Source organism: Steroidobacter flavus (assembly GCF_042651805.1).
Taxonomy (GTDB): domain Bacteria; phylum Pseudomonadota; class Gammaproteobacteria; order Steroidobacterales; family Steroidobacteraceae; genus Steroidobacter; species Steroidobacter flavus.
The window spans coordinates 171,633-286,975 of the sequence record NZ_JBHSDU010000002.1 but is presented as its reverse complement, the minus strand read 5'-3'; the positions used below and the strand labels follow the sequence as shown (position 1 = coordinate 286,975).

General features: G+C 61.7%; 84 protein-coding genes (2 of these 84 cut by a window edge). 39 read left to right on the top strand and 45 right to left on the bottom strand.

Features of this window, described 5'->3' with window-relative positions; translation table 11 throughout:
* On the bottom strand, positions 1-2,224 hold the 5' portion of the coding sequence (locus ACFPN2_RS05365; RefSeq protein ID WP_380595596.1) for a TonB-dependent receptor plug domain-containing protein. The gene continues 50 nt to the left of window position 1, outside the view; 2,224 of the gene's 2,274 nt are visible here — the first part of the coding sequence; the start codon lies at positions 2,222-2,224; its stop codon lies beyond the left edge, outside the window.
* Positions 2,225-2,406: 182 nt separating this feature from the next.
* On the opposite strand from ACFPN2_RS05365, the gene ACFPN2_RS05360 reads away from it, so the two are divergent.
* Together ACFPN2_RS05360 and ACFPN2_RS05355 are read left to right on the top strand one after the other, a co-directional pair.
* A complete protein-coding gene (locus tag ACFPN2_RS05360) occupies positions 2,407-3,090 on the top strand; it encodes an RNA polymerase sigma factor (protein ID WP_380595595.1) in 684 nt (227 codons plus the stop codon).
* A 10-nt stretch (positions 3,091-3,100) separates the two neighbouring features.
* Positions 3,101-4,087, top strand: a complete 987-nt coding sequence (locus tag ACFPN2_RS05355) for a FecR domain-containing protein (protein ID WP_380595594.1) — start codon at positions 3,101-3,103, stop codon at positions 4,085-4,087.
* Here the strand turns inward: ACFPN2_RS05355 and ACFPN2_RS05350 are convergent.
* Both ACFPN2_RS05350 and ACFPN2_RS05345 read right to left on the bottom strand, forming a co-directional pair.
* Positions 4,084-5,403, bottom strand: a complete 1,320-nt coding sequence (locus ACFPN2_RS05350) for an ATP-binding protein (RefSeq protein ID WP_380595593.1) — start codon at positions 5,401-5,403, stop codon at positions 4,084-4,086. The genes ACFPN2_RS05355 and ACFPN2_RS05350 overlap by 4 nt on opposite strands.
* Positions 5,400-6,062: a response regulator gene (locus ACFPN2_RS05345; protein WP_380595592.1), complete on the bottom strand. Its 663-nt coding sequence runs from the start codon at positions 6,060-6,062 to the stop codon at positions 5,400-5,402. The genes ACFPN2_RS05350 and ACFPN2_RS05345 overlap by 4 nt, the downstream gene beginning before the upstream one ends.
* A 148-nt stretch (positions 6,063-6,210) precedes the next feature.
* Between ACFPN2_RS05345 and ACFPN2_RS05340 the strand changes: the two genes are divergently transcribed.
* The 3 genes from ACFPN2_RS05340 to ACFPN2_RS05330 are packed head-to-tail and all read left to right on the top strand — an operon-like array spanning position 6,211 to position 11,716.
* Positions 6,211-7,587, top strand: a complete 1,377-nt coding sequence (locus ACFPN2_RS05340) for a TolC family protein (protein ID WP_380595591.1) — start codon at positions 6,211-6,213, stop codon at positions 7,585-7,587.
* Positions 7,584-8,672: an efflux RND transporter periplasmic adaptor subunit gene (locus ACFPN2_RS05335; protein ID WP_380595590.1), complete on the top strand. Its 1,089-nt coding sequence runs from the start codon at positions 7,584-7,586 to the stop codon at positions 8,670-8,672. Before ACFPN2_RS05340 ends, ACFPN2_RS05335 begins: the two co-directional genes overlap by 4 nt.
* Positions 8,672-11,716, top strand: coding sequence for an efflux RND transporter permease subunit (locus ACFPN2_RS05330; protein ID WP_380595589.1), 3,045 nt, complete (start codon positions 8,672-8,674; stop codon positions 11,714-11,716). Before ACFPN2_RS05335 ends, ACFPN2_RS05330 begins: the two co-directional genes overlap by 1 nt.
* Here the strand turns inward: ACFPN2_RS05330 and ACFPN2_RS05325 are convergent.
* Positions 11,682-12,968: an MFS transporter gene (locus ACFPN2_RS05325; protein WP_380595588.1), complete on the bottom strand. Its 1,287-nt coding sequence runs from the start codon at positions 12,966-12,968 to the stop codon at positions 11,682-11,684. The genes ACFPN2_RS05330 and ACFPN2_RS05325 overlap by 35 nt on opposite strands.
* Positions 12,968-14,347 (bottom strand): aspartate aminotransferase family protein, encoded by a 1,380-nt coding sequence (locus ACFPN2_RS05320; protein ID WP_380595587.1) that lies wholly within the window; start codon positions 14,345-14,347, stop codon positions 12,968-12,970. Before ACFPN2_RS05320 ends, ACFPN2_RS05325 begins: the two co-directional genes overlap by 1 nt.
* A gap of 170 nt (positions 14,348-14,517) precedes the next feature.
* Here ACFPN2_RS05320 and ACFPN2_RS05315 point away from each other — a divergent pair, with 170 nt between their 5' ends.
* Entirely contained in the window at positions 14,518-15,270 is a 753-nt protein-coding gene (locus ACFPN2_RS05315) for an SDR family NAD(P)-dependent oxidoreductase (RefSeq protein WP_380595586.1), read from the top strand.
* 2 nt (positions 15,271-15,272) lie between these two features.
* On the opposite strand, the gene ACFPN2_RS05310 is transcribed toward ACFPN2_RS05315, so the two are convergent.
* From ACFPN2_RS05310 to ACFPN2_RS05300, 3 genes are all read right to left on the bottom strand, one after another.
* The gene (locus tag ACFPN2_RS05310) at positions 15,273-16,544 is read right to left on the bottom strand and encodes a type II toxin-antitoxin system HipA family toxin (protein WP_380595585.1); all 1,272 of its coding nucleotides are present in this window, start codon (positions 16,542-16,544) and stop codon (positions 15,273-15,275) included.
* Positions 16,545-16,557: 13 nt separating this feature from the next.
* Complete coding sequence (locus tag ACFPN2_RS05305; RefSeq protein WP_380595584.1) at positions 16,558-16,896, bottom strand: helix-turn-helix domain-containing protein; 339 nt, start codon at positions 16,894-16,896, stop codon at positions 16,558-16,560.
* A 78-nt stretch (positions 16,897-16,974) separates the two neighbouring features.
* Positions 16,975-18,447 carry an FAD-dependent oxidoreductase gene (locus tag ACFPN2_RS05300; RefSeq protein ID WP_380595583.1) on the bottom strand — a complete coding sequence of 491 codons (1,473 nt, stop codon included), beginning with the start codon at positions 18,445-18,447 and terminating at the stop codon, positions 16,975-16,977.
* A gap of 46 nt (positions 18,448-18,493) precedes the next feature.
* Between ACFPN2_RS05300 and ACFPN2_RS05295 the strand changes: the two genes are divergently transcribed.
* Together ACFPN2_RS05295 and ACFPN2_RS05290 are read left to right on the top strand one after the other, a co-directional pair.
* Complete coding sequence (locus ACFPN2_RS05295; RefSeq protein WP_380595582.1) at positions 18,494-18,967, top strand: MarR family winged helix-turn-helix transcriptional regulator; 474 nt, start codon at positions 18,494-18,496, stop codon at positions 18,965-18,967.
* A 36-nt stretch (positions 18,968-19,003) separates the two neighbouring features.
* Complete coding sequence (locus ACFPN2_RS05290; protein ID WP_380595581.1) at positions 19,004-19,552, top strand: thioredoxin family protein; 549 nt, start codon at positions 19,004-19,006, stop codon at positions 19,550-19,552.
* An 18-nt stretch (positions 19,553-19,570) separates the two neighbouring features.
* Here ACFPN2_RS05290 and ACFPN2_RS05285 read toward each other — a convergent pair whose 3' ends face one another.
* Positions 19,571-19,933 (bottom strand): hypothetical protein, encoded by a 363-nt coding sequence (locus ACFPN2_RS05285; protein ID WP_380595580.1) that lies wholly within the window; start codon positions 19,931-19,933, stop codon positions 19,571-19,573.
* Between the two features lie 167 nt (positions 19,934-20,100).
* Here ACFPN2_RS05285 and mprF point away from each other — a divergent pair, with 167 nt between their 5' ends.
* Both mprF and ACFPN2_RS05275 read left to right on the top strand, forming a co-directional pair.
* Entirely contained in the window at positions 20,101-22,677 is a 2,577-nt protein-coding gene (gene mprF / locus ACFPN2_RS05280) for a bifunctional lysylphosphatidylglycerol flippase/synthetase MprF (RefSeq protein WP_380595579.1), read from the top strand.
* Positions 22,674-23,378: an AcvB/VirJ family lysyl-phosphatidylglycerol hydrolase gene (locus ACFPN2_RS05275; protein ID WP_380595578.1), complete on the top strand. Its 705-nt coding sequence runs from the start codon at positions 22,674-22,676 to the stop codon at positions 23,376-23,378. Before mprF ends, ACFPN2_RS05275 begins: the two co-directional genes overlap by 4 nt.
* On the opposite strand, the gene ACFPN2_RS05270 is transcribed toward ACFPN2_RS05275, so the two are convergent.
* Positions 23,367-23,828, bottom strand: coding sequence for a universal stress protein (locus tag ACFPN2_RS05270; RefSeq protein WP_380595577.1), 462 nt, complete (start codon positions 23,826-23,828; stop codon positions 23,367-23,369). The genes ACFPN2_RS05275 and ACFPN2_RS05270 overlap by 12 nt on opposite strands.
* 13 nt (positions 23,829-23,841) lie before the next feature.
* Entirely contained in the window at positions 23,842-24,774 is a 933-nt protein-coding gene (locus ACFPN2_RS05265) for a universal stress protein (protein ID WP_380595576.1), read from the bottom strand.
* 164 nt (positions 24,775-24,938) lie between these two features.
* On the opposite strand from ACFPN2_RS05265, the gene ACFPN2_RS05260 reads away from it, so the two are divergent.
* Positions 24,939-26,495, top strand: a complete 1,557-nt coding sequence (locus ACFPN2_RS05260) for a bifunctional aminoglycoside phosphotransferase/ATP-binding protein (protein ID WP_380595575.1) — start codon at positions 24,939-24,941, stop codon at positions 26,493-26,495.
* On the opposite strand, the gene ACFPN2_RS05255 is transcribed toward ACFPN2_RS05260, so the two are convergent.
* The 5 genes from ACFPN2_RS05255 to ACFPN2_RS05235 all read right to left on the bottom strand — a co-directional run bounded on the left by ACFPN2_RS05255 (position 26,437) and on the right by ACFPN2_RS05235 (position 28,701).
* Entirely contained in the window at positions 26,437-26,853 is a 417-nt protein-coding gene (locus tag ACFPN2_RS05255; protein ID WP_380595574.1) for a c-type cytochrome, read from the bottom strand. The two genes, ACFPN2_RS05260 and ACFPN2_RS05255, sit on opposite strands and share 59 nt — an antisense overlap.
* Positions 26,854-26,857: 4 nt before the next feature.
* Positions 26,858-27,274 carry a c-type cytochrome gene (locus ACFPN2_RS05250; RefSeq protein WP_380595573.1) on the bottom strand — a complete coding sequence of 139 codons (417 nt, stop codon included), beginning with the start codon at positions 27,272-27,274 and terminating at the stop codon, positions 26,858-26,860.
* 132 nt (positions 27,275-27,406) lie between these two features.
* Entirely contained in the window at positions 27,407-27,727 is a 321-nt protein-coding gene (locus ACFPN2_RS05245) for a CcdB family protein (protein ID WP_380595572.1), read from the bottom strand.
* Positions 27,727-27,978: a type II toxin-antitoxin system CcdA family antitoxin gene (locus tag ACFPN2_RS05240; RefSeq protein WP_380595571.1), complete on the bottom strand. Its 252-nt coding sequence runs from the start codon at positions 27,976-27,978 to the stop codon at positions 27,727-27,729. The genes ACFPN2_RS05245 and ACFPN2_RS05240 overlap by 1 nt, the downstream gene beginning before the upstream one ends.
* Before the next feature lie 72 nt (positions 27,979-28,050).
* A complete protein-coding gene (locus ACFPN2_RS05235; protein ID WP_380595570.1) occupies positions 28,051-28,701 on the bottom strand; it encodes a TetR/AcrR family transcriptional regulator in 651 nt (216 codons plus the stop codon).
* Between the two features lie 166 nt (positions 28,702-28,867).
* On the opposite strand from ACFPN2_RS05235, the gene ACFPN2_RS05230 reads away from it, so the two are divergent.
* From ACFPN2_RS05230 to ACFPN2_RS05190, 8 genes are all read left to right on the top strand, one after another.
* Positions 28,868-29,869 (top strand): HlyD family secretion protein, encoded by a 1,002-nt coding sequence (locus ACFPN2_RS05230; protein WP_380595569.1) that lies wholly within the window; start codon positions 28,868-28,870, stop codon positions 29,867-29,869.
* On the top strand, positions 29,866-31,626 hold the full coding sequence (locus ACFPN2_RS05225; RefSeq protein WP_380595568.1) for an ATP-binding cassette domain-containing protein: 1,761 nt from the start codon (positions 29,866-29,868) through the stop codon (positions 31,624-31,626). The genes ACFPN2_RS05230 and ACFPN2_RS05225 overlap by 4 nt, the downstream gene beginning before the upstream one ends.
* Entirely contained in the window at positions 31,623-32,771 is a 1,149-nt protein-coding gene (locus ACFPN2_RS05220) for an ABC transporter permease (RefSeq protein WP_380595567.1), read from the top strand. The genes ACFPN2_RS05225 and ACFPN2_RS05220 overlap by 4 nt, the downstream gene beginning before the upstream one ends.
* Positions 32,768-33,886 carry an ABC transporter permease gene (locus tag ACFPN2_RS05215; protein WP_380595566.1) on the top strand — a complete coding sequence of 373 codons (1,119 nt, stop codon included), beginning with the start codon at positions 32,768-32,770 and terminating at the stop codon, positions 33,884-33,886. The genes ACFPN2_RS05220 and ACFPN2_RS05215 overlap by 4 nt, the downstream gene beginning before the upstream one ends.
* Before the next feature lie 7 nt (positions 33,887-33,893).
* Positions 33,894-35,333, top strand: a complete 1,440-nt coding sequence (locus ACFPN2_RS05210) for an efflux transporter outer membrane subunit (protein ID WP_380595565.1) — start codon at positions 33,894-33,896, stop codon at positions 35,331-35,333.
* A gap of 122 nt (positions 35,334-35,455) precedes the next feature.
* Positions 35,456-36,958: an FAD-dependent monooxygenase gene (locus ACFPN2_RS05205; RefSeq protein ID WP_380595564.1), complete on the top strand. Its 1,503-nt coding sequence runs from the start codon at positions 35,456-35,458 to the stop codon at positions 36,956-36,958.
* A gap of 102 nt (positions 36,959-37,060) precedes the next feature.
* Entirely contained in the window at positions 37,061-39,595 is a 2,535-nt protein-coding gene (locus ACFPN2_RS05195) for an HD domain-containing protein (protein ID WP_465270380.1), read from the top strand.
* Between the two features lie 25 nt (positions 39,596-39,620).
* Entirely contained in the window at positions 39,621-40,766 is a 1,146-nt protein-coding gene (locus ACFPN2_RS05190; protein ID WP_380595561.1) for a glycoside hydrolase family 88/105 protein, read from the top strand.
* Between the two features lie 4 nt (positions 40,767-40,770).
* On the opposite strand, the gene ACFPN2_RS05185 is transcribed toward ACFPN2_RS05190, so the two are convergent.
* The 7 genes from ACFPN2_RS05185 to ACFPN2_RS05155 form a co-directional block, all read right to left on the bottom strand.
* Positions 40,771-42,867: an ATP-binding protein gene (locus tag ACFPN2_RS05185; protein ID WP_380595560.1), complete on the bottom strand. Its 2,097-nt coding sequence runs from the start codon at positions 42,865-42,867 to the stop codon at positions 40,771-40,773.
* Between the two features lie 120 nt (positions 42,868-42,987).
* Positions 42,988-46,209, bottom strand: coding sequence for a TonB-dependent receptor domain-containing protein (locus ACFPN2_RS05180; RefSeq protein WP_380595559.1), 3,222 nt, complete (start codon positions 46,207-46,209; stop codon positions 42,988-42,990).
* Positions 46,210-46,282: 73 nt separating this feature from the next.
* Positions 46,283-47,245, bottom strand: coding sequence for a FecR family protein (locus ACFPN2_RS05175; protein ID WP_380595558.1), 963 nt, complete (start codon positions 47,243-47,245; stop codon positions 46,283-46,285).
* On the bottom strand, positions 47,235-47,813 hold the full coding sequence (locus ACFPN2_RS05170; protein WP_380595557.1) for an RNA polymerase sigma factor: 579 nt from the start codon (positions 47,811-47,813) through the stop codon (positions 47,235-47,237). The genes ACFPN2_RS05175 and ACFPN2_RS05170 overlap by 11 nt, the downstream gene beginning before the upstream one ends.
* Positions 47,814-47,816: 3 nt before the next feature.
* Positions 47,817-49,232, bottom strand: a complete 1,416-nt coding sequence (locus tag ACFPN2_RS05165; protein WP_380595556.1) for an amidohydrolase family protein — start codon at positions 49,230-49,232, stop codon at positions 47,817-47,819.
* Between the two features lie 166 nt (positions 49,233-49,398).
* Positions 49,399-50,634 (bottom strand): hypothetical protein, encoded by a 1,236-nt coding sequence (locus ACFPN2_RS05160; RefSeq protein ID WP_380595555.1) that lies wholly within the window; start codon positions 50,632-50,634, stop codon positions 49,399-49,401.
* Entirely contained in the window at positions 50,634-51,293 is a 660-nt protein-coding gene (locus ACFPN2_RS05155) for a methylamine utilization protein (protein WP_380595554.1), read from the bottom strand. Before ACFPN2_RS05155 ends, ACFPN2_RS05160 begins: the two co-directional genes overlap by 1 nt.
* A 351-nt stretch (positions 51,294-51,644) precedes the next feature.
* Here ACFPN2_RS05155 and ACFPN2_RS05150 point away from each other — a divergent pair, with 351 nt between their 5' ends.
* Entirely contained in the window at positions 51,645-52,670 is a 1,026-nt protein-coding gene (locus ACFPN2_RS05150) for a LysR substrate-binding domain-containing protein (protein ID WP_380595553.1), read from the top strand.
* Here the strand turns inward: ACFPN2_RS05150 and ACFPN2_RS05145 are convergent.
* From ACFPN2_RS05145 to ACFPN2_RS05125, 5 genes are all read right to left on the bottom strand, one after another.
* Positions 52,667-53,500, bottom strand: coding sequence for a right-handed parallel beta-helix repeat-containing protein (locus ACFPN2_RS05145; protein ID WP_380595552.1), 834 nt, complete (start codon positions 53,498-53,500; stop codon positions 52,667-52,669). The two genes, ACFPN2_RS05150 and ACFPN2_RS05145, sit on opposite strands and share 4 nt — an antisense overlap.
* Before the next feature lie 134 nt (positions 53,501-53,634).
* Complete coding sequence (locus ACFPN2_RS05140) at positions 53,635-56,913, bottom strand: amidohydrolase family protein (protein ID WP_380595551.1); 3,279 nt, start codon at positions 56,911-56,913, stop codon at positions 53,635-53,637.
* Between the two features lie 7 nt (positions 56,914-56,920).
* On the bottom strand, positions 56,921-60,187 hold the full coding sequence (locus tag ACFPN2_RS05135; protein WP_380595550.1) for an amidohydrolase family protein: 3,267 nt from the start codon (positions 60,185-60,187) through the stop codon (positions 56,921-56,923).
* Between the two features lie 36 nt (positions 60,188-60,223).
* Entirely contained in the window at positions 60,224-62,335 is a 2,112-nt protein-coding gene (locus tag ACFPN2_RS05130) for a TonB-dependent siderophore receptor (protein ID WP_380595549.1), read from the bottom strand.
* A 33-nt stretch (positions 62,336-62,368) separates the two neighbouring features.
* Positions 62,369-63,529, bottom strand: coding sequence for a serine hydrolase domain-containing protein (locus ACFPN2_RS05125; RefSeq protein ID WP_380595548.1), 1,161 nt, complete (start codon positions 63,527-63,529; stop codon positions 62,369-62,371).
* A gap of 223 nt (positions 63,530-63,752) precedes the next feature.
* Here ACFPN2_RS05125 and ACFPN2_RS05120 point away from each other — a divergent pair, with 223 nt between their 5' ends.
* The gene (locus ACFPN2_RS05120) at positions 63,753-65,126 is read left to right on the top strand and encodes a spinster family MFS transporter (RefSeq protein ID WP_380595547.1); all 1,374 of its coding nucleotides are present in this window, start codon (positions 63,753-63,755) and stop codon (positions 65,124-65,126) included.
* Here the strand turns inward: ACFPN2_RS05120 and ACFPN2_RS05115 are convergent.
* Complete coding sequence (locus tag ACFPN2_RS05115; protein ID WP_380595546.1) at positions 65,104-65,547, bottom strand: Dabb family protein; 444 nt, start codon at positions 65,545-65,547, stop codon at positions 65,104-65,106. The two genes, ACFPN2_RS05120 and ACFPN2_RS05115, sit on opposite strands and share 23 nt — an antisense overlap.
* 71 nt (positions 65,548-65,618) lie before the next feature.
* Here ACFPN2_RS05115 and ACFPN2_RS05110 point away from each other — a divergent pair, with 71 nt between their 5' ends.
* From ACFPN2_RS05110 to glcF, 3 genes are read left to right on the top strand one after another with little or no spacing between them, the layout of a single operon-like run.
* A complete protein-coding gene (locus ACFPN2_RS05110; protein WP_380595545.1) occupies positions 65,619-67,130 on the top strand; it encodes an FAD-linked oxidase C-terminal domain-containing protein in 1,512 nt (503 codons plus the stop codon).
* Positions 67,130-68,206, top strand: coding sequence for a glycolate oxidase subunit GlcE (glcE, locus tag ACFPN2_RS05105; RefSeq protein ID WP_380595544.1), 1,077 nt, complete (start codon positions 67,130-67,132; stop codon positions 68,204-68,206). Before ACFPN2_RS05110 ends, glcE begins: the two co-directional genes overlap by 1 nt.
* A 15-nt stretch (positions 68,207-68,221) precedes the next feature.
* Positions 68,222-69,436 carry a glycolate oxidase subunit GlcF gene (glcF, locus tag ACFPN2_RS05100; RefSeq protein WP_380595543.1) on the top strand — a complete coding sequence of 405 codons (1,215 nt, stop codon included), beginning with the start codon at positions 68,222-68,224 and terminating at the stop codon, positions 69,434-69,436.
* A gap of 52 nt (positions 69,437-69,488) precedes the next feature.
* Here glcF and ACFPN2_RS05095 read toward each other — a convergent pair whose 3' ends face one another.
* Positions 69,489-71,651: a malate synthase G gene (locus ACFPN2_RS05095; RefSeq protein WP_380595542.1), complete on the bottom strand. Its 2,163-nt coding sequence runs from the start codon at positions 71,649-71,651 to the stop codon at positions 69,489-69,491.
* A 123-nt stretch (positions 71,652-71,774) separates the two neighbouring features.
* On the opposite strand from ACFPN2_RS05095, the gene ACFPN2_RS05090 reads away from it, so the two are divergent.
* Both ACFPN2_RS05090 and fdxA read left to right on the top strand, forming a co-directional pair.
* Positions 71,775-72,344, top strand: a complete 570-nt coding sequence (locus ACFPN2_RS05090; RefSeq protein ID WP_380595541.1) for an NUDIX hydrolase — start codon at positions 71,775-71,777, stop codon at positions 72,342-72,344.
* Between the two features lie 139 nt (positions 72,345-72,483).
* On the top strand, positions 72,484-72,807 hold the full coding sequence (gene fdxA / locus ACFPN2_RS05085; protein WP_116811286.1) for a ferredoxin FdxA: 324 nt from the start codon (positions 72,484-72,486) through the stop codon (positions 72,805-72,807).
* Between the two features lie 135 nt (positions 72,808-72,942).
* Here the strand turns inward: fdxA and ACFPN2_RS05080 are convergent, their stop codons facing one another.
* Positions 72,943-73,707 carry a DsbC family protein gene (locus ACFPN2_RS05080; RefSeq protein WP_380595540.1) on the bottom strand — a complete coding sequence of 255 codons (765 nt, stop codon included), beginning with the start codon at positions 73,705-73,707 and terminating at the stop codon, positions 72,943-72,945.
* 235 nt (positions 73,708-73,942) lie between these two features.
* Complete coding sequence (gene xerD, locus ACFPN2_RS05075) at positions 73,943-74,842, bottom strand: site-specific tyrosine recombinase XerD (protein WP_380595539.1); 900 nt, start codon at positions 74,840-74,842, stop codon at positions 73,943-73,945.
* A 243-nt stretch (positions 74,843-75,085) separates the two neighbouring features.
* Here xerD and ACFPN2_RS05070 point away from each other — a divergent pair, with 243 nt between their 5' ends.
* The 3 genes from ACFPN2_RS05070 to ACFPN2_RS05060 all read left to right on the top strand — a co-directional run bounded on the left by ACFPN2_RS05070 (position 75,086) and on the right by ACFPN2_RS05060 (position 78,375).
* Positions 75,086-75,892 (top strand): lysophospholipid acyltransferase family protein, encoded by an 807-nt coding sequence (locus ACFPN2_RS05070; RefSeq protein WP_380595538.1) that lies wholly within the window; start codon positions 75,086-75,088, stop codon positions 75,890-75,892.
* A 41-nt stretch (positions 75,893-75,933) separates the two neighbouring features.
* Positions 75,934-77,004, top strand: a complete 1,071-nt coding sequence (locus ACFPN2_RS05065) for a Glu/Leu/Phe/Val dehydrogenase dimerization domain-containing protein (protein ID WP_380595537.1) — start codon at positions 75,934-75,936, stop codon at positions 77,002-77,004.
* Positions 77,005-77,196: 192 nt separating this feature from the next.
* Positions 77,197-78,375 (top strand): acetyl-CoA C-acyltransferase, encoded by a 1,179-nt coding sequence (locus tag ACFPN2_RS05060; RefSeq protein ID WP_380595536.1) that lies wholly within the window; start codon positions 77,197-77,199, stop codon positions 78,373-78,375.
* Between the two features lie 73 nt (positions 78,376-78,448).
* On the opposite strand, the gene ACFPN2_RS05055 is transcribed toward ACFPN2_RS05060, so the two are convergent.
* Complete coding sequence (locus ACFPN2_RS05055) at positions 78,449-79,288, bottom strand: YbbN family protein (RefSeq protein ID WP_380595535.1); 840 nt, start codon at positions 79,286-79,288, stop codon at positions 78,449-78,451.
* 176 nt (positions 79,289-79,464) lie between these two features.
* On the opposite strand from ACFPN2_RS05055, the gene ACFPN2_RS05050 reads away from it, so the two are divergent.
* Complete coding sequence (locus ACFPN2_RS05050; RefSeq protein WP_380595534.1) at positions 79,465-82,104, top strand: TonB-dependent siderophore receptor; 2,640 nt, start codon at positions 79,465-79,467, stop codon at positions 82,102-82,104.
* 64 nt (positions 82,105-82,168) lie between these two features.
* Here the strand turns inward: ACFPN2_RS05050 and pbpC are convergent, their stop codons facing one another.
* Both pbpC and ACFPN2_RS05040 read right to left on the bottom strand, forming a co-directional pair.
* Positions 82,169-84,283 carry a penicillin-binding protein 1C gene (gene pbpC, locus ACFPN2_RS05045; RefSeq protein WP_380595533.1) on the bottom strand — a complete coding sequence of 705 codons (2,115 nt, stop codon included), beginning with the start codon at positions 84,281-84,283 and terminating at the stop codon, positions 82,169-82,171.
* Positions 84,280-90,045, bottom strand: coding sequence for an alpha-2-macroglobulin family protein (locus ACFPN2_RS05040; RefSeq protein ID WP_380595532.1), 5,766 nt, complete (start codon positions 90,043-90,045; stop codon positions 84,280-84,282). The genes pbpC and ACFPN2_RS05040 overlap by 4 nt, the downstream gene beginning before the upstream one ends.
* A 156-nt stretch (positions 90,046-90,201) precedes the next feature.
* Between ACFPN2_RS05040 and ACFPN2_RS05035 the strand changes: the two genes are divergently transcribed.
* Complete coding sequence (locus ACFPN2_RS05035; protein ID WP_380595531.1) at positions 90,202-90,672, top strand: hypothetical protein; 471 nt, start codon at positions 90,202-90,204, stop codon at positions 90,670-90,672.
* Between the two features lie 73 nt (positions 90,673-90,745).
* Here ACFPN2_RS05035 and ACFPN2_RS05030 read toward each other — a convergent pair whose 3' ends face one another.
* Positions 90,746-91,555: a FadR/GntR family transcriptional regulator gene (locus tag ACFPN2_RS05030; RefSeq protein ID WP_380595530.1), complete on the bottom strand. Its 810-nt coding sequence runs from the start codon at positions 91,553-91,555 to the stop codon at positions 90,746-90,748.
* A 127-nt stretch (positions 91,556-91,682) separates the two neighbouring features.
* Between ACFPN2_RS05030 and ACFPN2_RS05025 the strand changes: the two genes are divergently transcribed.
* The 7 genes from ACFPN2_RS05025 (at position 91,683) to zapE (ending at position 100,179) form a co-directional block, all read left to right on the top strand.
* The gene (locus ACFPN2_RS05025; protein ID WP_380595529.1) at positions 91,683-92,840 is read left to right on the top strand and encodes an isovaleryl-CoA dehydrogenase; all 1,158 of its coding nucleotides are present in this window, start codon (positions 91,683-91,685) and stop codon (positions 92,838-92,840) included.
* A gap of 80 nt (positions 92,841-92,920) precedes the next feature.
* Positions 92,921-93,709, top strand: a complete 789-nt coding sequence (locus ACFPN2_RS05020) for an enoyl-CoA hydratase-related protein (RefSeq protein WP_380595528.1) — start codon at positions 92,921-92,923, stop codon at positions 93,707-93,709.
* 98 nt (positions 93,710-93,807) lie between these two features.
* Positions 93,808-94,569, top strand: coding sequence for an SDR family oxidoreductase (locus tag ACFPN2_RS05015; protein WP_380595527.1), 762 nt, complete (start codon positions 93,808-93,810; stop codon positions 94,567-94,569).
* Positions 94,570-94,589: 20 nt separating this feature from the next.
* A complete protein-coding gene (locus ACFPN2_RS05010; protein WP_380595526.1) occupies positions 94,590-95,357 on the top strand; it encodes an SDR family NAD(P)-dependent oxidoreductase in 768 nt (255 codons plus the stop codon).
* Positions 95,358-95,425: 68 nt separating this feature from the next.
* On the top strand, positions 95,426-97,039 hold the full coding sequence (locus tag ACFPN2_RS05005) for an electron transfer flavoprotein-ubiquinone oxidoreductase (protein WP_380595525.1): 1,614 nt from the start codon (positions 95,426-95,428) through the stop codon (positions 97,037-97,039).
* A 26-nt stretch (positions 97,040-97,065) separates the two neighbouring features.
* A complete protein-coding gene (locus ACFPN2_RS05000) occupies positions 97,066-99,021 on the top strand; it encodes an acetoacetate--CoA ligase (protein WP_380595524.1) in 1,956 nt (651 codons plus the stop codon).
* A 48-nt stretch (positions 99,022-99,069) separates the two neighbouring features.
* Complete coding sequence (zapE, locus tag ACFPN2_RS04995) at positions 99,070-100,179, top strand: cell division protein ZapE (protein ID WP_380595523.1); 1,110 nt, start codon at positions 99,070-99,072, stop codon at positions 100,177-100,179.
* Between the two features lie 48 nt (positions 100,180-100,227).
* Here zapE and ACFPN2_RS04990 read toward each other — a convergent pair whose 3' ends face one another.
* Positions 100,228-101,643, bottom strand: a complete 1,416-nt coding sequence (locus ACFPN2_RS04990; protein WP_380595522.1) for a tetratricopeptide repeat protein — start codon at positions 101,641-101,643, stop codon at positions 100,228-100,230.
* 219 nt (positions 101,644-101,862) lie between these two features.
* Between ACFPN2_RS04990 and ACFPN2_RS04985 the strand changes: the two genes are divergently transcribed.
* Positions 101,863-105,741, top strand: a complete 3,879-nt coding sequence (locus tag ACFPN2_RS04985; protein ID WP_380595521.1) for a BTAD domain-containing putative transcriptional regulator — start codon at positions 101,863-101,865, stop codon at positions 105,739-105,741.
* A gap of 8 nt (positions 105,742-105,749) precedes the next feature.
* Here the strand turns inward: ACFPN2_RS04985 and metH are convergent, their stop codons facing one another.
* The 8 genes from metH to gatB form a co-directional block, all read right to left on the bottom strand.
* Complete coding sequence (metH, locus tag ACFPN2_RS04980) at positions 105,750-109,469, bottom strand: methionine synthase (protein WP_380595520.1); 3,720 nt, start codon at positions 109,467-109,469, stop codon at positions 105,750-105,752.
* 12 nt (positions 109,470-109,481) lie between these two features.
* On the bottom strand, positions 109,482-110,402 hold the full coding sequence (metF, locus tag ACFPN2_RS04975) for a methylenetetrahydrofolate reductase (protein WP_380595519.1): 921 nt from the start codon (positions 110,400-110,402) through the stop codon (positions 109,482-109,484).
* 42 nt (positions 110,403-110,444) lie between these two features.
* A complete protein-coding gene (locus ACFPN2_RS04970) occupies positions 110,445-111,356 on the bottom strand; it encodes an ArsR/SmtB family transcription factor (protein WP_380595518.1) in 912 nt (303 codons plus the stop codon).
* Positions 111,357-111,618: 262 nt separating this feature from the next.
* A complete protein-coding gene (locus ACFPN2_RS04965) occupies positions 111,619-111,777 on the bottom strand; it encodes a hypothetical protein (RefSeq protein ID WP_380595517.1) in 159 nt (52 codons plus the stop codon).
* Positions 111,774-112,067, bottom strand: coding sequence for a hypothetical protein (locus ACFPN2_RS04960; protein ID WP_380595516.1), 294 nt, complete (start codon positions 112,065-112,067; stop codon positions 111,774-111,776). Before ACFPN2_RS04960 ends, ACFPN2_RS04965 begins: the two co-directional genes overlap by 4 nt.
* Before the next feature lie 78 nt (positions 112,068-112,145).
* Positions 112,146-113,186 carry a zinc-dependent alcohol dehydrogenase family protein gene (locus tag ACFPN2_RS04955; protein ID WP_380595515.1) on the bottom strand — a complete coding sequence of 347 codons (1,041 nt, stop codon included), beginning with the start codon at positions 113,184-113,186 and terminating at the stop codon, positions 112,146-112,148.
* A gap of 154 nt (positions 113,187-113,340) precedes the next feature.
* Positions 113,341-114,315 carry an Hsp33 family molecular chaperone HslO gene (gene hslO / locus ACFPN2_RS04950; RefSeq protein WP_380595514.1) on the bottom strand — a complete coding sequence of 325 codons (975 nt, stop codon included), beginning with the start codon at positions 114,313-114,315 and terminating at the stop codon, positions 113,341-113,343.
* A gap of 62 nt (positions 114,316-114,377) precedes the next feature.
* Positions 114,378-115,343 carry the 3' portion of an Asp-tRNA(Asn)/Glu-tRNA(Gln) amidotransferase subunit GatB gene (gene gatB, locus ACFPN2_RS04945; RefSeq protein ID WP_380595614.1) on the bottom strand. Its footprint extends 486 nt past the window's final position, so 966 of the gene's 1,452 nt are visible here — the last part of the coding sequence; its start codon lies off the right edge, out of view; it ends in the stop codon at positions 114,378-114,380.

The window sequence follows — 115,343 nt, the reverse complement described above, 5'->3', positions numbered from 1 at the left end:
CCATCGCCTGCGAATAGCGCAGCGAGCCGTCCGCATCGCGACGAACCTCATACTGCACGCAGCAGGGATTATTCCTGGACAGGGCATTGGTGACTTCGACGAAGACATCCAGGGCACCGCGACTCAGCGCAAACGTCCGCGTCAAACGCGCATCCAGGGTGTTGTAGAAATCGAAGCGCTCGCTATTGCGAGCGGAGCTGTCCGCCAACGCCGTCGTCGGCCACCCTGTGTGGTAGCTGTTCGCGACCGTCGCACTCCATGGGCCTCGCGACCACGAGATGCCGATGTTGATGGCATGCGTTTGATCCCAGCTACGTAGCACGTCGGTACCTGCGACCCGGTCCTCGGCACGTGACCAGGCGTAACTGAACCAACCGCTCCAGGATCCATGCGGACGCAGCCGCACCAGCAACTCGACGCCACGAGCACGCGCGCTGCGCGCATCGATCAGGACCCGATCGAACTCGGCTTCGGGAAACAGCACGAGCGGATCGAACAGATTCTCGAAGCGCGGATGAATGTCTCGATAGTATTTTCGGTACAGCTCCAGCCGCAGATCGACGCCAGCGTCGAATGAATGATCCAGGCCGACAATGGCATGATCCGCACGCTGTACCGGATAGAAGCGCTCGATGCCATCCTCGACCTGCAGCTCGTTGACGCCCTGTGACTGAAAGAAACGTCCCCAGCTTGCTCGAACGCGCGTGCGTGCGCCGAGCGTGTACATGACACTCAGGCGCGGACTCCATTGCTCACCGTCATCCGAGCCATCGTAGGTCTGGTTATCGACGCGCATTCCCGCTTGCAGCATCCAACGTCGGCTGAGCATCGCACGCACATCCCAGTAGGCCGATGTTTCATAACCGTGGGGCGCCGGCGATAACACTCGCTGCAATTCCCTGGCGGGCGATCCCGGAAACGGATAGTCGGGCTCGAAGCGCATCTGGCTGCGATAGTCGTAACGTCCGGTGAGATAGCGCCCCTCGATCCCGAAACGATGATCGAGGGTTGCGCCTGTCACCTGATTCTCGAGTCGCAAGCCTAGAATACGAAAGTCACGTTCATCGATGACGCCACCGGCACGACGGCCCAACTCCTCGACGCTCGCTTCACGCTCATTGGACAGATCGGTGTACGAGGCGATCAGTCGACTGCTGGCCGCGTCCGACCAGTCATGGTCCAGCGTGCCCCACGCGTACACGTTGTTGTATTCCGCGCTGGCCGATTGAGTCTTCGCGGCATTGGTCGCCCTGACGCCATCGTCAGATAGCAATGTGTTGAAGGCCACGCGTGTAGCGCCGCTGAGCCGATACTCCAAGCGGGCAAATCCGTCGCCATAGTCTGGCTTGCCGAAATCGTTGTCGGCGTACTGCGCGAGATCGCCAACATTGCTACGCCGAGCCGATACCAGCAGCCGTCCTCGTTCGTCATCGAACTGAAGGGCCGCGAGTGCGCTGGTGTGAAATACGTTGAGACCCAACTCGTAGTAGCGCGGCTGGCTCGGTTGAATCGTGCTCGCGTCCACGATGGCACTCATGCGATCGCCATAGATCGCCGGAAAGCCGCCCGAGTAGAACTCCATGCCGGCGATCACGCGCGAGTCGAGCACACTGACCGGGCTCAGGAAATTCTTCAGATGAAACGGCTCGTACAAGCGCAGGCCATTCAGAATGATCGCAGTCTCACCGGGCGTGCCACCGCGTACTGAAGCGAGGCTGGAGAAACCGTTGCTGGCCGATCCTGGCAAGCGGTCGATGGACCGCAACGTCTCATCCGCCAGCCTGGGGATGTTCTTCAGCTCCTCCTGAGTCAGGAAGATGTGGGCGGCCACGTCGGGCGCGGTCAGCGTGTAACGGCTGGTCTGCACGACCACTTCTTCAGGCCTGGAGCGTGCCGGACTTTCCTGCTTCACTGCAGGCTTGGCCACTGATGGATCGGCGACCACCGCGTACACCCGTTGAACCACGGCGGACAGACTCAATCCGTGCGGGCTCAGGATTTCGCGGGCCAGCTCGACTCCGCTGCTTGCCGCAGGCTCCTGCTCGACGCGTAGATTTCGTGGCACGAGTTGCGAGCTATAGATGAAGGTCAGCCCCTCGCCTCGCAATTCGTCCAGGACCTGCGTCACCGGACGCCCGCGGTACTCCGCGAATGCCCCGTCGCCAATCAGCAGACCCGCCACGCCCCACAACGTCAACCACGGCGCGCCTGGCCATGAACTCATGCTTGATCGATTCCCTGGTGGTATTGGTGTGAGACGACACCCGGAGCTAATAGCATGCGGCATGTCGTAAAAAAATCGTTTTGCTCATTAGCGGCCGATTTCGATGGGGCCCGATTGATTCTCACGGCGGCGGCGTCTAACGCCAATGGTGGGGCTTTCACAGTGACTGCGCCGGGCGCCGTATGATTCGGCGCTTCGTGTCGTCCTACGGCACGATGTCTGACGCAGTTGCTCAATCCGGTCGCTTTGGCGCGTGCCCGTCGCAGGACAAGGCACTCGTGGCCGACGTGCTACGGGGCGATCAGCGTGCTTTCAACGAATTCTTCAATACCTACTTTGCACGCGTGTATCGCTTTGCGCTGCCTCGCCTGAATCGCGACCACGATGCCGCGCGCGAAGTCGTGCAGTCGACGCTCGTCAAAGCCCTGAGGGCCCTGCCCGGCTTTCGTTTCGACGCCACGCTGTTCACCTGGCTGTGCCAGATCTGCAGACGTCAGATCGTCGATTACGTGAAGGTCAACAGTCGCTTCCGTAACAACATCGTGCTGATCGAGGACAACCCCGAGATTCGCGATTCGCTTGAGGACATGGAGGGAGCGGCGGAATCCGATCCGCACCATGTGTATAGCGCCGAGGAAAGGCGTCATCTGGTCCGCAATATCCTCGATCACTTGCCGGCCCGCTATGGCGACGTGCTGGAGTGGAAATACATCGATGGTCACAGCGTCGAGGAAATCGGCGCACGTCTCGGCCTCGGCCATGGCGCGGCCCAGTCGCTGCTGGCACGCGCTCGCGTCGCCTTCCGCCAGGCTGTCGAGACTGTATTCGGCTCGACCGCAGACGACATTCTCGCGGGCATGCAATGAGATCCCTCCCATGAACATCATTCCCGATTCTTCACCGGATGATGATCGCGCTCTCGGCACTCTGTTGCGACAGGCGGGCAGACGCGATCTGCCGCCGAGCCACGTGCAACAAGCCGTCTGGACCGCCGTGTGTGCCGATTGGCAAGACATGATGCGAACACGTCAGCGTCAACGTCGCATCCTCGGCTGGAGCGTCGCCGCTGGCGTCGCAATCGTTGGCTGCGCCACGCTGCTCGTAATGAAACCTGTGCCGGTGACCGTCGCCACCCTCGAACATCTCGACGGACGGTTGATCGCCTCGAGCAGCGACAGCGCTTTGCCGGCCATCGCCCCGGGTGAATTCGTCGTGGCCGGCGAATCCCTGCGAACCGACGCACACAGTCGTGCCGCGCTACGCTGGCCCGGCGGATTGTCGCTGCGCCTCGATCACGAGACCACAATCAAGCTGCAGTCTCCCACCCGCGTCGCACTCGCTCACGGCACTGTGTATGTCGATGCGCCCGATCATGACGCCCCCCTGTCCATCGCAACTCCACTCGGCGTCGTGCACCACATCGGAACCCAGTACATGGTGGTGGCGCTACCCGATTCGCTCGATGTGAGTATTCGCGAAGGCAGAGTCTCCATCGACAGTAACGCATCGTCAGTCATCGCTTCGGCGGGCGAGCGCATACGTGTGAACGCAGCGGGAGCCGTCGAGCGCACGACCATTAGCGCCACCGATGACTCCTGGCAATGGACCGTGTCCGCCACGCCTGCATTTCAGATCGACAATCAGCCGCTGGCGGCCTTTCTCGCGTGGATATCCCGACAGACCGGGCGTCCGGTGGTCTTCGAATCTCCACAGGCCCAATCCGCAGCCGCGCAGGTCATTCTCAAGGGCTCGATCGACGGCCTGGATCTGGACACGGCGCTGTCGGTGGTGCTCTCGACGACGAGACTGCATCGCTATCCCACGACGGACGATTCGATCGGCATCGCCTTGAATAAACGCTAGCCGTCAGATCGATCGGCGAACGTCACCTGAACCTGCAAACCGCCGAGCGACGTCGATGTTTGCAATTCGATGGTGGCGCGATGGCGCGCAGCGATGTCCTTGACGATGGCCAGGCCCAGGCCGCTGCCCAACGCGCCATTGCCAGGACGTCGATAGAAACGATCGAAGATACGTTGGTGCTCTTCGGCGGGAACCCCGGGACCGGAATCGGCGACCACGATCCGACGCCGATCCTGATCGCCGACGACCGTCACCTGCACCCGACCGCCCGCGGGAGTGTATTTGATCGCATTGTCCACCAGGTTGGACAGCAACACCGCGAGCGCATCGGCAGACCCCGCCACCATCGTTGGCCTAAGTGCGGAGAGTTCCAGTGCAATACCGCGCAATTCGGCCACGGGAATTTGCGTCTGCATCACATGTCGCGCGAGCTCAGACAGATCGACAGACGCGCTCGCCGGTTGTTCCAGATCTGGATCTTGCCTTGCCAGCACCAGCAGCTGTCGCGCGACATGAACGGTGCGAGTCAAACCGGCGCGCAAGGCGACCAATGTTTCATGGCGCCGCTCGTCATCGCTGGCGCGAGATAGAAGTTGCGCCTGCAACTGCAGTGCTGTGATCGGCGTCAGCAGTTCGTGGGCCGCATCGGCAACGAAGGTCTTCTGTGAAGTGATGACCCGGTTGAGGCGCGCCATGAGATCGTTGAGCGAATTCACCAGCGGTGTCACCTCGACTGGCAACTGGCGCGGATCGATCGGCGTCAGATCCAGATGCGAGCGTCGCCCCACGTCCTGAGCCATTCGTTGCAGAGCGCGCATGCCCGCGCCGACTGTGAGATAAATCAGGAGGGCGGCCACCGGAAACAATAGAGCGAACAGCTGCAAGGCATCGAACGCCGTCTCGCGAGCCATGGCGTTTCGGACGCTCAGCGGCTGGGCAACCTGGACCAGGTTGCCCGAAGACTGTAGCGAGAATACTCGCCACCGCTCATCACCCAAGCGCAAATAAAAGAACCCTCGTTGCTGCTGCCGTGACAGCCCGGATTGCGGTCGCGATTGGAACAGCAACTTCCCCTCGTCGCTCCACACCTGGATGACGAAGTCCGCCTCGGGATTGTCGCCGGGCTCGTCGCTCGCGACCTCCGTGGCTTGCAGCGGCTGCGCGGCGAACGCATACGCGGTGTGCTCGAGCTGATGATCGAACAGCTCGGCCACTTCATCGCGAATGATGAAAAAGATCAGCACCGCGCCGGCGAGCATGATCAGCAGCATGGCGCCGAGCAGGCTCAACAGCAGCTGCGTGCGAATCGACCTCACAGGCTTTCCGGCACCGTGTAGCCGACACCCCGCACATTGCGGATGAAATCGGACCCGAGCTTGCGCCGGAGCAGATGGATGTACACCTCGATGGCGTTGCTGCCGACCTCTTCGCCCCAGCCATAGAGCTTGTCCTCGAGCTGGCCCCGCGAGAACACGCGACCGGGGTGTGACAACAAGACTTCCATCAGTGCAAACTCGCGGGCGGAGAGCGTGATCGGCTCGCCACGAAATTTCGCTTCGCGACGCGCGGGGTCCAGCACCAGACCGCCATGTTCGATCAGCGGCTCCGCCCTGCCCGTGCGCCGACGCACCACCGCGCGAATGCGCGCAGCGAGCTCATTCAAATCGAAAGGTTTGCTCAAGTAGTCGTCGGCGCCGCCATCGAGACCGCGAATGCGATCGGGCACCGAATCGCGCGCCGTCAAAACGATGACAGGCAGCGAATTGCCGGAGCCGCGCAAGTCAGCCAGCACTTTGAAGCCATCTTTGCCGGGCAGGCCGAGATCCAGAATCGCAACGTCATACTCCGCCGTCCGCCACGCGCTCTCGGCGGCTGCGCCGTCCTTGATCCAATCGACGCTGAAGCCTTCCTCGCGCAGCCCGCTCCGGACCGCCGCGCCGATCATCTCGTCATCTTCGATAAGTAACAAACGCATCGTTCGGCTCGGGCCCGCCAGGATCGGGCGTTGACCCGAGAATAGTACGCCGCCGGCGCGGAAATCACCCCTCGGCGGCCTTAAGTATCTTTTCAGTTTCGGCTGTCACGCTGGCCGCCGTCTGCTGGACCGCTGTGACCGCCGTCTCATGAATCATTTGGCCTCTTTACGGAATCTCGCGGCGCCTTGGGCCCTGGCGGCGCTGCTCGCCACCTTGGCTGGCTGCGCAACCTACCGGGAAAAGCCGCTCGAAATCGACCCCGCCACCCCGCTCTATGTCGACGCTCGCGCAATGCCGTTGCCGGCGCTTCGCGAGCATCGATTCGACCCGAGCGACGGCCTCGATCAGACCGAGGTCGCGATGCTCGCCGTGGCCAACAATCCGGACCTGCGCCTGCTACGAGATGACCTGGGCATCCAACGGGCGCAGGCATTCGCGGCCAGCCTGTTGCCCGATCCACAAGTTTCGTTCGGCCAGGATTTGCCGGTCAGTTCCGGGCCGGGTCTGGTCAACGCGTTTACCGCCGGGATCACACAGGACATCACCGCGCTGTTGCTGCGATCGAGCACGATGAAGGCGTCGCGGCTCGATACACGAAAGCTCGAACTCGACGAGCTCTGGGCCGAGTGGCAGCTGGTTGCGCAGGCGCGGGCGACGTTCAATCAAGTGCGATCCGATGAAGCGCTCCTGCAGGAACTGCAGAGCATGTTGCCCGACCGTGAGCGACTGCGTGAGTCGGTGCAGGCGGAATTGCAGGCCGGCAATCTCACCCGCGACGTTGCCTCCGGCCCGCTGCTGTCCATCGCCGATCTACAAAAGCAAATCGACGACACCGCGCAGAAGCTCAATCTCGAACGTCACACGCTGAAGCTGCTGCTGGGCTTGAACGAGCACGCGGAGCTGCGCCTGGTCGACGATCCCGTGCCCACGACAGCTGAGCAGATAGTGCCGGCCGACATCGACCAACGACTCGCCGCCCTGCCCGAACGGCGTCCCGATCTATTGGCATTGCGCATCGGCTATCAGGCGCAAGAGGCCAAGCTTCGTCAGGCCGTGCTCAAACAGTTTCCAACGATTTCCTTCGGGCTGAGTTACGCCCGCGACACCAGCAACATCACAACACGTGGCTACAACATCGGCTTCACGCTGCCCTTGTTCGATCGGGGTCGTGGCGCGATCGCCGTCGAGACCGCCACGCGTCAACGGCTGTTCGATGAGTACCAGACGCGCCTTGCAGCCGCACGCTCCGAGGTCGATCGAATTCGTCTGGACCTGCCGGATCTGATCCGTCGCACCCAGCAGGCCGAACGCGATTCGGAGCGGCTGCGTGTCGAACAGCAGGTTGCGACTCAATCCTTCGCCGACGGCATGCTCGATTGGAATGCCTATGTCACATTGAGCACAGCATCGATCGCAAGGAGCATGGAAGCCGTGCAGCTCGCACTGACACTGCAAGAACAGCAAGAGATGTTACGTACGCTTTTGGGCAGCGAACTGCCCGTGCCGCCGGAGGCTGGCCGATGATCACGATGCCGTTTCGCTCGTTATGGGTCGCGTCGAGCTTGCTCGCTTGCGGCGCCCTGGTTGCATGCTCACCGCAACCGGAATCGGCGCAAGCAGAAGCGGACGCCGACAGCAGCGCGCTGGTAACAACCGCTCAACTGCACAAGGGCTCCATCGCCACTACAGTCACTGGCTACGGCACTGTGACTCCCATCCCCGGCAAAACACGCAATCTCACATTGCCGCAGGGAGGCCTGGTGACTGAAGTCCAGGTCACCCCGGGCGAAGCGGTTCGACGTGGCGCGATCTTGATGACCCTGACCAACGAGCCGACGGGTCGATTGGCCTATCAGCAATCGCAGACGGGACTCACCTTCGCGCGTGCGGAACTGGCTCGCATCAAAGCTTTGCGCGCCAAAAATCTGGCCACGGAATCTCAAGTCGCGGCCGCCGAGAAAGCGCTGAGCGATGCCAGCACGTCCATAGAAGCACAACGAGAGCTGGGCGGCGGTGAAGCACGCAGCGATTTGAAGGCACCGTTCGACGGCATCGTGCTCGACGTTCCGGTCGCGCCCGGCGAGCGCACTGCTGCCGGGGCAGTGCTGGTGCGCACGATCGCCAACGACTCGGTACAGATTCTGGCGGGCTTCTCGCCCCAGGACGCGCATCAGATTGCCGCCGGCATGCCTGCATTCATCGAGCCCGTCGCCGGCAAGAATCCAATTCCCGCCCGCGTGACTCACGTGCAAGCAATGGTGAATCCCACATCGCGTTTGGTGGATGTAGCGCTCGAGCCGGTGAATCCCGCTGCGGCAGATCTGCCGACCTCCGAAGGGGCACGCGCTGTCGTTACGGTCGCAAACACCACTTCGTGGCTCGCGCCGCGTGAAGCCGTATTGCGCGACGAGGCCGGCGCCTACTTGTTTCAGATCGACAACGGGCATGCCAAACGAATCAATGTAACCACGCCCGGCGCGCAGGATCAGCAACAAGTCGCCGTCGAAGGGCAGCTCGACGCGTCGCTCAAGATCGCCGTGCTGGGTGCTTACGAGCTCGAAGATGGCATGGCGGTGCGCGAGGCGCCGGCGGATAAGGCAGTCGACTGATGAATTTGATGACCTGGTTGCGGGCCCATCAACGTGCCCTGCTCTTCCTGTGCGCATTGCTGACTCTGGGCGGTGTCGCCTCGGTGTTTCGTCTGCCGGTGGCTTTGTTCCCGGACGTGCAGTTCCCGCGCGTCGTCGTTTCTTTCGATGCTGGCGACCGACCTGCCGAGCAAATGATGCTGCAAGTCACGCGCCCCGCCGAAGAGGCCGTGCGTAGAGTCCCGGGCGTTCGCGATGTGAGGTCGGCGACGACTCGCGGAACAGCCGATGTCTCTGTGAGCTTCGATTGGGGAACCGACATGCGTCGTGCCGCCCTGGAACTGAGCTCCGCGGTCTCGCAGGTGCTGCCGACCATGCCCGTGGGAACGACCATCGACCTGCGTCGCATGGATCCGACGGTGTTCCCGATCCTCGCTTACAGCATCACCTCCAACTCCATCTTGCTACCGAAGCTCACGGACTTCGCCAGTTATCAGTTGCGACCCATGCTATCGGCGGTCGCCAGCGTCGCCAACGTCAGCGTGATCGGTGGCGCACAGGAAGAATTCCACGTCGACGTGGATCCGCTGAAACTGCATCACTTCGGCATCCCGTTGCAGGATGTCGTCAAAGCCGTGAGCGCGGCCAATGTGGTCAGCGCCGTCGGCCGACTGGAAGATCACTACAAACTATTTCTGGTCATCGGCAATACACAGCTGCAGAGCGAGCAAAGCATCGCCGACGTGGCGGTGAAATCGGTCGGCAACGCGATAGTGCGCGTACGAGATGTGGGCTCGGTGTCGCGAGCGACCGAACCGAACTGGACCAGCGTCACTGCCGACGGCCACGAGGCGGTGCTGCTCAACATCTACCAACAGCCCGACGGCAATACGGTACAGATCGCCGATTCGGTCAAACAGTTGCTCGACGACTATCGCTCTCAGCTGCCGGCCGGTGTATCGCTCGCCAACTGGTACGACCAATCCGACCTGATTCAAAGCTCCGCGAGCAGCGTGCGCGACGCCATTCTGATCGGCGTGATTCTCGCCGGCGCAGTGTTGTTTCTGTTCCTGCGCAACGCACGCATCATGCTGGTCACGTTGATCATCGTACCGTGCGTGATCGCTATCTCCGTGCTGCTCATGAATGTCTGGGGCATGACCTTCAACATCATGACCCTGGGCGGCATCGCCGCCGCCGTCGGTCTGATCATCGATGACATCATCGTCATGCTGGAGCATCTGTTCCGTCGCATCGAGGAATCCGGCGCCGCCGATCTGCGCGCCCGCATCGACGCAGCGACGCATGAATTCGCACGCCCCCTGATGTCATCGAGCGCGGCGACTCTGGTGATCTTCGCGCCGCTCGCGTTCTTGAGCGGCATCACCGGCGCCTTCTTCAAGGCGCTGTCATTGACGATGGTCATCGGCCTCACCGTCTCGTTCGCGGCCACGTGGTTCATCGTACCGCTGATTTCGGAACAGCTCCTGAAAGGAAGCGCCGTACAACAACGTCACAACGCGGGCTTGGGCGACCGCTACGACAAGCTCCTTTCCGCCGCGCTGACACGGCCGAAGTTGGTGCTGCTGGGGGTACTACCATTGCTGATCGTGGGTGGGCTCGCCTACACGGGCGTCGGCTCGGGCTTCATGCCCTCGGTCGACGAAGGCGGCTTCGTGCTCGACTTCCGCTCGCCGCCGGGCACTTCGCTCACTGAAAGTCAGCGCCTGCTCGCGCAGGTGGAACAGATCCTGCGCGACAACCCGAACGTCGACACCTATTCCCGCCGCGCCGGCATTCAATTGGGCGGCGGCATCACCGAGGCCTTCGAAGGCGACTTTTTCGTGCGACTCAAAGCCACCGACCGCGAGCCCATCGAAGACGTGATGGACGACATCCGTTCGCAACTGGAAGCGACGGTACCAGGACTGGAAGTCGAGCTGCTGCAGCTGATGGAGGACTTGATCGGCGATCTGACTTCGGTGCCGCAACCCATCGAGATCAAGCTGTATTCCGACGATGCCACGGCGCTTGCGAGTACCGCGAAATCGGTCGCGGCAGCCATAGCGAAGATCGACGGCGTGGTCGATATCAACAACGGCATCAATCCCGCCGGCGATGCCATCGAAGTGAACGTCGACCGCGCCGCCGCCGCATTCCTTGGCCTGGACGCGGACACGGTCACGAAAGCGGTCAGCGATGCCCTCGCGGGCTCGGTCGCCACACAGATCCCGACCGGACCCAAAATGATCGGCGTACGTGTCTGGCTACCGGCGAACGCTCGTGACATGGAACAGAAGCTCGCGAAGCTGCCCATCTCGGCGCCCGACGGACGGATCGTCACGCTGGATCGCGTCGCCTCGCTACAAACCGTGAGCGGTCAACCGCAGATCGCTCGCGAGAATCTGAAACGAATGAATGCAGTGACGGCGCGCATCAGCGGTCGCGACCTGGGCTCGACCATCGCCGACCTGCAACAGACATTGAAGCAGCCGGGACTTCTGCCGCCCGGGATGTATTACCGCCTCGGCGGCTTATATCAACAACAGCAGATCGCGTTTCACGGCCTGGTAATCGTACTGCTGGCCGCCATCGCGCTGGTCTATTTACTACTGCTGTTCGTCTTCGAAAGCTTCCTCACCGCCGCGGTCATTCTGGCGATGCCGTTGCTGTCGCTGCCGGCGGTGTTCCTGGGTCTGTGGGTGACCGGCATCGAGCTGAACATCTCGGCGATGATGGGCCTGACCATGATCGTCGGACTGGTGACTGAAATCGCGATCTTCTACTTCTGCGAGTTCGAAGCGCTGCCGGCCGACCTGCCTTTGCATCAGAAGCTACTGCTCACCGGTCACAATCGCGCCCGCCCCATCGTCATGTCCGCGCTCGCGGCGATTCTGACGCTACTGCCGCTGGCGCTGGCATTCGGCGCGGGCACGGCCATGCAACAGCCTCTGGCAATTGCAATCATCGCGGGATTGATCGCCGCCGTACCGCTGGTACTGCTGGTGATGCCGGTGCTATTCGCGGTCGTTAAATCCGGGACGACCGCTGCGGCTCGCGCATGAACAGATACACCACTAGCGAGCACAACACGCAGGCGGTCACGTACCAGTAGAACCACGTCTCGTGACCGATGTGCTTGCACCACAAGGCAATGCTTTCGGCGCTGCCGCCGAACACCGAGACCGTGATGGAGTAAGGAAGACCCACCCCGAGCGCGCGGATCTCCACCGGAAACAGCTCGGCCTTCACGACCGCGCTGATGGAGCTGTAGAGCGATGAGATCGCCAGCGCGATCATGATCAAACAGAACGCCGTCCAGGCATCGTCGGCGCGCGACAGTGCAGTGAGCAGCGGCACAGTCGAAACGAGTGCCAACACGCCGAAGGCGATCAGAATGGGACGCCGGCCGACCCGATCCGACAACGCGCCCATCAGCGGTTGCAACAGCATGAACACGAACAGACTGGCGGCAGATACCAATGTCGACTCACCCTTGCTCAGGCCGACGGTATTCACCAGGAACTTCTGCATGTACGTGGTGAAGGTGTAGAAGAACAGCGTGCCGCCGACGGTGAGCCCGACGACGATCGCGACTTCCTTCGGATGTTTCAGCAGCATCGACAGCTGCCCCGCGCCCGCCGCGACACTTTTGTCTTTGTTCTGATAGGCCTCCGTCTCCTCCAGATTGCGACGCAGATACAAAGCCGCCACGGCGGCAACGGCGCCGAGCGCAAACGGAATGCGCCAGCCCCAGGTCTCGAGCTCATGCGCATCGAGCACGAAGAATTGCAACAGCATGAGCACGGCCAGTGCGAGCAGCTGCCCCATGATCAATGTCACATAGAGAATGCCGGAATAGAAACCACGACTGCCCGCCGTGGCGATCTCGCTCATATACGTGGCGCTGGTGCCGTATTCGCCGCCCACGCTGAAACCCTGTAGCAGACGCGCAAACAGCAACAATGCCGGCGCCGCCATACCGATAAAGTCATAGGTCGGCGTGACCGCGATGATCAACGACCCCAGACACATCAGCAGGACCGACATCGTCAGCGCGGCCTTGCGACCGTGCCGGTCCGCATAGCGCCCCAGCACCCAACCGCCGATCGGACGCATCAGGAACCCCACGGCGAAGATCGCCGCGGTGTTCATCAGCTGCAGCGTGCTGTTACTCGCTGGGAAAAAGCTCGGCGCGAAATAGATGGCGAAGGCCGCGTACGTGTACCAGTCGTACCACTCGATGAGATTGCCGACCGAGCCGCCCACGATGGAACGCAGACGGCTGCTCTCCCCGACCCCTCGACCCGACGGCATCAAGCCAGGCCGAACAGCTGCGCGGTCTGGTCGAGACTGCGCTTCATCTTGTCGACGAGCTCATCGACCTGCGTCCGCGTGATGACCAGCGGCGGCGCGACGACCAGCGACTGCAGCCCCGCCGGCCGCATGATCAAATTGTTCTGGATCGCGAACTCTCGCGCCTTGATCGGCGCTTCGTGTGTCGGCGGCAGCACCGTGCGATTGGCCTTGTCGCTGACTAATTGCACCGCGCCGATCAGACCGACGCCTCGCAATTCACCGACGATTGGATGCGCATCGGCCATCTGTTGCAGGGTCGCGCGGAAATACGGCGCGATGTCCGACTTCACGCGCTCGACCAGCCCTTCTTTCTTTATCAATGCGATGTTTGCAAGCGCGACCGCGCACGCGGCCGGATGACCCGAATATGTGAAGCCGTGATGAATCATCTTGCCGCCTTCGCTCAGCACCTCGAAGATGCGGTCGTGAATAGCGACAGCGCCGATGGGCAGATAGCCGGACGACAAGCCCTTCGCCATCGGCATGAAGTCGGGCTCGATGCCGTATGTGTGCGAACCGAACCATTCGCCGGTACGCCCGAAGCCGCAGATCACTTCGTCCGCGACCAGGAGCACGTCGTACTTCTTGCAGATCCGTTGAATTTCCGGCCAATAGGTCGACGGCGGATCGATGCCGCCGCCGGCACCCTGGCACGGCTCACCGATGAACGCCGCGACATTGTCGGCGCCCAGCTCGAGAATCTTTTTCTCCAGCTCACGCGCCGCCTGCAAACCGAATTCTTCCCTGGAAAGGTCACCGCCCTGCGTGTACCAGTGCGGATGAACGATGTGCGCGAAGTGCGGCAACAGCTCGTGATCCTGATCGTGCATGGGCGCCATGCCGCTGAGGCTCGAGGTGGCGACCGTGCTGCCGTGATAGCCAAACTTACGACCGATGAACGTGCGCTTGGTCGGTTGGCCTCGCAGCTTCCAGTAGTAGCGCGCGAGACGAATCACCGTGTCGTTGGCTTCCGAGCCGGAGTTGGTGAAAAAGAATCGATTCAAGCCCGGCGGCGTGAGCTCCGACAGCACATGACTCAACTCGATCTGACTGGGCGTCGACGTCTGAAAGAAGCTGTTGTAGTACGGCAGCGTCTTCAACTGCTCGTTGGCGGCGTCGATCAACTCCTGGCGGCCGTACCCCACAGCCACGCACCACAGACCGGCCATGCCGTCGAGGATCTTGTTGCCTTCGCTGTCCCAGATGTAAACGCCTTCGGCGCGCGTAATGACTCGAGTGCCCTTCTTGTTGAGGTCCCTCGGATCGGTGAACGGGTGCATGTGATGCGACCGGTCCAGTCCTTGCCATTGCTGAGTGGTGCGCACGATCTGTGACATGATGAAATCCTCTGGCCGTGAGCGGAGGATATGTCGAGGTCGTACGCTTCCAGGGTGCAAAGCTAGCCGGGTCGTGGTGTTGATCCAGCACCGCACTGATCGAGGCCGCACCGGCCCGCTTCGAGGACAGGCCGCATACTGCGCCCAGGTCCCGAATCAGAAATCGACTCATGAGCAGGCTCGCCCGCAAAACCGCCATCATCACTGGAGCCACCTCGGGCATCGGTGCCGCAACCGCCGTGCTCTTTGCCGAACACGGCGCCAATCTCGTGCTCACCGGACGACGCGCCAGGCTCGGTGAAGATGTCGCCAGACAGTGTCGCGATGTCGGCGCAGAATGCGTGTTCGTCGAAACGGACCACACTCAGCTGGCCGACTGCGAAGAAGTCATTCAAACCGCCCTCGACGCATTCGGCGGCATCGACATTCTGTTCAACAACGCAGGCATCGTTCCCCGGGGCACCGCCGAGACCACCGAACTCTCGGTGTGGCAATCGACTTTCGACACCAACGTCACGGCCGTGTGGCAGATGTGCCGGCTGGTGGTGCCACACATGCGGGCTCGCGGCGGCGGCGCAATCGTCAACCATGGCTCGGACTGGTCGGTGGTCGGCGGCACCAACGCGCTGGCCTACGTCTCAAGCAAAGGCGCAGTGGCCATGATGACCAAGGCCATGGCGCTCGACCATGCCCCCGACAACATCCGCGTCAATGCGGTCTGCCCCGGCGACACGTTCGTCGAGCGCTTCCAGAAGAAACTAACTACCGCGCAGGCCGTGGCTCAAGCCAGCGCCCACATTCCTTTGAAACGCTTTGCCACGCCGGCCGAGATCGCGTACGCAGTGCTGTACCTCGCCTCACCCGAATCTTCGTATGTCACCGGCCATCTGTTACTGGTCGACGGTGGTCACACTGCGCAGTGAAGTCAGAGCAGTATTTGCTCGGGCGGCTCCGCTTCAAACGACTCCGGGACGAAACAATCTGCAATTCGTTGCACATCGCTGTCGCCAACGTCCCGAGCTGCCACCGCTGCGCGCCACTGAGCCCGCACTGTCTCCTGAACCTCATCGATGACCTGGTTTGCATCGGCACGACTCAGCTGAAACACCTCGGCACTCGAGAGCAAATTCTCGCGTACCGCGATCGCGCCGTATTCACCCACGACAAGCGCGAGGTAGCGCCTCCGAGTATTGCTCGGCTTCGGTACCAGGTCGAACGCGGGCGAGAGATGAAAGTGGATGCCCTCTGCAACCAAGGCGTGATTGCGCTCGTGATCATCCGTAGAAGTCGTAAGCGCATGGAATGCGATTCGCCTGAACAACTGACGACGATCCACCTCACCCGTCACCGTCCATCGACTCAGCTCTCTGGCAAAGCGCGGATAGGAGCCAGTGAACGAGTTCCGGGCCACCGCTTCGTTTGACAGGAACACCGTGCCGGCGCTCACCATGCGATGACGCTCGATCCCCGCCTCCGTGACATTACGGTCAAAGCGCTTCACCAGCAGGATGTCCTGATCGTGGATACGAGCTACATCATGCTCAGGCACAGAGATCCCACAAGCCGCGGCCAGATCCAGCATCGCCGCTTCGACACGAACTTCATTGAAGCGATCGCTCTGCCGATTGAGCTTCGCCAGCCAAACCGCACCGTTTCTCAGAACTGTGAACTTCGGTCGCGCGCCACCCGCGGACGTGCCGGCGCCAAAGACAATGGCGGCATCTTCTTCAGTCGAAGTCAAAGGAACATTTCGATCGAGCTTCTGAATGGCATCCACATACGGAATGTTTTCCAGATCTTCCCATCGGAGCAGCGAGCGCTCTTCGATTGGAGCCTCGGGTGTTTTCCCAAAGGCCAAAGCACCGCTGCGATCCGCGGAAGGCAACCAAAGGTAATCGAAGAGCTGCCGGTATTCGGCTCCGTATAGCTTGCTTGCTACGTGGCGCCCCCAGTCGTCGGGGATCGCATCGCGAATGATGCCGAAGAGCCCTGAGTTCAAAGTCGTAGTAAACAGTTGCTCCCGCAACGGCAGTACGACTGGATCAAGAGGCAGTGCCGAGGGATTCCGAAGATAGGACTCGCCGTAAACGAATTGCCCCACGGCAGGCGATCGGCTGCTGTCGAGCCCAAACCGACCCGCAACCGTCGGTTTGAGTTGCCCGGGAAGGTAGACGAAGACGTATGCGACCTCAGCCATGGTGGCAAATCGGTCAGAACTTGTTATTCAACGGCCGACGCAATCGCACGCGCTTGTCGGAGACTGAAAAGGAAAGCGCTTGCCCGTCGCGATCGAGACCTGGGTCTGCAACGAGGTCCAGCTCCTGAAGCAACCCAAGCGCCCAGAGAGCTGAGGCGTACACACCGATCTCTGTTGTGGACGAGCCCCGCTCCATCGCAATGACCGTGGCTCGGGTTCGGCCAATCTTGGCCGCTAGGTCTTCCTGCCGTAGCTTCCGCCGTAGACGCGCAAGGCGAATACGCGAGCCCAGCCGCGTTACCGCCTCAATGGGCGCCTCATCGACAGACTGCGGCGGCGGTCTCTTAGCCATGTACGCTATATTGCACGTTAGATGGCATAGAGTCAATTAAAACGCACACCGCTAAGGCCGTTCGCGGGGTCCGGTCACCTATACATATGTGTCCAGAACCGCGACCTCGCCTGACGTGACCATTGCGCCTATGTATCCATCCGGCCGGATCAGCACCCAGTCGCCGGGTGACAGGGCATACGCGTTGCTGAAGTGACCGTGGTCGTCGGTCAAATCGCCACGACTGCCGATGGTGTGAATCCGCAAGCCTGCTCGGGGTCGCACGCAATCTCTATCGACCTCGAAGCCGAGCAGCGTCCAGTGCGGGCCGATGAGCAAGTCGAACAGACGCTTGGGTTGGCCGCCCGCTCCACGCAGCGGCGCATCGGGCGCGCGATCGCCGGCACGCACTCCGCTCGTTCGCGGCGGCTTCTCCACCGCGAGCGAACCGCCGGGATATCCAACATCCAGCTGATGAACTTCGCGACCGCGACGGATATTGCCCCGCTTGGCCGCGTCGAGCAGATCGGTGGACAGTCCCAACACGCTCGCGGCAATCGGTCGTCGCTCCTCTTCGTAGGTATCGAGTAGCGCATCCGAACGCCCTGCAATGACGGCCGCCAGCTTCCACCCCAAGTTGTATGAATCCTGGACGCTGGTGTTGAGTCCCTGACCGCCTGTGGGTGGATGAATGTGAGCAGCATCGCCGACCAGAAACACGCGATCGACGCGATATCGATCCGCGAGCCGCGCATTCATGGTGTACGCCGAAGCCCATGAGACCGACTCCACGCGAATATCCGTTCGCCCTGTGCGCTCAGCAACGAGTGCACTGAGCGCGTCCGCCGACAAGTCGATATCGCCTTCGAGCGGAATGGGCGCCTGGATCTGAAACAGCTCGGTGCCTGCCAATGGGCACAGCCCGATCTGCGCCTGCATCGACTCAGCATTGAATCGATGCCAGGCGTCGCGATCCAGTCCCGACAGCACCACATCCGCGACCAACGCGCGCACGCCCAGCGTTTTCCCAGGAAAGCCGATGTCGAGCGCGTGACGAACGAAGCTGCGTCCACCATCCGCTCCGATCAGATAGCGCGCTCGAACGTGTTCCTCGCCGTGCTTGCCCCGCAGTCGTGCCGACACTCCATCGTTGTTCTGCTCAAACCCCAGCAGTTCACATCCGAACTCCACGACGTGCCCAAGTTCAGCCAGCCGCTCACGCATGACACGTTCGGTGAGAAACTGCGGGATCATGAGCGGAATGTGATAAGGCTCCGACGGCGTTGCACCCCGCCGCTCCATTAGATCCGATTCGGTGCAACTACCGTCCGTGTGATATTCCCGGTGAGGCGGATACTCGCCTCCCCGAGCGACGATGCGATCGAGAATCCCAACGTCCTCGAAGATTTCCTGAGTGCGCGGTTGAATGCCCTTACCGCGCGAGCCATGAAACGGTTCTGCCATTTTATCGATCACTCGCAAGCGTACTCCGCGCCGTGCGAGATCGATTGCAAGCGTGAGTCCGGCCGCGCCCGCGCCGCAGATCAAAACATCCGTTGAATAGCCTTGCATCGCAATCCCTCCATATGTGTAATGTGCACATATCTGGAGGAACCCTATGCCGCCGGCCAAACGAGTGCAAGCTGCACATATTTCGTCTCAGCAGCTCAAGGACTTGCATCGATCGATCATCGATATCATCGGCGAATTCAACCGTCCGCAACGGGACGAGTACATGGTGCGGGCGGCGGGTGTGTCGCTCGAAGGCGTGTTGTTTCCGCTGCTGGTCGGGATCGAAAGAGTCGGCCCCATTGCACTGGTCGAGCTCGCCGATCGCGCCGGCCGCGACTACACGACCGTGAGCCGGCAGGTCACGAAGCTCGAAGAACTGGGATTGGTGAAGCGCGAAGAAAACTCGGTGGACCGTCGGGTGCGCAGAGTCGCCATCACGCCGCAAGGTAAAGCGATGACGAACCGGATCGACACCGCACGCGAGCGTTTGGCACGTGCCATTTTCGACTCATGGGATCCTGGCGATGTGGAAGCGCTGGTACGGCTCAGTCGCAAGCTTGCGGACGCGCTGAAGAGCTGAGATAGAATCGGCCCACTCTCTTCGAGGCCTATCGCCATGGCAACTCAATCCACGATGCTCGAGCTCGGCACGACCGCTCCGGACTTTCGCCTGCCCAGTTTCGATGGCAAGGTCACCGCGCTCTCCGACTTCCATGACGCGCGCGGGCTGGTGGTCGCGTTCATTTGTAGTCACTGCCCGTTCGTCAAACATATCAGCCATGAGTTCGCGCGCTTTGCGCGGGAGTATCAGTCACGAGGCATCGCGGTCGTCGCGATCAACTCCAACGACATACAGGCCTATCCCGCCGACGGCCCGGAAGGCATGGCAGCGGAAGCGCGCAGCGCCGGATATACGTTCCCGTATCTGCTCGATGAACCGCAGACCGTCGCCAAAGCCTATCGCGCGGCCTGCACGCCCGACTTGTTTCTTTTCGACGCGCAACGCAAGTTGGTCTATCGAGGCCAGTTCGATGACAGCCGCCCCAGCAAAGGCACCGCGACGGGTGCCGATCTGCGCGCCGCATGCGACGCGCTCCTCGCAGGGACCGGGGTGACGAAGGATCAGAAGCCGAGCATCGGCTGCAGTATCAAATGGAAAAAGTAGCGCGGCTCCTCGGATCCTTCATTTCTTGACCTCGTGGAACGTGGCCATGATGTGCTGACTGCCGCTCAGGGGCGTGGCCGCAGTCGCATTGATCCTCTTCGCGGTGACTTCCTTGCAATCGCCGGGCTGCACGGTCGCTTCCTGCCCGTCGTAACGTAGTTTCATCGCAGCGGCCTCGTTGCTCGCTTTGACACATACCTTGTAGTCCTTGGCGGTCTGGCTGTCGTGAATGGTCTTGACCTCCTGGCCGGTCAGATCGATCTCGCCCGGCGTGACCGCGGCTTTCATCTTGTCCATGGTCGCCTCGGTCTTTTCTCCGGCAAACGCGGACGAGCATCCCAGCAAGGCCAGCATCGTCGCGAGTAACAACTTCATATTCATCGTCGTAAACCTCGTGATCGTGTTCGTATCGACCGCATCACGTTGGACGCGCCAGATGTCACTTGCAATCGGAACATCGTGCAGCACCTAAGAACTATTCTGTAAGCGGATCCGCCATCCCCAAAGCGCTGCGACGCATCGCCGGACAGAGTCACAGTGGGCCCTTCATGACCGCAATCACCGCCCGACTGCCAGCCACGTGGCCTTCCTGGATCGCGCCGGCACTGACCGTGCTCCTTCTGTGCGTCGTGCTCCTGGTCGTGCATCGAGAGCTAGAGCATTTCCATCTGCACGAGATGCTGGCCTATCTGCGCGAGATCCCGGCCTCGCATCTCATTGCCGCCGCGATCTGCACGGTCGTTAGTTATGCGCTGCTCGGCATGTTCGACTTCACCGGTCTGCACTACTTGGGAAAGCGGCTGCCGTACCGGCGCGTTGCGCTCAGTTCATTCATCGCCTACGCCATCGCAAACAATGCCGGGGCCAGCGCACTGACCGGCACGGCGATGCGCTTGCGCCTGTACACGCCTCAAGGTCTCACTGGCACTGAGGTGGTGACGCTGCAAGGATTTTGCAGCCTGACGACCGCACTCGGGCTCGGCACTCTGACCGCGCTGTCGCTGCTGTTTGCGCATGACCGAAGCGTCGCAATGTTTCATTTGCTTGGGCCGTGGACCTGGATCTGCGGCCTGCTGTTGGCCGGTGCGATCGCCGCGTACGTCGGCTGGAGTAGCGTGGCCAGTCACGGGATCGGATTTCGCGGCTGGTCGCTGCGACCGCCCGGCCCGGTGCTCGCGCCGTTGCAAGTCGTGCTCGCTACGCTCGAGCTGTCAATGGATTGCACGGTGCTGTGGTTATTGCTGCCATCGGACGCGCATATCGGATTACCTGGCTTTATCGGCGTGTTCGCGCTCGCCGTCACGGCGGGAATCATCAGTCATGTGCCGGGCGGCCTCGGTGTGTTCGAGTCGGTCGTGATGCTGGCGGTGCCCGACGTGCCACGCAACGAATTGCTCGGTGCGCTGCTCGCCTATCGAGCCATCTACTATGTGGCACCGCTCATTGTCGCCGGAGCGCTGTTCGCGGTGGTGGAGTTATATGACTATCGACATCGTGTCGAACGGGTCAGCTCGCTCGTTACGGCTTACGTAGCCCAAGTGTCGCCGCAGATCGCCGGCACGCTCGTGCTGCTCGCCGGTATCGTCCTGCTGATCTCCGGAGCGACGCCAGCCACGGCCTCGCGCCTGGCACTCTTGCGAAATCTGCTGCCTTTGCCGGTGCTGGAGATGTCACATCTCATCGGCAGCATCAGTGGCCTAGGCCTGCTGGTGCTCGCACGAGCGCTGTATCGTCGCGTCCGCGAAGCGTATCGAGTGGCGGTCACGCTGCTGGTCGCTGGCATCGTGGTGTCGTTGCTGAAAGGACTCGACTACGAAGAGGCTGCCATTCTCGCAATCGCGCTCGTCGTCCTCTGGCTCGGGCGCGATGCCTTCCATCGCCCCGCGTCGATCATGGAAGAACGCTTCACGCCGATGTGGATCATCGGCATCGTCGCCGTGCTCGGCGCGGTCGCCTGGGTCAGTTATTTCGCGCACCGACACGTCCAATATTCCAACGAGCTGTGGTGGACGTTCGCGTTCTCGGCCGACGCTCCACGCGCACTGCGGGCATTGTTGCTGACGGCACTGGCTGCGGCGACGTTCTTTACAATGAACCTGTTGCGCCCCGCTCGTCCACCGCCTGTATCGCCGAGCGCCAAAGAATTGGAACGTGCACGGGCCATCATCGATCGCTCCGATGAAACGCTGGCCAATGCCGCGCTCTTTGCAGACAAGCGCCTGCTGTTCGCGCCGAACGACGATGCGTTCATCATGCATCAAGTCGCCCGGCGCAGTTGGGTGGCGCTTGGCGATCCGGTCGGCGATCCGCAACGCTACGAGGAACTGGTCTGGCGATTTGCCGAGCTCGCGAACAGATATGGCGGCTGGACCGTGTTCTATCAGACCGGTCCCGATCATCTCCCGCTCTACATTGACTGCGGCCTGTCGCCGGTGAAGATCGGCGAAGAAGCGCGCGTGTCGTTGTCGGAATTCAGTCTCGACGGTAGAGAACATCGCGACATTCGCCAATCGCACGCGCACGCCGCACGCGACGACGCGACTTTCGAAGTTCTACCCGTCGAAGCGGTGCCAGCGCTGCTGCCCGAGCTGCGCGCGATTTCCGACGCGTGGCTGCAAGAGAAGAATGCCGCCGAGAAGGGCTTCTCCATCGGCACATTCAACGAACAATACATTCTGCAGTTTCCTGTCGCTGTGGTCCGCCGCGACGGCATTCCAACGGCTTTCGCCAATCTATGGACCACTCGCAGTCGAGCCGAGCTGTCCGTCGACCTGATGCGATTCGGTCCGGGCGCGCCTCGCGGCGTCATGGATTTTCTGTTCGCCGAGCTGATGCTATGGGGACGAGCCCAAGGCTATCGATGGTTCAATCTCGGTATGGCGCCGCTCGCCGGGCTAGACCAGCCTTCGTTCACGCCCGCCTGGAATCGTATCGGCAGCTTCGTATTCCGACATGGTGAGCATTTCTATAACTTCGAGGGTCTGAGAAGCTACAAGGCGAAATTCGCACCTGTCTGGATCGCCCGATACCTCGCAGCACCGCCGGGAATCCTGGTGCTGCCGAGCGTACTGGCGGATATCTCCACTCTGATCGCTGGCGGCCTGAAGGAACTGGTGAAGAAATGAGTGCGCAGTGGCAACGATTGCTATGGCTTGCTCTGTTCGCATGGACGAGCCTCGTCGACGCGGCACCTTCGGAACTCGCCGATCTATCGTTGATCGAAGTTCCTGCCGGCAAGTCCAAGCCATCGGACTCGACGCCGCTCGCCCTTCTGATTACCGGCGATGGCGGCTGGGCACGCATCGACCGCGCGCTCAGCTCCGAGTTGGCCGCCAACGGCATTCCGGTCGTTGGCTTCGACTCTCTTCATTACTTCTGGAAATCGCGCACACCGGAAGAAACCGCACGCGATGTCGCGCGGACCATGAAACATTACATGGAGCAATGGTCGCGCGGACGCGTCGTGCTCATCGGCTACTCCCTTGGCGCTGACGTCATGCCCTTCATCGTCAACAGATTGCCAGCGGATTTACATGAGCACGTCTGTTCCGTCGCGCTGATCGGCCTGAGCGACACCGCGGTCTTCGAGGTCCATGTGAAGCAATGGTTGCCGGGCGCCAAACCCGAGGGCAAGCCCGTCGCTCCCGAGCTCGCGAAGCTGACACCTTCCCAGTTGCTCTGCCTTTACGGCGCGGACGAGCACGATTCGCTGTGCCCAAGCTTGTCCCGAACCGAGGCGCGGGTCGAGCAGATCGGTAACGGCCATCATCTCGGCGGCCAATACAGCGAGATCGCCGAGCGGATCATCGCGGCGTCACGCTGCTGAGGCGGCCAGCTGATCTCGCACCATCAAGACCGGCACCGGCGCGTGACGTAGCACGAGCTCGGCATCGCTGCCCAGGATCAGACGTTTCAACCCTCGGCGGCCGTGAGTTCCAAGGACGATGAGTTCGACGCCCGATTCACTGGCCTGCGCGACAATCTCTTTCCATGCATGCGCGCCGATCTTCTCAATCATCTTCGACTCGAACGGCACACCGGCATCGCGAGCCACCATGGCGGCGTGCTCGAGGATCTTCGAGCCCGAGCTGCGAATTTCATCCGCCAATGCCTGGTAGTACGCGGTGGACGCGATCTCGGTCTCCAGGATCAGCGTGTTCAACACATGCAGGAGCAATAACCGCGCGCCAGTCGCTTTCGCCAGCCGGATTGCTTCATGCAAGCCGCGCAGCGAGGTCGCGCTTCCGTCGACGGCAACGAGAATGTTCTTGTACACGACAGTTCACCTATCAGAGGACCAGCAACTCCGCGAAGTTCGGGCTCTTCACGACCAACATGTCACAGGGCAATTGTTCCAGCACCAGCTCCGCGGTGCTGCCGATCAACATTCGCTTCCAGCCTCGGCGCGAGATCGCGCCCATGGCCATGATGTCGATCTCATATTCGCTTGCGACACGACACAGCGCTTCGGTCACGCCGCCGACTTCCAGATGAACGTTGCCCGCCGGCAGCGAGTAGTCCGACGTGAGCGCGGTCAGATCATTGAGCTTGGCTCTGCGCTCCTCTTCCAATGTCTCCGGCGGTACGTCTATCACCAAGGCTGGCACCGCGACCGCCGATGCAATCATCGACGCCGGAATGTAGGTGTGAATGGCATGCAGCTCGCCGGCAAGTGCCTCCTTGAGTCGGGTCGCCTCGTCCAGGATGCAGCGATCGAGCAGTCTCGGCTTGTCATCCAGGTGACCTGGATCGAGCGCCGCGCCGATGCGGTGACTTGCCGACCAAGGTGTCGGCTTTACGAGCAACAACGGCACCGGGCAGCCTCGAATCAACTCCCAGTCTGTATTCGTCAGGAACGACCGCTGCGCAATCGTGTGATGATGCGTGTCCTTGATCACCAGGCCCGCGCAGGTATGTTTGACTCGATCTAGCAATGCGGTGTGCAGTGGATCTGCGGACAGGATTTCCGTTGTTACCTCGAGGCCCTGGTCTCGTAGCGGAGCCGCGATAGACTCGAGCCATGGGCCGAGCTGTTGCAGCGGTTTCTGCGGCGACTCCTTCATGTGCTGCGCGAAGCGTGTATTTCGTGCTGCCTGCGTGTCGCAGATGAACAGATCGAGCCGCGCCGACAGTTTCTTGGCGAGCAGCGCCCCCTTGGCAACCGCGGAGCGCTGTTTGGCGGTCGGATCGACGATCGCCAGAATGTTTTGGATCGGAGTCATGATCCCGCCTTGCTGGATGGTGCAATTCATCCGCTCATGACAGTTTCATCCCACACACGCCAGCCCGGGTACCGGTGAATCCCCCTAACCCGCCCGCACAACTCCAGGGTGATGGCTTCGCCCGCTTACGAGGAGACTACGCTCATGCCGGCTGAACATTCCCTATGAGCGACACTGGCACGCCGTTGCGCATCGAGGAGCTGCTGCAGCTCGCGGCCTTCGAGCATGACGTCACCCATCCTCGGCTCGTGGAAACCCATATTTCCTGGGTCATTCTCACTGGGCCGTTCGCGTACAAGATCAAGAAACCGGTGAAGCTCGACTTCATCGATACCTCCACGCTCGAACGCCGGCGGCATTACTGCTACGAGGAGTTGCGCCTGAATCGCCGGCTGGCGCCGGAGCTGTACCTCGACGTCGTTCCGATCACGCGTCAGGGCGGTCGGGCTCATATGGGTGGCGACGGCCCCGCGATTGAGTATGCGGTTTGTTTGAAACAGTTTGACCCTGACGAGGAATTGCCGGCGCTCCTTGACCGGGGCGATGTCTCGTTGCCAGAGATACTGCGCCTCGGCGAAATGCTCGCCGACTTCCACCTGAGGACTGAGGCGATCTCCGACTTGTATGCGCCGGAAGCCACGCAGCGCATGTACGACACGGTGCTTGGCAATCTGGAGCAACTGCTGGAGTACACCGAGCGCCAGCAGGATATTCCTGAACTTCGACGATTGTGGGACTGGACGCGTGCCGAGATCGAAGCGCACCAGGCGGCCTTCGAAGAACGAGCACAGGAACATCGGATCCGCGATTGCCACGGCGATCTGCACGCGGCAAATGTCGTTCGATTCGATGGCCGGCTGGTGCCGTTCGACTGCATCGACTTCGACGCGCAGCTGCGCTGTATCGATGTCATGAACGACATCGCCTTTCTGATCATGGATCTATACAGCCGAGACCGTGAAGATCTCGCTGCCGCGCTGTTGAGCCGGTATCTCGAGATCACTGGTGACTATGCGGGTGTTCGCTTGTTGCCGTTCTATGCGGTGTACCGAGCGTTGGTTCGAGCGAAGGTCGATGCGATTGCTGCCGACACGAAACGAATGCAACGACGGGTGCGGACGGCTGTTGAATTGACCCAACGTCCTCAACCGACGCTCCTGTTGATGCACGGCCTGTCCGGCTCCGGCAAATCCTGGCTGAGCGAACAATTGGTGGCGCCACTGCACGCGCTGCGCATCCGATCGGATCTCGAACGACAGCGACTGCTCGGCGCATCCGCGTCGGCGGCCGGCTTCAAACAGGGCAACTATGCGCCGGAAATGAGTCACCGGGTTTATGCCAGGCTCATGGAGTGCGCCGAGCGCTGCCTGCAAGCTGGCTTCAACGTCATCGTCGACGCCGCCTTTCTCGATGCCGCTGACCGCGAGCTGTTCACCTCGCTGGCGGATCGCATGAACGTGACGTGTGTTTTCATTTCATGCCATGCCGATCCGGCGACTCTGCTGAATCGGGTGGCGACCCGGGCAAAGCGCGGCAATGATCCTTCTGAAGCCGATCAGTCGGTCGTCAACGCGCAGCTGCGTGACTTCAAGCCGCTCAAGTCAGAGCATCACCGCATTGTTGAAGTCGATACTCGCGATACCGATCCCGTCGGGAAGGTGGTCAGTTCTTTGCAGCCGGCTTCTGTAACAGCCAAACGTAATCGGCCAACCGTCCAATAATCACGCGCGTGGCACGCTCCGCATCGGGGTTGCCGAGTTCCAGCCGACTCAGGTCCTCGCCCCACACGGGCATCGTGCGACTCCCGTGCGCGCCTACGATGAAACGGCCATCGATGATCTTTTCGATCCGATCGCGCGGGTACGATCCTTGGGCCCGCCGTGCGATGAGCGTCAGATCGGGCACTTCCACTTTGAACGAACCGGCCACGGGCCCATCGCCCCGACCCGTCAGGCCGTGACAGCTGGCGCAGAAGCGGCCGTAGAGTTCTTGCCCTGACATAGCGACATAGTCGGCAGCACCCGCTGTCGCATTCCAACTCAGCAGAGCCACCGTGCAGACGAGTGACGCGGTACGCATCGTTCTAACTCTTCTGGATCGTGCGTAAATACTCGACCAAGCGATCGATCAGTGCGTCCACGCGGGCGCGCTCCGCCGGATCGTTCATCGTCTCACTTCGATAGAACTGCCAGCCCCAGACCGGCATGTCCCGCGGCCCATGCGCCGGATGCTCGAAGCGTCCGTCGATGGTCCGATGCACATCTTCCGCTGGGAACTCGCCACCGTGCCGATGCGCGATTCGCGTAAGGTCAGCCACATGGATCTTTACCAGCGGCGCCACCGGCCCATCGCCCTCGCCGCCCACGCCATGGCAACTGGCGCAGGACGATTGATACATCTCCAGCCCCGACATGCTCGTCACCTCTCGCTGCGTCGGCTGCGCCGCGCAGGCTGCGAGAACCAGGGGCAAGACCAAGGCAGGAATCAAGCAGAACTTCATGCTCGGCTCCGAGAACCGTTGATACGCTTCAGCGAATCAAGTGTTCTCCGCCGCGCCAAGCTCAACTATGCGGGGATGGCCGTAAAGGCTACGTGGCAGCGGCTAGCCGCCGGAGTGATCGGTCACGCGAGCTCAACCATGGGCACGCGTGATCAGCTCATCGAGGGCATCGATGATCTGCTGACTTTCCTCTGCCAGGGAATGCACAACTTTTCCCAGCTTGTCCGTGGCAACGGAAACAAGTTCCAGCGGATGCAAAACGACGGCCGTACCTTCGATGTTGAACGTCGGATTGAAACGCGGCAGAGCAATCTTATCGAGCTGCGATTTCTTCACCAGCGGCACGACGACGCGACGCTTGTATCCATCGAAGAGGGCCGATTGCACCACGACCACGTAGGGAATCGTGTCGCGATTCGTGCCTCGATTGCGATGGACGTCGAACTGCGCCATTACAGAGTCGAATGCTCGTCGGCAAACGAGCCGTGCTTTTCGCCAAAGGCATTCCAGTCATTGACCGCGTCCTTGCACGCCTTGGCATGAGCGTCCCTTCGAACCTTCTCCTTGGCCACAAAGTCAGCAAGCAACGACTCGACCACCTCGGAAAGGTTGTTCGTCACTTCGCGGACCTTGGCGATCAAATCCTCGTTCAGCGACAGGTTCACCGGTCGCTTCGGTGCCTTGAGGTTATACGCGGGCCGCATTCGGAGTGTCTCTAACATCATCATGCGCATAGTATGCGCATGACACCCGGAAAGCAATCCCCGGCCCAGCGATCATCGAGCCGAGCGCCCCGACGGCCGCAAGCTGGCCGCCACTGACCGCAGGCCGGCGAGGGCGAAGGTGACCATGTGATCGACCAGCGCGTCGGTATCGGTGAGTAACGTGGGGAATATTTTCTTTTGCCAGTCGGGATTCGCGACCAGTAGAAACATGCAAGGGCCGACGATGCTCACGGTGGAGCGGCTTACGGCCGGATGGGTAGGCGGGACGCCCAGGATTTCGCCGATCAACCCGGTCACCATTTTCGCTTTCGGCATGACTTGGTTCTTCATCATGCCGTCCATGAGTGACGAAGGCGCCATGAGCTCACGACTGAGCACGCGTAACTCCCATGCACCTGAATCGCGCCGAGCGACTTCGCCAACGATCTTTCGTAACAGTAATCGCAGCTTGTCCGCCCCGCTCGCGTCGCTCTGAGTGATCTCGGCGACGATGTCTATGCTGATCAGGCGCGCGTGCGCTTCCTCTAACACGGATGCATACAAACCGTCCTTGCCGCCAAAGTGATAATTGACGGCTGCGATATTCGCATTCGCCAGCTCGCAAATCTCCTTACTGGTCGCCCGCTCGTAGCCGTGTTCAGCAAACACGCGGCCCGCGACCTCGAGCAATTGTTGCTTCGTCTGCGCCCCATTTTCGCGCATTGCCGCCCGCGATGGCGGGCGCTTCGCTACCTGCCGTGGCTTCGCGGAGGAGGTGTCGGTCTTGCGGGGACGAGGCATTCGGCGACTCGAACAAATAAAGTTGAAATTCAAATTTGATTTTGAATAGACTGGCGACCGATTGCAACCCTGCCCTCGGACGGATCCCGTGCCGAAAAGAATCATCCCAATCGTCGTAGTCGCACTATTGGTGCTCGCTCTGCTGGGCTACTGGCTGTTCCATCGCGGCGACGACAGCTCGCAGATCGTCTTACAAGGCAACGTCGATCTGCGACAGGTCGAGCTGCCTTTCAACGACAGCGAGCGCATCGCCGAAGTGCTAGTCGAAGAAGGCACGGCCGTGAAGGCTGGCCAAGTGCTGGCACGACTCGATAAGGGTCGCCTCCTCCCTCGCGTAGCGCAGGCGGAAGCGCGCGTCGCCGCTCAGCGCGAGGCTCTGCGTAAACTTCAGAATGGCGCGCGGCCCGAAGAAAAAGCTCAAGCGCGTGCAGCGCTAGCGGCGGCGCAAGCCGAGGCAGTGAATGCAACGAGCCAGTTGCAACGGCTGCGAAGTATCAACGATGAATCGAAAGGTCGCGCCATCAGTCCGCAAGATCTCGAAGCGGCCGTCGCAGCGGCGCGAATGAGCGAAGCACAAGCCGAGAGCCAGCGTAAGGCACTCGATCTGACCCTCGCCGGCCCGCGCGTGGAAGAAATCGATCAAGCGAAAGCGCAACTCGATGCTGCCGAAGCCGATCTGGCGCTGCTCAAACGACAGCTGGCAGATGCAGATCTCGTTGCGCCCACGGACGGCGTGATTCGCAATCGCCTCATGGAGCCAGGCGAGCTTGCGACTCCGCAGCGACCAGTGTTCGCACTGGCAATTACCACGCCGAAGTGGATCCGAGCGTATCTTTCCGAAATGGAATTGAGCCGCGTGGCACTGGGTGCGCCGGCGCGCGTCACGATGGACAGCGCGCCGAACGATCCGCTGACCGGCAAGGTCGGCTTCATTTCCTCGACGGCGGAGTTCACGCCGAAGACCGTTCAAACCGAGGAACTGCGCACCAGCCTGGTCTATGAAGTCCGTGTGTTCGTCGACGATCCGCAAGACCGGTTACGCCTCGGCATGCCGGCGACCGTGACGATCACGCCCGAGACTGCAAAATGAACGCCGGCGCTGGCGACCTCATCGTTCAAGGTGAGGCGATCACCAAACGATTCTTGCGCCAAAAGAACGATCCGATCACCGCGCTCGACAACGTTTCCTTCGGTGCGCGGCACGGCACGTTGACGGCGCTGGTCGGCCCGGATGGCGCAGGCAAGACGACTCTGCTGCGACTGACAGCGGGTCTCATGAAGCCTGACGAGGGCACACTCACGGTCATCGGTCTCGATGCGGCCAAGCAACCGCAGGCGATTCAAGATCGCATCAGTTACATGCCCCAGCGCTTCGGCCTGTACGAGGATCTGAGCGTCCAGGAAAATCTGGATCTGTATGCGGACCTGCATGGCGTGAGCAAAGAACAGCGCGCCGAACGCTATCCGCGACTCATGGAAATGACCGCCCTCGCGCCGTTTCTCGATCGGCTCGCAGGCAAACTTTCCGGCGGCATGAAACAAAAGCTCGGCCTCGCCTGCACACTGGTGCGTTCGCCGGAATTGTTATTGCTCGATGAGCCCACTGTCGGCGTCGACCCGTTATCTCGACGCGAGCTGTGGGACATCGTCAGCGGGCTCGTCGAGAACGAAGGTTTGTCCGTACTCGTCAGCACATCCTACATGGATGAAGCCGAACGTTGCGCGCATGTGGTCGTGCTCCATGAGGGCAAGGTGCTGGCGAGCGGCCCACCGAACGAGCTGAGATCGCGCGCGAACGGTCATTCCTTCTTCGTACTCTCACAGCGGCAAGAACCCGCGCGAAAGCTGCAGGCAGAGCTCATCGACCGCCCCGATGTCATCGACGCGGTACCTCAAGGCGGCCAAGTGCGCGCAGTCCTGCGCGAGCGCGAGCCGTTGTCGCTCAAGGACGCAACGCTCGAAGCGACACCTCCAAATCTCGAAGACAGCCTGATGATGTTGCTGCGGCAGGAAATGCACGCGCGGCCCGCCGCGAACGCCGCGCTCGAGCTCGTCAAGAAGGAAGAACAGGCTCACGACGTCGTGATCGAAGTGCACGATCTGGTCCGCAAGTTCGGCGACTTCACCGCGGTGAACCGCACCAGCTTCGAAGTGAAGCGAGGAGAAGTGTTCGGCTTGCTCGGCCCGAACGGCGCCGGCAAGACCACGACGTTTCGAATGCTGTGCGGCCTGCTGCCCGCGACGTCCGGAACATTACGAGTCGCCGGCGCCGACCTGCGACGCGCACGCGCCGAGGCTCGACAGAACATTGGCTATGTGGCGCAGAAATTCTCGCTCTACGGCGACATCAGTGTGCTCGAGAATCTGCAATTCTTCGCCGGCGCCTATGGCTTGCGCAATTCCCGGGCCGAACAGCGCATCGAATGGGCCATGGAGAACTTCGAGCTCAAGCAACGCGCGACCTCCACGGCCGGCTCATTGCCCGGCGGGTTTCAACGACGCCTGGCGATGGCCGCCGCGCTGTTGCACGAGCCAGCCATCGTTTTTCTCGACGAGCCAACGAGCGGCGCCGACCCGCTGGCACGGCGCGAGTTCTGGCGACGCATCGGTTCGCTCGCCGATCACGGCACGACCATCGTGGTCACGACCCACTTCATGGAAGAGGCCGAGTACTGCGATCGAATCATGATCCAGGACGCTGGCACGATGCTGGCCATCGGCACGCCAGAAGAAGTTCGCCAGCAAGCGGGCGAAGCCGAGCGACCGGCGCGATCCATGGAAGAAGCCTTCATCGGTATCGTCGAACACGCGCGCGAACGAGCGCAACGTCAGGAGCACGCCGCATGAGCGACCGCCCAGCTCACACGCAGCGACTCTCCTGGCGCCGGCTACGTGCGCTCACGGCGAAAGAGACGCGTCAATTGCTTCGCGATAAGAGCAATCTGATGGTCGGCCTGTTCCTGCCCGTCGTGCTGATTTTGATCTTCGGCTACGGCCTGTCGTTCGATGTGAGAAATGCGCCGGTCGGCATCGTGTCGCAGGACACCTCGCCCACCGCCCGCGACGTCGTCGCAGGTTTTTATCTGTCGCCCTACTTCACCGTGACCGAGCTGCACTCCATGAGCGAGGCGCAACGTTTGATGCGCGCGGGCAAGATAGAGGCGATCGTCTACCTGCAAACCGATTTCTCGCGGCGCCTGGCGGCGGGCAACGCCACCATTCAAGTGCTCGTCAACGGCGTGGATGCCAATCGCGCACGCGTGCTCGAAGGTTTCGCGCAAGGGGCGATCGGACAGTGGAGCATCAAGCGCGCGACCGCGGGTGAAGGTGGCGCGATGCCCGCGCCGGCCGTGCGGCTGGAAACACGGTTGTGGTTCAACGAGGCGAACACCAGCACGCACTTTCTGGTCCCCGGGCTCATCGTCCTCATCATGACGTTGAACGGCGCACTGCTCACGTCGCTGGTGATGGCGCGAGAGTGGGAGCGCGGCACACTGGAATCGTTGTTCGTCACGCCGATCAATACTGGCGAGCTGATCGCCTCCAAGCTCATCCCCTACTTCGGCGTCGGCCTGTGCGGTCTCACGATGTGCCTGCTGGCGGGGAAGTTCCTGTTCTTCGTGCCCATTCGCGGCTCGCTGCTACTGATCGTGCTGATCTCGATGCTCTATCTGCTCGTGTCGCTGAGCCTGGGGCTGCTGATCTCCGCCGCGACCAAGAATCAGTTTCTCGCCTCGCAGATCGCCTTGATCACCAGCTTTCTACCCGCGCTGATGTTGTCGGGTTTCATTTTCGATCTGCGCAGCGTGCCTGCCATCGTGCGCGCGATTAGCACGGTGCTGCCGCCCACGTACTACGTCGAAGCACTGCAGACGTTGTTTCTCGCCGGCAATGTGCCTGGCCTGCTCATCAAAGACGTCGCCGTGCTGCTGGTCGCCGCGGTCGTCCTGTTCGTCCTGATTCGCATCAACACGCGGAAGCAACTCGTATGAACGCGACGCTCCACCGCATTGCCATCCTGATCCGCAAAGAGCTGATCGCCATCCTGAAAGACCCGCGCAGCCGCCTGGTGCTGGTGGTTCCGGTGATCATGCAATCGCTGCTGTTCGGTTATGCGGCCACGTTCGATTTGAACGAAGTGCCCTATGCACTGCTCGACACGGACCGAAGCAATGCGTCGACTCAATTCATGGCGCAGGTCGACGGCTCGGGCGTCTTCACGCGCGTGGCGAATCTCACCAATGCATCGCAAATCGGCGAGACCATCGGCAAGAAGCGCGCGATCCTGGTCATTCATGTGCCGGCCAATTTCGAACGGGACATCGTGTCGGGACGGGGCGGCGTCGTGCAGGTCATTGCCGATGGCCGCAATTCGAATACGGGCAACGTCGCCGCCTCCTATGTCACCGCCGCGGTCGATCGTTTCAATACTCAATGGAACGAATTGCGCGGGGGCCCGACGCCGGCACTCACGATTCAAACGCGCGCCTGGTACAACCCGAACATGGAGACGCGCTGGGCCATGATTCCCAGCCTGATCGGCGCACTGAGCATGCTTCAGGTGCTGATGCTCTCCGCACTGTCGGTCGCACGCGAGCGCGAACAAGGCACGTTCGATCAGTTGCTGGTCACGCCGCTGCGCCCGACGGAAATCATGATCGGCAAAGCGGTGCCGCCCATTCTCATCGGGCTGACGCAGTCCTCCATCATTTTCCTGGTGGCGCGTTTCTGGTTCCACATTCCTTTTCAGGGCTCGCTGTTCACGCTGTATTCCGGGCTGCTGTTGTTCACGACCGCCGCGGTCGGCATCGGGCTCGCGCTGTCGGCGTTCTCGAAGACGATGCAACAGGCCATGCTGTACACGTTCGTGCTGCTGATGCCGATGATGCTGCTGTCCGGCCTGACTTCGGCGATCAGCAACATGCCGCCGGCCATGCAGTACCTGACCTATGCTAATCCGCTGCGCTATGCGATCGACCTGGTGCGGCGTGTGTATCTCGAAGGAGCGAGCTTCGGTTATCTCTACCACGACATGTGGCCGCTGGTGGTCATCGCACTGCTGACCCTGCCCATGGCCGCGTGGTTGTTCCGACACCGGCTCGTGTAGGTGCGTCATGCGAAGCAAGATCCTCTGGATTGCCATCGGTTCGGCGCTGCTCGGCGGGTGTGCCGTCGGCCCTGATTTCAAAGCGCCGGAGCCCGCGTTGCCGGAGCACTGGCGCGACGCGGCCGTCACGAGCGACGCGATCGAGCAAACGTGGTGGAAACAATTCCACGACGCAACCCTCGACGATCTCGTCGAACGTGCACTCAAGAACAACGCCAACGTGCAGCTCGCGATGTTACGAGTCGCTCAGAGTCGCGTATTGCGTAACGCCGATTCGGGCGCGTTCTGGCCGAACGTGAATGCCAAAGCCGCCTATCTACGCGAACGACAGAGCGAACTCGGCACCGCCACGCGAATGATTGACTTGATCGCCCCTGCCGGCGAGCGCGATCAGATCGTCGATGTGCTCAGCGAACCGTTCAGCGTGTTTCAGGCCGGCTTCGATGTCGGCTGGGAGCTGGATTTGTGGGGCCGCCTTCGCCGTACCGTGGAGGCGTCGGACGCCAATGTGCGCGCGAGCGAACAGGATCTGCGCGACGCTCAACTCTCTCTCATTGGCGAAGTCGTGCGCGGCTATCTGGAATTGCGCGGCGCCCAGGATCAATTGCGGATTGCGACTGCGGATGCAGCTGCGAGCCAGGATCTGGTGGAGCTGACCGAGTATCGAGTCAAAGGCGGTCTGGTCGATCAACTCGATCTCGCCACTCAGCGCGCCCGCCTCGCCGATGCGAGATCGACGCTGCCGCAATTGAAACAACAGGAAACCCAGCTGCTGAGCGCACTGGCCGTGCTGCTCAATGAGCCGCCCGGCTCGCTCGACACGCAACTCGCCGCCGCGCCGCCGACGTTCACATTGCCACCCGCCGTTGCGGGCGGCGTGCCTTCGGAAGTCGCACGACGCCGTCCTGATATTCAACGAGCTGAAGCGCAGTTGCATGCGGCCACGGCGGAGATCGGCATTGCCGTCGCCGATCTCTATCCGCGCTTCACACTGACAGGCAGCTTCGTGCAGGAATCACTGCGCGCCTCGGACATCGGCGATTGGGGCGCGAGACAGTGGTCCGTCGGCCCGAGCATCAGCCTGCCCATCTTCGACGGCGGCCGCCGCCGCGCAGTCGTCGAAGTTCGCAAGCTCGATCAACAGCAGGCCGCCGTGTCGTATCAACAAACGGTGTTACGCGCGTGGCACGAAATCGAAACTGCGTTGAGCGGCTACAGCGCCGAGCAGGAACACAATCGCGAACTCTCGAGCGCGCTCGCCGCGAGTCGCGATGCCTATGACATCGCTCGCGTCCGCTACAACCACGGCATGATCAACTATCTCGGCGAACTCGAAGCACGACGCACGTTATTGCAAACGGAACGCGCCTACAGCCAGAGCAACATTCAGCTGGGGACGCAGCTGGTCGCGGTCTATAAGGCGCTCGGGGGCGGGTGGCCGCAGTGAGGAAGAATTAACGGAGGGGAAACCCCTCCCTGGCCACTTCCAGAGTATACGGGACCGGGGGACTTGCTGTAAGCCCCGGGCCTTGTCCCAGCATCGCCCACCCTGGTAACCCGGAGGTGGCGATGAGCAAACATTCTGTAACGATCGTCGGCGCAGGCCCGACGGGAATGATGCTGGCGGGCGAGCTGGCGTTGGCCGGCGTCGATGTTGCAATAGTTGAGCGGCGTGTAAGCCCTGAAATCGTGGGCTCACGCGCCGGCGGCCTGCATTCGCGGACGATCGAAGTGCTCGATCAACGGGGCATTGCCGACCGTTTCATCTCGCAGGGAACGTTGCATAAAGTTCTGCACTTCCATGTTCCCCTGGACATCAGCGACTTTCCCACCCGCCACAACTACGTGCTCGGCCTGTGGCAGAGCCATATCGAGCGGAACCTCACCGGCTGGATCGAAGAGCTGGGAGTGACTGTCTATCGCGGCCGTGAAGTCGCTGGCTTCTCACAGGACGACTCTGGCGTCGACGTCGTTCTTGTCAACGGCACCACGATGCGAACGGAGTATCTCGTGGGCTGCGACGGCGGCCGCAGCGTCGTTCGTAAAGGAGCGGGCATCGAGTTTCCCGGCTGGGATCCGACGACGAGTTGGTTGATCGCCGAAGCCCAGACGGCCGAGGAACCCGAATTAGGTTTCCGTCATGACGCCGCAGGCAGCCACGGCATCGGCAAGCTGGAGGACGGTCAGGCGCGACTCGTGTTAACCGAAAGGCAGGTGGGCCCCGCGAGCGAACCGACACTGCGCGATGTGAGCGAGGCGCTGATCGCCATCTACGGAACAGACTATGGAATCCACAGTCCCACCTGGATCTCACGATTCACCGACATGACTCGCCAGGCCGCGACCTATCGCGACCGCCGCGTCCTGCTGGCCGGCGACGCCGCGCACGTGCATCCACCGGTGGGCGGACAAGGTCTCAACATCGGGGTGCAGGATGCGGTCAATCTGGGATGGAAGCTCGCTCAGGTCATCAAACAAACATCACCTGAGGGCCTGCTCGATACCTACCATGCCGAGCGCCATCCGGTCGCGGCCCGTGTGCTCCGGAATACGATGGCGCAAACCTCACTTCGTCGCCAGGACGAGCGCACCAAAGCAGTCGGCTATTTCGTTTCCGAATTCCTCGCCATGGACGAGCCGCGTAAACGAATAGTCGCCGAGATATCTGGGCTGGACGTTTGCTACGACTTCGGCGCCGCCGATAACAAACATCCCCTTCTCGGCCGCCGCATGCCCGACCTCGACTTGATCACCGCGAACGGCACGGTTCGAGTGTTCTCCCTGCTCCACGAGGCGCGACCGGTGCTCGTCAACTTTGGTGAGCCGGGCTGCTTCGATATCGCACCCTGGACCGATCGGGTTCAGATGATCGACGCCAAATGCTCCGACCCATGGGAGCTTCCGGCACTCGGCGTCGTCGACGCACCTGGTGCCGTGTTGATCCGGCCCGATGGCCATGTAGCCTGGGTTGGGGATCAGATCGGGAGGGGGCTTACTCAGGCTCTAATCCGTTGGTTTGGACCGCCGACCGTGATATCCGGCCACTGCCGGACAGAAATATGTTCGCCATAGCGAACACTTTCTATCGAAGAGTTTGTGACAACCCGTTTTATATAGATAATCATCCCTGGGAGCTGCAATCACAAAGATGAGGAGCGCACCTTGTCGACGGAAATGGACCGATATTCGCTGTGGAAACGCACCCTGGCCGATCGACGCGACGGTTTCAATCAACCCCGCGAAATTCTGCGACAGGCCTTCCTGTCGTTCCGAGAGCGCACCGCACAACTCGTCGGCGAGATTGGCGCGCTCCTCCCGCAGCTGACCGTTCACGACATCACTCATCTCGATGCGCTGTGGCGGGTGGCCGATGAAATCGCCGGACCAGACTACGAGCTGAATCCCGCCGAAGCCTTTGTATTGGGTGGCGCCTTCCTCCTGCACGACGCAGCGCATGTCCTGATGGCGTATGACGAGGGCCTGGCGGGCATCAAGAAAACCATCGATTGGCGGGATCTCATTGCCCAACGTTTCAAAGGGGTCGAGCCCGCGGCGGGATCGCCCGAAGAACGACTGGCGTTGTTTCAGGTGCTACGGCATCTGCACTCGAAACAAGCTCGCAACCTGCCGAAACTCAGCTGGAAAGTGCCGAGCACCGGCGAACGATTGCACCTGCTCGAGCATCATGACTTGCGCGCTTACTACGGCGATCTGATAGGTGAGATCGCCGAGAGCCATCACTGGCCTGCCCACCGCGTGGCCGAGACATTCGAGCATCGACCTGTGAATGCCCCGCCCTTTCTCGCACCGGCGAACTGGCGCGTCGACGCACTCAAAGTCGCATTCCTCCTTCGGACCGCCGATGCCGCTCACATCGATAGCCAACGTGCGCCGTGGTTCCTGTTCGCTTTGCGCCAGCCCGAAGGGATTTCCCAGTCCCATTGGCTCTTCCAGGCCAAACTCGGCCAGCCGACGCGGACCGAGCGCGGTGAACTGCGCTTATCGTCAGGCAGCTCTTTCGCCACGAACGAACAGCAAGCTTGGTGGCTCGCCTATGAAACGGCATCCATGATCGATCGCGAGTTGCGAGCCGCAGAATCATACATGCGCGATGCAGCCCGCCCGACTTTCGCCGCCCGCGCGGTGGAGCACATCGCCACTCCGGAAGCATTCGCGACCAACGTTCGAACCTCCGGCTGGGAGCCGGTCAACGTCGCACCGAAGATCGGCAATGTCGCCAAGGTCATCGCCAATCTGGGAGGAGCGGCACTCTATGGCGACCACCCCGACGTAGCGCTGCGCGAGCTCATACAGAATGCCGCGGATGCAGTGCGAGCGTTGCGCGCCTTGGGCGGCATCGATCAACACGAAGGAAAGATCGAAGTCGCTCTATCGCGTGACGCGGATAGCACCTGGTTGCATGTAACGGACACCGGCATAGGCATGAGCCGCTTTGTGCTGACCGAAGTGTTGCTGGATTTTGGTAACTCGCTTTGGAGTAGCGACAGCTTGCTCTCCGAAATTCCCGGATTGGCGTCGCAGGAGTTCAATGCCGTCGGCCGCTTCGGAATCGGCTTCTATTCCGTTTTCATGCTCGGCAAGCGAGTCAAGGTCACTACCCGTCGATACCGCAGGGCCGCAGACGATGCCAGCGATCAGTGGTTGTTGGAATTCGATAATGGACTGGGAGATCGTCCGACGCTGCGGCGGCCAGCATCGTCCGAAGAATTGCTTCGATCAGGCACGAAAGTTTCCGTCATGATCGATGATCGCACCCTGGAGAATGTCCTCTTTGCGTCCGGGCACGATCCTTTTTCCGACCATCCTGATTTGTTCTATCTCGACGAATCTGACGAGGACATCACTGAGTTCGCCCGTTTCACGCGAGTCGTTGCCAGCCTTTGCCCAACACTGGATATCACTGTTGGAGCGCGAATCGATAGCACGGAAGTCACTGTAGTGAAACCCAATGATTGGCAGACGCTCGAATCCGACGAACTCCTATTGCGGCTATATCCCAGTACTGCCGCCGGAGTGCCATTGAACTGCCCACTCATCGATCTACGGGAAGATTCGGGACTGCTGGTCGGTCGCGTGGGATACGTCAAAGGCTATTTCGCCCACGGCATCACGACACACCGCGGCATCAGCAGCGGATCACTGTCCGGCTTTGTCGGCGTCACTTTGGCCCATAACAACAGCGACCTGGCGCGTAACACATCCGTACCTGTTGCGTCTGCCAGTGCTTGGAAACGCTGCGCAAAGCAGTGGATCGACTCTACCGGGCACCCGGATCTGGAAGTTCTGGCACGCATCCACCCCCTGATTCGCGATCACGATTTGCCGCTTTATCGGCTCGATGGCGCGACGCTGACCAAAGGGCAACTCACGGAACGACTGGCGTCATACACGGAATTGCTGGTGTGCGGCGAACTGGATCATGATGAATCCAGCGACGATATCTCGGCCGACAAGTTCGCCGAGCACCTCGAGCTACGCGACGGCATCGTGTTCATTCCAATCGACACCGACGAGCTGACGGAATCATTGGGCCTTGCAGAAATCAACTATGTCAGACGAGTCGAGAGCGCTTTGAAAACCGCGTGGCGGGGCTTCGATCGCTGGAAGGACGAGGAAGCTGTCATCGGGGAAGTGAATGGAATAGAGATCGTGAGAGAGGTAATGCGATACACACGACGAGCCTCCTGACCTCGACAACTCAAGGACGAGCCGCATGAAGCCCTTACCCCGCTTGACCCGCGCGATCTCCACTTTGCTCGGCTGGCTACTGATAGTAGCGACGAGCCTCGCGGCAGCGGACACCAAGCCCATCGACCGCACCACCATCCTCCCCCTCCTCGAACGCGCCGCCGACTGGCAGCTCGCCCACCTCGAGCCCGTCAACACATTGAAGGTCATGCGCGAGGAAACACGAAATCCTCGCAGCTGGCAGCAAGGTGCGTTTTATATCGGACTGACGGCGCTGGCCGAGCGAAGCAAAGCGGAGCGATTCAAGGAAGCCATCCTGAGTCACGGGCGCAGTCAGAAGTGGCGACTCGGCGAGAGGACGTATCACGCTGACGATCAGGCGATCGGTCAAAGTTATCTTTGGGCATCGGCCCACGGCGCCGGGCCGGAGGCCATTGGGCCGACGCGAAGAAGGCTCGACGCGATCATGGCGGCGCCGCCGACGAATGATCTCGACGCGCGTGGGGAGGCGCAGTGTTGGGATCGGTGGTGCTGGTGTGATGCGTTGTTCATGGCGCCGCCGCTATGGGTCGAGCTGACAAGGATTACCAAAGATCCGCGGTACGCGGAGTTCGCCCACAAGGAGTGGAAGGCGACGCAGGACTATCTCTACGACCGCGAGGAACATCTGTTCTATCGTGACAGCCGGTTCTTCGAGAAGCGCGACTCGAAAGGTCGCAAGCTGTTCTGGAGTCGCGGCAACGGTTGGGTATTTGCGGGCGTCGCGCGAGTGCTCACAGTCTTGCCAAAGAACGATCCGACGCGTCCTGTTTACGAAGCGCTGTTCAAGGAAATGGCGGCGAAGATACAAACGTTGCAGAAGCCGGACGGCTATTGGCCCACATCGCTGCTCGCCCCGGAAAACGCGCCGCCCGAGTCGAGCGGCACGGGCTTTTTCGTTTACGGCCTGGCGTGGGGCATCAACGCCGGCCTGCTCGATCGCGCCACGTATGAGCCCTCGGTGCTACGCGGTTGGCAGGCGTTAGAAAAAGCAGTGGACGCGGACGGGCGGCTTGGATGGGTACAACAAGTGAGCGATCGGCCGGAGCAAGTCGCGCAGTCGGACACGCAGTTCTACGGCGTCGGCGCATTGTTGCTGGCAGGCTCGGCGGTTCTCGACTTATATCGATAGCAGCTCAAGCATCGAGCAGATGTCGCACGCGTATCGCCAACTGCGTGCGATTGAACGGTTTGGTCAGCAACTCGGCGTTGCGCTCGAGCTTGCCCTGTTGAAACATCGCGTCCTGCGCGTAGCCGGTGGTAAACAACACCGGTAGCTCGGGACGCAGCCGGCGCGCTTCCTGAGCGAGCTCGCGGCCATTCATGTCGGGCAGGCCCACATCGGTGAACAGCAAACGAATCTCCGGATGATCGGCAATCATCCGCAATGCTGTCGGGCCATCGGACGAGTGCAGCACCGAGAAGCCCAGCTCCTCCAAACATTCGATGCTGTAAGCTCGCACATCGTCCTCGTCTTCGACGACGAGCACGGTCTCGTTGCTGTGACCCCGCGGCACCTCATCGCCATCCCGTTCGGACCGGGGCACCGCCAACGCATCGACGCGAGGCAGATACACTTTCACCGTCGTGCCTTGCCCGGGCTCGCTTTGCAGCTTCACCGTGCCGCCGGATTGCTGCACGAAGCCGAACACCTGACTCAAGCCCAGTCCGGTGCCCTGCCCGATGGGCTTGGTGGTGAAGAAGGGATCGAAAGCACGCGCGGTCACTTCAGCGGACATGCCGACACCTGTATCGGCCACACTGATCACCGCATGTGGGCCGGGCGCCAGATCGCCGAGACGCAGCGCCTCATCCTCGTTGACATCCACCAGCTCGGTCGCAATGGTCAGCGTGCCTTTGCCGGACATCGCGTCGCGCGCATTCACCGCCAGATTCAACAGCGCGCTTTCCATCTGATTCGGATCGACGCTCACCTGACCGACGCCGGCGCTGAGTCGCGATTGCACGGCGATCGCTTCGGGCAAGGTGCGACGAATCAGCTCGAGCAGCGTCGTGACCAGCTCATTCACACCGGTGGGCTTCGGATTCAGCGGCTGCCGGCGAGCGAATGCGAGCAGCTGATGAGTCAAGGCCGCGGCACGCTCCGCCCCCCGCGTCGCATGCTCGATCGCGCGTCGCAATCTTTCGTCATCCGGCGACGCACGCCGTTGCACGACATCCAGATTTCCCAGGATCACCGTGAGCAGATTGTTGAAGTCATGCGCGACGCCGCCGGTGAGCTGGCCGATCGCTTCCATCTTCTGCGCCTGATTGAGCTGCTCCTGAATCAACCGTCGCTCGGTCATATCGCGCGTGATCTTCGCGTAGCCCACGACTTGGTGATCGGGCCCGTAGATCGGGTCGATCAGCACGCTGGCCCAGAAGCGCGAGCCATCTTTGCGCATGCGCCAGCCCTCGCCTTCGAACTTGCCCTTGGTCGCGACCAGGCTGAGCGAGCGCTCCGGCAGCCCGATGGCGCGATCCTCGACGGTATAGAACTGCGAGAAATGACGGCCGATGATCTCCTGTTCGGTGTAGCCCTTGATGCGCTCGGCGCCGGGATTCCACGAAGAGACAAAACCGTTGGTGTCGAGCATGTAAATCGCACAATCCGTGACGCCCGCGACCAGCTGAGCGAACTGTCGCTCGCTGCGAGTCATCTCTTCAGTGCGCGACTGCACCTCGCGTGAGAGCGACTCATTGAGTTCCTGCAGCTCACGGGAAACACGTGCCCGCTCGATCGATTCCCAGCACCGGCTCGCGACCAGCTGCAACAGCTCGACCTCTTCCTGTCGCCAACGTCGCGGCTGGTTGTGATGAATGGACATGATGGCGCACAGATGCCCCGCTTTGATCAGCGGCACACCGATCCCGGAGCGGATCTGCGCCTGACGATAGTTATCGAGAACGCTCTGCGTGCGCGGATCGGTCTCGGAGTCCTCCATCACAAACGTCTGTCCCGAGCGGATCAGGTGTACAAACCCGGCGCCGAATTCGCTCAAGCGATGCCGGCCAGTGAAGTGCGGCACGCCGTCGCTGTAGTCGCAGGTGATTTCGAAGGAGTCCTGATCGCGCGCCATGCTCGCATAGGCGCAGCGGCTGACCTTCAGATATTCACTGACGAGGCGGGACGCTGTCAGCGTGATCTCAGCCGCATCCACCAGGGGGTGGATGGCTTGATTCAACGCCAGCAGGAATTCGTAGGGTGCGGTCTGGGGCGGCACTTCTCGCATTGCCGTCCCATATGCCATTTACATGCCAACCATGCAAGTACACACGGCATAGAAACGGGCCGGAGCCGGCTCAGCGCCGGCTCCGGCCCCCATGAGGAGGTCGGTAAGTCCCTGTCAGCCTCAGAACTTCACGGTGGCGCTCAAGTGCAGGAAGCGGCCCAACATGTCGTAGTAGCCGTCGACCGTATTGTAGTAATTGGTCGAAATGTTGAGGCTGACCAGCGGCGGCTCCTTGTCGAGGATGTTGTTCACACCCGTGACGATGCTGATGTTGTCAGCGACCGAGAACGTGCCCGAGAGGTCGAAGAAATTCTGCGCGTTGATGCCCGAGTCGATCCCCGACGTGACCGCCGGATTGTCGACCGCGCCGTAATAACGCCAGTTGAGAGTCGCGGACCAGAAGCTGTCCGACGCATAGGTCGCGCCGAACGTGTGGCGCCACTTCGGCGTCGGGAAGTCGCAGCTGCTGCTGTACAAGCCTTCGCAGGAGAAGCGCGAGCCCGGCACTCCTTTCACATTCTCTTGGAATTTTTTCAAGAAGCGACTGCCGTTGAGCGAGAACCTCACATCGCCCGCGCCGACCGGCATGGCGTAATCCAGGGAGAGATCCACGCCGCGATAGTGCCAGGCGCCGAGATTGGCGTTGGTGGCCGCGATATAGCCGCCCGAGCCGCTCAACAGATCCAGCCACAAGTTACCGTCGGCCGCACGATGAATTAGGCTGCACAGCGAGGCCTCGCCCGTCAAAGCGCACTGATTGAGCGCCGTTGACGCGCCAACAGTACCGATGACGTCGTCGATCTTGATGTCCCAGTAGTCGATCGCGATGTTCATGCGATCCAGCGGCGAGATCACCATGCCGAGGGTGATGGTATCGGCCTGCTCCGGCTCCAGATCGGGATTGCCGCCGGTCAGCTGATTGAACTGACCGACCGGATTGGCCGTGACCTGTCCATAGCGACTCGCATCCACGCCCGTGCGTGCGCATTGCTCAGCCGAATAGACGGGATTGGCACCGGCACAAGGATCGGAGCCGTTCCACAGGCCATTCGACTGCGGACGGAACAACTCGACCACGTTGGGCGCACGCACCGCGCGGTTGAAACCGCCGCGCAGTTTCAGTTCCTGAATCGGCCGATAGTTCAGACCGGCCTTCCAGGTATTCTGGGTGCCCGACAAGTTGTAGTCGGAGTAGCGATAGCCGAGCTCCGCCGACAGGTTCTGCACCCAGGGCAGGTTCTCGATCAACGGCACTGCGGCCTCGACGAAGAACTCGGTCACGTCGTACGAGCCCGTGGTGTCCTGCTGCCGCGTGCGACCGAGAATGTCGCCCTGCTTCTGCGAGTCGTCGAAGAACGTACCGAATGTTTCTTTGCGATATTCCGTGCCGAGCACCAATGCGATGGGATTGGCCGCCGACGGAATCGTCAACGGCAGGTCGCCCGCCACATACGCGTTGGTGACATACGTGCTTGCATCGCCGTCGATGTAGTGATCGCTGGTGAGATAGTTGAGCGCTTCCTGCGTGATGCCACCCGGCGTGAAGACCATGTACGGCACGCACTGACCGCCGGACACGCAAACGATGTTGCCGGCGCCGTTGCGCGTGAGATTGACCGCGTTCAGCACCCGGCTGCGAACAAACACATTCGTGCCCTGCTCCGAGCTGCTGGTGTTGCCGTAGAGGAACGACACGTCGTAACGCCAGTTCGACGTGATATCGCCCTTCACCCCCGTGACGGCGCGGAATGAGTTGTACACCTTGTCCCAATAGCGCGCGTCGCCTTCGACGTTGCGCTTGTACAGGTTGACGGTGAACGAACCGGTGGGCGCCAGATTCAAGCCACTCGGGCCGCAGATCTGCGCCGCCTGCGCGGGACTCAGGATCGGGCTGTCGCAGCGAATGGTCGCCGGCATGCCGAACGTCGCGGTCTCGTCGTAGTAGTTACGATTCTCGGCGCGCATGAAGTTCGCTTCGAAATACGCCTTGGCGTGCTCGTTGATCTCATAGTTGACGAACGTACCGGCGCGCAGCCGCTTGGCCGGATGGCGCATCGACAGATTGTTACCCCAGTTCGCGAGGTTGTCCTCGTACGGTGCCAGGGTGCCGTCGTCCGCCAGGGTCACTTCCGCATCCAGGCCGGGGAAATAGTAGTTGGGTCGACCGGCTTCGAAAGAGCCGCTGCAAGTCGCGTCGGCGCCGAGCGCGCAAGAGGTGTAGTCACGTGCGCTCATGCGCAACAGCGAGCTCTTGTCGATGCCGATATACGCGCTGATGTGCCCGCGGCCTTCGTTGAATTTGCCGCCCGCCGCGATGTCCAGCTTGTACTGCTCGCCATCGAAGGAATTGCCTTTGGCGTACCACTCTTCGCCGCGGGCATCCATCGCACGCGACACCATCTTGTTGTCGTTGTCGTGCTGGAACGCGGACGCGCCGGTCGAAATCTTCAGACCTTCGAACTCGGTGTCCATCACGAAGTTGACGACGCCGGCGACGGCGTCCGCGCCGTACACCGACGAGGCACCGCCAGTGAGAATCTCGACATTCTTGATCAGGCCCGGCGGCACCAGGCTCGGATCGGGCGCGGAATTGCCGTAACCGCCCGCTTGCAAGCGACGGCCGTTCACCAGCACCAACGTACGCTGCGAGCCGAGGGCGCGCAGATCGACGAACGTTCGTCCCGAGGTGTCTTGCTCCGTCCGCAGCTGCGGCATATGCATCAGAATTTCTTCGGTACGAATGTAACCGCGCTGCGCGATCTCGACTTCGCCGAGCATCGCCACCGGGCTGACGGCTTCGATGTCTTTGCGAACCAGTCGCGAGCCGGTGACCACGACCTCCGTCAGATTGTCGGGAGTAATGGGAGCAGACGAGGCGGATTGAGCGTCGCTCGGCGCCACTGTCTCAGAGGATGTTTGCTGAAAGGCCGCATTCATCATGCCCGCCTGCGCGAGCCGAATCGGCTGCGCGGGAAACACGGTCGAATCGCTCACTCGACTGGTAGCTCGGGCCGGAGCGGTGATCAACAATGCATCGCCCTGCTCTTTGATAACGAGGCGCGTGCCTTCGATCAGCTTCTCGAACGCGGCGCGCGGCTGCATCACGCCGCTCACGCCAGAAGTGTGCAGACCCTGCAGCTCCCTGCTCGGATAGACGACATCGACATTGCATTGCTTGCCCAGCGACTCCAACGCGTCCTGCAGATTGCCTGCGGAAACATTGATCGCGCGCGGTGCACTGGACGTGACTTGATCGGCGATCGCCGCCGATACATTGAAATGTGTGAGCGCCGCGGTGATAGCGACGGCGATCAACGTGTTTCTACGATACGTTTTCAGCATGCCTCGACCCCATGACTCGGTTCTTATCGACCGGATACAAAATCAGTCGATCCGGACTCGGGTTTCCGGCAAGTCAATTTGCACGCAGCACGATTCGTTCGTCTTCCATGACGACCTGAATCGGAAAGCCTTCCGAGAGCAAACGAACGAAGGCTTCCGGCTGCGTCGCGCGGAAGATGCCACCGATCTGCAAGGCCGCGACCCGATCGTCCTCGATGACGATAGGTCGCGTGTTGTAACGATTGAATTCTGTCACCGCGGTCGATAGCGGCGTGTCTCGGAACGTGAGCACGCCATTGCGCCAGCTGAGCGAGCGTTCGATGTCCGCCAATGCTTCTTTTTGGACCAGCATGTCGTCGTGCCGCGCGCGAAGGACCGATCCAGCGCTCAACGGCCCTGGCGGCTTGATGTGCTTGCTTGGCGTTTCCATGCGCACCGTGCCTTCGGAAACGATCAGTCGCATTTCGTCGCCTTCACGACGCACCGAGAACGCCGTACCGACAGCGATGATTCGCTTGTCGCCGGCGACGACGACGAAAGGACGGTTGGGATCTTTGGCGACTTCGAAGAACGCCTCGCCATGTTTCAGCTCGACGCGTCGCTCGTGTTCGCTCAGCGCAATCGACACCTGACTATTGGTATTGAGCAGGATGCGAGAGCCGTCGACCATCGGCACGCTTTGCAGCCCGCCCACCACCGTGGCATGCGTACCGCGCGGAACGTTCGTTGCCTTGAATACGATGAGACTGACGCCGACGGCGAGCACGAGCGCGGCCGCAAGCGATCGCCAACGCAGTTGTCGGTCGCTGAGTTGCGGCCGCTTCGGCACCGGCTGAGGATTGGCGTTACCGACCAACGCCTGCAATCGCCCCGTTTCCTGCCACGCCGCGTTCAATCGGTAATAGGCGACGCGATGGCTCGGCGATGCCGCCAGCCACTCATTGAGAGCAGTCGCATCCGCCTCGCTCCACTCTCCGGAGTCACGGCGTGCAATCCAGGCGGCGGCGGCGCGTTCGCTTTGTTCTCTACTCTCCATGTCGGGACTCGACAGCAATCAGCGGCTCATCGGTGACTCGCTTCGTGGATGAGTGCCCGCCGCTGCCATACAAGGCGTTCGCAAGCAACGCGATGCCGCGGACCAGATGGCGCTCCACCGTGGCCTCGGCAATTCCCAACCGCTCGGCGATCTGTTTCTGGGACAGGCCCTCGACCCGCTTCATCCACACCACTTCCCGGCAACGCGGCGGCAGGCGGTCGAACAACTTCGACAGCCGCTGCACCTGTTCCCGGCCGGTGGCGCGACGCTCCGGCGAGACCTCGTCTATTAGGACGTTTAACGAATCCACATCCTCCAACAGATCGATGGCGACGATGCGCTCGCGACGCACGCGGTCGATGAGCAGGTGACGCGCCACGCCGAACAGAAACGCGCGAGGCGAATGCGGCAGCTGACGCTCAGCGCCTTCCAGGACGCGCACATAAATGTCGTGACGGATGTCTTGCACGTCGTTCTGATTGAACCAGTTGCGCGACAGAAAGCGCACGAGCGCAGCCTCGTGAATCAGAATCTCGCGACGAAACCAGTCCTCGATCGACGCTTGCACAGCTCACGTCCCGTTTAGTTTGTGCAGACGGCGAGCATTGTCCGCCAGGATCATGCGCGCATAGCGCACGGCATCATCCTTGGTCAGCACGCCATCGTCCACCAGCACCGCCAGCGCCTTGGCCACGTGCTTCTTCGCCCACTTCGCGCCCAGGTAGAAGAACTCGGGCACGTGATAGGCGTCGCTGCCGTACATGACTTTCGAGAGCGGCGCGGTCTCGAAGGTTTCCAACAGGCGCTGATACAAGCCGCGATTCACGAACGGCGCCATGACCGACATGTCGTACCAGACGTTCGGGAAGATGTGCGACATGTACGCGGCTTCGGTGTGATGCGGGAAGCCGGCGTGCAACAGCACGATCTGCACCGGCTTCTGCGGAAAGTCGACCGGATAACGAACGACGTTTTCCAGCTTGTACGGATAGTGGGTGCTGATCTTGTCTTGCCCTTCGCCATTGCCGGCGTGGATGTGCAAAGGAATATCGAGCTCATACGCGACCGCGCAGGTCTCCCACACGATGAAGTCCTGCAGCGTCTTCCAGAACGCCGGACGCCATTCGCGATTCCAGACGCGCGTCTTGTCGGCGGCCGGCAGCTTGCGCCACTGCTCCCACGCTTGTTCGGCCTGAGCGGCGGTGACTGGCTCAACATCAGCACCGGTTTGCTTCACGATGCCGGACTTGAACGCAACCGCGCCCTGTTCTTTCGCCCGACGCCTCAATTGCTCCCGATTCCCGGACACGAGGTCCGCGAATGGAATGTCTTTGTCGATGATGCCGTACGCGCCGGCGGTCGCGACGTCGTACACCTTCATGCGCAGACTGCGTTTGAAATCGGCCTGCTTGGGCTCCGGCATCGTCCACGCACCCAACGAGCCTTGCACCAGCGCGCCTTCCAGCTTCGCGGAGCCGAACAGGTCGTTCACGTACCGCCAGAAATCGCCCTTCGTGTATTCGTTGCGAGCCGCGATCACATCCTTCAGCGTCGGCTTGCAGCGGAAGAACGTCGCCATCTCTTTGGTGAGCGCTTCGACAAACGTGGTACTGCGCATTTGAAAAACCACTTCGTCGAAGCGTTTCTGGATGCCGTACTTGTGATCCAGACGTGCTCGCTCTTCCGGTCCAGCGGCACGCCACTGCTCGTAGACGGTTTGAGTCTGGCCGGGCTCGGCCGGGAAGTACGCGTCCAGCATCCACGCGCTCAGCGCGAGCGTTTCGAGAAAGATCTCTTCGGTGACCGGCGCCAGTGCCGGGAAACCATGAGAGTGCACATCGAGCACGGGCATCGACTCGATGGCCTCGGCAAGCTCGTGCGCCGTATTACCTGCCGCGCTTTCGGACGCGTCAGCGGACTTGCTGGCGACGACGCCCGCCGCACCCGCCAGTCCCAACAGCGACATGATGTGTCTGCGATTGAACAACGCGCGATCCCCGATTCTTTTTTGTGCCGCGTCGGGACAATACGTCGCCAGCATCGCGGCGCCAAGCGCTGTTACAAAGGAACAAGTCGCTTGCAGGAAGTGCGCGGGCGGTTCGTCTCAATCAGATTGAGCGTCACGCAAAGCGGGGGCGTGACGGCGGCGGTTTTCAGTATTTATACCGAAAAGCCAGCTGGAGCAGACGCTCGGTCGCGCTGGCAGGCAAGCCGACTTCCGCACGCTGGCGGAGCGAGCCGCTGAGTTGAATGGCTTCGGCGGCGAGCTGACAGTGATCGTTCAGATCGAACAGGTACGCGGCGGTCCACGCGTCCGCGTCCTGATGGCTGTCGAAGTACTGCGCGTTACGCACAGTTTCAGTCTCCATGCGGTCGTAACGTGCAGTAATTCGGTGCGGCCCGTACTGCTGACTCAACAATACGAACCACGAATAGAAGTCGACGATGATCAAGCCACGACCGTCGTCGCTCGGACCGATCGCAGTATCGCCTTGCATGTACTGAGAGATCGCAGTGATCGCGTGCGGCAACTCGAACCGGGCACCGAACGCGTCGAATCGGGTCAGCCAGGTCGGTTCGCGAGCGTCCTGCTTCGACGTGTCGCCCCGGTTGTCGTAGTGCAGAGCCCTTAGCACATGCCGGCCGGAAATCTTTGCTTCCAGGCCCGCGTAATAGCCAATCCGGTGATCGACTTCGTCGAAGAATTCGATGTTGGGAACAGTCGGGTCCATGATGATGGGTCGCGGCAGCTCGCCGAACAACGCGGTCTGCCGGTCGTGAATGCCCCAGCCGCGCTGGAACATCAGAATGCCGGCCGGATCGTTCCAGGCATACGCGGCGCCGACGACGCTCACATCGAAATTGCGTCCGGCGGTCGCGCCGAGCGCGGTCAACGACGTCTCCAGCCCGATGGTCCGCAGCTCTTCGCCGAGCCACGTGTTGATGGCCGATGAGCTGATGCTGTACAGGCTGTCCCAACCGACGGTGCGATTCTCCAGAGAGATCGGTGCGTAGAACGCGCCCACTCGGGTCTTCCAGCGCAGCGAGCTCGATGGATAGGGCCGCCACTCCAGATACGCTTCGGTGAGATCGATGGGATTTTGATCGCCGTCGCCGGTGGCTCTCGCGGTGACGTTATAGCGAACGGTGTCGATGAGCTCGCCAGCGGCGTCGATCAGCACCGCGCCGAGCCTGATCCCGTCGTCGTCACGACCGAAGCGCAACTGACCGGTGCCGCCTTCGGTAAACGAATCCAGCGGCGAATCGACCGCGACCGCGCGTACGTCGATCTGCGCGGTGATTTCATGCGACCCCGCCGAGTCCTGAGCAAACGCGGACTGACTCAGTGTCCACGTGGAGATTGCTAGCGCCAGGCAAGAGAGGCGCATCAGTAGTCTCGCACTCGCTTGTCTTTGATCGGCTCCGGCTCGGGCCGCAACGTGCGTTTCAATTTGAACGACACGCGAGCCGCTGCGTCACCGATTGCGACGTTCTGAGTCTGCAGCCATTCATGCGGCGGCAGTAGCGGTGTCCAGACCTGGAGTTCGTACTCGCCGGCGGGGATGTCTTGCGCCTCCCAGACGCCGTCGCGACCGGTCGTGCCGAACCAGGGCGCATCCGTCACATAGAGGTAGCCCACCATGTTGTCATGGATGTTACAACCGACCGTCACGATGCCCGCCTTGTCGAACAGCACGGGCTCACGCGGCTTGCCGTGATACAGGGCGAGCTCGAAGCGCTTGGGCGGCGAGAAGGAATACACCTGATGCGCCACCGAATCGTTGTTGGAGAACAGCACGCGGGTGCCGGTCTGGAGGGCGAGCACATAGGGCGAGAATTGTCGGTCGACTTGGTCCATCTCGACCATTGTGGGCGACCGCGCCGGTGCGCCGACCGGGACCTTCGGTGTTGCCACGACAACCACATTCCGGGCGGGCCGACCCTGGATATCGCTAACACTGACGGTCAGCTCATTAGCCGACGCTGCCGGAGCGGCGAGGGCCAGCCCCAGCAGCACGATCACGAATCGATGCGGCGGCAGATTCACGCCGCGGATTCTGCCTCCGGCGTTACGCCGGAAGCATGCCCTACCGCACAGAATGGCAGGAATATCCCAGGTTAAGGCTCCGCCCAAGCCTCGTTCCAGTCGATGCCCTTGCTGCGTGCGCGCGGATGGTTACCGATCTCATCATCGAACAACACGACCAGCGTGGGTGTGTTCGACGGCGCTGACCAAGCCGCAACACCGGTGTCAGCGTCTCACCACCGGTGACTCTGTCGACACCTTGCGCGGGAGGTGACGAATCGGCACCATGCAGCAGACGGACACGCAGCTGCCAGCCACGCTCCGCAAATACTTCCATGGAGGTTCGTTGCCCCCGACCGGGCGAGGTGATCCGTGCGTACCGTTTCAAGTATCAGCGCTGCCGCTTCGATGAACGACGAAGAACTCCGGGTGCGTGCGCCGACCACGCAATTACTGTCGCGTCGGGCTTTGCCTCCGTTCGAGACGTTGCGAGCCTTCGATGCCATTGCCCGTTTAGGAGGCGTGCGTAAGGCGGCTCAGTACTTATGTCGGGATCACGCGGTCGTCAGCCGCCATTTGCGTGCCATCGAAGACTGGACCGGCACCAAATTGATTCAACGAACCGCCGCCGGCAGCGTGCTGACCGAAGACGGCATCCGTTATCACCGCGACATCGCCAGCGCGCTCGACATCATCGCCCGAGCCACCGTCGACTTGATCAAGCGCGGCGACCACCGTTGCCTGCATATTCGTTGCATGCCCGGCTTCGCCCTGCACTGGCTGTCGGGCCACCTGGGCGATTTCGAGAAGGCCAACCCCGGGCTCGATGTGGAATTGCAGCCGGCCAATCGCAGCCCCGAATTTCTTTCCGCCGATACCGATATCGAGATCCGGTTCGTCGGCTCCTACCGCGCGCCTCTGCAAGTGCCGCCGCATTTGAAGAGCGTGGAGGTCGCGCGTGCCCCGATCATCCCCGTCGCGAGCCGGGCTTATCTTTCCAGCGCCCCGCCGGTGCGCCACCCGCGCGATTTATTGAAACATCAACTTTTGCACGAGCAGGATACGGATGGGTGGCTGCGATGGCTCGCAGCCCATGGCGTGACTGAAGAAGGCGAGTTGCCGGGCCCGCGCCTGTGGCAGGGACATTTGACACTCGAAGGCGCCCGCTTCGGCCGGGGCATCGCGCTGACCAATTCGCTGATCGCCGCCGACGACATCGCCGCCGGTCGGCTGGTGGACATCACCCATCAGCGCCCGGCGTTCGTCACGCAGCTGGGCATCTATCACTTCATCGCGCGGGCCGATCGTTGGCAGTCACGCGTGATCGAGAAGTTCCGTCACTGGCTCAGCGCGACCATCGCCAAGGAGCACCCGGAACTGGCGCCTCCGAGCAGCTAGAGGCGATCCTGTCGAATGTGACTGTCCGCCAGCGCGTTCACATCGCCAAGCTTGTTGCCGGCAACTTTCGTGTTGCTCACGAAGACTGCCGCTTGCTGATTCGCGTACAAGCCATATCGCGCATTGCCTTCCACCGTCGAGCCGGAGATGTGTGCGGCGGAGTTATCGTAGGCCGTGATCGCGCTCGAATCGTTGCCGCGAACCAGGGCATTGCGCAGGCGCAGATATGCGTTTTCGTGCAACCACACGCCGACGTGCCCGTCGAGCACTCGCAGGTTCGATACATCGAGCTGCGTGTCGCCGCGGCCCGTCAGGCCCATCTTCTGAAACTTGCTGACGGTGACATCGTCGATGCGGGCCTTGCTGTCGATGACAAAGATCCCGTGACCGTCGTAGATCTTGTCCTCCTCGATCTGATAATTGAAGCTAGTGATCTCGAGATGAGCGATGCTCACATCGGCGTTGCGCACGACGATGGCGGACATGGGTAACTTATCGTTGCCCGCGAGAATGACGCCTTGCTCGCCGATCAGCGAGATGTCCTTGTCATCGATGATGACGAACGAGCGCACGACCAGATCGCGGAACGGGACGTCCTGATAGGCGCGAGGCGTGTACCGCCCCGCACGGATTTGAATCGTGTCGCCGTTGCTGGCGCGAGCGACCGCGTTCGGGATGGCCTGATCGCCCTTGAAATCGCAGTCGCTCGCTGTCGTTGCCGCCGGGCAAACCTTCCAGACGCGCGCCTCGCGCTGTCGCGCGGCGCCGAAGCCGGCTGCGCTGGAGTCGCCTGCGCTGGCTACTGAGACCGACGCAGCCGAGACAGACACAGCTGAGACAAACGCAGCCACCAGCGCCAACATCAAACTGTATACGTGAGGCGCGTTAGCGCCCTCACGGTGACGCCGATGCGCGTCTGCGCGAGACGAGGATTCGCAGCAAGAGCAAGGGCTGTTCGTTGTGCTCATTGCTCGGCCCATGACTTCTCCCAATCGATGTTATTCGGCGCGCGGTTGGCTTCCCAGAAGAACTTGCCTCGGGGTTTGCTGTAGTTGCCAATCTCGTTCATGGTGTTCGCATCGTAGAGACGGCCGTTGACCATGGTGTAACGCACGCTGTTGCTGTTCTGGATATCCTCGAGCGGGTTCTTGTCGAGCACAATGATATCGGCCAGCTTGCCCGCCTCCAGTGAGCCCAGTTGTTTCTCCAGCCCGTGAGTCCGGGCGCCATTCAGAGTGGCCGAGCGCAACACGCTCATGTTGCTCATCCCACCCTGCGACAGCAGCCACATTTCCCAATGCAGAGCCAAGCCGATGACATGGCCGTGCGAGCCCGCGTTCACGATCACACCGGCATCGTCGAGTTTCTTCACCGAGCGCGATACGGAGCGGAAGCCCACATCCCACAGCTCATCGGCCACGTTGATCGACGTCATGCCTCGCACGTGCGGAGGGGCGTAGTGCGGCGTGCTCACCGGGCTGTAGCCGCTGGTGACCACCTGGATGAAAGTGCGCACCTTCGGGTCTTCCCACATACGCTGGTTCTGATAAATGAAATTCTCGCCCAGCAGCTCGCCGTTGAGCACGATCAAGGTCGGCGTATGCGGTGTCTGACCGTGCTTGTACAGCTGCACTACATCGTCGTAATAGTTCGCGACCGGCAGGTTGTGCTGCTGATCGGTGTTGCCATCGATGACGGCGGTGAGGTCGAGATAGAAATTACTCTCACCCTCCACGTCCACCATGACGCCCGCCTCGCGCCCCGCTTTGATCAACATCTGACGCTGGCTGCGCATCGGCTGGCGATAGCTCTTGACGATAGTGCCGCCGAGCGCCTTCTTGCGCGCCATGAAATCCTGCGCGTCCTGATAGCTGAAGATCGGCACATAACCGCTGTCGACCTTGGCGATGCGCCCGAACGCGATCAAGCCCGACTCGATGGAACGCGGCCCGACCATATCGCCGGTCAACGTCATCTCGGTCTGCGTGTAAGCAGGCAGCTCGAGACTGTAGGGGTCATAGTTGGTGGTCACGCCAAACGCGAGATCGGCGTAGCGAGCGGACTGCCGCTGCGGCATCAAGCCCGACGACGTGTAGTAACAGTTGTTGATGTGACCGTGCATGTCGAACAGGCCCGGCATGACCGTCTTGCCGGCCGCATCGATCACCTTCGCGCCTGACGGCACGGTCACCTGATCCGCCGCACCGACCGCGACGATACGATTGCCGCGAACAATGACCGTACCGCGCTCGATGACTTGATCGCCCGCCATCGTGATGACGCGACCGTTGGTGAAGGCCACTTCGCCGGTGGGCTCATCGACCGGCGCTTCGAGACCCGCAGCCACTCGCTGCAGTTTCGGCTTCGCGCCTGCGGCGGTGGTTGCGTCGATAGCTGCCGTCACAAATTGATCGCCAACCGCCCAATGCAAGCGCTTGGAGTCAGCAGACCAGAGCAGCGCATATCCGCCGATATCACTGAGCCGCGCGACGGGATTGGCACTGTCGCTCGCAGTCGTCAGCGTCACGGGCACGCCAGTCTCGCGATGACGAGTCACGTAGTACTGCTGACGATGACGGAACGCAATCCACTTCAAGTCCGGACTGACGCGCGGCTCAGAGGTATCCGCGTCCAGAGTCTTGGCGTGAACGCGCTGATCGAAGCCGTCCAGATTCACACTCTCCAGCGCAGCGATGACTGCGTGATTGATGTAGCTCTTCGTGGAGTAATAAATGCGCTGCCCATCGGGCGAGAACATCGGCGCATCGCCCGGCGGCCCGATGTAGTGGGCTTCACCGCCGGCGGCATTGATCCAATACAAGCCGACGCGAGCTTCACGACCGCCGAGACAACGATCGCCCTCATCGATCTTGAACACGATGCGGCTGCCGTCCGGCGAGAATGATGGCGTACGCAATACGCCCGCGGTGCTGTAGATAGTCTTCGGCGCGCCGCCTTGCGAGCCCACGACCATGAGCCGGCTGCCGCTCTCATCGTTCCAATCGACGTACGCGACCTTGCGGCCGTCGTGCGAGAATGCCGGCTCAAACTCGAACGTGCTGGCACGAGTGAGGCGGGTCGGTTTCGCATCATCCTGTTTGCGCCACAAACGACCGAGCGCGTTGAACACGACGACGCGATCGTCGGGCGAATACGCGAGCTGACGAATCGCTTTGACCGTGATCGATTTCGGCGCGAGGTCGTGCGAGAACCGCGGCGGCACCGTGATCTTGTGACGCGAACGGACGCTGAAAGGGATCTCCTGCGCCGCGCCCGTATCCATGTCGACCTTCCAGAGCTTGCCTTTGCCCCAGATGGCCACGTGCCGGTTATCCGGGAACCAGCCGTACTGCGGGTAGTAGCCGTCGATCCAGCTGTAGTCGGCCTGCTCGTCGCGATCCAGCCCTTCGAACACCGGCAGCTCTTTGCCCGTGGCGATGTCATAAACGAACAGCACCGTCTTCTCTCGCACCCGTCGAACGAAAGCAATGCGCTGGTCGTTCGGGGAAAGCTGTGGAGCGATGGCGCTACCGAAGCCTCGGATCAGTTGCTGAGCCTCACCGCTCGCGAGGTCCCGGCGCATGACGGCGAGATTGCTGTGATTCGCGTCCACATACGTCCGCGACTTGCTCGGTGAAGTCCGCTTCTCGGTGTAGTAAACATAGCGACCGTCGCGCGAGAACTGCGGCTCGTTGACCGGCTCGTCATTGACCGGCGCAGGGACGAGCACCCGCCCGCCGCCGCCACGCAAGTCATAGATGCGCAGCTCGGCCGCGTGATGTTTGTCTTCGGTCGCGAACTGCAAGGCTCCCGCGATCAGCGTGCCGTCGCCATTCCAGGCGGGCGTGCTCAGCAAGCGAACCGTTTCATTCGTCACCTGTCGGGGATTGGAACCGTCGGCATTCGAGATCCAGAAGTTGTCGCTGCCGCCGCCATCGCTGATGTACAGCAGTTGACGGCCATCCGGACTGAAACGCGGGTTGCGCTGCATGGCCGCCCCACCGAGCAGCAGCTTGGCTTCGCCGCCCGCCACCGGCATCGAATAAATATCTCCCAGCAGATCGAACGCGAGCGTCCGACCGTCGGGACTGACAGCAACGCTCATCCAGGTGCCTTCCTTGACCTGGAATTCGACGTCATAGGAGGGCTGACCGGTGTTCTCGACATTCCAATCGGACTGTGCGAACGCGGGCACCGCGAGCAGCGACAACAGCAGCTTGAAACAAGTATTCATGGTTTTCATGGTTCGCTCACTGCCCCGACCACGCCGAGTTCCAATCGATGCCTTTGTAGTCATCCATCTCCCAATAGAACCGCGTCCGGGGCTTGGGATGATTGCCGATCTCGTTCATGGTGGCCGAGTCGTACAGCCGGCCGTTGAGCAGCGTGTAACGTACCGAGTTGCTGTTGCGGATGTCCTCCAGCGGGTTGCGATCGAGCACGATCAGGTCGGCGAGCTTGCCGGCTTCGAGCGAGCCCAGTTGTTTGTCGAATCCAAGCGTGGTCGCGCCGTTCAACGTGGCCGCGCGCAGAATGCGATGATTGCTCATGCCGCCCTGGGCGAGCAGTTGCATCTCCCAGTGCATCGCGAGGCCCGCGATCTCGCCGTGCGAGCCGACGTTGATACGCACGCCGGCCTCATCGAGCTTCTTGATGGAGCGCGACACCGAGCGGAACCCGATGTCCCACAGCTCGTCGGCCACATGGATGCTCGTCATATTGCGGGAGTGCACGGGCGCACCGCCCTGCACTTCGAGCGCGCCGTAACTCGACGTCGCCTCCTGCGCGAAGGTCTTCACCTTCGGATCCTCCCAGGCACGCTCCTTTTCATACAGGAAGTTCTCGCCATACAACTCGCCAAACGCCACCACCAGGGTCGGCGTGTTCGAGCTGGTCGCGTGACTCATGAGCTGAATCACGTCGTCGTAGTAATGCGCGACCGGCAGGTTGTGCTCGATGTTGCTGTGACCGTCGAGCATCATGGAAATGCCGTTATAGAAGTGCCCCTCGCCTTCCACATCGACCATGATCCCGGTCTCGCGCCCAGCCTTGACCAGCATCTGCCGCTGCTGACGGCCCGGCTGCTTGTAGCTCTTGATGTAGATGTCGCCGAGCGCCTGCTTTCGCAGCAGCGCTTTGTGCGCGTCGTCATACTCGCGCAGCGGCACATAGTTGAAGTCGGTCTTCTTCGCCCGACCGTAGATCGGGCTGCCCGAGCCGATCCAACGCGGCCCGACGGTGATGCCGGCGAGATCGGTCTCGCGCGTCTCGTAGTTCGGTAGTTCACTCGAGTAAGGATCGAAGTTGGTCGTCACGCCGAAAGCCAGCGCGGCATAACGCGGCGCCTGCTTCTGTGGCATCACGCCAGTGCGATAACAACAGTCGATGTGACCGTGCATGTCGATCAGCCCCGGCATGATGGTCTTGCCGGAAGCATCGATCACTTTCGCATCGGCAGGAGTCGTGACCGAAGCGCTCGGACCGACAGCCACGATACGATTGCCTTCGACAACCACCGTGCCCTGCTCGATGATTTCATCGCCCTTCATTGTGATGATGCGGGCATTCGTGAACGCTAGCTTGCCGGTCGGCACATCGGCGGGCACTTTCAGATCGATCTTCGCGTACGGCTGCGATACTGCTGCCGATGCCGCGTCAGTGACGTTGGCCCGATACAGCGACGCACCCAACGTCCAATGCAATGTCGACGAATCGCTCGACCACGTCAGTGAATAGCCACCGAGGTCGGTCAGCTTTCGCACCGGAACTTCGCTGCTACGAGCGCTGATGGTGATCGGCGTGCCGATGTCACTGAACGGCATCACGAAGTACTGCTGCGTTTCGCGGAACGCGATCCAGCGCAGATCGGGACTGACGCGCAGCTCCAACGTATCGGCATTCAGCGTATGCCCATGCTCGCGCTTATCGTGTCCATCCAAGGTCACGCTGACCAACGAGTGAATCAACTCGCCCTTCACTCGCGAGGTTTCGACGTAGTAAATGCGCTTCCCGTCGGGCGAGAACACCGGCCAATCGTCGCCCGCGACAACGAAACGATCGGCGCCACCGCTCGCGGGCGCGACATAGATGCCCGGCTGCGTACCGTAACCGCCCATGGTCTTGTCCGCTTCATCGATCCGATACACGACCTGCTTGCCGTCCGGCGAGAACGAAGGGTTGCGAATGACGCCCCGGCTGGTGGCCACCGTGCGCCCGTTTCGACCCGCAGCGTTGGCGACCTTCAGTGTGCTGCCTCGCTCGTCATCCCACTCGACGTACGCGAACGAGCGGCCATCGCGCGAGAAGGCTGGATCGAACTCGAACGCCGCACTCTTGCTCAGACGCGCCGGCGCCGACGCATCGGATTGACTCCACAATCGATCCAGCGCCGTGAACACCAGGCGCTTGCCATCGACCGAAGGCGCAAGCTGTCGCACCGACCGAACCGCGATCGAGTCCGGCGCGGCGTTCTGCTCGAAATGCGGCGCGCGGACGATGTGATGTTTGGTATTCGCGCGAAATGGGATCTCGCTCGCGGTGCTGGTCTGCGTATCGACGTTGTACAGCTTGCCCTTGCCCCAGATCGCGATGTGCCGGTTGTCCGGGAACCAGTCGAAGCGTGGGTAATAGGCGTTCTGCTGCACGAAGTCGGCGTGCAGATCGCGATCGAGATCGTCGAACACCGGCACTTGCGTGCGAGCCGCGACGTCGTAAACGAACAGCACGGTCTTTTCTTTGACGCGCCGGATGAACGCGACCTTCTTGCCGTCGTGGGACACTTGCGGCGTGGTGGCACTGCCCCAGCCGCCCATCAATTCTTCCGTCGCCCCCGAGGCCAGCTCGCGTCGCTTGATGACGTAGTTCGGATGACTGGCGTTGATGTAGATGTTCGGCTGGATGATCCGCTGTGTGTAGTAGACGAACTGCCCGTCCGGCGTGAAGCTCGGCTCCTGCACATCCCGCCGGTTCTCCGGCATCTCCACCAGCAGCGCGCCCTTGCCGCCTTGCAGGTCGAACAAGCGGATTTCCGACGCCTTCATCAACTGAAAGGTCGAGTAAGCCTGCACGACGGCGACCGAGTCGTCGTTCGGCCCCCACGTCGGCGCACCCAGCAGGTTGGCGGCGTCGTGAGTGATCTGCCTTGGGTTCGAGCCGTCGACGTTGGAGATCCATGCGTTATCGAAACCGCTCTCATCGCTCTGATACAGCAGCTTGCTGCCATCGGCGCTGAAGCTCGGGAAGATCTGCATGGCCGGTCCTCCATGGACCAGCCGTGCATCGCCGCCCTTCGCCGGCAGCACATAAATGTCGCCGAGCAGATCGAAGGCGAGCGTCGACCCGTCCGGGCTCACGTCGACGCTCATCCAGGTGCCTTCGTTGACAGTGAACTCGGCGTCGACATACGGCTGCCCCGTATCCGTGACGCTCCAGGTTCGCTCGCCGGCCATCGCTGCCGTACCCAACAACGCTAACGATACGGCCAGGCACAGCCGCTCGAATCGCCGCTTCTCTGTCATTCACTCGCCCCCAAAAATCGAATCGACTCAGCCAGATTACCAACGATACCGGAACGAGCCTCGGATCGAGCGGGTCTCACCCACCGTGCACAGCACGGAGAAGCGGGTGAAACAGGACGAGGCATACTCCTTGTCGGCCAGGTTCTGGATATTCAACGCGACGCGCATGTTATTCCACTCGTAGTGAACCGCCGCGTCGTACAGCGTAAAGCTCGGGCTCTCCACCGTGTTCAAGTCATCCGAGAACGTCGACGACTGATAGCGCGTGCCGAAGCCCACGCCGAGCGCATCGAGTCCGAACGCATTGAAGTTGTAGTCCAGCCAGAGCGCGGCCTTGTGCTTGGGAATCTGCGGGAATTGCTTACCGACCAGCTCGGGCAGCTTGTTCTCTTTCTGCTCCGTGTCCAGATAGCTGTAGCTGGCGATGAAGCTCAGGCCGTTGTCCATCGCCGTGAACGCTTCGAGCTCCACGCCGCGTGACGACGCTTTGCCGGTCTGGAACAGATTGAAGTCGTCGTCGCGATCCACGAAGTTGGTGCGCTCCAGATCGAACAGCGCCAGGGTGAACAGGCCGTTGAAGCTCTTCGGCTGATACTTCACGCCCACTTCGTATTGCCGACCGGTTTCCGGATCGAACGGCTTACCCGCCGCATCCACGCCCGAGGACGGCAGGAACGACTCGGCATAACTCGCATACGGCGCAAAGCCGCTGTCGAACACGTACACCACACCGCCGCGCAGCGACAGCTCCTCGTCGGTTTGATCCTGAGTCGTGCTCTGGCTCAACCGCGAATAGGTCGAACTGCTGGCGTGATCGAAGCGTGCGCCCAGATTGAAGATCAGCTTCTCCTGGATCTTGATCTCATCCTGCAAATAGACGCCGAGCTGTTCCAGATCGATGTCGTCGTCGCCCCAGGGCGCCGGACGCGTGATGTTCGCGACGCCGTACACGGGAGCGAAGATATCGATCGGCGTGAGTGTTGCATTGTGATGCTGCCGATGCCACGCACTGACATCCTGATAGTCGACGCCCGCCAGCACCTTTTGTTTCACCGCGCCGGAGCCGAGTGCCACGTGCAATTGATTGTCGATGGTCAATCCATCCAGCGTGCCGTAGCTGAAGGCCGCGCGACGAAACACGATGCGATCGGCGTCGGCCGGATTCTGACTGATGCCCATGCTGTACACCGCGATCTCGGTGAGCTTCACATCGTTGTAGCGCGCGTTCTGGAAGAAACGCACCGAGTCGTTGAAGCGATGCTCGAACTGATAGCCGACCGAGAACTCGTCGCGATCGTAGTCGTCCAGCCCCGGCTCGCCGCTGAAGCGGCTGACCGGAATGGTGCCGTTCGGATTCGGCTCGAGCATGCCCAACGCCGGCAACGACTGCGACGGCTTGGTCTTGTCCTGCTGATACGAACCGAGGAACGTGAGCGAGGTGTCGTCGGAAATCCGCCAACGCAAGGCGGCGGCGAGGAACTGCCGGTCATCCGGAACGTAGTCGATCTGCGTGTCGCTGTCGCGAATCAAGCCGGTCAGTCGGCCGCTCCACGTGCCTGCCTCGTCGAACGAGCTGCCGACGTCGAACTGCGCCTGCTTGCGATCGTTGTTGCCGTACTCCAGGCCCACTTCGCCGAACGCCTGATCCTTCGGCATCTTGGAAACAAAGTTGATCAAGCCACCCGGGCTGCCCTGGCCGTAGAGCACCGAGGCCGGACCGCGCGGCACTTCGACACGCTCGGCGCCGTAGGGCTCGAGGTTGTAGCTCACCGCCCAGCCCGGATTGATCAACGCCAATCCATCGCGATAGATGCCGGCAGCAGCGGCCGTGAAGCCACGCATGTTGACGCTGGTAAAGCGGGGCTCGACACCGAAGGGCTCGGCATTCACGCCCGGCGTGTAACGCAACGCTTCGGTGAGCTTGCTCGCGCCCCACGAATCCAGCAGGTCGCGCGAGATCACCGACAACGAGGCCGGCGTTTCAATCGGCGGCGTATCGGACTTGGTGCCCGAGCTGTTCACCGGCGGCACGAAATCCTTGCCGAAGACCACCACCTCCTCAACCGTCTCGCTCTGCGCGAGCGATACCATCGGCTGCGCCAGTGCAGCCAGGGTCAACAACAAAGAGCCATGTGATTTTTTAATCATGATCGTCTCCCCACAAGCAGTGATACCAGCGAACTATCCGACGAGCGCCTCCACCACACTGTTGAAGAAATCGTTGTCGGCGATGACTTCAGATCCCTTGGGTTTGGCACGCGCGCTCAACACCACGACCACGAGCTGTCGCGTCGGATTGATATAGATGTACTGACCGAAGATGCCGCGGGCGCTGTACGCGCCATCGGCGAATGAGCCGTCGCGCGCAGCGACCGGCCACCACATGTAGCCGTAGTCGAGGCGTTTGCCAGCGATCTCGCGTGGTTGACTGGCTTCGCGCACCCAGCCTTCGGGCAACACGCGAGTCGAGCCGATCACGCCGTCGTTCAACATGAACTGACCGAAGCGCGCGTAGTCGCGCAACGAAGCGTTGATACCGCTCCCGGCGACTTCCAAACCTTGCGGCGACTCGAGCCACCACGTGGCATCGAGCTCCATGCCGAGCGGCTGCCAGATCTTTTCGGAAAGATAGTCGGCGCACCACCGACCGGTCGCCGCGCGTACCAGCGCGCCGACCACGTGTGTCTCGCCGGTGCTGTAATTCCAGATCGTGCCGGGCTCGGCGACGCGAGGCTGCCCGGACAGAAAATTCAGAATCGCGCCCGGCTGCTGTGCAATCTGCAGATCCAGCATGACGCGACGCTCGGATTGCGGATCGGTATGCGTGTCGTCCCAACGCACGCCCGACGTCATCTGTAACAAGTGACGAATCGAGACGCCGTCGTAACCGCCGTTCTTCAGCTGCGGCAGATAGCGAGTGAGCGGATCGTCGACGCTCTGAATCGAGCCATCCTGAATCGCCGCGCCGACCAGCGTGGTGCTGACGGACTTGGCCATGGACATGGAAATCCAACGCGTGCGCGCGTCGTTGCCGAACTCGTAGTGCTCGAGGCAGATCTCGCCCCGATGCAACACCAGCAGCCCGGCGATGCGATTGCGGGAGATGTAGTCGACCAGGTCGTACCGGGTCGCGTTGGCGTGAACGGCCAGGTCTTCGATCTGGCGCCTGGCCCGAGGCAATGGATGAACCTGACTGCCGCGCTTGATCGACCGGGTCGAGAACACCCAGCTGTCGTCGCGGAACATGCGCAGCTGCCGGTCGGGACGCAGCTTGCCCGCATACGCATTGCGAGCGTCCTCGTCCTCGAAGCCGTTCTCGAGTGCTTCGAGTGTCGCCGTCATTGTTGTGCCGTCACGCTGCAAACCCGTCTCCCACGCTCGTCGTCGCGAGGGTTTTTTATAGGCTATTCATGCGTGCGGTCGGGTTGCCTAGCGTGCGCCGGCGGTGAGACCGGGTCACCACTGCCCCCTGGCGGTGTGCTCGCAACACCACGCTGGCCGCGATATCACCCGGGGCGCCGCTCCCACCCTGCAATAATCCGCGGAAGTTCCAGGAGATCCATGAGTGGTAGCACGTCCCGAGACGAACCTGGTCGATGCGCCGGCGCCGGCGAACGCCGCTCCCGCCGCGACGTTCGAAGTCAGCACCGGCTACCGACATTACGTGGTGTGGCTGCTGTTCCTGGTCTACACCTGCAATTTCGTCGACCGGCAGATCCTGTCGATCGTCATCGAGCCCATCAAGCGGGAGTTCGGGCTGCATGACTGGCAGCTCGGCCTGTTGAGCGGGCTGGCATTCGCGGCCTTCTATTCCACCCTGGGCATTCCGATCGCGCGGCTCGCCGACCGGCGCAATCGGGTCAACATCATCGCGATCTCCATCGTGATCTGGAGCGCCTTCACCGCGGTGACCGGCACCGCGAAAAACTTCTGGCATCTGCTGATCGCACGCATCGGTGTTGGCGTCGGCGAAGCGGGCTGCAGCCCTCCAGCCTACTCGCTCATCAGCGATTACTTCGATCAGAGCAAGCGGGCGACGGCGCTGTCGATCTACTCGATGGGCGTGTATGCCGGCGGCGCGTTGGGCTTCGTCGTGGGCGGGCAGATCGCGCACGTCTACGGCTGGCGCGCGGCGTTCTTCGCCGTCGGTCTGCCGGGATTGATCGTCGCGTTGATCGTGAAGCTGACGCTTCGCGAGCCGCCTCGAGGATTCTCGGAGCAACGCGCCGCCACTCCGCACGAGCCGGTCGCGTTCAGGAAGCTCGTGACCGAATTGTGGTCGCGACGCTCGTTCCGTCACCTATCGCTCGCGGCCGGTCTGCATTCCTTTGCAGCGTACGGCGTGAACAATTTCTACTCGCCGTTCTTCATGCGCACGCATGGCATGACGATCGCGGAGTTGAGCGCCTGGCTGGCGTTCGTTGTCGCGCTCGGCGGCCTGACAGGCACCTATCTCGCCGGCCGGCTATGCGACCGCTGTTACAACCGCACCGACGATCCGCGCTGGTATTTGTGGATTCCGGCGGGCTCGCTGTTCTTCAACTGCGCGTTCGGCCAGATCGCCTACTCGCTGGACGATCGTTATCACGCGCTGTATGCGCTGATTCCTTTCGTGGCGATGAGCGCCGCTTATCTCGCGCCCAGCATCGCCGCGACTCATCGGCTGGTCGGGCTTCACGAACGGGCGCAAGCCAGCGCGGTGTTGCTGTTGATCCTGAACTTCATCGGCCTCGGCCTGGGGCCGATGTTCACCGGCGTGGTCAGCGACACGATCAACAGCTATCTGGTGAGTCATGGCATGGCTGCGCAACAGGCGCAGGCGGATGGCCTGCGTTGGGCCATCCGCGTCACCATCATGATCAACCTTTGGTCAGCGCTGCACTACATCCTGGCGGCACGCACGCTGCGCGAAGACATCAAGGCGTCGGCGCGGGCTTGACGTCATAAACGACCACGCGCTCCCACAGGTGCTCGCAGTCGGCGACGAATTTTTTGTGGATGGGATGCACCTGGTAGGCGTTCTGGCCGGCCACGTCGTCGAAGAACAGAATTTCCGACGCGCTGTAGCTGGAGTCCACCACGCCACGCTGCTCGGTCTCGGCCGGCACGCCGATGTGAATGGCTTTGACGGTCTCGATCCCGCCCAGCGTCCGTAAGCCGGTCAGCAGTCGAGCGAGATCGTCCTTGGACTTGGGATTCTTCAGCCAGAAGAACACGTGATGCACGACCGGCGGAATCGTGGCCTTGCCTGCGGTTCCGGCGTTACCCGAGGTCGCGGCGCTCGCGGCCTGCGCGGCGACACCTGCACCGGCCAAAGCGGCCGCGGCGGTGATGACTTCTCGTCGGCTGTGGGTCGTCATGCTGGATCCTTTTGCCTGAGTTAATCCGGGGCCGAGTATAAGCCGGCTCGCCAGTCATTTATGATTCGCGCATGGACCGCGCCACGCCCGCCCCTTCGTCGCCCGCCGAGCGCTCGTTGCCTGTGGATGTCGTCCGGCAGCGCAGCCTGGTCGCGGCGTTACGCACTTTTCTGCCGCAAGACGCCGTCCTGTTTCGTGAGGAAGATACGCGTCCCTACGAGTGCGACGGCCTGACGTTGTTCCGGCAGTTGCCCATGATCGTGGCTCTGCCGGAAACGGAAGACCAGATCCGGCGAATTCTGCAGCTCTGTCATGAGCACAAGGTGCCTGTCGTACCGCGAGGCGCCGGCACCGGCCTGTCAGGCAGCGCTCTGCCCCACCATGCGGGACTGCTCCTGTCGCTCGCAAAGCTCAATCGTATTGTGTCCATCGATGCTCGCGCGCGAACCGCGACGGTCCAACCGGGCGTGCGCAATCTCGCGATCAGCGAAGCCGCGTCACGTCATCGTCTTTACTACGCCCCCGACCCGTCGAGTCAGATTGCCTGCACTATCGGCGGCAACGTCGCCGAGAACTCCGGCGGCGTGCATTGTTTGAAATACGGCCTCACGGTTCACAATGTCCTGCGGGTGCGCGGCCTCACGATTGAAGGCGAGTCGGTGGAATTTGGGGGCCTCGCGCCGGACGCGCCCGGTCTCGACTTGTTGGCGCTGGTCGTGGGTTCGGAAGGCATGCTGGCGGTTGTCACAGAAGTCACGGTGCGACTGGTGCCGGTCGCGCAGACCGCTCGATGCATCATGGCCAGCTTCGCGGACGTGGGCGAAGCCGGCGATGCGGTCGCTGCGCTGATCGCCGACGGCATCATTCCCGCCGGATTGGAAATGCTCGATCAAGCGGCGAGCCGGCTGGTCGAGCCATTCGCAAACGCCGGTTACGATCTGGACGCGGCGGTGTTGTTATGCGAATCCGATGGCACGCCCGAAGAGGTCGCCGAAGAAATCGATCGCATGTCAGCCGTGCTGCTCGCCGCGCGAGCCACGCGCATTCAAGTATCGAACAGCGAAGCCGAGCGCCTGCGCTTCTGGGCAGGTCGAAAGAACGCGTTCCCCGCCGCCGGGCGAGCATCGCCTGCTTACTACTGCATGGACGGCACGATCCCGAGGCGTCGACTCGGCGAAGTGTTGAAAGCGATTCAAGCATTGGAGCCGCAGTACGGACTGCGCTGCCCGAATGTGTTTCACGCAGGCGACGGCAACTTACATCCATTGATTCTGTTCGACGATGCCGATCCCGATTCGGTGGCGCGGGCCGAAGCCTTCGGGGCCGAAATTCTGGAGCTGTGCGTGCAAATGGGCGGCACGGTGACCGGCGAGCACGGCGTCGGCGTCGAGAAGCTGGATCAGATGTGCTCGCAGTTCGGGCGTGCCACGCTCGATGCCTTTCTCGGAGTCAAGAATGCGTTCGATCCGGCCGGCCTGCTGAACCCGGGCAAGGTCATCCCGACGCTGCACCGCTGCGCCGAGTACGGCCGCATGCGGGTGCAGGGAGGCAATATTCGATTCCCTGAACTGCCGCGCTTCTGATGGATGAAGCACTGAGCCAACTGTGCGAGACCGTGCGCGCCGCGTCGGAGGCGCGTGCACCGCTGCTCATTCGAGCCGGCGGTACTAAAGATTTCTACGGCAACGCCTCTGAGGGCACGTTGCTGGATCCTCGCAGCGTCGCGGGCATTGTCGATTACGAGCCCACCGAGCTCGTTGTGACCGCACGCGCCGGCACTTCGCTCTCGGAGCTGGAACAGCTGCTGGCCGAGAACGGACAGATGCTCGCGTTCGAGCCCCCGCACTTCGGCGCCAACGCGACTGTCGGCGGTTGCATTGCTGCCGGCTTGTCCGGTCCGCGACGCGTTTCTTTCGGGCCGACGTATGGCGGCGTTCGCGATTTTGTCCTCGGCGCGAAGCTGGTCGATGGTCGCGGCGAGTTGCTGACATTCGGCGGCACCGTCATGAAGAACGTCGCCGGGTACGATGTATCGCGATTGCTCGCCGGTTCGATGGGCATTCTCGGTGTCATCGCTGAAGTGTCCATCAAAGTGTTGCCGCGACCGATCTCACATCACACCTTGTGCTTCGAAATGACCGAAGTCGCGGCCGTGCACAAGCTCAATGAGTGGGCGGGACGACCGCTGCCTCTGTCCGCCTCGGCATGGTATGACGGTGCGCTCTATCTAAGATTGGCGGGCGCGTCGGCCGCCGTGAGCGCGGCACGTCATCAGCTTGGCGGTGAGGACTTCGACAACGAGCAGGCGGATGCTTTCTGGACCAGCATTCGCGAGCAGACGCATCCGTTCTTCGAGGGCGAGGCGCCGCTGTGGCGCGTGTCGGTGCCTTCGACTGCTCCCGTCCTGTCGATCAATGAGCCGTCGCTGATCGAATGGAATGGCTCGCTACGCTGGTTGCGTACCCATCAAAGTGCCGAACAGGTGCGTGAATGTGCGCGGCAAGCCGGCGGCCATGCGACGTTGTTTCGCGGCGGCGATCGCTCGGCGGGCGCGTTTGCGCCGCTCACAGCGCCGATCGCTGCCATTCATCGACGACTGAAAGCGCAGTTCGATCCCGCGAACATTTTCAATCGCGGTCGGCTGTATCCGGATCTTTGAGCAAGGCGTCACCCCATGAGAACGCAGCTCGCCGATTTCATCAAAGACACGCCCGAAGGCAAGGAAGCTGAGGAGATCGTCCGCCGCTGCGTGCACTGTGGCTTTTGCACGGCGACCTGCCCTACTTATCAATTGCTCGGCGATGAGCTGGACGGACCGCGCGGCCGGATTTATCTGATGAAGCAGGTGCTCGAAGGCGTCGAGCCCACCCGCAGCACGCAGGTTCATTTGGATCGATGCCTCACTTGCCGGGCATGTGAGACGACGTGTCCTTCGGGGGTGCAGTATGGCCGGTTGCTCGATATCGGCCGCGGCATCGTCGAGCAGAAGATCGAACGTCCGTTTGCCGAACAGGTGGCGCGGTCGGCGCTGAAACATGGCTTGACCAGCAAGCTGTTCGGCCCCGCGATGCGCACTGGCCAGGCCGTGCGCTCGTTTCTGCCTGAGTCGATTCGTGCCAAGGTTCCGGAACGGCGCGATGTCGGCGCATGGCCGCAGCGATCGCATGCTCGCAAGATGTTATTGCCGCTGGGCTGCGTACAGCCGTCGATGTCCCCTGGGATCGATGCCGCGACGGCCCGCGTGCTGGATGCGCTCGAGATCGAGGTGATCACGCCGGCCGCGAACTGTTGTGGCGCTATCAAGCATCACTTGAACGATCACGATGCCGCGCTCGTCGAGATCAAAAACAATATCGACGTCTGGTGGCCGCACGTCGAGGCTGGCGTCGAAGCGATAGTGATGAACGCGTCGGGCTGTGGCGCGATGGTCAAAGAATATGCGCATTTGCTCCGCGACGATCGGGCGTATGCGGAGAAGGCGCGGCGTATCGTCGATCTCACGAAGGACTTGGCCGAGCTGCTATCGCCTCATGCGGCGACGCTGGCGAGCAAGGCCCGCCGGCAGCCCGAGCGCGTGATGTTTCATCCGCCGTGCACTTTGCAGCACGGTCAGAAGATTCGAGGCGTCGTCGAGCAACTGCTCAGCTCGCTCGGCGCGGAAGTGCTGCCGCTGGCCGAGAGTCACTTGTGTTGTGGCTCCGCGGGCACCTACTCGATCTTGCAACCCGAGCTGAGCAAACAGCTCCGCGAGCGCAAGCTCGAAGCCCTGCAAGCTCAGCAGCCGGATGTGATTCTCTCAGCCAACATCGGCTGCATCACCCATCTTGCGAATGGAGCGCAGGCGCCGATACGCCACTGGATCGAGTGGCTCGACGCCCGCCTCACCTGATCGTTCAACCCGCCACCCCAGCTCGCGGCGGCCCGCCCGCCTCGCTTGATTGCTAGCCCGCCGCTTTTAATTCGCGACGGCGCTTGTGCAGGATAAACTCGGTGTAGCCGTTCGGCTGCTCGCGGCCGAGGAAAATCAAATCGCTCGCGGCCTTGAACGCGATGCTGCCATTCAAGTTGCTGGCCATCGGCCGATAGGCCGGATCGCCGGCATTCTGCGCATCCACGACGGCGGCCATCCGCTGCAACGTTTCTTTCACCCGCTGCTCTGTGCACACGCCGTGGAGCAGCCAGTTCGCGACATGCTGACTCGAGATGCGCAACGTCGCGCGATCTTCCATCAAGCCCACATCGTGAATGTCTGGCACCTTCGAGCAGCCGACGCCTTGATCGATCCAGCGCACTACGTAGCCGAGAATGCCCTGAATGTTGTTGTCGAGCTCGCTCTGAATCTCTTCGGACGTGAAGCCCGACGCCGCGAGCGGCGAGCGCAACAGATCGTCGATGCCGGTCGCCTTGCCGGTCTGGAGTTGCCGCTGCAGTTCATTCTGAACCGCGCGCACATCGACTTGATGATAGTGAAGTGCGTGCAACGTGGCCGCCGTCGGCGACGGCACCCACGCGGTGTTCGCACCCGCGCGCGGATGACCGGCCTTCGCGGCCAACATGCCGGCCATCTTGTCCGGCATCGCCCACATGCCTTTGCCGATCTGCGCGCGGCCGCGCAGGCCGTCGTTCAAGCCGATTTCGACGTTGCGCTTCTCGTAGGCGACCAGCCACGGCTGCGTCTTGATGGCGTCCTTGCGCAGCACCGGCCCGCCTTGCATGGCGGTGTGAATCTCATCGCCGGTGCGATCGAGGAAGCCCGTGTTGATGAACACGATCCGATGTTTGACCTGCTCGATGCAGGCACTCAGATTCAAGCTGGTGCGACGCTCTTCGTCCATCACACCGATCTTCACCGTGTACTTCGGCAGCCCCAGCGCTTCTTCCACCCAACCAAACAAATCGTTCGCCAGCGCCGCTTCGTCGGGACCGTGCATCTTCGGCTTCACGACATACACCGAGCCGGTGCGACTGTTTCTGCCGCCACCCCGCAGGTCGTGCAGAGCGATGGCGACAGTGACGAGCGCGTCGAGCACCGTCTCGAAAATCTCCTTGCCCTCGTGAAGCACGGCGTCGGTGCGCATGTGATGACCGACGTTCCGTACCAGCATCAGACTGCGACCGGGCAACGTGAGCTCTTTGTGACCAGGCGCGGAGTAGACACGATCGGCGTTCAGTTGCCGGGTCGTCGTGCCCTTGCCCTTCGCGAACGTGGCTTGCAGATCGCCCTTCATCAAGCCCAACCAGTTGCTGTAGACCGCGACTTTCTCTTCCGCATCGACAGCAGCGACCGAGTCTTCGCAGTCCTGAATCGTCGTGATCGCGGACTCCAGCACCACATCTGAAACGCCAGCCGCATCGGTCGAACCGATTGGATGTTTGCGATCGATACAAATCTCCACATGCAGGCCGTGATGGCGCAGCAGAATGCCTTGCGGCTCGACGGCGCTACCGCGCCAACCTTCGAGCGTCGCGGGCACGGCCAACGTCGCGCGCGATCCGTCCTTGAGCGTTACGACCAGCTTGTCGCTTTCGATTGAGTACTTGGCCGCGTCTTCGTGCTTGCCATGCGTGAGCGCAGCGACGTCATCCAGGAACTTGCGCGCGTACGCGATGACTTTCGCACCACGCTCCGCGTTGTATGGTGAGCCGGCAGGCAACGGCGCTTCCAACGCATCGGTGCCATAGAGCGCGTCGTAGAGACTGCCCCAGCGCGCATTCGCTGCATTCAACGCATATCGCGCGTTGCTCAGCGGCACGACGAGCTGCGGACCGGCGAGGTGCGCGATCTCTTTGTCGACATGCTCGGTGTCGACCTGAAACGCGGCCGGCTCGGGCACGAGATAGCCGATGGATTCGAGGAACTGACGCTGCTTGGCTACATCGATCGGTTGAGCGCGCTGCTGCTGCCACCAGCCATCGATGCGCGCCTGCAGATCGTCACGCTTGGCGAGCAGTTGCTGGTTGCGAGGCGAGAATTCTCGGACAATACGCTCCAGACTGTTCCAGAACGCCGCTTCCTGCACACCGGTCCCCGCGAGGGCCCGCCTGACGAAATCATGCAGCACCGGCGCGATTTCCAGAGTCCCCACCGTCACTCTTGCACTCATCGTTGTATCACTCGCAGGTTTACTGCCGGCGACTATACCTCTCGACAAGATCCCGGTGGCGGGGGACCATGCCGGCTCCCCGCACCCGCGCCGCGACTACCAGGCAGTGCAACCCGGTATCTCATGAAGTTCTGCTCCAATTGTGCCCACCCGGTCAGTCTCAGCGTCCCGCCTGGCGACCATCTGCCCCGTTTCGTGTGCTCCAACTGCGGCACCATCCACTACCAGAACCCGCGCATCATCGCGGGCTGTGTGATCGAGCACGAAGGCAAACTCCTGTTGTGCAAACGGGCCATCGATCCCTGCTACGGCCTGTGGACCACGCCGGCCGGTTTCATGGAGAACGGCGAATCGGTGCAGCAGGCAGCGGCCCGGGAAGCGATGGAGGAAGCGCTGGCGCACGTGCGGATCGGCTCGATGCTGGCGGTCGTCAACGTGATGCGCGCCCATCAGGTGCACATCATGTTTCGCGCCACGCTAACGCAGCCTTCGTTTGGCATTGGGCCCGAGAGCCTGGAATCCCAGCTGTACGCCGAGGAAGAGATTCCCTGGCCTGAGATTGCCTTCCTGAGCGTGGAATTCGGCCTGCGCCGCTACCTGGAGGACCGGGCCAAGGGCCGGGAACTGCTGCATTTCCGCGATATCGACTGGGTGGACGGCAAACCGGTCACGACCGACGGCCCTTCCCAGTAACGCGGGCGGCCGAAGTTATATAGACATGGCCAGCCCGCCTCGCATCCCCGCGCCCCCTTTGGCACAATGCGCGGCCTCGAACGGCGTATTCACCTTGTCCACGACGCCGTTGTAGAGCGATTTTTCGGAGTTCTAGCCGATGACTTTCGTCGTCACTGAAAACTGCATCAAGTGCAAGTACACCGACTGCGTCGAGGTGTGCCCGGTCGACTGTTTCCATGAAGGCCCGAACTTCCTGGTGATCGACCCGGATGAATGCATCGACTGCACGCTGTGCGAGCCGGAGTGCCCGGCCGAGGCGATTTTCTCCGAGGAGGAGCTGCCCGACGGTCAGCAGCACTTCAAGCAATTGAATGCCGAGCTGACCAAGTCCTGGCCGGTGATCACCGAGAAGAAGGCCATGCCCGCCGATGCCAAGGAATGGGACGGCAAGCCGGATAAGTTGAAGCTCTTGGAGCGTTGAAAATACCCGGGGCGGTTCATCGCAGCCGCCGGGTACATAGAGGTACCCCGCCGCCTCAGGCGGCGGCGAGCAGCAAAAAGTCACGCCTTTTTGCTAGCTCGCACGAGGGTCGTGACAGGGATGCCCGATCCCGAGTTATTGATCAGTGCCGTCCAGTTTGCCGATCATCTGATCGGGCGCCAGATAGCCGCCGATGTACTCGCCGCTGTCGGTGAAGATGGCTGGCGTGCCGCGCACACCCAGCTGCTCACCCAGCTTGAACTGCTTGGCAATCGGCGTGGAGCACTGGGCGGCCTTGACCGTCTTGCCCGCCTTGGCATCGGTGATGGCTTTCTTGCGATCGGTCGAGCACCACACCGCTTCCATCTTGGCCCAGTCCTCGGTACCCGGGCCGGCTCGCGGATAGGCCAGGTAGCGCACCTGCACGCCGCGATCGTTCAACTGCGCGATCTCGCTGTGGAGCTTGCGGCAATAACCGCATTCAACGTCGGTGAACACGGTGATCGTGTATTTCACCTTTTGCGGCTTGAACACGATCATGTCCTTCTCATCGAGCTTGGCCAGCGCCGCCACGCGGGCCTTGGTGCGGCCGGCCTCGGTGAGATTGGTGCGGGAGTCGATCTCGTACATGTCGCCCGCGATCAGGAAACGGCCATCGCCGCTGATGTAGGCCACTTCGCCGCCCATCTGGACTTCGTAAATGTCCTTCATGGGCGAGGGCCGCACTTCGTCGACCTTCATGTCGGGGAATTTCTTGGCGATCGCCGCCCGAATGGTGGCGTCGGCGGATTTCTGGTCGGTCGCCTTGGCTGGCGCGGCCGTTTCGGCGGCGGCCACGGAAGTGGCCAGCAACGTCGCCAGCGACACGTTGGCGAACAGACACAACAACAGCTTTTTCATGGGAACTCTCGTGACCCTCGCCCGATTCGAGCCTGCGCGACCACGCAAGTTCAATGGCAATTCGGCTTGAGGAGGCGAACGGAGTCTACCAGGGACTCAACTACCGGCGAGAGTACGTAAGTTCAAGCGCGCCAGGACCGGAGGCCCTCAATCGCCGTACGGCTCAAACAGGACGTCCTTGCAAGCAGCCGCCGGCTCTTGTCTGTTCCGAGCCGTACGGCGATTGAGGGCTTCTTTACCCTCTCGGGTGATGAAGGGCATGCAGCTCCTTCATGCGCTCCCGGGCGACGTGGGTATAGATCTGGGTGGTCGACAGGTCGCTATGGCCCAGCAGCATCTGCACGACGCGCAGGTCCGCGCCATGATTCAGCAGATGTGTCGCAAATGCATGACGCAGTGTATGAGGCGACAACGCCTTCTGCACACCCGCCTTCTGCGCGTAGCGCTTGATGATGTGCCAGAAGGCCTGGCGCGTCATGCGATCGCCACGGCGCGTCGGGAACAGATAGTCGGTCTGGCGCTCCAGCAGGATCTCCAGGCGCGGACCGTTCATGAACTTCTGCAGCCAGGACACCGCCTCGTCGCCGAGCGGGATCAAGCGCTCGCGATCGCCCTTGCCGACGATGCGCAACACGCCCTGGTTCATGTTCACCTGACTGGACTTCAGATTCACGAGCTCGGACACGCGCAGGCCCGTGGCGTACAGCACCTCGAGCATGCAACGGTCGCGATGACCCAGCGGATCCTCGACCACCGGCGCCTTCAGCAGCGACTCGACCTCTTCCTCGGTCAGCGACTTCGGCAGCGAGCGGCCGATCTTAGGCATCGCGATCTGCGCGGTCGGATCTTCTTTGATCGCACCGTCGCGAATCAGGTAACGGTAGAATCTGCGAAAGCTGGAAAGCTGGCGGGCGGTCGAACGCGGCCGTGCGCCGGCTTCGACCCGATGCGCGATGAACGCGAGCAGGTCGGCCCGCTTGGCGGCGACACTCGAGGTGCCTCGTGACTGCAGCCAACGATCCAGCGCAGTCAGGTCGGCGCGGTAGGCTGACAGCGTGTTGGGCGACAGACCGCGCTCCATCCACACTGCGTCGAGAAAGCGGTCGATGGCCGCCAATGACGGCGTCTCGGGCATATCCTCGCCTGACCTCGAGTAAACTGATGCTTTAGTTACGGTGCTCATCGCCTTTAGGTTTGCGTCGTGATCGCTCACGACAGACCGTTAAATCGATGGCGGCAGTATGGGGAGCGGGTTGGGCGCTGGGCGTGATTACAATCACAGAACCCCGGCTACGGTTTACATAAAGAGACTTAGTTCACAGAATTCGACAACTATGCGGACGCTACATAAATTCTCTGGTGACTTCTGTGTCGAGTTATGACTGACGCGCGGCCGCGCGCCCCCTGGATAATCGTCAGGACCGCGCTCGAGATCATTTATGGATTGTATGTACTGACGGTGTTTCTGGCCTTCGGCCTGACCGCCTTCGTCGCAGTGTTACTGCCTTTCGGGATCAAAGCACGTCGGCATATCGCCCACTTCGCAGCCCGCGCCTTCTTCGCGGTCGCCGGCTTGCGACTGCGAGTGATCGACGAGCATTTGTTGCCGAGCGGCCCGTGCGTGGTCGTCGCCAATCACGCCAGCTACCTGGATGGCATCGTGCTCAAGGCCGCCCTGCCCGCGCGCTTCTCATTCGTCATCAAGAAAGAGTTCAGCCGCGTGCCGCTCGCCGGCCTGCTGTTGAGGCGCATCGGCTCGGAGTTCGTGGATCGCTTCAACCGGCATGCGGGCGGCATGGATGCGAGACGTCTCTTGAAAGCCGCCGACGCCGGCCAGGCGCTCGCCTTCTTTCCGGAAGGCACGTTCCTGGCGGAACCGGGGCTCGGCAAATTTCACAGCGGCGCATTCACCATCGCGGCGCGTGTCGATCTGCCGGTCGTGCCGCTCGCGATCAAAGGCACGCGCTATGTCCTGCCGTCCGGGCGATTCCTGCCCCGCCCCGGCCGCATCGATATCCACGTGCTGCCGTCGATCGGCCCGATGAGCGACATGAAGGCGTCCGACGCTGTCATCCATACACGCGATCAGGCGCACGCGCGCATCCTCGCCGAACTGGGCGAACCGGACCTGTCGTCGAACGACGGCATCGCGGCGCTGCAATCCAAACGAACCTTAGACACATAACCCCGCCTATAATCGTCGCCTGCGGTTTTCGAGGGACGGCGATGAACTTGTTCGAAGCGGTCGGCCGGCTCGGTCACGAGCAAGTAGTGTTCTTCCATCATCGCGAAAGCGGCCTGCGCTGCGTGATCGCGATTCATAACACCGCGTTGGGCCCAGGCCTCGGCGGCCTGCGCATGTGGCCGTACGCGAACGAAGCGGACGCGGTGCGCGACGTGCTCAAGCACTCCGCCGACATGACTCACAAAGCCGCCATCGCCGGCCTCAATCTCGGCGGCGCCAAAGGCGTGCTGATCGGCAATCCCGAAACCGACAAGAGCGAAGCGTTGTTTCGCGCGCTCGGTCGCTTCATTCAATCCTTGGGCGGACGCTACATCACGACGGAAGACGTCGGCACCAACGCCGATGACATGGAGCTCATCCGCCAGGAAACGCGACACGTGGTCGGTGTCCCTCAATTACTCGGTGGCAGCGGCGAGCCTTCGCGCTTCACCGCGTTGGGCACATTGCATGGCATTCGCGCCTGTATGGAATTCAAGCTCGGCCACTCGGACCTGCGACGTACGAGCTTCGCGGTGCAAGGCGCCGGACAAGTGGGATATCACTTAGCAAAGTCGCTGCGCGCCGCCGGCGCGAAAGTATTCATCACCGACATCAACGAAGAGCGCATCGAGCACGCGGTCGCCGAGTTCGGCGCCGAGGCGGTGCCGATGTCACAGATCTACGATGTGGATGCGGATGTGTTCTCACCTTGCGCGCTGAGTGCAGTGATCAACGAGGACACCTTGCCTCGACTGCGTTGTCGCATCGTCGCCGGTGGCGCCAACAATCAACTCGAATCCGAAGAGCTGGGCACGGAGCTGGACCGTCGCGGCATTCTTTACGCGCCCGACTACGCCATCAATGCCGGCGGTCTGATGAACAGCGCGATCGAGCTGGAGGGGTATAACGAGGATCGCGCCCTGAGAAGCGTGGCGCGCATTCACAATATCATTAGTCGAATACTCACCCTCGCCGCCCGCAACAACATCCCCACCTGGCAAGCGGCCCGACGCCTCGCGGAAGAGCGGATCGCGGCCCTCAGCCGCATAAAAATGCCTTACACCGGCCATTAATACTTAGAGATTGCCAACTGCGGCGGCTCGTGTTGCACTGCATACAAACTCGGCGTAGGCTGGGTACTTGCAAGTAAGTTTAGGAGCCGCCATAACTGGCCATGACCTTGCTTGCGTGGCGTCCGGGGGTTTTGTACAAGGCCGCCCTTCACTGAACTCGCGTTTCACTGAATCCACAAGTCGAGCATTGCCATGAGCGAACCGGTTTATATCGTTGCCGCCCGCCGTACTCCCATCGGCGCCTTCCAGGGTGCACTCAGCCCGTTGACCGCTCCTCAGCTCGGCGCCGCCGCCGTGCAGGCCGCGATCAAAGATTCGGGCCTGTCGGCCGAACAGATCGACGAGACCATTCTGGGTTGTGTGCTGATGGCCGGCATCGGTCAGGCTCCTGGCCGTCAGGCCGCGCTGGCCGGCGGCGTGCCGCAGAAAGTGCCGGCAACCACCATCAACAAGATGTGCGGCTCCGGTTTGAAGGCTGTGATGATGGCCGCCGATCAGATTCGCGCCGGCTCGGCCAACGTCGTGCTCGCCGGTGGCATCGAGTCGATGACCAACGCGCCTTATCTGATTCCGAAAGCTCGTGGCGGTCTGCGCATGGGCCATTCGGAAATTCTGGATCATATGTTCTTCGACGGTCTGCAGAGCCCGTTCGACGGCAAGATGATGGGCTCGTTCGCCGAAGCGACCGCTGCCAAGTATGGCTTCACCCGTCAGCAGCAGGATGAGTTTGCCGCCGAGTCCGTGCGTCGTGCACTCGCCGCTGTCGAAGGCACGCACTTCAACAACGAAGTCGCGCCAGTCACTGTGAAAGATCGCAAAGGCGAACGCGTCGTCGCGAAGGACGAAACGCCGTTCACTTGTGACATCAGCAAGATCCCGACCTTGAAGCCCGCGTTCGCAAAGGACGGCACCGTCACTGCCGCGAGCTCTTCTTCGATCTCCGACGGCGCGTCGGCTCTGCTCATCGCGAGTGCCGCCGCCGTTCGTCAGCACAACCTGAAGCCGCTGGCGAAAATCGTTGGTTACACCAGCCACGCGCAGGCACCGGAGTGGTTCACCACTGCGCCGGTCGGCGCGATTCAATCTCTGCTCGCGAAGACCGGCTGGTCCGCCGGCGATGTCGATTTGTATGAAATCAACGAAGCGTTCGCCGTCGTGACCATGGCTGCGATCAAAGATGTCGGCCTCGATCACGCCAAGGTCAACATCAACGGCGGCGCCTGCGCGCTCGGCCACCCGATCGGCGCCACCGGCGCTCGCATCCTCACCACGCTGGTCCACGCGCTGCGTAATCGCAATCTGAAGCGCGGTGTCGCGTCGCTGTGCATCGGCGGCGGCGAAGCGACGGCGCTGGCGGTCGAAATCATCTGATTTCGAATGTGTGTACGGGGCAACGAGTCCTTGGACTCGTTGCCCCTTTTTTGGGGCGAGCGAACAACGCGCATCACAGTTCGCCCCGTGCTCTTTGGATGCGCCATTGTTGCAACTGGGCACGCTTCTCGGGGTCCGTCATTATGCGCCGCATGGGCGCCACGCGCCGCTCGAACCAGGCAGCGATCGTCTCAAACGGCTCCTCGGCACTCATATAACCTTTGAGTGACCCATTCATATCGAACAGTAACAGCGGTTCGGGACTGAGCAAGATCATAAAGCGCGTCGCGAGATCGTTGTTTTGGAGCACATCGACTCTGGCCACTCGGCCATACGGGTGAAACTCTCGAGCGAGCCGCTGCAGTCGCAGACACGCATCCGGCACTCCAATCCGCGGTTTGTGAAAATAAACGATGGTTGGCTCCGGAAATGCCTTGAAAGCATCGTCGAAAGTTGCCGTCGTAAGGACCACGACTGAAGGCATCTGCGCAAACCTTTCCGCTTCGATTTCCTCCATCGTCGCCGCCGTATACTGCCCCGAATTCGCCCATTCAATCCAGGACGCGTGAGCTGCCGCCTCGTCGCTCGTCATTTCCTCCGGGCGGTATGTGGCCAGCTTTCGCTGCGCCGATCTGATCAACCCGCAATAGTATCCAACGGGCTCGGCACCAGTCGGCACGTCTATTCGGGTGTTCTCAGCGACCACACGGGCCGCCACTTTGGGCAGGAACAGAGCGTCCATGTAGTCGCCGAGCACCTGTCGGTAGCCCGCAATCGCCGCTTGTGCTTCCTGCTCCGCGAGTCGTCGCTCGACCTTGAGGTGCCGGAGATTCATAAAAGCTTCACGCACCTGTTGCGGCTCATGTCCGCTACGCTCGCAGGTGAGCAGGAAGGAGTCGTCGTCGAGTCGCATTGAATGAGTCTCCCGGGCGAGGAAAAGTCCTCAACGGGTGGACGCGCCAAACACCGCAATGCGCGCTGTCGATTCGTTGCGGTGGAATTTTATTTACTGAGTCAGCCGGGCTCGCGCGTCACATGGACAAGAGCGCCGTGATCGGCGCGTGGCCGACTGAGAGCTCAGGAGCGGGAATGATGCATCGAGTTGATGAAACGACTTCGTGCCGACGATCGCAACGTTTGAGCGCGCTCGTTGCCGGGTGCGTTTATACATTGGGTGGCGCGTTCTGGTCGCCGCCCGGTCTCGCCCAGCAGCGCGACGCGGAGAGTGCGGGCGATTCGCAGGTTTTTTCTCTGAGCATTCCCGCGCAGGCACTCGGCGCGGCGCTGTTGCAGTTGGCCGATGCAACCGGCACGCAGATTGTCTTCGAGACCACGAAAGTTCGAGGGCTCAAATCAGCGCCGCTCTCCGGGAAATTTCCTCGCGAGGAAGCGCTGCGCGTTCTGCTGTCAGGCACGGGATTCACTTATCGCTTCAGCTCACCCACGACAGTGACCCTCGTTCTCGCGCCGGCTGATCAAGCCACGCGCACGCTGGGCCCCGTGCGTGTCGAGGGCATGAACTCGCTAGCCACCGCCGGTATCAACGGCAGCACCGATCCCACGGCAACCGAAGGTACCGGCAGTTACACCAGCAGCGCTCTTACAATCGGCTCGAAAGCTCCGCTATCGATTAGAGAGACCCCGCAATCGGTGAGCGTGGTCACTCAGCAGCGGATGCAGGATCAGAACCTGACCGACTTCACGTCCACGCTCAACCAGAGCACGGGCGTGACGCTGGTTCAGGGAGCAAGCTCGCTGGAGACCAACTTCTATTCGCGCGGTTTCCAGATCACGCGGTTCCAGATCGACGGCGGAGCGCCGCTCAGCACCGCTTCCAGCTCGGGTTCCAGCCATGGCTTCTTTCCGCTGCTCGACATGGCCCAGTACGACCATATCGAATTGTTACGAGGCGCAGATGGCCTGTTCAACGGCTACGGCAATCCGGGCGGTGCTGTGAACCTCGTGCGCAAGCGGCCGCTGGATCATCGCCAGGTCGTGGTCGAGGGCGCGATCGGCTCCTGGAGCAATCGTCGCAGCGTGATCGATGCCGCCGCACCGCTGGGTTTCGATGGCAGGCTGCGCGGTCGAACGGTGTTGAGCTATCAAGACCGGGATTATTTCTATGACACTGCGAACGACAACCACACGCTGAGCTATGGAATACTGGAGGCCGACGTTACGCCTGCTACAGTGATCGGCGCCGGCGTCAGCATGACCCGAATGAATGCCTTACCGTGGGCGAGCGGCCTGCCTCGCTACGGCAATGGCGACGATCTCAAATTGCCGCGCGATACCTGCCTCTGCACCGACTGGAGCCGCTGGAACTTCGAGACCACCGAAGTGTTCGCACAGGCCGAGCAGGAAATCGGTGACGATTGGAATCTCAAATTCAACGTCACGCGCCTGGAGCAGCAAAGCCGGTTGAAAGTCGGCACCGTGAACGGGGCGGTATTGCCCGATTCGGGCACGGGTCCGACGCTCGCCGGCAGCATCAACGACTACAGCACCTTGCAGCATGTGGCCGATGTCACACTCCGGGGTGCCTTCCCGCTATTCGGCGAGCGCCAGCAGCTGGTCGCCGGCGTCAACTATCAGAACGTCGATGCAGGCGGCTATCAAGGCTACGGGGCTTTGTTTTCACTGCCCTATCCGCCCGCCGATGTCTTCAATTTCGACCCCTCGGCCTATCCGGAGCCCGCCAACTCGACGCCCGACTATGTCTCTCCCAAGCGCAGGCAGATTCAGTGGGGCGGTTACGCCAACCTGCAATTGACGTTCTGGAGCCGCTGGCACATGCCGCTGGGCGTGCGCTGGAGCCGCTACGAATACGAGAGTCTCGATCAGGGGCTGACGCCCGAGGGTGCTATTTCCTATTCGATTCCCACCCACTATACGAGCGAGGATTTATCCGCACTGCCTTATTTGAGCCTGAGCTACGACCTGCTGGAGAACTGGACCGCATATGCATCGTACACATCGATTTACAACTCGCAGGCGGACTATCTGGACAAGCAGCGACAGCCCCTCGATCCAATGACCGGCAGCAATTGGGAAGCAGGCTTGAAGGGCGAACTGTTCGACCGCCGACTCAGCTTCAGCGTCGCCGCGTATCGCATCGAGCAAAAGAACTTTCCGATCCGCGACCGCAGCGTGCCGTACTCGAGCAATGACACCGGGATTACCTGTTGCTTCTACACGGCCGGGAACAGCTACGTGAAACTGAGTCAGGGGGCGGATCTGGAAGTCACCGGCGCACTCTTGCCCAATTGGCAGCTGAGCGTCGGCTACACGTACAACGTCAACGAATATAAAGGCGAGAATTCCGGCGAGAATGAAGACAAGCCGTTGAGCAGCTACACACCCAAGCACCTGCTCAAGCTCTGGACCAGCTATCGCCCGCTCGCTGCCGGATGGAACCGCTTCGATTTCGGGCTGGGCGTGAATGCTCAGACCGACAGTTACAACACCGGCAGCACTTGCCTCGAATATCGCTTCCATCCGGAGATCGGTGAGTACTGCGCGAGCTCGATGCCTTACGACTATACGCAGGGAGCCTATGCAGTCTTCTCGGCTCGTGCCGGCTATCGCGTCGATGAGCGTTGGACCGCGGCCTTGAACGTCGGCAATCTTGGCGATCGCACTTACTATCAAACGCCCGGACACTCCCAGTTCGGCAACTGGTACGGCGAGCCGCGCAGCTATATGGTGACCCTGCGCGGAACGTTCTAATAATCATTGGCAATCCGGAGCGGCGGTTTCGAGCCCCGCCCGCTCCGCCCTCTCAAAGCGTGCATCAGCGCACCGTGAAAACGATCCGATCCAACACTTTGCCGCTCTCGTCACCGAGCTCGACCGAGTAAGCGCCGGTGCGCGGCGTCCACAGAGTCACCCCATCGGTCAGCGACAGCTTTTGATCGTTGAGCTTCACCGTCATCTTTCGGGTCGCGCCTTCGACGCTGATCGGCAGCTTCTGATATGCCGGTGGAATATCCGGGTCGACAGCGATCACCATGCCATTCGCGGGACTTGCAATGCGTGCCATCGGCTGTGCGAGCGCCACTATCATCGTTGGCTCAGTCTGCTGATCTTTGGTGAACCACTCCGACCGCGTCGCCTCATTGGTATTCACAAAGCGCGTCTTCGCCGACATCACTCCCGGCGGCGCCTTCGGTGCTGGCGAGGACTCATTGCGATGAAGATCGCCCATCAATGCGCGCCACACCGGCGCCGCGCCAGTCACGCCGCTCACGTCGTGCATCGAATCGCCTTCGAAGTTGCCGACCCAGACCGCGACCGTGTACTTCGAGGAGAACCCGATGCACCAGTTGTCACGCATGTCCTTGCTCGTGCCTGTCTTCACCGCGCTCCAGAACGGCGTGTTGAGATAATTGTCGGCGCCGAATGTCAGTGTGCGCGCAGCGGGATCGCTCATCATGTCTGCGACGATGAAACTCGCATCGGCAGGCACGAGCTGATGAGAAGCATCGGGCGCCTGATCCGCGACGACCCGCAGATGTGACGACTGCCCGCCGCGAGCCAACGTTCGATACGCTTGCGCCTGCTCCCACAAGCTGACTTCCGCCGAGCCCAACGCCAGCGAATAGCCATAATAGTCACCCGACTCGACGATGTGCTCGAAGCCGAGCTCGTAGAGCCGATCTCGAAACGGCTCGACACCCACCAAGACCAGCGTGCGAACCGCGGGAATGTTCAGCGAGTTGCCGAGCGCGGTACGGACGCTGACGAGCCCCTTGTAGTCCTTGTCGTAGTCCTGCGGAATGTATGCTCCCGTCGCCGTATCCAGATACACAGGCGAATCTTTCAGCAACGAGGCTGCGGTGAGATAGCGGCGCTCCAGCGCGAGCGCATAAAGGAACGGCTTCAACGTCGATCCCGCTTGACGCAAAGCCCGCACGCCGTCGACCTGCATGGCTCGCGATCGCGGACCTGCAGAGCCGACGTAGGCGAGAACATCCGCGGTCTCGTTATCGACAACTAACACTGCGCCGTCGCGAACGTTTTGATCTGCAAGTTTTGTCAGCTGCAACGTCAGCACATCACGCGCAGTTCGTTGCAATCCTGCATCGATCGTGGTTGTGACTCGCTGACCGGCGGACTTCAACAGCGCGTTCGCGAGTTGGGGTGCAAGCTGAGGTGCCGCTGAGTGCTGGGAATCGTTCGACAACACCACCGCGGCCGTGCGATCGATCTCGGCACAGTCCACCGCAATGCTCGCCGAGCGAGCACGAGAGCAAGCTCGAGCCGCAACTCGCTCAGGCGCGGCACTGGGTTGAGGAAGTAATGCGGCGATGACCAGGCTTTCCGACAAGCTCAGCCCCGAGGGCACCTTGCCTGCCAGCACGTACGAAGCAGCCGCAATGCCCTGCAACTCGCCGCGATAGTGCAGCAGGTTCACATACGTTTCGAGAATCTGGTCTTTGGTCCAACTTCGTTCGAGCGCCAGCGCGAGACGAACCTGATTGCGCTTCTGCAACCATGCGCGAATGCCTTCGTGAGCACGCGGCGTCGATCGCAATAGCGACGCAACTTGCATCGTGATGGTACTGGCGCCTCGAGGACGGCCGAGCACATATCGATCTCTCACCGCGCCGATCACGCTGCGCCAGTCGATGCCACCGTGCTCCCGGAAACGCGCGTCCTCGCCTCTGATAACAGCGGAGGTGAATGCGGGAGAAATGGCGCTCAACGGTTGCCACTCGAACCGCCGCACCTTCATGTCTATGCGCAACGTGTCGATGACGTCGCCATGACGATCGAGCAGGAACGCATCGGAGGGCGTGAAGCTTGCTCGAACAGCGGCGAACTCCGGCGCTTGCGCCGGCCATGCTAGCGCGACGCCCAGTGCTACGACTGTGGCCGCCGCAATCGCGACCGTGCGTCGTTTCATTGCTTCGGCTCCACGACGACATCGGCGTTCGGCGATTCACCGAACATCTCCGGCGCATACATCGCTTCGACTCGCGTCGCCGGCAATTGGAAATGTCCGGGATTGTTCAGCCGCACCGTGTATTCCACCGACCAGCGACCTTTCGGAACGAAGCGATAGTAGGCGCGGAACGAATCGAAGCGTCGTTCTTCGAAGGCCAGCCAGGCGTCGCCCTCGCGGCGTTCCTGTTTGGTCAGCAGCGTCGACTGCCCGCCCAATCCGCTGCCCAGAATCGTCGAACCGGCCGGCACAGGATCCTCGACCACGACCCAGGCCATATCCGACTGCGCCTCGATCTCCAACTTCACTCGCGCCACATCACCTCGCGTCCAGCGGCCGGGCGTTTGCTGATCGATCGCCGTGACCGTGCGAACGGTCTTGTAGCCGGACGACAGCGGTTTATCGAGCGGCAACGCGGCGGTCGCACGCACCATGACCCAAGGCGAGCCCGTGCCCTGATGATTGATATCGAGCGATGCACGACCTTCCAGCCACGGCAGTTTGCTCAACTCCTTCGCTTTGCTCACCGGCCAACCGATCTGTGTGAGCGTGTCCGCGTAGCGAATGTCCGTCGTGCCAGTGACCGGCGTGGACTCGAAGGCCGCGGAGAACTTCTCCATCGCGAGCACGCCCCACGCATTGGCGACAGTCGTGTTCCAACGGCCTGACTGCTGCCGCCCCAACGCGCCACGAACCAATCGCGGAATGTCTTCGCGCCATTGCGGATCGTTGAGCACCGACAACAGCATGCGATTGGCATTCGAGTCGCCGGAGATCATGAGCCACCACAGCGCGTCCTTACGCTCGGTGGAGAAGCCCATGGTCGTTCCCTGGAAGTTCAAGCGGGCTCGCAAAATCCCCAACGCTTGCTCGCGCTTCTCGCCTGCCTCAGAGATGTCTTTCACGCGCTCCAGAATATTCAACCAATCCAGCACCGCCGAGGTCGGCCAGAGATTCGGCTCGATGGCGATGCTGTCCAGCATCTGCGGGGTGGCTGCGCCATATCGAGACAACGCTTCGATCGCCGCGACTTTGCGAATGGCAAGGTCAGCAGTCGGCAGCGCGGAGCCGCGAACGATCTTGCCTTCGACGAAGCGAGTCAGCGCTTGAATCAACCGCTGCTGATCCTGTTCCTGCAGCGACCAGCCCGCCTCGTTCGCAATCGCGAGCACGTACGCGGTCAGCGTGTCTTCACCCTGCAGACGATCCGTCGGGAAATATTTGAGCAGCCCATCCGAATCCATGTACGCGGGAATGCGTTCACTCCACGAGTGCCAGGCCGACGCGTCGCGTAGCGCGACCGCGCGCGACAGCTGCTGCTCCAGACAGGTGAAGGGATACCAAAGCATGTACTCGCGAACACCATCGAGCCCGTCGCCCAACTTCGCTCGCAATGTGACTTCCAATCCACCCCGCCCTTTCACTGAGCCCGCGGGTCGCTCAGCAGGAATCGACATCGGCGCGGTCAATTGTGAAATCGTCGCTTGGTACGTGCGGACCGGATAGGTCGGGATGACTTCCTGCTTGAGCTTCACCTTGTCGCTGGCAGGGCCGTTGGCTTCCTTCGCTGTGACTTCCCAACTCAAGTGCTTTACGCCGACAGGAACTTCGACCGGCCAACTCAGATCGAGCGCCTGACCGGCGGGGACTTCCACTCGTTTCGCCGGCAGCGTCGGTGCGCCCTTCTCCGTCATGCGAGCCTGGGCATCGACGGTCAGCGGCCGATTGGTGGTGTTTCTGAGCGTGAATGTCGCCGCGAATTTGTCTCCCTCGCGCACCAGTGGCGGCAGACCGGAAAGCATCATCAAATCCTGCGTCGTCGCGATGGAGGCCGAGCCGGTGCCGAACAGATCCTTCGATCCGTGCGCGATGGCAACCACACGGAACGAAGACAACGAGTCGTTCAATGGCACTTGCAACGACGCGTTACCTTGCGCATCCAGCTTCACGCGCCCCTTCCACAGCAAGAGACTGTCGAACTGCTCGCGCGCACGATCGCGTTCTCGTCCACCGCCACCGCCGAGCGGGACGGCCTTACGACCATAGTGGCGCTTGCCGACGACCTGCATTTGCGCCGTCGACGTCCACACCTCGATGCCGCGCTCTCCCATCATGGCGTTCAGCAAGTCCCACGATCGGTTCGGCGCGAGCTCCAGCAGCGCTTCATCGACGGCGGCGAGTGCGACTTCCGTATCGGCGGGCAACAGCTGTCCGTTGTCGCGCTCCACGTGAACTTGCACAGTCGCCTTTTCGGCCACTTTGTAAACGGATCGATCTGTGGACACGCGAACATTCAAGCGATGCGGTTTCCAGCCGACATTGATCTTCGCCACACCGAGCCGATACGCCGGCTTGTTCAAATCCACCAGCGCGGTGATCTCTTCACCCTTCACGCTCTTGGGTCGATCGCTGCGAGCAACCCGGCCGCGCACCGCGAGCACCGAAACAAACACATTCGGCGCATACACATCGGCAATCGGCACTTCGACGATCGGGGCATCGCCCTTGAGCGGCACCGTGAAGCTCGACAGCACTCCCTCACGCTCGACGGTAACCAGCGCCGTTGCCTGCCTGAATGGCATTCGCACCTGGAAACGGGCCGTCTCGCCGGCGGCATATTCCTTTTTCTCCGGCAGCACATCCATGCGGTCGCCCTGCGTGCCGGAGAACCACCAATCGTCCTCACCCGCCACCCAGAACGAGGAAGTCGCTCCCGCCGTTCTTTGCTGAGCATCTTTCGTTTCCGCCCGCACCAGCACTTCGCCGCTCACGCCCGGCGCCACGTCGCACATCACGAGTCCCTGCTCGTTGGTTTCGCCTTCGCACTTGATCGACAGGCGTTTGGTCTCGCGCGTGGTTTCATACGCGTAGAAGCCGCCGATGAGCCGCTTGCGATAGGAATAGGCGGTCGATTGATAGAACGATACTTTCACAGGCTGACGAGCGCGCGGCTTGCCGTCGAGGCCGAGCACGACCGTTCGAAAGCGCAACTGCTCGCTGCTGGCCACCCAGCCGTCGCGACGAATGCCGACACTCAACTCGGACGGAACCAATCGCACGCGCCCGGTGGCCGTGAGCAGTTCGCCATTGGCATCGGAATATTCGAGCTCAGCGGTCAGTTGCGCCGGCCCCTCGAGCTTCGGCAGATCGGACACAGTGACTCGCGCCGAACCCTCGCCGTCCAATGTCACAGGCAGCACTTGCACCTTCGCGGGCTCCGCGGGCGCATTCTCTTCATCGTCGTAGAAGTAGGAATGATCGCCGGTTTTGATCCCTTCCTTCACCGGCGCGCCGCCAAACCCGTAGTCCTCGTAACCCGCGAATCGCATCGGCCGAGGCTCGACCGTCGTGCGCAGCTTGGTGGCAAGCCCCGACGCGCCGCCGCCCGACATGTACGCGACATGCAGATCGAGCACCGCCGATTTCTGTTGAACCAGCGGCTGCGCCGAGCCGGTCACGCTGGCTCGCATCGAGGGCAAGCGAAACTGTTCCACTTTGAAGGTGGCGCTCTGTCGAAAGCCCTGGCCCTCGGCGATAGATACTTCGTAATCACCCAACTTCGCCTCGGTGGGAATGACCCACCGACTTTCCGCCACGCCATCCGCACCGAACTGCGTCGTGAGCTCATATTTCTGGCCACTGCCGAGATGTGAGATGACGACTTTGCGCCCGCCGGCCACGCTCTTCGGCACGCTGACGCCTGACGAATCGTGAAGCCGCAGGAAGTGCTTCATCGACACCGCCTCGCCCGCGCGGAACAGCGCCCGATCGAGGACGGTATGAAACATCCCGGCGCTCCATTCGCCGCCCGTGTTCAAGCCGAAGTTGTACGGCGAAATGCCTTCGTTCCAGCTCGACAGCGCGAAGCTGAAGTCCTCCTCGCGCTGGGCAAGCACGAGCAACGGCGAGCGCGCATAGTTCATACAGCGGTCGTTACTGTGCGGCTCGCCGAAAGACGTGGCGATGGTCGCTATGCCTTCGGCGTTGGTGCGTGCTTCCGCGAGCTTCAAACGGCTGCAATAGTCGACGATGGTTATCGCTGAATCCGCGACCGGCTTGCCGTTGTCGAGCCGCGTCACCCAGACCGTCGAGCTCTCGCGTCCCCAGTTGAAATGCACCGCGAGGTTGGTCACCAGCGCCGAGGTGGCGACATGACGCAACTCATCGCGACCGAGCAGCGATTGCCCGAGCCGCTTACTGGCGATCTCGACGACGTAGAAGCCGGTTTGTTTCAAGGGAATGCCGATGACTTCGGCCGGCTTCTCACCTGAAGGTTTGGTCAGAGTGAAGGTCGTCGCGGGGTCGGCGCCCGTGAATACGGAGTCGACACCGGTCAGCTCCTTCCAGTAGCCGGGCGGCGTCTCTGGATTGTCATCGTTCGCACCCTCGGGATTCGGCACCCATTCTCCGGCGCCTTCCTCGACTTTGCGCACACGCTCCAGCCACGACGCAATCGCGGCCGGATCGGCACCGACGCGCAACGATTTCGCGGGCAGATCCACCTGGTCGCCGCCGAGCTTCGGCTCGACGTTACGCAACGTCACGGGCAGCACGCCGCCCTGAGTCGATTCGAGAATGCCGAAGGTGCTTGGGAACTTTGCGAGCGGCGGATATGCGTCGATGCCCAGCGGCAACGGAAAGCGAGAGGCGTTCTCGAGCGTGCGGCCCGCGTCGTCGCGGAGATTCGCAGGCAGTACCACCGTGACCGTCGACTCTTCCGGGAACGGGCCGGCGAAATTGAGTTGTTCCAATGTGGGTGTGTTTTCGGTCTGAGCGAGATCGGGGCTCAGAGCCTTACCATTCTGGGTTTGAATGCGCACACCGAGCGCGAGCTCTCTTGGCACAGGCGCTGCAAACATCACGCGGACCGGTTGCATCGGCATGCAGCCGGCACGCGCATTGGCACGCGTACATTCGACGCGAGCTGTGAACGCCGGGCGCACTTTGAACGCCAGCACCTGATCCGAGCTCGTCGGCACGCCCGACACAGTCGCTACGCCTTTGCCCCAGTTCAAGCGCACTTGAGTGGCGGGCGGCAGATTTCGCTTGCAACGAACCGCGGCGATCTTTTCTTCCGCTTGATTGAGCGCTTCGCCGCGCAGTCTCACGGTCGTTTCGGCGCCGTTCTTCCATAGCAGCCGGAAATATTGATAGCCGAGCGAACTGCGCTCTTTGAGCACCGCCGCCCGCTGCTCACCGCTCAGCACCTCGACCGGAATCTGTTCTTCGATGCCGTCCACGATGCAATGAGCATGCTGCTCGATCGAGGCGGTCGTCGCCGGCGCGGCCAGCTGTAAGAGAAAGATTTGCTGCTCATCGACGAGTGCCCAGCCCTCATCCGGATAGGAATTGACCACGGCCGGACCGCCGGTGGAGAACTGGAAGGTGCGCTTACCTTGCAGCGGCTGTCCCTGCAATGTATGCACATCGTCACGCAGCTTGAACGAACAGCGCAGCCCCGCCGGCAAATCGGCGTCGAAGTCATAGACCCAATTGCGCGTATCCGCCCATCGCCCTTTACCCGGGCTGGGGCAAGTCACTGTGAATGGATCGTCGATGCGAGGATCGCCGAGCGCGACCATCGGCACGGTAAAGCGTGCGGTGACCTGCCGAACTTCGCGCAACTCACCTTGCGGCGAAAAGAACTCGACCTTGGCGGCCTCACTCGTCGTCGCCGGCGGCTGCTGAGCAAACGCCGCGAACGCCAACAGTTGCAACGCCATTCCAATCCCTGAACGCAGCCTCATTCGCGACCTCTTCACGTACCCGAGCCCTCATGCATGATCCAGCGCAGCCTCGCCCCTCCGGTGACCGGATCCGGGCCAAGGCCGGGCGAATCATGGCATTTTGTGGCAGGCTCAAAAAGAACGAGGAAAGCAATGAACTCAGCCCCCGATTTCTATCCGACGGATATCGATTGCGCGTGGCTAGCATCGGACGCCGATGGAGTCGTCGCCATGTTCCTGACCGCAGGCCGCGCCCCGGTACCGGAGCGATGTTTCGATAATGCGGGAGCGCCGCTGGAAGAAATCGAGGAGCAGCTGATGCGAATGGAGCCCTGCTACAAGGCCCGGCTGCTAGTGCCCGTCAAACGTCCGGAAGGCTATATGGATGCCGCGCACCGGGGCTTCGTCGTGTACGACTGGACGGACGTTCACAAGACCCGCGCGACCAAAACGCATTCGTACGAGCGGGTCGCCGTTCCCGAAAATCCCCTGCGCGTCGACGCGCTGCCGTCACCACTCGCGCTGGCGGCGAAGGCAGTACGGCTCGACGGAATTTCGTTTGCGACGACGTCATGGATACCGACGGCAGCGCTGCATCCATACCGAGCTCGCCCCAAGGAATGAGCCGAGCCCGTTTCCATCCCGCTAGACCGGGATCCGGTGAAATCCCGCGACCTCAAGCGCGGCTCCACCCCAGTTAGACTGAAATCGGCGTATCCGGCGAAATCCCCGCGACTTCATATCCGCGCTTGAAGTCACGCACGTGCTTCGACATCCATTTCCTCGCCTCGTCCGCATTCTTGTCGCGCACGGCGTTGATGATGCGTTTCTGCGCGTCTGTGATACGCGCACGAGCTTGAGGGACGGTATCGATCATTCGAGCGAGTGATGGGGCCAGGGCCTGGGCGAGAGACTGTTTGGCGAGCACCAGCACTTGATTGCGGGAAGCGGCGCCGAGTTGTTCGAAGAACAGGGCGACGATATTCACTGAGTCCGGATCGCCTTCCGGAGAGTCGCGAAACGCTTCACTCGTCTGTGTGAGCGTGGCCAGGTCCTGCTGGGTCCGGCGCATGGCGGCCAGGGCCGCGACTTCGGGCTCGATCACCATCATCGCTTCCCAAACGTCAACGAACGACACCTCGTGTAACACCAGCGCGTGACGCATTCCGGAAGCGACCTTCGCGGCTTCGGGACGGCTCACGATCATCCGCTTGGCGCCAGGCGGCCGAGTCACCAGGCCGGCACTTTCCAGCTGTCGCAATGCTTCTCGTACCGTGGAGCGATGCACACGGAATTGCTGTGCGAGTTCCAGCTCGGCCGGCAGGACATCGCCGCCGCGCAGCGCCCGGGACATGATTTTATGTTCGATGGCGGACGAAACTTTGGTGTAGGCGGGAGCGCGCTCGACCGGATCGAACAGCGCGGCCGTGTCGGTGGAATCAGGCGCCGCGGCGATGGCGGTGCCGGCACGACGCGGCCTGGCGGGAGATATCGTCTTTTTTTTCATGACCATAGTGTCAGGGTGGTCCAAGGGCGCGAAGGCGGTTGTTGACTAAAAGACGGACTGTCGGACAATAGGGCAATTCGAGGTCTGGCGCCATCCGCCGGACCCGCACACATGACCGGGGGCCGCCGTGGAAGATTTCGATTTCGGGTTGGGTGAAGATCTGGACGCATTGCGTGCCACGGTAGCGAAATTCGCGAGCGACCGCATCGCTCCCATCGCCGCCGACGTCGATCGCGAGAACAAATTTCCGCGCGAGCTGTGGCCCGAGCTGGGCGAGCTGGGCCTGCTGGGCATCACCGTCGAAGACGAATACGGCGGCAGCGGCCTGGGCTACCTCGCCCACGTCATCGCGATGGAGGAGATCAGCCGCGCCTCGGCGTCGGTGGGCCTGTCGTACGGCGCGCATTCGAATCTGTGCGTCAATCAGCTGCGCCGCTGGGGCACGCCGGCACAGAAGGAAAAGTACCTGCCCCGCCTGATCACCGGCGAGCACCTGGGTGCGCTGGCGATGAGCGAGCCGGGCGCCGGCTCCGACGTGGTCGGCATGAGCACGCGCGCCGTGAAGAAGGGCGACAAGTACGTCCTGAACGGCAACAAGATGTGGATTACCAACGGCCCCACCGCCGACACCCTGGTCGTGTACGCGACGCTCGATCCGGAGCTCAGCGCCCGGGGCATCACGGCGTTCATCATCGAGCGCGGCATGAAAGGTTTCTCCAGCGCGCAGAAGCTCGACAAGCTCGGCATGCGCGGCTCCGACACCTGCGAGTTGGTGTTCCAGGACTGCGAAGTGCCCGCCGAAAACGTGCTGCATCAGGAAGGTAAAGGCGTGCAGGTGTTGATGAGCGGTCTGGATTACGAGCGTGTGGTGCTGGCGGGCGGTCCCCTCGGCATCATGCGGGCTTGCCTGGATGTTGTCATTCCCTACGTGCACGAGCGTCGTCAGTTCGGACGAGCCATCGGCACGTTCCAGCTCATGCAGGGCAAGATTGCCGATATGTACACCACCATGAACGCCTGCCGCGCTTATGTTTATTCCGTGGCGGCTGCCTGCGATCGCGGCAAAGTCACCCGCTTCGACGCGGCAGGCTGCATTCTGCAGGCTTCCGAGAAGGCGACGTGGATGGCGCTGGAAGCGATTCAATCGCTCGGCGGTAACGGCTATATCAACGACTACACCACCGGTCGCCTGCTGCGAGACGCGAAGCTGTACGAGATCGGCGCCGGCACCAGCGAAATCCGCCGCATGCTGATCGGCCGCGAGATTTTCGAAGCGACCGCCTGAGGCAAGCCAAGAAATAAAATAGTTGTCGCATGCAGTCATGCATTGCATGCGACCTCTGCCCTAACGTATTCAAGTCAATCATGACCACCGTCACCACCAGCATCGATTCCCGAGGCGTCGCGACGCTGACCCTCAATCGCCCGGAAAAGCACAACGCGCTGGACGGCGCGACCATGGGCGAAATGTATGAAGCGCTGACCAGGCTCGGCAGCGACGCCAACGTGCGTGTCGTCGTGCTCACAGGCGCAGGCGCCAGCTTCTGCGCCGGCGCAGACATCGGCCACATGCGCTCGATGTTGAACTTTACCGAAGAGCAGAACGTGGCCGACGCGCAGGTGCTCGCGAAACTGCTACGCAAACTCGATGAGTTCGAGCTCCCCCTGATCGCACGCGTGAATGGCAACACGTTCGGCGGCGGCGTCGGCCTGGTCGCCTGCGCGGACATCGCGATCGGCGCGGCGTCGGCGAAATTCGCGCTGACCGAAGTGCGACTCGGCATCGTACCCGCAGCGATTTCGCCTTATGTCGTCGATGCAATCGGCAGTCGCCAGGCGCGACGTTTGTTTCTCACAGCAGCACCCTTCACGGCGGACGAAGCCCAAACTCTGGGATTACTGCACTTCACGGCGCCGCCGGAGCAGCTCGATCAGCTCGTCAACGAGCAGGTCGATCATTTGCTGCGCGGTGGGCCGCAAGCGGTGCGTGCGGCAAAACAGCTGGTCAAGCGCGTCGCGCACTTCCATGACCGCGATGTGCTCGGCGATGAGACCGCTCGGCTGCTGGCGCGATTGCGCGTCAGCCCGGAAGGAAAGGAAGGGTTGTCGGCGTTTTTGGAACGGCGTAAGGCAACCTGGGTTCCCCAGGACTGATTGACCACCGTTGTCGCGTTTTGGTCGCTCCCGCCCCCTTCTTGCATCGCAAAATATTGGGTAACATCCGACGCCTTCATAGCGGCCGGGGGAGCCCAATGCAGCTGGACGGAAAGCTTGTCGCCATCACCGGCAGCGGCCGCGGCATTGGCCGTGCGATGGCGTTGGCATTCGCGCAGAAGCGCGCCAACGTCGCCCTCATCGATCTGAGCGCCGAGCATCTGGCGCAGACCAAAGCGCTCTGCGAAGCAGAAGGCGTGCGCGCTGTCACCTATCTTTGTAATGTCACGCGCGAGCAGGAAGTCGAGACCACGCTCGATCAAGTCGTCGGCGATTTCGGTCGTCTCGATGTGATGATCAACAATGCCGGCATCACCAAAGATGCGCTGCTGGTCAAAGTGCAGGACGGCAAGGTCGTCAGCAAGATGTCCATGGATCAATGGCGCGCCGTCGTCGATGTAAATCTCACAGGCGTGTTTCTAGGCGCGCGTGAAGCCGCCGCCCGCATGATTGCATTGGGCAACGGCGGCGTGATCATCAGTACTTCGAGCATCTCCCGCGCCGGCAATATGGGCCAGTCGAACTACTCCGCCACCAAGGCCGGCGTGGTGTCGATGAGCGTCGTGTGGGCCAAGGAGCTCGCGCGGTACGGAATTCGCACCGGCGCGATTGCCCCGGGCTTTACGCGCACCGAAATTCTCGACACGATGAAACCCGAGATGATCGAGCGCGCCGTCAGCGCAGTGCCGCTGCGTCGCATGGCGGAACCGGCCGAAATGGCGCACGCCGCGGTGTTCATCGCCGAGAACGATTACTTTTCAGGCCGCGTCATCGAAGTCGACGGCGGCCAGCGACTTTAAGAAATAGAGGGGTACCTTCCATGAAGTTGAATGAAGTGCGAGCCGTCATCACAGGCGGCGCCTCGGGCCTCGGTCATGCAGTCGCGCAGCGGCTGGTCGCTGCCGGCGCCAAAGTCACATTGCTCGACGTGAACGAAGCCGCCGGTCAGGAAGCTGCCAAAGCTCTGGGCAGCAGCGCGTTCTTTTCGAAAGTGGATGTGACCGATGAAGCCGCCGTCGACGCCGCGGTCGCCAAGGCCAAGAGCGACATGGGCGGCTTGAATCTCGCCGTCAATTGCGCCGGCGTCGCGACGCCTCGTCGTCTGGTCAACAAGGAAGGCGCCATGCCCGGCGACTACTTCCGCAAGATCGTCGGTATCAACCTGGTCGGCACGCTGCTGGTCGCGAAGGCCGCTGCCGCCGCCATGAGCGGTAACACGCCGAATGAAGAAGGCGAGCGTGGTGCGATCATCATGACCGCGTCGGTCGCCGCGTTCGACGGCCAGATCGGTCAGGTCGCGTACGCCGCTTCCAAGGCCGGCGTGGTCGGCATGACGCTGCCCATGGCGCGCGATCTGTCGACCGCTGGCATTCGTGTCATGACCATCGCTCCGGGCATCTTCAAGACGCCGATGATGGCGTCGCTGCCCCAGGAAGCGCAGGATTCGCTCGGCCGGCAGGTTCCGTTCCCGCCGCGCCTGGGTCGTCCGGAGGAATATGCCGGGCTGGTGACGCACATTTGCGAGAACACCATGCTGAACGGCGAGGTCATCCGTTTGGACGGTGCAATCCGCATGTCGCCGAAGTAATAGCTTCGACCGATAACGATAAGAATCGACAAGACGCGAGCGGACACAGCCAACGAGACTGCAAAGCCATGACCGAACGTGAAGTAATGGAATATGACGTCGTGATCGTCGGCGCCGGCCCTTCGGGGTTGGCGTGCGCGATCCGGCTCAAACAACTCAAGCCCGATCTGAATATCTGCGTGCTGGAAAAGGCTTCGGCCGTCGGTGCGCATTCGCTGTCGGGCGCAGTGCTGGAATCCGGCCCGCTCGAGCAGTTGCTGCCGAACTGGCGCACCGAGTACAGCGGCATGAAAGTGCCGGCGGTCGAAGACGACGTGCGACTGATGACGCGCACCGGTTCGTTCAAGCTGCCGAACTGGGCGGTGAACCTGTCGCCCATGAACAATCATGGCAACTTCATCATCTCGCTCGGTCAGCTGACGCCGTGGATGGCATCGCAGGCCGAGGCGCTCGGCATCGATATCTTCCCGGGCTTCTCCGCCGCTGAAGCGGTGTTCGACGAGAACGGCGCGGTCAAAGGCGTGCGCATCGGCGACATGGGTCTCGAGAAGAACGGCGAGCCCGGCCCGAACTACACGCCGGGTGTGGAGATTCACGCGGGCACGACGGTGCTGGCCGAAGGCTCGCGCGGTTCGATCTCCAAACAGCTTATCGCCAAATACAACTTGCGTGATGGCATCGATCCGCCGACGTTCGGCCTGGGCTTCAAGGAACTGTGGCAGTTGCCGCCGGGCCGCGTGAAGCCGGGCCGCATCGAGCACGCGTTCGGCTGGCCGCTCGATACGGCAACGTATGGCGGCAGCTTCCTTTATCACCTCGACAACGATCGCGTGTACGTCGGCTACGTCGTCGGCCTGAACTACAAAGATCCGCGGCTGAAGCCGTTCGAAGCGTTCCAGCAGTTCAAGAATCATCCGCGCATCAAGCCGCTGCTCGAAGGCGGCGAAATCCTCGCGGCCGGTGCCCGCACGATTGCCGCTGGCGGCTATCAGTCGCTGCCGCGCCTCGATATGCCCGGCGCCATGCTGATCGGCGACGCCGGCGGCACGCTCAATGTCTTCAAGATCAAGGGCATTCATCAGGCCATCCGGTCGGGCGCATTGGCTGCCGAGCATCTGGCCGAGCAAGGCAAGTCTGCCGGTTTCGATGCGCGCTGGCGGAACTCGCCCGGCCACCAGGAATTGCACTCGGTGCGCAATTTCAAGCCGGCGTTCAAGCGCGGCCTGTACTTTGCGATGGCCAATGCCGGTATCGAATCGTTGCTGAAAGGCAAAGTGCCCTGGACCCTGCGCAATACCGCGGACTGGTCGGCGCTGGAGAAGCTGGGCGACTATGCTTCCCCCGATCGCGGCTGGAGCGATCGCACCTTGCCGCCGCGCGACCGGCTGGCGTCGGTGTTTTTCGCCGGCAACGTGCATGATGAAGCGCAACCGGTGCACCTGAAGGTGCTGGACACATCGATCTGCGTGACTCGCTGTACCAAGGAATATGGAAACCCTTGCCAGAACTTCTGCCCGGCCGGCGTGTATGAAATGGTCGATGACGGCCAGGGCGGCCGGCGCTTGCAGATCAACGCGGCCAACTGCGTTCACTGCAAGGCGTGCGACATCAAGGATCCGTACGAGATCATCAACTGGACCACGCCCGAAGGCGGGTCCGGTCCGAACTATCAAAATATGTAGTTCCGTCTGCGCGGCGGGTGGCTGATATGGAACCCGCCGCGCAACCGATCTGGACTCCCTCCCCCGAGCGCGCCCGTAACGCGGCGCTCACCCGCTTCTCACATTACGTGCAAGAGCGCTACAAAGCGCCGATACACGACTACGCGTCGCTGCATCGCTGGTCGATCGAGTTCCCCGAGCACTTCTGGAACGCGGTGTGGGACTTCTGCGAGATCCGCTGCTCGCAGAACGCCCAGCAAACGATCGAAGACGGCAGGCGCATGCCCGGCGCCAAATGGTTTGTCGGCGCGCTGCTGAATTACGCCGAGAATCTGATCCCGCCCAGTGACGATTCGATTGCCATCATCTTTCGCAATGAAGCCGGTCAGCGCCGTGAACTGACCCGTCGCGAGCTACGCAGCGAAGTCGCGCGTGTCGCCGACGGCTTGAAACAAGCGGGCGTGAAGGTGGGCGACCGCGTCGCGGGTTATCTACCGAACATTCCCGAGACCGTCATCGCGATGCTGGCCACCACCAGCCTCGGCGCGATCTGGTCGTCGTGCTCGCCGGACTTCGGCGCGAGCGCAGTCGTCGATCGTTTCGGCCAGATCAAGCCCCGCGTATTGTTTGCTACCGACGGCTATCAGTACGCCGGCAAGCGCATCGATTGTCTGCCGACCGTCGCGACCGTGTGCAAACAGATCTCCAGCATCGAGCGCGTCGTGCTCGTGCCCTATCTGAATGCGGATACAAAGGCGGAGCAAATTCCTCATGGCGTGCTGTTCAGTGACTTCGGCCGGCCCGACCGGCCATTGACCTTCACGCAGCTGCCGTTCGAACAGCCGGCGTTCATCCTGTATTCCTCCGGCACAACGGGCGCCCCCAAGTGCATCGTGCACAGCGCCGGCGGTGCGCTGATCCAGCAGAAGAAAGAAAACATTCTGCATTCGGGCATGGGCGCCGACGACCGCTATTTCTATTTCACGACCTGCGGCTGGGTGATGTGGAATGCGCTCGCGAGCGGGCTGGCCACCGGCGCAGCCATCGTGCTGTTCGACGGCGCGCCGTTACAGCCGGATCCGAAGATTCTGTGGCGCATGGCTGCCGAAGAACGCGTGACCATCTTCGGCACCGGCCCGAGATTTCTCACGACCTGCGAGCAGCTGGGCCTGCGCCCGCGCGAAGAATTCGATCTGAGCGCGCTGCGCGCGGTGATATCGACCGGCGCGCCGCTGAGCCCCACCAGCTATCGATACGTTTATCGGGACGTGCATCCCGACGTGCACCTGTCTTCCATTTCGGGCGGCACTGACATCATGGCCTGCTTCGGCACCGGCTGCCCGACCCTGCCGGTGTATGAAGGCGAGATTCAGGCGCTGGGCCTCGGCATGAAAGTGGAAATATTCGACGGCGCCGGCAAAGCGCTGATCGGCCAGCAAGGCGAGCTCGTGTGCACCCAGCCGTTCCCGTCCGTGCCGGTGGGATTTTGGGGCGACCCGCAGGGGGATCGTCTGGTCGCCACTTATTTTTCGCACTACCCGAATGTCTGGTGGCACGGCGACCTGGCCACCGTCACGTCCCGAGGCGGCCTGATCGTGCATGGCCGCTCCGACGCCGTGCTGAATCCCAGCGGCGTACGTATCGGCACGGCCGAGCTCTATCGTCAGCTGGAGAAAATCGACGAGGTGCTCGAGTCGATCGCCATCGCTCAGGAGTTCAAAGGCGACGTCCGCATCGTGCTGTTCGTGCGCCTGCGCGACGGCCTGACGCTCGATGAGCCGTTACGCGACAAAATCTGCCGGACAATTCGCGACAACACCTCGCCGCGCCACGTCCCCTCCAAGGTCATTCAGGTGCCGGACCTGCCCCGAACCCTCAACGGCAAGCTGGTCGAACTGGCGGTCCGCGACGTGGTCCACGGCCGCATGCCCAAGAACCTGGCCGCCCTGGCCAATCCGGAAGCGCTGGATTTCTTCAAAGCCCGGCCGGAACTGAAGGACTGAGCGGGCTCGGTTACTATTGGCACCGACAGGACCTCCGAAAGCTCAGCAGTGCCCGACCACCCCACGCCCGCCACCACCGTCGCCGCCCTCTACGAACGCGAATGCGCCCGCCTCGGGTATCAGCGTGATCCCGTGCAGGAGCGTGTCATCGCTTTGCTGGACGATTTGCGGGAGCGGCTGACCGTGCCGCAACCCAGGGGCGGCTTGTTCCAAGGCCTGCTGTCGCGGAAGGAACATCAGTTGCAGAAAGGCCTATACATCTGGGGCGGCGTCGGCCGCGGCAAGACCTGGCTGATGGATCTGTTCTATCAAAGCCTGCCGTTCAAGGAGCGCCAGCGCAGCCACTTCCACCGCTTCATGCAGTCGGTGCACGATGAGCTGAAGAAACATCAGGACCGCGCCGATCCGCTGGAGCTGATCGCCGAGAAGATCGCCAAGAAGACCCGCATCATCTGTTTCGACGAGTTCTTCGTGTCCGACATTGCGGACGCGATGCTGCTCGGCACTTTGTTCGGCGCCCTGTTTCAGCGCGGCGTGACGCTGGTCGCAACGTCGAACGTGGCGCCCGACGATCTCTACAAGGAAGGTTTGCAGCGCGCCCGCTTCCTGCCCGCCATCAAGCTGCTGAAAGAACATACGCAGGTCGTGCACGTCGACAGCAAGACCGACTATCGCCTGCGCCTGCTGGAACGAGCGACGACCTGGTTCGATTCGCACGACGCGAAGACCCCGCCGGCGCTGGTGAACTTGTTCGAAGCGATGGCCGGCGAACCCGGCGCGGTCGATGCAACGCTCACGTTGAATCATCGCCGCTTGCACGCCAAACGGCACGCCGGCGATGTCATCTGGTTCACGTTCAAGGAACTGTGCGACGGCCCGCGCGGCCAGGCCGACTACATCGAGATTGCCCGCTGCTATCACACGGTATTCGTCACCGACATTCCCACGCTCGGCGTGGAATCGGAGAATCAGACGCGACGGTTCATCACGATGGTCGACGAGTTCTACGACCGCGCCGTGAAACTCATTATCTCAGCCGAGAAACCCGTGATCGATTTGTATCACGGCACAAAACTGAAGTTTGAATTCGAGCGTACGCAGAGTCGATTGATCGAAATGCAGTCGCAAGAGTATCTGGCGCGGCCGCATCAGCCCTGACAAGCGAGGCCGCCGGCGACCCGGCGGCTGCAACGTAACGCCAGATAACTAACCTGACAGCGCCATCGTCCGCTGCGGCATGAACTGCGCCTTGCGACGAGTCTCCGCACTTTCCATTGCCCGGGCTGCCGCGCCCGTATCGCCGCCGAGCTCCATCACTCGAGCCGTCAGCTGCCAGTTCGACGGGCTCGACGGCTTCAGCTGCGTCCGCTCGGCGATCAACGCACGCGCGAGCCGGATCTGATCCGAACGCAGCGCCGCCTCGACCAACGTCAGATGAATCAGATCGCGTTGCGCGTTGCTGCCACCGAAGCGGCTCGCGATGGTCCGAATCGCCAGCAAACGCCGCACCACGTCGGAATATTTACGATCCGCGAATGACACCAGCGCTTTGGCTAGCGGCAAGCCCACCTCGCGAGTCATCATGGCGTTGGTATCCGTACCCGTGCACTTCTGCTCCATCGCCGCGAGGGTCCGTTGCGCCAGATCCATTCGCTGCGCGCCTACAAACGACATGACGGCATGCGCGTCGTTGAACGCGTAGTAGGCGTGATCGACGAACGGCTCCCAACACTTCGCCAGCTCGCCCCAACGATGACCTACATCGACACCGCGCAACTGCAAGCGCCAGAGCATCGCCGACCCGTCGATCATTTCCAGCGGCACCTGCGACGGCGCCGGCCGAATGCGACGGTCGTAAAGATCCAGCACCTGAGCGATGTTGCCCGCATCGAGATGAAACAACCCGAGGTGCCACCAGTTGTGGAACGCCAGACCGTTGTTGTCCGCCCAATCCCGCTCACGCGAGGTGAGGAAATCGATACCTTCGCGAATACGGCCCTGCATTTCCATCACGTGAGTGACAGCGTGCACGCCCCACGCATCGACCGGATTGATCTCCAGGGCTCGGCGACCGATATCCTCGGCGCGTGAATACAACCCGGTCTCTTCCAGACCGAACGCATACATTCCGAGTACATAGTTGTAACCTGGCGCGCTCGTGTCCCATTCGGGCAACACTTGAGCGACGCGATCGCGCAGCATCGTGCTGCCCATATAGAAATCGCCGACGTGCGACACCTGGAGTGCCAGCAGGTCCCGGGGATATTCCAACAAGATATCGCCGTAACGACGGATCGAACCGGCGAAGTCGCCATGCAACCAGGCGCGTGCCGCGGCGGCGTGGGCCCGCTCACGATCGTTAGCTTGCCGGCCCAACGATTCGACGGCCTCGATACTTTCTGTCAGCAGTGGCACCACCATGCGGTCGGTTGCCATGATCATCAGCCCGGCACGCAGACAATGCCCCATGGCGAAGCCCGGATCGGCCTGCAGCGCGGCCTGAATAGTGACCAAAGGGTCGAGCCGGTAGCTCACCGACAGTGCCAGCGCCTGCTCGAACTGCTCCAGTGATGCGGTGCTACGGGTGGACACCGGGCAACCGCGTGAATCTCGAAGCGACATGACCTTCCTCCTTCGGTGACGACCGGGGGACCTGCCCCCTTATGGGACATCTTTGTACGCAGCCCTCGTGAGTCGAAGGTCTCGACAGCCGTGAAAAATGCGTGAAAATGTCGGGCCTGGCTCGCCGAATCCGATGTGTCATGAGTGGCCGATCTTTCGACGCGGTCGAGCCCAAGCCGGAGTACAGCGTCACAACCAGAATTCAGCGCCAGATCCGTCGTGAGCGAACTAACGTTACAAGTCCTGGGCTCCTTTCATGTCCGCGATGCGAGCGGCGGCGAAGTCCGCATTGCCTCCCGCAAAGGTCGCGCCCTGCTCGCCTATCTGGCCCTGCGCCCGGGTGAATCTCACAGCCGCGACCGGCTGGCCAACCTGCTTTGGGAAGATGCCGACGAAGAGCTGGCGCGCACCAGCTTGCGCCAGGCCCTGGCCGCGCTCCGAAAGTCATTGCCGACCGGGGCACAGGCGGCCTTGCTCGCCGACACCGAGACTGTCGGCGTCGATGCCGGATTGTTACAAAGTGACATCGGTGCCTTCCGCGACTCTCTGCTCGCCGGCACCCGCACTTCGTTACAGGAAGCAATCAATCACTATCGCGGCGATTTGTTAGATGGTTTCGACGCGCGCTCCACTGCCTTCGATGAATGGTTGAGCAGCGAGCGCGGCGCCCTGCGCAAACAAATGAGCGAGGCCCTGCAGCGTCTCACCGATCTGTGCGTAGCGTCGGAAGACAACGATGGCGCGTTGACGGCGTCCATCAAGCTCGTGTCCTTGGAGCCGCTGAACGAAGCCGCGCATCGGCGCATCATGGAGCTGCAGGCAAGACGCAACTCGTATGCTGAGGCGCTCAGACAGTACCGCGTGTGTCGCGATGTATTGCGTCGTGAATTGGATGTTTCTCCCGAAGCGGCCACCGAGCAGTTATATCGGGAGCTGATGCGCAAACGTCGTGCGGCGGTCTCCGAGCCTGTGGATGGCGAGCCGTTCATCGACGAGCCCGTCGAAAGCACGCCGGCACCGGCGCCGCGCCAGGAACTCCGCCCCAGCCTGCGCGACGCGACGATCTTCGTCGCCCGCCTCGAAGGTTTGTTGGAAACTGAAGCGCGCCTCGACCCGGAAGAAGCGCACTTGCTGTCGAATGAATTTCAATGTCGCGTGCAGAGCGCGGTTCAGGAATTCGGCGGCCTTGCCGATCGACGCGTCGGCTCGAACGTCATGGCGGCCTTCGGCATTCCTCATTCGTATGGCAACGAAGCGGAACGCGCCGCGCGTGCCGCGCTGATGTTACGTGACATGGTGAACGCGAAGCCGTGGCCCGTGCCCAACTCGATGGCGCTGCGGATCGGCATCGCTCAGGGACAGATTCTCTGCGGCAGCGAAGTGTTTCCTTTGAGCGGTCGGCCGACGCACGAAGCCCACATCCTTGCGACTCAAGCGCAGGACGGCGAAGTGCTGATTTCGGAGGACATTCGTCAATCGCTTGGCGAGCGCATCAGCACTCAACGCGTTGGAGCTGCACTGCAAGCTCATTCCGAGCCCGTGAATGCCTGGGCATTGAATGCCATCGGCGCCGAAGCTGGCACAACTGCACAACCATTCGTGGGCCGCCGCCCGGAACTGGCGATGATTCTCGCGTCATTGGATCGATGCATGTCGAGCCGGCACGGTCGGGCCATTGTGGTGCGCGGTGAAGCGGGCATCGGCAAGACGCGACTGGTCGATGCGGTCCGAAGCTCCGCTATCGAGCGGGGCGTCGGCGTTCATTCAGCGCAGATCTTCGATTTCGGTCAGTCGCCGGGCCGGCGTCCAATCACGATGCTGGCGCTCAGTCTGCTTGGTATTCGCGCCGATGCGCCTGCGTCCGAGCGCAAGGCGGCTGTGCAACGAATAGCGGCATCGAGAGGCGGCAGTATCGATCAGATCATTTTCCTGAGCGACCTGATCGATGCGCCGTTGGATCCAGAGCTGGCGGCGTTGGAAAAAGCGATGGAAGTCGCCACGCGTCAGCGCGGTCGCACGCTCGCGCTCGCGCAGATCATCGAAACGGCCGCACAGCGCTCGCCGCAACTGCTGGTCGTCGAAGACGTGCATTGGGCCGATACCGATGAGCTGGCGCGGCTCGGAGAGATCGCAGCCGTCGTTGCGAACTGTCAGATCCTGTTCATCATGACGACGCGCCCCGAAGGCGATCCGATCAGCGCGAGCTGGCGCGCTCGTGCACGCGGTTGCCCGGTGACGACGGTCGACCTCGCCCCGCTGGCGGAGGACGAAGCACAGGAACTGGCAGCTCACTACCCAGAGCTGTCGAGCGAGACGATTCAGGAATGCATCGTGCGCGCCGACGGCTATCCCTTGTTTCTGGATCAGCTGCTGCGCTCAGCCAGCGCCGGACAACATGCATTGCCGGGCTCGGTGCGCTCGTTAGTGCTGTCTCGTGCGGATAGCTTGTCGCAACTGGATCACTTAGCGCTCGAAGCCGCGGCCGTACTGGGCCAGCGCACCGAGCTGGCGATCATACGCCGCATGATCGAAGACGAGAGTTACGAGCCGGAGAAGCTGGTCGCCACCACGCTGGTTCGCAGTGACGGGGTCGAGCTGGAGTTCGCTCACGCGCTGTTTCGTGACGCGATTTATGAATCGACGCTCAAGTCGCAGCGCCGAGCATTGCATCGTGTCGCTGCGGATTGGTTCGCATCCCGCGATCTGTCGTTACACGCGGAGCATCTGGCCGCCGCCGATGACGAGGGCGCCGCCGAGGCTTATATCAAAGCCGCTGCAGCCGAACGCACAGCGCTTCGTTACGAACGAGCGCTCAACCTGGCAAACAAGGCCAGCGCCGTCGCACGCGAACCGATGATGTTGCACAGGACGAGCGTGCTGCTCGGCGAGTTGCTGTTGCACCTGGGCCGAACTCACGATGCGCTGGCGGCATTCCGCGAGGCGCTGGACTTCGCGATCGACCAAAGCGGTCATGGCGCCGCGTGGCTCGGCATTTCGTCCGCTCTGCGCATCATGGACCGTTACGAAGAAGCGCTCGAAGCACTGGAGCGCGCTCAGAACATCCTCGGCGACACCATCGATGCGCAGACTCGCGCTCGCATGAGCACGTTGCAGGGAAATCTCTATTTCCCGCTCGGTCGCTTCGACGCCTGTTTGCAAGCTCACCAGCAGGCGTATCAATTCGCTCAGGAAGCAAACTCCCCGGACGAGCTGGCGCGAGCGCTCGGCGGTCTCGGCGATGCCCACTACCAACGCGGCAACTTGCTGACAGCGCGCAAACATTTCGTACAGTGTGTGAAGGAAGCGCGTGAGCACGGCTTGATCGGCGTGCTGCTCGCGAATTTGCCCATGGTCGGCATCACTCAGGTCTATTGCGGCGAAGTTACCGCCGGCCGCGCCGCCCTGCAGGAATGCCGCGAGATCGCGCGCCGCGTCGGCGACCTGCGCAGCGAAATGATTTCGGTGTTGTGCCTGACCTCCGGTTTGATCCTGCAAGGAAAGAACGAGGAGCGCGGCAGCCTGGCCAAGCAGGCGTTGCAACTGGCCAAACAACTCGGGGCGCGTCGTTTTCATGCCGAGTGCCTGGGCATTCTCGCGAGCTGCATGAGCGAACCGGAGAGCCGCAGCGAAGCGTTGCAACTGGTCGAGGAAGGACTGCAACTCAGCCGCGAAATGGGCATGTCCTACTGTGGCGCGTCCCTGCTCGGAATATTGGCTCGACTGACGTCCGATCCGGCGCAGCGCGCGGCGGCCCTGGCGGAAGGTGAAACGTTGCTGGCGTCAGGCTGTGTCAGTCACAGCTACTTCGAGTTCTACCATCACGCGATGGAAGTGAGCATCGAGCAAAGCGCCTGGCAGGCCGCGCGCCGTTACGCCAACGATCTTGCCGCGTACACGGCGGCCGAGCCCTTGGCGCCGACGGATCTGCAGAGCGCGCGGGCACGCTTGCTGGCGGATGTGGGTGAAAACATCATCACGTCACAAACGCTGCCCGATCTCGAATCGCTGAAGCAGCGCTGCCATCACATGGATGCAGTGGCGCTCATCCCGGCGATCGACGCAGCGATCGCACTGGTTGGACGAGCGCCTACCGCATAACGCGGCTGTCAGGCCGCGTCCGCATCCGAATCCGGGTCGTAGCCCAGGTTCGGCGACAACCAGCGTTGCGCTTCCTCCAGCGAGATCTTTTTGCGCGCGGCGTAGTTCTGCACCTGATCGACGTCGATCTTGCCAACCGCGAAGTAACGCGAGCCCGGATGCGAGAAGTACCAGCCGCTGACCGCCGCCGTCGGATACATCGCGAACGACTCCGTGATCTTCATGCCCGCGTTCGTCTCCGGATCGAGCAAGCTCCACAACGTCGCCTTCTCGGTGTGATCCGGGCACGCGGGATAGCCCGGCGCCGGACGAATGCCGCGATACTCTTCCTTGATCAGCTGATCGTTGTTGAAGCGCTCGTCGGGGGCATATCCCCAGAACTCGCGACGCACCCGCTCGTGCATGCGCTCGGCGAACGCTTCGGCGAAGCGATCCGCCAGTGCCTTCAGCATGATGCTCGAATAGTCATCGTGCGCTTTCTCGAAGCGCTCCAGGTGCGGCTCGATGCCGATGCCGGCCGTGACCGCAAACGCACCGATGTAATCGCGACGCCCGGAAGACTTCGGCGCGATGAAATCCGACAGGGCATCGTGCGACTGACCCGTCGGCTTGCCCTTCTGCTGACGCAGGAAATGCAGCTTCGTGAGCACGCGCGTACGTGACTCGTCGGTGTAGATTTCAACGTCGTCATCATCGACGCTGTTCGCCGGGAACAGACCGATCACGCCGCGTGCGGTGAGCCAGCGCTCACGCACGACCTGCTTCAACATGCGGCGCGCATCGGCGTACAAGTTGCTGACCTGCTCGCCGACGACGGGATCGGTGAGGATGTCAGGGAACTTGCCGCCGAACTCCCACGCATTGAAGAACGGCATCCAGTCGATGTAGCGGGTCAGATCTTCCAGCGAGAAATCGTCGAACGTGCGGATCCCGAGGAACTTCGGCACCGGCGGCACATACGAATCCCAACCGCCGTTGAACTTGTTCGCCCGAGCCTGAGCGATCGTCAGCTGCGGCGCCTTGATCTTCTTGCCGGCGTGCTGCTCGCGACGGACCGCGTGCTCCGCCTTCGTCTTCTCGACGAACTCACGACGCAACGCCGCTGTGACCAGCTGCTGACACACGCCTACCGAGCGCGACGCGTCCTTCACGTACACCACCGGGCCTTGATACTGCGGATCGATCTTCACCGACGTGTGCGCCGGCGAAGTGGTCGCGCCGCCGATCAATAGCGGCTGATCGAAGCCTTGACGCTGCATCTCGCGCGCCACGTGCACCATTTCATCCAGCGACGGCGTGATCAGGCCGGACAAGCCGATCATGTCCGCGTTCTCGCGCCGTGCGGTCTCGAGGATGCGCTCGGCCGGCACCATCACGCCTAGGTCGATCACTTCGAAGTTATTGCACTGGAGCACGACGCCAACGATGTTCTTGCCGATGTCGTGCACGTCGCCCTTCACCGTGGCCATGATGATCTTGCCGTTCGACTTGGCGACCTGGCCCGACTTGGCTTTCTCTTCCTCGATGAACGGAATCAGATGCGCAACCGCCTTCTTCATGACGCGCGCCGACTTCACGACCTGCGGCAGGAACATCTTGCCGCTGCCGAACAGATCGCCGACCACGTTCATGCCGTCCATCAGCGGACCTTCGATGACGTGCAACGGACGCTCCGCCTTCTGTCTCGCCTCTTCCGTATCGACCGTGATGAACTCATCGATACCTTTGACCAGTGCGTGCTCGAGTCGCTTCTCGACCGGCAGACCGCGCCACGCCAGGTCTGCTTCTTTCTTCGCACCGACTTCGCCCTTGAAGCGCGCCGCGATTTCGAGCAGACGCTCGGTCGCATCCGGGCGGCGATTCAAAATCACATCCTCGACCCGCTCGCGCAGCTCGGGATTGATGTCCTCGTAGATGGCCAGCTGACCGGCGTTGACGATGCCCATCGTCATGCCGGCCTTGATGGCGTGATACAGGAACACCGAGTGCATGGCTTCGCGCACCGGGTCGTTGCCGCGGAACGAGAAGGAAACGTTGCTGACGCCGCCGCTGATGTGGGCGTACGGGCAGGTCCGTCGGATCTCGGCGGTCGCTTCGATGAAGTCGACGGAATAGTTGTTGTGCTCTTCGATGCCGGTCGCCACCGCGAAGATGTTCGGATCGAAGATGATGTCTTCGGCGGGGAAGCCGACCTGCTCGGTGAGGATCTTGTACGAGCGCTGGCAGATCTCGACCTTGCGCTTCACCGTGTCGGCCTGACCGGTCTCGTCGAACGCCATCACGACCACGGCCGCACCGTACGCACGCACTTTCTTCGCGTGCTCGATGAACGCCGCCTCGCCTTCTTTCAAGCTGATGGAATTGACGATGCCCTTGCCTTGAATGCGTTTCAGGCCCGCCTCGATGACCGTCCACTTGGACGAGTCGATCATGATGGGCACGCGCGAAATGTCGGGCTCGGAGGCGATCAGGTTCAGAAAGCGCACCATCGCGGCTTCCGAATCCAGCATGCCTTCGTCCATGTTGATGTCGATGACTTGCGCGCCGCTCGCCACCTGCTGGCGTGCGATATCGAGCGCGGCGTTGTAGTCGTCCGCTTCGATCAGCTTGCGGAACTTCGCCGAGCCCGTGACGTTGGTGCGCTCACCGACGTTCACAAACAAGCTGTCGGGACCGATGTTGCACGGTTCGAGACCCGACAGGCGAGCACGCTTCTCCAGCACCGGAGGTACGCGAGGCTTGACGCCCTCCACCGCTTCACGAATGTGCTTGATGTGGTCAGGCGTGGTGCCACAACAGCCACCCAGGATGTTCACGAAGCCGCTGGTCGCAAATTCCTTCACGAGATCGGCGGTTTCGCAGGCATGCTCATCGTACTCACCGAAAGCATTCGGCAAGCCCGCGTTCGGATACGCGCTGACATAAACATCCGCGATGCGTGACATCTCTTCGATGTACGGGCGCAACTGCTTCGCACCGAGCGCGCAGTTCAGGCCGACGGCCAGTGGCCTCGCATGACGCACGGAGTTCCAGAACGCTTCGGTCGTTTGACCGGAGAGCGTGCGACCCGACGCGTCGGTGATCGTGCCGGAGATGACGATGGGAATATCGATGCCCACCTCGTCGATCGCCTGGCGGGCCGCGTAAATCGCCGCCTTCGCATTGAGCGTGTCGAAGATGGTCTCGATCAGCAGGATGTCGACGCCCGCTTCGATCAACGCACGCGCGCCGATCAGATAGGTGTCCGACAGCTGGTCGAAATCGATGTTACGGAACGCAGGGTCATTGACGTTCGGCGACAGCGAGGCTGTGCGATTCGTCGGGCCCAGCGCGCCAGCAACGAACTTCACTTGCCCCGTCTTCGCGAAGTATTCATCCGCGGCTTCGCGCGCCAATTTGGCGCCGGCCAGGTTGATCTCGCGCACCAGATGTTCCATCTGGTAATCGGCCTGCGAGGAATAGTTCGCGGTAAACGTATTCGTCTCCACGATATCCGCGCCCGATTCCATGTACTTGGTGTGAATGGCCTTGATGATCTCCGGCCGCGTCAGCACCAGGATGTCGCTGTTGCCTTTCAGATCGCACGGCCAGTCCTTGAACCGGTCGCCGCGATAGTCGGCTTCAGTGAGCTTGTAGCCCTGAATCATGGTGCCCATGCCGCCGTCGAGCATCACGATGCGCTCGGTCAGCAGGCGGTGCAGAGTGGCCAGTCGTTCGGTGCGATTCATGTGTGTTGTTCCTCAACCCGCAGCAGCCTGCGCCAGCACCGGCCGTACGCCGAGTGCATGACAAATGGCATAACTCAGCTCGGCACGATTCAGCGTATAGAAATGGAATTCTTCGACGCCGTGTTTCTGCAGCTCCTGCACCTGCTCGATCGCGACTGACGCAGCGATGAGCCGGCGCGTGTCCGCGTCGTCATCGAGGCCGTCGAATCGATGCGCCAGCCACTCCGGCACGCTCGCGCCACACCGCTGCGCCATGCGCAACATTTGCGGGAAGCGCGTGATGGGAAGAATGCCGGGGACGATGCTGGCGTTGATGCCGGCCGCCGCGCATTGATCGCGGAAGCGCAGGAACAGGCTCGTGTCGAAGAAGAATTGCGTGATCGCGCGATCGGCGCCGGCATCGATCTTCGACTTCAGATTGGTCAACTCGAATTCCGCACTCGGCGATTCTGGATGTGGCTCCGGATAAGTGGCGACGGAGATCTCGAAATCCGCCACCGACTTCAGGCCCTTCACCAGATCGACTGCATAGGCAAAGCCTTGCGGATGCGGGATGTACTTCGTCGTGCCCTGCGGCGGATCGCCGCGCAGTGCCACGATGTGGCGGATGCCGCTGGCCCAGTAGTCACGGGCGATATCCAATATCTCTTCGCGCGGCGCGCCGATGCAGGTCAGATGCGGAGCTGCGGTCAGCGCCGTGTTCTTCTGAACCTTCGTGACGATGTTGTGTGTACGCGCGCGGGTAGAGCCGTCCGCGCCGTAGGTCACGGACACAAAGCGCGGCTGCAACGGCGCGAGACGCTGCACCGATTCCCACAGCGTTTGCTCCATCGCCTCGTCCTTCGGCGGGAAGAACTCGAACGACACCGTGGGCCGGCCTCGCAGCTTGCTCAAGCTGTTGCCGATCTGGTCCTTGAGCTTTTCGACTGACATGTTTCTTTCCTCAATTCCTTGCGGTGGACTTCAGGCGCAGCTTCATGCCGCCGCCGTGCTGCGTGCCACACGCCGGCCGATGGCCACCAGCAGATGCCCTGCTTCGGTGTCCACGGGGCGCATACGGGAAACTTCCAACCCTGCTTTGGTAAACCATTCGCGCAGAGTGGCGATGGGATTCGCGGAAGACGTCGAGCTCAGCGAGTCGAAGTCTTCGATGATCACGGCGCGGCCGCCGTGCTTCAGTGTTCGTGAGATTTCCGCCAGCGCCACGAGCGGACGCTCCGCGCCTGCCAGCACTCGCTCGGCGACGACGGTGTCGAACAGTGGCGCGGCGAACGGCAAGTCATACATGTCGCCTCGCTGCAGCTCGCAATGGCTCAAGCCCGCGCCGTGCACTTTCGTGCGCGCGACCTTCAGCGCTTCACTGGAAATGTCGACGCCGACCGCGCGGGTCGCTTTCGCACCGAGGAGCTTGAGCATGTGACCGGAGCCGGTGCCTACGTCTAACAGCGCGCCGATCGGCTCGCTCGCGAGTTCTTCTACGACGGTGGCGTCGACCAGATCTGAGGTCTTCTCGAGCGCATCTTCGACGGCGAGATGATCCGCCGCCCGGCGACCGCGCTCGGCGATGACTTCTTCCATGCGGCGGCGGTCTCGGCGGAGGACGTCGTCCTCTTCGTCTACTAACGCCAGCAGCTGCCAGACGGTGTCTCGCGCCTCACCGGACGCGGGCGCGCGGTAGTACACCCAGAGCTGCTCTCGGAAACGATCCAGCAGTCCGGCATCACACAGGAGCTTGAGATGGCGGGACACCCGCGGCTGGCTCTGGCCAATGACCTCGCAGATTTCTCCCACCGTCAGCTCCGCTCGCGCCAATAGCGCAAGCAGCCGCAGCCGCGTGGGCTCGGCAGCAGCTCTCAGAGCAGAAACGGCGGATAAGAAGCTCGGCATTCCGATGTCGGCGACTTAAGGATATAAAGATATCTTTATATAGACGGCCAGCACTATACGCGAACCCGCTCGTCGATGTCACGCCCCAAGTTCACAGCTCCGCCCAACCCGCACACAGTCGCAATACAAACAAGAGCTTAGACCCGCTCGTCGCAGCTGGGCTCGCTCCATCATCCGGGGGTAATTGCATTTTCGAACCCCTGAAACGCCAGAAGCCGCGACCAGCGCGGCTTCTTTCGATTCGAAGGCGATGAACTGCTTTTTATCGCAGCCGAGTGACGTCGAAGTCCGAAACCCGAGGCGCGTTGATGAATGCCACCACGACGGTGACGACGGAGAGCAGAGCCAGCAGGATTCCCTTCCACAGGTTCAAGCTGCCACGAAACCCTTCCGCGATTGGCCGTAGAACGTTCTGAATCATCGCCGCACCTCCACGACTTTTTTGCAGAAATGCACCATACCCGCAATCAACACGACCGTACTGAGCGCGGTATCAGCATAAACCAAGTACAACTCCATCCTGGTGACGAATTTAAAAATTTCATCCGGAAAAGGGTGGTAACGATGCAGTGCATGTAAAACCACGGAGACCAGCCACCCGATGGAAAACAACGCCGTAAAAATGAAGGCCGTCCCAACCAAGTGCCCGACCAGCGACATCACGGACCACCAATAACCGACCCGTCGCTCCCTTCCTCCCCAGTACAACACGCCATCTCCTCAACGGACTTTTTTGAGACCTCTCGATGGATCCAACCTACCCCTGATTTGAATGGCATTTCGACGCGTTTAGCGCACGAAATCGTTGATAACGGTGATGCCTGTGCCGCGGAAGTTATCCATGCCAGCAAGCGCGGCCGGTGCCGCGGAAAGCGCGATAGTCTTTTCGACGAGCAACTGCGGCTGCACTCGACGCATGAGGATCAGGTCCAGCATGGCGCCGTACCGGTGGGCCTGCATGCCGTGGCTGCCCATCACCTGCAGCTCTTTCGCGATGACCAGGCCCATCGGCACCGGCGGATCGGCGTGCGCGCCGAGCATCAGGCCGACTTGGACATGGCGACCTTGCGGCCGCAGGCAGGCGATGGAGTTGTAGCAGGTGACGCGGCTGCCGAGCGCGTCCATGGATACGTGCGCGCCACCGCGCGTGTGTTCGAGGATTGCCGCTTTGATGTCAGCGTTTGCGAGCACGCCGACCTCGGCGCCGAGGCGTTTCGCGAAGTCGAGCTTGGCTTGATCGATATCGACGGCGATGACACGCGCGCCCATGGCGTTCGCGATCATGATCGCCGACAACCCCACTCCTCCACAGCCATGAATCGCCACCCACTCACCGGGCTGCACTCGCGCCTGATCGACGACAGCTCTAAATGACGTCGCGAACCGGCAGCCCAGACTGGCCGCGGTGACGAAGTCGATGCTCTCTGGGAGGTTGACCAGATTGATGTCCGCGTAATCGACCGCCACGAACTCAGCAAACGATCCCCACGCGGTGAAGCCCGGCTGAAACTGGGTCGCGCAGATTTGTTGCTGACCTTTCGAGCATTGCTCACAACGACCGCAGCCACTCACGAACGGCACGGTGACTCGATCGCCTACCTTGAATCGAGTCACGTTCGCACCCGTGGCTACAACGACGCCGGCGAGCTCATGACCGGGAACGTGAGGAAGTCGGAGGTCGGCATCGTGGCCCATCCAACCGTGCCAGTCGCTACGACAGATGCCGGAAGCTTCGACTTTGATGACTACGCCGCCCGGCGCCGGAGCGGGATCTCGCACGTCGACGCAGTTGAGAGCGCCACCGAATGTTTCGAAGAGGACAGCTTTCACGGAGGAAGAGGTTTCGCAAGGAGGAGAGAAGCCAGAGTACATCGGCGCGTGTGAGGGCAGAAGTTCCCACCGCGCGCCGGCGAAAGCGCCCCGGACCGAACTTGAGACCAACGTTTCGGCGGCGCGAACCACCGCGCCTCTTCTCCGAAAAAACTCAGTGCCGCCGATCAGGCGCGTCAGTAGTCGGCGTAGCCGTGCCGGCGAACAGCTGCTCGACGTCGACGGAGTCGAAGCGATACGCGCGATTACAGAAATCACAGCGAACTTCGACGTGGCCCTGCTCCGCGAGCACCGAGCGCACTTCTTCCGGCCCGAGCGCCTTGAGCATGCCGACGACGCGTTCGCGAGAGCAGCGGCATTTGAAGAAAACCGGGGCGGACTCGAACAAGCGCACATCGTCTTCAGCGAACAACCGGCGCAGGATGTTTCGATCGCTCAAGGTCTGCAGCTCTTCGGGCTTCAGCGTGTCGCCGAGCATTTGCACTCGATTCCACGCGTCATCGATCTCCGCCCGATTCATTTCATGCGCACGCGAGCCCACCGTGCGTGACTTCACAGAGTCATCCGACAGCCGCTGCAACAGCAGCCCCGACGCGCCGTTCTCATCCGCATGCAGCCACAAGCGTGTCGGCAACTGCTCGGACGACTCGAAATAATTGCGCAGGCAGTCCGACAGCCGCTCGCCGGTCAACGGCACGATGCCTTGATAGCGCTGGGACAAGTCCTCGTTCTCGACCGTGACCGTCAAGCTGCCTTCGCCGGACAGCGAGGCGAGATCGGGTCGAAACTCAGCGTCCTTGTAACGAGCCACCGCCCGCACGCCCAACGCATCCGAACACTGGGCCAGCATCAAATGCATCGGCCCCTGCCCCTTGAGCTGCAGACTCAGCGTCCCATCGAACTTCATGGTGGCTGCCAGCAGCACGGAAGCTGCGACCGCCTCACCGAGGGTGTCGCGAATGACGGGCGGATATTCGCGATGCTCGAGCAACGCGCGCCACGAAGCGTCCAGGTGGACGATGTGGCCGCGAATCGGATAGTGCTCGAACAGGAATCTGTGCAGGCAATCGCGATCGTGCATGACAGGAGTTTCGGCCGGGGTGACGGGGAGGCGGATGATGGTACTCATCCGCCGTTACATTAGCCCGCCAGGCTGTTTTTCAACAGCCTGGATTGTTTTGAAACGGGCCCTTATCCCGCCAGCTTCTTCTTCAACAGATCATTGACTTGCGCCGGGTTGGCCTTGCCGCCGGTGACCTTCATCACCTGCCCGACGAAGAAGCCGAACAGCTTGTCCTTGCCGGATCGGTAGTCCGCGAGCTGCTTGGGATTGGCCGCCATGACCTCGTCGATGGTCTTTTCGATGGCACCCGTGTCAGTGATTTGCTTCAGGCCCTTGGCCTCGATGATGGCATCGGCATCTTTGCCCTCCGCCCACATCGACTCGAACACCTCTTTGGCGATCTTGCCGGAGATGGTCTCATCCGCGATTCGGGCCAGCAGGCCCGCGAGGCGCGGGGCATCGATGCGCGTCTCGGTAATCTCGACGCCGTCCTTGTTGAGCGCCGCCGACAGTTCACCCATCGTCCAGTTCGCCGCAAGCTTCTCGTTGCCTTCGAGATTCTTCGACTTCAACGACGCGAGCACCGCTTCGTAGAAGTCGCCCATCTCACGGCTCGCGGTCAGCACGCCCGCGTCATACGCGGACAGGCCGAACTTCTCGACGTAACGAGCCGCTTTCTGATCCGGCAACTCGGGCAGCGTGCCGCGCACGCCCTCGATGAAGTCCTTCTCGATCACCACCGGCAACAGGTCCGGATCCGGGAAGTAGCGATAGTCGTTGGCCTCTTCCTTGGAGCGCAGCGAGCGCGTCTCGCCCTTCTCGGGATCGAACAGACGCGTTTCCTGTTTGATCTTGCCACCACCCTCGATCACTTCGATCTGGCGCGCAACCTCGTAGTTGATCGCTTTCTCGATATAACGGAACGAGTTCAGGTTCTTGATCTCGCAGCGGGTGCCGAACTTCTCCTGGCCCTTCGGGCGCACCGAGACGTTGGCGTCACAGCGGAACGAGCCTTCCTGCATGTTGCCGTCGCAGATCTCCAGGTAGCGCACCAGCGTATGAATCTTCTTCAGGTACGCGACCGCTTCCTTGGC

What these genes read in the sequence shown, in the direction of transcription:
- ACFPN2_RS05360 (WP_380595595.1), top strand. Translation starts at nt 2,407, where the DNA reads ATGATTCGGCGCTTCGTGTCGTCCTACGGCACGATGTCTGACGCAGTT.
- ACFPN2_RS05355 (WP_380595594.1), top strand. Translation starts at nt 3,101, where the DNA reads ATGAACATCATTCCCGATTCTTCACCGGATGATGATCGCGCTCTCGGC.
- ACFPN2_RS05345 (WP_380595592.1), bottom strand. Translation starts at nt 6,062, where the DNA reads ATGCGTTTGTTACTTATCGAAGATGACGAGATGATCGGCGCGGCGGTC.
- ACFPN2_RS05340 (WP_380595591.1), top strand. Translation starts at nt 6,211, where the DNA reads ATGAATCATTTGGCCTCTTTACGGAATCTCGCGGCGCCTTGGGCCCTG.
- ACFPN2_RS05335 (WP_380595590.1), top strand. Translation starts at nt 7,584, where the DNA reads ATGATCACGATGCCGTTTCGCTCGTTATGGGTCGCGTCGAGCTTGCTC.
- ACFPN2_RS05330 (WP_380595589.1), top strand. Translation starts at nt 8,672, where the DNA reads ATGAATTTGATGACCTGGTTGCGGGCCCATCAACGTGCCCTGCTCTTC.
- ACFPN2_RS05325 (WP_380595588.1), bottom strand. Translation starts at nt 12,968, where the DNA reads ATGCCGTCGGGTCGAGGGGTCGGGGAGAGCAGCCGTCTGCGTTCCATC.
- ACFPN2_RS05320 (WP_380595587.1), bottom strand. Translation starts at nt 14,347, where the DNA reads ATGTCACAGATCGTGCGCACCACTCAGCAATGGCAAGGACTGGACCGG.
- ACFPN2_RS05315 (WP_380595586.1), top strand. Translation starts at nt 14,518, where the DNA reads ATGAGCAGGCTCGCCCGCAAAACCGCCATCATCACTGGAGCCACCTCG.
- ACFPN2_RS05310 (WP_380595585.1), bottom strand. Translation starts at nt 16,544, where the DNA reads ATGGCTGAGGTCGCATACGTCTTCGTCTACCTTCCCGGGCAACTCAAA.
- ACFPN2_RS05305 (WP_380595584.1), bottom strand. Translation starts at nt 16,896, where the DNA reads ATGGCTAAGAGACCGCCGCCGCAGTCTGTCGATGAGGCGCCCATTGAG.
- ACFPN2_RS05300 (WP_380595583.1), bottom strand. Translation starts at nt 18,447, where the DNA reads ATGCAAGGCTATTCAACGGATGTTTTGATCTGCGGCGCGGGCGCGGCC.
- ACFPN2_RS05295 (WP_380595582.1), top strand. Translation starts at nt 18,494, where the DNA reads ATGCCGCCGGCCAAACGAGTGCAAGCTGCACATATTTCGTCTCAGCAG.
- ACFPN2_RS05290 (WP_380595581.1), top strand. Translation starts at nt 19,004, where the DNA reads ATGGCAACTCAATCCACGATGCTCGAGCTCGGCACGACCGCTCCGGAC.
- ACFPN2_RS05285 (WP_380595580.1), bottom strand. Translation starts at nt 19,933, where the DNA reads ATGAATATGAAGTTGTTACTCGCGACGATGCTGGCCTTGCTGGGATGC.
- mprF (WP_380595579.1), top strand. Translation starts at nt 20,101, where the DNA reads ATGACCGCAATCACCGCCCGACTGCCAGCCACGTGGCCTTCCTGGATC.
- ACFPN2_RS05275 (WP_380595578.1), top strand. Translation starts at nt 22,674, where the DNA reads ATGAGTGCGCAGTGGCAACGATTGCTATGGCTTGCTCTGTTCGCATGG.
- ACFPN2_RS05265 (WP_380595576.1), bottom strand. Translation starts at nt 24,774, where the DNA reads ATGACTCCGATCCAAAACATTCTGGCGATCGTCGATCCGACCGCCAAA.
- ACFPN2_RS05260 (WP_380595575.1), top strand. Translation starts at nt 24,939, where the DNA reads ATGAGCGACACTGGCACGCCGTTGCGCATCGAGGAGCTGCTGCAGCTC.
- ACFPN2_RS05255 (WP_380595574.1), bottom strand. Translation starts at nt 26,853, where the DNA reads ATGCGTACCGCGTCACTCGTCTGCACGGTGGCTCTGCTGAGTTGGAAT.
- ACFPN2_RS05250 (WP_380595573.1), bottom strand. Translation starts at nt 27,274, where the DNA reads ATGAAGTTCTGCTTGATTCCTGCCTTGGTCTTGCCCCTGGTTCTCGCA.
- ACFPN2_RS05245 (WP_380595572.1), bottom strand. Translation starts at nt 27,727, where the DNA reads ATGGCGCAGTTCGACGTCCATCGCAATCGAGGCACGAATCGCGACACG.
- ACFPN2_RS05240 (WP_380595571.1), bottom strand. Translation starts at nt 27,978, where the DNA reads ATGCGGCCCGCGTATAACCTCAAGGCACCGAAGCGACCGGTGAACCTG.
- ACFPN2_RS05235 (WP_380595570.1), bottom strand. Translation starts at nt 28,701, where the DNA reads ATGCGCGAAAATGGGGCGCAGACGAAGCAACAATTGCTCGAGGTCGCG.
- ACFPN2_RS05225 (WP_380595568.1), top strand. Translation starts at nt 29,866, where the DNA reads ATGAACGCCGGCGCTGGCGACCTCATCGTTCAAGGTGAGGCGATCACC.
- ACFPN2_RS05220 (WP_380595567.1), top strand. Translation starts at nt 31,623, where the DNA reads ATGAGCGACCGCCCAGCTCACACGCAGCGACTCTCCTGGCGCCGGCTA.
- ACFPN2_RS05215 (WP_380595566.1), top strand. Translation starts at nt 32,768, where the DNA reads ATGAACGCGACGCTCCACCGCATTGCCATCCTGATCCGCAAAGAGCTG.
- ACFPN2_RS05210 (WP_380595565.1), top strand. Translation starts at nt 33,894, where the DNA reads ATGCGAAGCAAGATCCTCTGGATTGCCATCGGTTCGGCGCTGCTCGGC.
- ACFPN2_RS05205 (WP_380595564.1), top strand. Translation starts at nt 35,456, where the DNA reads ATGAGCAAACATTCTGTAACGATCGTCGGCGCAGGCCCGACGGGAATG.
- ACFPN2_RS05195 (WP_465270380.1), top strand. Translation starts at nt 37,061, where the DNA reads ATGGACCGATATTCGCTGTGGAAACGCACCCTGGCCGATCGACGCGAC.
- ACFPN2_RS05190 (WP_380595561.1), top strand. Translation starts at nt 39,621, where the DNA reads ATGAAGCCCTTACCCCGCTTGACCCGCGCGATCTCCACTTTGCTCGGC.
- ACFPN2_RS05185 (WP_380595560.1), bottom strand. Translation starts at nt 42,867, where the DNA reads ATGCGAGAAGTGCCGCCCCAGACCGCACCCTACGAATTCCTGCTGGCG.
- ACFPN2_RS05180 (WP_380595559.1), bottom strand. Translation starts at nt 46,209, where the DNA reads ATGCTGAAAACGTATCGTAGAAACACGTTGATCGCCGTCGCTATCACC.
- ACFPN2_RS05175 (WP_380595558.1), bottom strand. Translation starts at nt 47,245, where the DNA reads ATGGAGAGTAGAGAACAAAGCGAACGCGCCGCCGCCGCCTGGATTGCA.
- ACFPN2_RS05160 (WP_380595555.1), bottom strand. Translation starts at nt 50,634, where the DNA reads ATGCGCCTCTCTTGCCTGGCGCTAGCAATCTCCACGTGGACACTGAGT.
- ACFPN2_RS05140 (WP_380595551.1), bottom strand. Translation starts at nt 56,913, where the DNA reads ATGAAAACCATGAATACTTGTTTCAAGCTGCTGTTGTCGCTGCTCGCG.
- ACFPN2_RS05135 (WP_380595550.1), bottom strand. Translation starts at nt 60,187, where the DNA reads ATGACAGAGAAGCGGCGATTCGAGCGGCTGTGCCTGGCCGTATCGTTA.
- ACFPN2_RS05130 (WP_380595549.1), bottom strand. Translation starts at nt 62,335, where the DNA reads ATGATTAAAAAATCACATGGCTCTTTGTTGTTGACCCTGGCTGCACTG.
- ACFPN2_RS05125 (WP_380595548.1), bottom strand. Translation starts at nt 63,529, where the DNA reads ATGACGGCGACACTCGAAGCACTCGAGAACGGCTTCGAGGACGAGGAC.
- ACFPN2_RS05115 (WP_380595546.1), bottom strand. Translation starts at nt 65,547, where the DNA reads ATGACGACCCACAGCCGACGAGAAGTCATCACCGCCGCGGCCGCTTTG.
- ACFPN2_RS05110 (WP_380595545.1), top strand. Translation starts at nt 65,619, where the DNA reads ATGGACCGCGCCACGCCCGCCCCTTCGTCGCCCGCCGAGCGCTCGTTG.
- glcE (WP_380595544.1), top strand. Translation starts at nt 67,130, where the DNA reads ATGGATGAAGCACTGAGCCAACTGTGCGAGACCGTGCGCGCCGCGTCG.
- glcF (WP_380595543.1), top strand. Translation starts at nt 68,222, where the DNA reads ATGAGAACGCAGCTCGCCGATTTCATCAAAGACACGCCCGAAGGCAAG.
- ACFPN2_RS05095 (WP_380595542.1), bottom strand. Translation starts at nt 71,651, where the DNA reads ATGAGTGCAAGAGTGACGGTGGGGACTCTGGAAATCGCGCCGGTGCTG.
- ACFPN2_RS05090 (WP_380595541.1), top strand. Translation starts at nt 71,775, where the DNA reads ATGAAGTTCTGCTCCAATTGTGCCCACCCGGTCAGTCTCAGCGTCCCG.
- fdxA (WP_116811286.1), top strand. Translation starts at nt 72,484, where the DNA reads ATGACTTTCGTCGTCACTGAAAACTGCATCAAGTGCAAGTACACCGAC.
- ACFPN2_RS05080 (WP_380595540.1), bottom strand. Translation starts at nt 73,707, where the DNA reads ATGAAAAAGCTGTTGTTGTGTCTGTTCGCCAACGTGTCGCTGGCGACG.
- xerD (WP_380595539.1), bottom strand. Translation starts at nt 74,842, where the DNA reads ATGCCCGAGACGCCGTCATTGGCGGCCATCGACCGCTTTCTCGACGCA.
- ACFPN2_RS05070 (WP_380595538.1), top strand. Translation starts at nt 75,086, where the DNA reads ATGACTGACGCGCGGCCGCGCGCCCCCTGGATAATCGTCAGGACCGCG.
- ACFPN2_RS05065 (WP_380595537.1), top strand. Translation starts at nt 75,934, where the DNA reads ATGAACTTGTTCGAAGCGGTCGGCCGGCTCGGTCACGAGCAAGTAGTG.
- ACFPN2_RS05060 (WP_380595536.1), top strand. Translation starts at nt 77,197, where the DNA reads ATGAGCGAACCGGTTTATATCGTTGCCGCCCGCCGTACTCCCATCGGC.
- ACFPN2_RS05055 (WP_380595535.1), bottom strand. Translation starts at nt 79,288, where the DNA reads ATGCGACTCGACGACGACTCCTTCCTGCTCACCTGCGAGCGTAGCGGA.
- ACFPN2_RS05050 (WP_380595534.1), top strand. Translation starts at nt 79,465, where the DNA reads ATGATGCATCGAGTTGATGAAACGACTTCGTGCCGACGATCGCAACGT.
- pbpC (WP_380595533.1), bottom strand. Translation starts at nt 84,283, where the DNA reads ATGAAACGACGCACGGTCGCGATTGCGGCGGCCACAGTCGTAGCACTG.
- ACFPN2_RS05040 (WP_380595532.1), bottom strand. Translation starts at nt 90,045, where the DNA reads ATGGCGTTGCAACTGTTGGCGTTCGCGGCGTTTGCTCAGCAGCCGCCG.
- ACFPN2_RS05035 (WP_380595531.1), top strand. Translation starts at nt 90,202, where the DNA reads ATGAACTCAGCCCCCGATTTCTATCCGACGGATATCGATTGCGCGTGG.
- ACFPN2_RS05030 (WP_380595530.1), bottom strand. Translation starts at nt 91,555, where the DNA reads ATGAAAAAAAAGACGATATCTCCCGCCAGGCCGCGTCGTGCCGGCACC.
- ACFPN2_RS05020 (WP_380595528.1), top strand. Translation starts at nt 92,921, where the DNA reads ATGACCACCGTCACCACCAGCATCGATTCCCGAGGCGTCGCGACGCTG.
- ACFPN2_RS05015 (WP_380595527.1), top strand. Translation starts at nt 93,808, where the DNA reads ATGCAGCTGGACGGAAAGCTTGTCGCCATCACCGGCAGCGGCCGCGGC.
- ACFPN2_RS05010 (WP_380595526.1), top strand. Translation starts at nt 94,590, where the DNA reads ATGAAGTTGAATGAAGTGCGAGCCGTCATCACAGGCGGCGCCTCGGGC.
- ACFPN2_RS05005 (WP_380595525.1), top strand. Translation starts at nt 95,426, where the DNA reads ATGACCGAACGTGAAGTAATGGAATATGACGTCGTGATCGTCGGCGCC.
- ACFPN2_RS05000 (WP_380595524.1), top strand. Translation starts at nt 97,066, where the DNA reads ATGGAACCCGCCGCGCAACCGATCTGGACTCCCTCCCCCGAGCGCGCC.
- ACFPN2_RS04990 (WP_380595522.1), bottom strand. Translation starts at nt 101,643, where the DNA reads ATGTCGCTTCGAGATTCACGCGGTTGCCCGGTGTCCACCCGTAGCACC.
- metH (WP_380595520.1), bottom strand. Translation starts at nt 109,469, where the DNA reads ATGAATCGCACCGAACGACTGGCCACTCTGCACCGCCTGCTGACCGAG.
- metF (WP_380595519.1), bottom strand. Translation starts at nt 110,402, where the DNA reads ATGTCAGTCGAAAAGCTCAAGGACCAGATCGGCAACAGCTTGAGCAAG.
- ACFPN2_RS04970 (WP_380595518.1), bottom strand. Translation starts at nt 111,356, where the DNA reads ATGCCGAGCTTCTTATCCGCCGTTTCTGCTCTGAGAGCTGCTGCCGAG.
- ACFPN2_RS04965 (WP_380595517.1), bottom strand. Translation starts at nt 111,777, where the DNA reads ATGATTCAGAACGTTCTACGGCCAATCGCGGAAGGGTTTCGTGGCAGC.
- hslO (WP_380595514.1), bottom strand. Translation starts at nt 114,315, where the DNA reads ATGAGTACCATCATCCGCCTCCCCGTCACCCCGGCCGAAACTCCTGTC.